Origin of the sequence: Microbacterium sp. 2MCAF23 (assembly GCF_052115565.1) — a bacterium.
Taxonomy (GTDB): domain Bacteria; phylum Actinomycetota; class Actinomycetes; order Actinomycetales; family Microbacteriaceae; genus Microbacterium.
In genome coordinates, this window is the sequence record NZ_JBFRGY010000015.1 from 113,869 (window position 1) to 228,727 (window position 114,859).

Genomic DNA, 114,859 nt, shown 5'->3' on the forward strand with positions numbered 1-114,859 from the left:
GAAGTTCAGCATCGGGCCGGAGAAGTACGACACCACGATCGCGATCGCGGTGGCCATGACCGGCAACGAAGACCAGAAGTCCAGCGGCTTGCCGGCCGAGAGGTCGAAGCTGATGTGGCCCCATCCCGCCTGCGAGACCAGGTAGATCGCAAGGACGATCATCACGACGTACACCGCCGGCCCGGCGTAGTCGATGAAGCGGCGGATGACTTCCATGCCGCGCCAGAACAGCGCCGCCTGAGCAACCCAGAGGATCGCATACGAGATCCAGCCCAGTGCCGACAGGCCGAGGAACGAGTGATTCACCAGGTCGTGGGTGCCCGGCACGAACTTCAGCAGCACGATGTTCAACGACTCGGCGGCGAGGAAGGTCTGCACCCCGTACCAGGCGATCGCGATGAGACCGCGGATGATGGCGGGGATGTTCGCGCCCCGGATCCCGAAGATGGCGCGGTTGATCACGGGGTAGGGCACGCCGGTCTTCTGGCTGGGCTTGGCGACGAGGTTGGCGAACACCTGGACGATGACGATGCCTGCGACGAGCGCCACCAGCACCTGCCAGCTGGCGAGGCCGAGCGCGAACAGCGAGCCGGCCGTGAGGTAGCCGCCTACCGAGTGCACATCGGACATCCAGAACGCGAAGATGTTGTACGCGCTCCAGCCCTGCTTGCGCAGAGGCGCGAGATCCTCGTTGGCGAGACGGAGGTCGTACTTGGGCTTCATATTGCCTGCTCCGACCGGAAGGCCGGCCGCCTCGACGATGTCGTGCGGTTTGGTCTCGGGGGCGGCAGAGCTCGCGGAAGGGGGAGGGGGAGGAGTCATCTCGGGGTGCCTTTCGGGAAGGTCCGCCGAGTCCGTCGGCGCCGCGGGTGATGCAGGGATCGCGCCTTCGAGACCTTGAGATGAAGCTATTGATGCGCTCTCCGTCACGGGTTTCCTCCGTGTAACGGCGACGTTAAGTTCGCCCGCCCGGTCTCTTGCCCGGGAACGTTCGATCCGGTAAAGTTGAGTCTTATCAACTCAACTTTCAAGGGTCGGATCCGATCCGGCTCTTGCGCCTCACATGCAAGGAGAACCCAGGAGGACGAATGGCCACCCCTCAGACGGCACAGCAGGACGAGCAGCAGTCGGCGCTCGAGCAGTTCGGCATCAACCTCACCGATCGCGCCCGCCAGGGCAAGCTCGATCCGGTGATCGGACGCGATGCGGAGATCCGCCGCGTGAGCCAGGTGCTCACCCGCCGCACCAAGAACAACCCGGTGCTGATCGGCGAGCCCGGCGTCGGCAAGACCGCCGTGGTCGAGGGCCTCGCGCAGCGCATCGTCGCCGGCGACGTGGCCGAGTCGCTCAAGGACAAGGAGCTGGTGTCGCTGGACATCTCCGCCCTCGTCGCCGGCGCCATGTACCGCGGCCAGTTCGAGGAGCGCCTGAAGAGCGTGCTCAAGGAGATCACCGAGTCCGACGGCCGGGTCATTACCTTCATCGACGAGCTGCACGTGCTCATGGGCGCGGGTGGGGGAGAGGGATCCGTCGCCGCGTCCAACATGCTCAAGCCCATGCTCGCCCGCGGCGAGCTGCGCCTCATCGGCGCCACCACTCTCAACGAGTACCGCGAGTTCATCGAGAAGGACGCGGCGCTCGAGCGGCGCTTCCAGCAGGTCTACGTCGGCGAACCCTCCGTGGAAGACTCGATCGCGATCCTGCGCGGGCTCAAGGGCCGCTACGAGGCGCACCACGGGGTGACCATCAGCGACTCCGCACTCGTCGCGGCCGCCTCGTTGTCGAACCGCTACCTGCCGAGCCGCCAGCTGCCGGACAAGGCGATCGACCTCATCGACGAGGCCATGAGCCGGCTCAAGATGGAGATCGACTCGAGCCCCGTCGAGATCGACCAGCTCAAGAGGTCGGTCGACCGGATGCGGCTCGAGGAGCTCGCGCTGAAGAAGGAGAAGGACGCGGCCTCGAAGGAGCGCCTCGCGAAGCTCCGCGAGCAGATGGGCGAGGCCGAGGCCGAACTCGCCGGACTCGAGGCCCGCTGGGAGCGCGAACGCGGTGGCCTGAACCGCGTGGGCGAGCTCAAGAAGCGTCTCGACGAGGCGTTCACCGAGCGCGACAGGTCCCTCCGTGACGCGGACTATGTGAAGGCGTCGAAGCTCGAGTACGAGACCATCAAGCAGCTGCAGGCGCAGCTCGCCGAGGCCGAGCGTCAGGCGGACGCCGTCAGCGACGAGCCGCGCATGGTCAACGAGCAGGTCACCGACGAGGACATCGCCGCGGTGATCGCGGCCTGGACCGGGATCCCCGTGGGCCGGCTGCTGCAGGGCGAGAGCGAGAAGCTCTTCCACCTCGAGCGTGAGTTGGGCCGCCGCCTGATCGGTCAGAAGGAAGCGGTGACAGCCGTCTCCGACGCGGTGCGCCGCTCGCGCGCCGGGATCAGCGACCCCGGTCGCCCGACCGGTTCCTTCCTGTTCGTCGGCCCCACCGGCGTCGGCAAGACCGAGCTGGCCAAGGCGCTCGCCGAGTTCCTCTTCGACGACGAGCATGCCATGGTGCGCATCGACATGTCGGAGTACGGCGAGAAGCACTCGGTCTCCCGGCTCGTCGGAGCCCCTCCCGGGTACATCGGGTACGAGCAGGGTGGTCAGCTCACCGAGGCCGTGCGGCGGCGCCCGTACAGCGTGGTGCTGCTGGACGAGGTCGAGAAGGCGCACCCCGAGGTGTTCGACGTGCTGCTGCAGGTCATGGACGACGGACGCCTCACCGACGGCCAGGGCCGCACGGTCGACTTCTCGAACGTCATCCTGATCCTCACCAGCAACATCGGATCCCCGATCCTGATCGACCCGACGCTCTCGCCCGACGAGAAGCGCGAGGCCGTGATGGCGCTCGTGCGGCAGGCGTTCAAGCCCGAGTTCATCAACCGTCTCGACGACATCGTGATGTTCCAGGCTCTCACCGAGGACGACCTCGCCCAGATCGTGGAGCTCACGATCGACCAGCTGCAGCGCCGCCTCGCCGACCGCCGGCTGACGCTCGCCGTCACCCCGGATGCGCGCGCCTGGCTGGCCGAGCGCGGCTACGACCCGGTGTTCGGAGCCCGGCCGCTGCGGCGACTGATCCAGAACGAGGTGCAGAACCGGCTGGCGTCGGCGCTGCTCTCCGGCCGCGTGCACGACGGCGACATCGTGCGGGTGGATGTCGCCGCCGATGGATCCTCGCTGGTCCTCACCAGTGATGGCCCCACTGCGCCGCGGGAGGCGGACACGGGCTCGGACGACGAGACGATCGAGGCCGAGCTGCTCGACGACTGACACGCGGCGCCGTCACGCCAGGGGCCCGGATCTTCCTGATCCGGGCCCCTTTTCCGTGCTTGCACGGCGGCGATCGGGCGGAGCATATATCCGCATTACGGAAAGTACCATCCGAGATTCGGAAAAAAGTCTTGACTCTCGACGAGTGCTCCCGTTAGCCTGAGGGGGTCTCCAGAGCTGGAGATGCACCTGGACCAACAGCATCCGCCCCGCTCGCGAGGCGGACGAGACCATTCGTCGTCGAACCGCCACAGCGTGGCGTTGCGGACGGCCGGCGCTCAGCTCACCCGGTGCCTGCACCCGACGAAGAGGTCGAATTGACTACCAAGCAGAAGAAGGAGTTCGTCCGCCCCGAGGACGAGCGACTGCCGATCGGCGCGACCATCGGCTACGGCATCCAGCACGTGCTCACGATGTACGGCGGCATCATCGCCCCGCCGCTCATCATCGGGCAGATCGCGGGCCTCAAGCCGGCTGACATCGGCGTGCTCATCGCCGCGTGCCTGTTCATGGGCGGACTCGCCACGATCTTGCAGACGGTCGGCGTGCCGTTCTTCGGATCGCAGCTCCCGCTCGTGCAGGGCGTCTCGTTCGCCGGCGTCGCCACGATGGGGGCGATCGTCACGAGCGGCGGCGGGCTGCCGGCGGTGTTCGGATCCGTGATCGCCGCGTCGGTGATCGGTCTGCTCATCGCCCCGGTGTTCGCCACCATCATCCGGTTCTTCCCGCCCGTCGTGACCGGAACGGTGATCACCACCATCGGACTCAGCCTCCTGCCCGTGGCAGCCGGCTGGATCGTCGGCACCGGTGAAGGCTCCAACGCGGCGAAGGGTGCCCTGCCCGGCAACCTCATGCTCGCCGGTATCACGCTCGTGATCGTGCTGATCCTCAGCAAGATCCCGGTGGGCGCCATCTCGCGTCTGGCGATCCTGCTGTCGATCGTGCTCGGCACCATCGTCGCGGTCTTCATGGGCAAGGCCGACTTCAGCAAGGTCGGGCAGGGTGACATCTTCGCCCTGCCGCAGATCTTCGGATTCGGCCCGCCGACGTTCGAGCTCGCCGGCATCATCTCGATGTTCATCGTGATCCTGGTGACACTGACGGAGACCACCGCCGACATCCTTGCCGTGAGCGAGATCGTGGGCACCAAGGTCGACTCCAAGCGCATCGCCGCCGGCCTGCGCGCCGACATGCTCTCCAGCGCCGTCTCGCCGATCTTCGGCACGTTCACGCAGTCCGCGTTCGCGCAGAACGTCGGCCTGGTCGCGATCACCGGCGTGAAGAGCCGCTTCGTGGTCACCGCCGGCGGTGGGGTGCTCGTCATCCTGGGCCTGCTGCCCGTGCTCGGCCGTGTCGTCGGCGCCATCCCGTCGCCGGTCCTCGGCGGTGCCGGCCTGGTGCTGTTCGGATCCGTGGCCGCATCGGGCATCCGCACGCTCGCCAAGGTCGAGTACAAGGACAACATGAACCTCGTGATCGTCGCCACGTCGCTCGCGGTGGGCATGCTCCCGATCGCCGTGCCGTCGATCTACGCGCAGATGCCGGCCTGGTTCGTGACGATCTTCCACTCCGGCATCAGCTCGGCGGCGGTCACCGCGATCCTGCTGAACCTGCTGTTCAACCACCTCGGCAGCGCCAAGCGCAAGAACGCCTTCGTGTCGGCGCCGACGCGCAGCATCCCGGTCGCGTACCTGGACGCCTTCGAAGACGGCGACTCGATCATCGACGGCAAGATCGTCGACCGCGACGGCAACGAGGTCGCGGTCGAGCGTCCGTCGCACTGACCCTGGACCCGCGAGACTGCAACTGAGTCTCGAAACTGCGGCACAATCCTGCAGTTTCGAGACGGGGCTGCAGTCTCGCGGGTTCCGTCGGCCGGGACAGACGGGGCCCCGGGATCCACAATCCGAATAGCGGAAATCAGGATCCAGGATCCGGAAAAGCATTGACCTCGACATCGGAGCAGTGATAGATCTGAACTGTCTCCCTCATCGGGGACGCACCTGGATCAGCAGACAGGTCAACACTGAGCTGGCCCCCGCGGGGCCGGATCCGGCTCCGCCTCATCCACAGGGAGTCTGCGCAATGTCCGAATCCACTCGCACCGTCTGGCTGAAGAACCCGCTCGCGATCCACACCGGCGACACCGCCGACGCCCGCGGCGGCCTGGTGGTCGCCGCTTCCACGATCCTCGAGGCGGTGCCCGCCGGCGGATCCCCGTCGCAGCCGGTCGACGAGGTCTACGACGCCTCGCGGCACGTGATCATCCCCGGCTTGATCAACACGCACCACCACTTCTACCAGACCCTCACCCGCGCCTGGACGCCCGTGGTCAGCGCCGAGCTGTTCCCCTGGCTGAAGGGGCTGTATGGTGTCTGGGCGGGGCTCACCCCGCGCGACCTCGAGCTCGCGACGACCGCGGCGCTCGCGGAGCTGCTGCTCTCGGGCTGCACGACTGCCGCCGACCACCACTACCTCTTCCCGAACGGGCTCGAGGAGGGCATCGACGTGCAGGTCGATGTCGTGAAGCGCCTCGGCATGCGCGCCACGCTGACCCGCGGATCCATGTCGCTGGGCGAGAAGGACGGAGGGCTGCCGCCGCAGAGCACCGTGCAGGACGCCGACGTCATCCTCGCCGACAGCGAGCGCCTCGTCGGCGCGTATCACGAGCGCGGCGACGGCGCCTTCGTGCAGATCGGTCTCGCGCCATGCTCTCCGTTCTCGGTCACCACGGGCGTGATGCGCGACACCGCCGCCCTCGCCGAGCGCCTCGACGTGCGCCTGCACACCCACCTCGCCGAGACGATCGACGAGGAGGACTTCTGCCGCGAGACCTTCGGGCTGCGCACGGTCGACTACCTCGAGAGCGTCGGCTGGCTCTCCGACCGCACCTGGCTCGCCCACGGCATCCACTTCGACGACGCCGAGATCGCGCGCCTGGGCGCGGCCGGCACCGCCGTCTCGCACTGCGCCACCTCGAACATGCGGCTCGCCTCGGGCATCGCACGGGCGGTCGAGCTCGAGGCAGCGGGCGTGCCGGTCGGCCTGGGCGTGGACGGATCCGCGTCGAACGACGGCTCCAACATGATGATGGAGGTGCGCCAGGCCCTGTACCTGCAGCGCCTGCGCTACGGCGCCGCCGCCGTCACGCCCGAACACGCCCTGAACTGGGCGACGCAGGGCTCGGCGCGCGCCCTCGGCCGCAACGACATCGGCATTCTGGCGCCGGGCAAGCAGGCGGATCTGGCGATGTTCACCCTCGACGAGCTGCGCTTCTCGGGCAGCCACGACCCGCTCGCCGCCCTGCTGCTGTGCGGCGCCGAGCGCGCCGACCGGGTCATGGTGGGCGGCGCCTGGCGCGTGCTCGACGGGCAGATCGTCGGCCTGGACGTGCCGCAGCTCATCGCCGAGCACAGCGCCGCGGCCCGCCGGCTGCTCGCCCGGCACGGCTGAGGCCCGGGCCGCCGCGCCCCGGGCCGCCGACCCCCTTGCTCACTGGTCGCATATTGCGGCTTCGCGAGCTCGAATGCCGCAATTCGCGACCAGTGAGCAGGTCCGGGCGCGGATCCGGGCCGAGGGCGGATCCGGGTCCGGGGCGGATCCGGGCCGGGGGCGGGATCCGGGCCGGGCACCTCAGCGTCGCGTGGTCGCCCAGTCCTCGGGACCCGTGCATCCGGCCGGGTACTCCTGCATCGGCACCGCGTCCGAGCGCCAGGCGTCGAGGGCGGGCTGGATGATCCGCCAGCACTGCTCCGCCGCGTCGCCCCGGACGGACAGCGCCACATCGCCGTCGAGGATCTCGCTGAGCACTTCGGTGTAGGCCAGCAGCGTGCCCTTGCCGAGTTCGGTGGACAGCACGTCGCGGCGCAGGGCGAACGGGTCGTCGCCGCCGTTCACGTTCAGCTCGAGCGCGATCCGGTCGGGGCCGAGCGAGAAGCGCAGCACGCCGCCGTCGGCCGGGGTTCCCGTGAGCCCGCCGGGGATGTGCCGCACCGGCCGGAACGTGACGACGATCTCGGCGCAGCGCTCGCCGAGGGCCTTGCCGCTGCGCAGCGTGAAGGGCACGCCCGCCCAGCGCGCCGTGTCGACCTCGCAGGTGATCTCGGCGAGGGTCTCGGTGTTGCGCGCCGGATCCACGCCCTCTTCGTCCGCGTAGGACGGCACGGCGCGGTCGCCGCTCGTGCCGGCGGTGTAGCGGGCGCGGCGGGTCGACGCGACCGGGTCGTCGCCGAGGATCCGAGTCGCGCGCAGGGCGGCGGCCATGGCGTCGCGCAGGTCGATCTCGTCCAGATCCGCCGGCTGCTCCATCGCGAGGATCGCGAGCACCTGCAGCAGGTGGCTCTGGATCATGTCGACCAGCGCCCCGGCCTTGTCGTAGTAGCGGGCCCGATTCTCCAGGGCCAGCGACTCGTCGTAGCGCACCAGAACGGACTGCACGTGATCCGCCGACCAGACCGGCTCGACCAGCCGGTTCGCGAAGCGCACGCCCATGACGTTGAGGATCGTGGAGCGGCCCAGGAAGTGATCGACGCGGAAGACCTGGTTCTCCGGCACGATCCGGGTGACCAGAGCGTTGAGAGCGGCGGCGCTCTGCTCGTCATGACCGAACGGCTTCTCCAGCGCCAGGACCGTGCCCGCGGGCAAGGGGATGTCGACGAGCTTCTCGCACGCGGCCTCGGCCACGGCGGGCGGGAGCGCGAAATAGATCACGAGCGAGCCCTCGGTGCCCGCGATGAGCCCCGCCAGCGAATCGCGGTCGGTGACGTCGGCCTTGACGTAGGTGGTTCCGGCGATCCGCGGCAGCTGATCCGTGCCGTCGACCGTGGCGAACGCGGTGCGCACGGCCTCCTGCCAGCGCTCATCGGACCAGTCGTCGGATCCGGCGCCGCGGAGCACCAGAGCGCGGTCGGGCTGGCGTTTCAGGAGCTGCGCGATCGCGGGCAGCAGCAACCGGGAGGTGAGGTCGCCGGAAGCGCCGAGGATGAGCAGCGTCGTCGGGGTGGTCATAGCCCCCACGATAGGCCGCGCCGCGCCCTTCCGGCGGTGAGCCGGTCGCACGCCCCGGATCCTGTGCCTCGCAACAATCGAGTCGTCCCCCTGAGCACGGCCTATAGCTCGTGCTCAGGGAGACGACTCGAATGGGGGAGGGGGAGAAACGCATGTGCGAGACTGCGGCCATGGGTGAGGGTGACGTGCCGGCCGTGCCGATCGAGGACTACGCGCTGCTCAGCGACGGGCGCACCGCCGCGCTCGTGTCGCGAGCTGGCAGCATCGACTGGCTCTGCGCGCCGCGCCTCGACTCCGCGTCGCTGTTCGGCGCCCTGCTCGGCGGGGTCGAGCAGGGGCACTGGAGTCTGCGCCCGGCGCATCCTGACGCGACCGCGACGCGGCACTACGACGGCGACACGTTCTGCCTCGTGACCCGGTGGTCCACCGCCGACGGCGTCGCCGAGGTGACCGAGTGGATGCCGATCCTGTTTCCCAAGGATGCGGGGTCGCTCGAGGGAGCGCGGGCCGCGCTGGGTGCAGATCGCACCGACATCATCCGGCGGATCACGGGCATCACCGGGCAAGTGAGGTTCGTGCAGCAGCTGCGCCTGCGGTTCGACTACGCCAGGGCGCTGCCGTGGGTGCGCCAGACCGGCAGCCCGGAATCCCCGGAGCTGACCGCGACCGCCGGCCCCGACGCCGTCGTGGTGCGCGGCGCCGCGCTGCAGCCGCACGGGCACAGTCACGTCGGCACGGTCGAGGTTGCCGCGGGTGAGAGCGTGGACCTGGCTCTCACCTGGTTCCCGTCATACCGCCGGGCTCCGGCGCCGCTCGACGCGGAGGCCGCGGAGCGGGCTACCCGGGCGTGGTGGCAGGACTGGGCCGACGGGATCGCCCACGAGGGTCCGCACGAGGACGACGTGCGGCGCTCGCTGCTGATCCTGCGCGCGCTCACGAACCGCGAGACCGGCGGCATCGCGGCCGCGGCGACGACGTCGCTGCCCGAGGACTTCGGCGGTGCGCGCAACTGGGACTACCGCTACGTCTGGCTGCGCGACGCGGCGCTCACGCTCGAGGCGCTGCTCGCGCACGGTCTGGCGGACGAAGCGCGCGCGTGGCGCGACTGGCTGCTGCGGGCGGTCGCGGGGGATCCGGCCGATCTGCAGATCATGTACGGACTGGCGGGGGAGCGAGATCTGCACGAGCGCGAGATGCGCTCTCTGCCCGGCTACGCCGGATCCGCTCCGGTGCGGGTGGGCAACGCCGCGGCGGAGCAGTTCCAGGCGGACGTCGTCGGCGAGGTGATGATGACGCTCGCCGCCGCGCGCCGGGCGGGCCTCGACGACTCCGCGCGCTCCTGGTCGCTGCAGCGGGTGCTGCTGCGGCACGCCGAGCAGCGATTGGACCGGCCGGACAACGGCATGTGGGAGATCCGCGGGGATCCGCAGTTCTTCACCCACTCCCGGGTGATGCTGTGGGCGGCGTTCGACCGCGGGGTGCGCGCGGTCGAGGAGGACGGCGAGCACGGCGAGGTGGATCGCTGGCGGGAGGTGCGCGACCGGCTACGCGCCGAGATCGACGCACACGGCGTGCGTGGCGGATGCTTCGTGCAGCACCGCGAGACGGACGAGGTCGACGCGTCGCTGCTGCTCATCCCGCGCACGGGGTACTGCGCGCCCGACGACCCTCGGATGCTGGCGACCGTGGAGCGGATCGAGGAGACCCTGATCCACGGCGGGCTGGTGAACCGCTACCGCACCGGGTCGGGCGTGGACGGTCTGCCTGGCGGTGAGCACACGTTCCTCGCGTGCTCGTTCTGGCTCGTGGAGCAGTATGCGGTCACCGGGCGCATGGCCGAGGCGCGGGAGCTCATGGACCGGCTGTGCGCGCTGCGCAACGACGTCGGCATGCTGAGCGAGGAGTACGACCCGGTGGGGCATCGGCACGTCGGGAACACACCGCAGGCGTTCTCGCACCTGTCGCTCGTGCGGGCCGCCGACGCGCTCGCCGCGGGGTTGCACAGCGAGCGCTGAATTCGGCCGGCTCGAGTTCGTGTCGGGGTGCAGCGCCGGATCCCGAGATCAGGACGAATGACCGAGATCAGGCGGATATCGGCGGATCCGACCTGATCTCGGTCACATCTCCTGTTCTTGGCGTGCGCCGCACCCGGGAGGCCCTGTTCTCAGGATGCGTCGATCCCGGGAGAGGCCCTGGCGGCGCCGACGCGGTGAGGATCCGATCACGCAGAACGCCCTCCCCGCGTGCAGGCGGAGAGGGCGTTCGGATCCGGTCGGATCAGTCGTTGACGAGCAGCGTCTCGGCGATCGGACGGCGGGTGCGCGGCGCGTTCTCGCGCTGCTGCAGCTCCTCCGACGCGGTGCGGATGTCGCCCAGCTCGCCGACGGCCATGACCGAGATCGGGGTGAAGTCGCTGCTCAGGTCGAACGCGGCCGCGATGGCGTCGCGGTCGAAGCCGCCCATCTGGTGGGTGGACAGGCCGTTGGCGTGCGCCTGCACGGTGAAGTGCGCGGCTGCCTGGCCGGTGTCGTACAGGGCCCAGGTCATGGGCTCCCCGTCGCGGGTGGTCTCGGCGACGAACACCACGAGTGCCGCAGCGTCAGGGGCCCAGCCGCTGTTGAAGCCGGCCAGGGTGGCCACGATCTTCGCGTGCGCCTCGGAACCGCGGCGCGCTACGATCGCGCGCCAGGGCTGGAAGTTCACGGCGGTCGGCGCCCAGCGGGCGGCCTCGAGTGCGCTGGCCAGTGCGGCCTCGTCGATGGCGGAGGTGGCGTCGAAGATACGGGTGCTCCAGCGCTCGGCGAGGACGTCGAGGATCGGGGCGTCGGTGACCGCGGTGCGGTCGATGGCGGGCGTGCTCATGGTGATGAGGCCTTTCGGATCGGGTCGTGTGCTGCCGGACCTCATCGTCCGTACAACAGGGGTTAACGATCCATGCACGTGAATATTCCGAGCGGGTTCGGATCCGTTCGGAGAGCGCCAGCCCCGAACCCGAACCCGGATCCGCGGATCGCGCCCTCCACGACCGCGAGACTGCATCTTTGTCTCGAGACTRCAGTCCATTCATGCAGTCTCGAGACAAAGATGCAGTCTCGCGGGTAGGTAGACCGGAACCCGCCGAGGCAGGACTCGCCGAGGCGCGACCCGGATCCGGTCAGCCCTTCAGCGCCTCCGACAGCTTGACCCTGCCGCCCATGCGCAGCAGCGAGTTCTCGTAGATCTTCGCTGCGACGAGGATCGCGGCCACGCAGGCGACGAGCAGGATCACCAGCGACAGGAGCGGCTCCCACCACTGCGCATCGCCGACGAACAGCCGTACCGGCATCGCGACCGGGGCGGAGAACGGGATGTAGGACAGGATCGTCATCACGACCGGGTTGTCGTTGAAGATGATCGTGAGGATGTACGGCGCCATCACCAGCATCGTGATCGGCATCGTGGTGGATCCGATGTCCTCCTGACGTGACACCAGGGCAGCGGCGGCGGCGAACAACGAGGCCAGCAGCACGAACCCGAACAGGAAGAACACGGCGAACCACACGAGCGGCGCTCCGAGCCCCTCCAAGACGGTGTTCTGCCCGGTGACGATGAGCCCGACCATCGCGATCGCGGCGAGAGCGAGGATCTGCGCCATCGCCAGCACCGTGTTGCCGAGGACCTTGCCGGCCAGCAGCACCCGCGCGGGGATCGCCGCGAGCAGCAGCTCGACCACGCGTGTGGACTTCTCCTCGACCACGCTCTGCGCCATGGTCATTCCGAACGTGGACGCCGCCATGAGGAACACGACGCCGAAGCCGATCGCGACGAGGTACCGCAGCAGCGGATTGGTCGTGTCCGGTTCGAGGATCGTGACCTTGGGCGTCTTCGCGAGCAGGCCCTGCAGGCTGTTCGGCGCGCTCTTGAGCGCCACGATCTCGTAGCCGAACGCGGTGTCGCCGGGCGCCGGGATCAGGGCGGCCTCGACCTTCCCTTCGCGGACCAGCTTCTCCGCAGCGGTGGGGTCGGCGACCTCCGTCGGCGCCAGACCGGCCACGCCCTGCACGGCCTGGGCGGTCTCGGCGGTCACCGCGATCTTGGTCTCCGAGGTGTTCTTGCTCATGAATCCGCCGATGAGCACGCCGGCGAGGGCGATGAGCAGCAGGATCCCCGTGGAGATCAGGAAGGCCTTGCTGCGCAGCTTGGATCCGATCTCGCGCTCGGCGACGAGGAAGATGCCGCTCGAGACGGAGAGCGCGCCGTTCTGCGGGGTCGCGGTGCTCACTGGATGACCTCCTTGAAGATCTGGGCGAGGGTGGGGTGCTGCGGGGAGAAGGAGTGCACGACGCCGTGGCCGAGCGCGGTGCGCAGCACGCGCTGGGCGTCCTCCGGGGTGTCGGCGTCGAAGACGGCGGTGCCGCGTTCGAAGTCGACGACGGTGATGCCGGGCTCGGAGCGGATCCAGCCCGCATCTGCGTCGGAGACCAGTTCGTAGCGCGGGGCGGAGTGCTGCGCGCGCAGCTGCTCGCGGGAGCCGGCGGCCCGGATCGTGCCACCCGCGATGATGACGAGGTCGTCGCAGAGTCGCTCCACGACGTCGAGCTGGTGCGAGGAGAACAGGATCGACGCGCCCTGCGCGGCCCTGGCCTGCAGCACTCCGGCCACGACGTCGACGGCGAGCGGATCCAGTCCCGAGAACGGCTCGTCGAGGATGAGCACCTCGGGGTCGTGCACCAGGGCGGCGGCGATCTGGGCGCGCTGCTGGTTGCCGAGCGAGAGCGACTCGATGGTGTCGTGCAGCCGTTCGCCGAGGCCGAGCTCGGTCAGCAGCGCCTCGCCGCGGGCGGTCGCCTCGGACTTGCCGAATCCGTGCAGCCGCGCGAGGTACGCGACCTGCTCGAGCACCTTCATCTTCGGATACAGGCCGCGTTCCTCGGGCATGTATCCGAAACGGCGGCGGTCGGCGGCCGCGACGTCGTGCCCGCCCAGGCGCACCGTGCCGCCGTCGGCGCCGAGCACACCCAGCACGATCCGCATCGTGGTGGTCTTGCCGGCGCCGTTGCCGCCGACGAAGCCCGTGAGCCGGCCGGGTTCGACGCGGAACGAGACGTCGTCGAGCACGCGCCGGGCGCCGTAGCTCTTGGTGAGGCCATCGAGTTCGAGCAGCCCCGTGGTCGTGGTGCGGGTGAGCACTGTGGTCATGAGAGCAACGCTAATGAGCCATGCCGGGCGCGGACATCCCCCCTGCGGCGGATCCGGCGGCGTCCTTCGCGGGACGGACGTGCGCTCAGCGCCGCCCGAGGTGCAGGACGCCGCGCACGAGCAGGCCGGCGAGCAGGGCCCAGAACGCGGCGCTGACGCCCCAGAACGCCATGCCGCTGGCGGCGACGAGGAACGTCACCACAGCCGGGGTGCGCTCGCCGGGATCGTCGATCGCCTGCTGCACGGCGGATCCGAACGCGCCGAAGAGAGCAAGCCCGGCGACGGCCGGGATCACGGCGACCGGGGCGAGCACCACGAGCGCCGCGAATGCGGCCGAGCATCCGCCCAGCACCAGGTACGACACCCCGGTCGAGACCCCGGCGATCCAGCGGCGCTTCGGATCCGGCTCCGCGTCGGGTGCGGCGGCGAGGGCGGCGCTGATGGCGGCGAGGTTGATCGCGTGGCCGCCCGCGGGGGCGCCGAGCGCGCTCCCGATGCCTGTCACCAGCATCGCGGGGCGCCATGGCACGGCATAGCCGAAGCTGCGCATCACCGCGACGCCGGGTACGTTCTGCGACGCCATCGTCACGATGAACAGCGGCAGCGCGATGCCGACCAGCGCCCCGACGGTGAAGGTCGGCATCGTCAGCTCGACGTGCGGCAGCAGGGAGATCGGATCCAGGACCGCGCCCGCGCCCGTCCCGGTCCCCGCGCCCGTCGAAGGACCGCCTGTCACGATCCCCACGACGATCACGACGGTCGCCGTGAGGAAGGCCAGCGGTACCGCCCACCGGGGGGCGAGCCGGGCGAACACCAGCCACGTCAGCACGACCGGGACCACGCCCCACGGGTTCTTCCCGAGACCGACGATCGGGGCCAGGCACAGCGGCAGCAGCACGCCGGCCAGCATCGCCTGCGCGATCGACGGCGGGATCGCGGCGATGAGGGATCCGAGTTGCGGGACGAGCGCCGTGAGCAGGATCAGACCGGCCACGATGAGGAAGGCGCCGACCGCCGCCGGCCACCCTCGCTCGATCGAGCCGGAGGCGGCGAGCAGCGCCGCGCCCGGGGTCGACCACGCCGCGGTGATCGGCATGCGGTACCGCCAGGCCAGCACGATGCAGGCGATGCCCATGGTGAGACAGAGGGCGAGCAGCCCGCTCGCGGCCTGGGCATGGGTCGCTCCGACGGCGGCGAGGCCGGTGAGCACGACCGCGAAGGAACTCGTGAATCCGACGAGCGCCGTGACGACCCCGGCCATGATCGGCCGGGACGAGGACGGGCGGGGGATCGGCGGGCTCGAGGTTTCGGGCATGGGGAGAGGCTAGCGGGGTGCGCGGGTGCACCGAGCGCACGGGTGTTGGCGGAGCGACGAGCGGACGGAGCGTTGGCGGAGCGACGGGTGGAGCGGGCCGACACCTCGCGGCGGTCTGCGGGTCTCAACTCCGGAGGACGTTTGCAACTCCGCAGGACGAAGCTCGCGGGATCCTCCTGCAGAGTTGCAAACGTCCTGTGAAATGGGGCGAGGATCCCGAGCGGGCCGGTACCCGGCGTGATGCTTTACGCCAGCCCGAGCCGATGCGCCAGCACCACGGCCTGGACCCGGTCGCGGGCGCCCAGCTTCTGCAGGATCCGCGACACGTGCGTCTTCACGGTCGCCTCGCCGATGAACAGCTCCGCGGCGATCTCGGCGTTGCTCCAGGCCTCGGCGACGAGGCGCAGCACCTCGGCCTCGCGCTCGGTGAGCGGCTCGGGCAGTTCGGCGCTGGGCAGGGCGGCGGATCCGGTCATCGTGATCGCGGGCGTCTCGAGGGCGGGCCGGACCGCTGCGGACTGCGCCGCGAACCGCTGCAGCACCCGGCGGGTGACCTCGGGCGCGAGCATGCCGTCCCCAGCGGCGAGAGCGCGCACGGCGGCGACGAGCTCCTCCGGCCCGGCGTTCTTGAGCAGGAACCCGCTGGCTCCGGCGTCCAGCGCGTCGAACAGGTAGTCGTCGCGGTCGAAGGTCGTCACGATCGCGATCGACGAGCGGATCCGCCCGTCCGCCGTGATCCGCCGGGTCGCCTCGAGCCCGTCCATGTCGGGCATCTGCACGTCCATCGTGATCACGTCGGGCAGCAGGGAGCCGGCGAGGTCGACCGCCTCGGATCCGGTGCCGGCCTCTCCGACGACCTCGATGTCGGGCTGCAGGTCGAGGATCGTGCGGAACCCCGCACGCAGCATGGCGTGGTCGTCGACGATCAGCACGCGGATCGGGGCGCTCACGAAGACTCTCCGCCGCGGCCCGGCGCACCGGATCCCGACTCCGCCAGGGCGCCGGCGGGCGCAGGCACGGGGCCGGGGCCGGGCGCGCCCACGGGCAGCGTCGCGCGCACGCGGAATCCGCCGGTCGGCCGCGGCACGAGCTCGATCGATCCGCCGGATGCCGTCGCACGCTCCCGCATGCCGAGTTGGCCCAGGCCGGGCCGCAGTCCGGTGACGAGCCGCCCCGTGTTCACGACCTCGAGCTCGACAGCTCCCGGCTCGTAGCGGATCCGCACATCCGCCTCGGCGTCGGGGCCGGCATGGCGGCGGGCGTTCGTGAGCGACTCCTGGGCGATCCGGTAGAGGTTCACCGCGGTCAGGCGCGGCACCGGCGCGGCCTCGCCGATCACCTGCAGCCGCGTGGGCAGGCCCGCCGCCGTCGACGCTGCCGCGAGCTCGGCGATGTCGTCGACACCGACCGTCGAGGATCCGTCGTCGCTGTCGCCGGGCGCCCGCAGCGTGTCGAGCAGCTGGTGGAAGTCGCGGATGGCGTCGCGCGCGGCGGTCTCGATGCCGGCGACGATCGCCGTCGCCGCCTGCGGATCCTGCGGGATCATCATGCGCGCCGCTCCCGCCTGCACGCCCATGACCGAGACGTGGTGCGCCACCACGTCGTGCAGCTCCCGGGCGATGCGCACACGGTCCAGCGCCACCGCCTGAGCTGCGCTGAGCTCGCGCTCGCGCTCGAGCTCGGCCGTGCGCTGCTCGAGGGCGGCTCGCTGCCGGGCGGCGCTCCAGCTGCGCTCGCCGAAGTAGTAGGCGCCGCCGAAGTACAGCACGTTCAGCAGCACCTGCAGCATGAGGAACGCCACGAGCGGGGAGAACATCCCGGCCACGACGTCCGCCTTGTGCGCCTGATCGATCGCCTGCCGGTACATCTCGATCACGAGCCAGACGGCCATCACGCCGATGATCCCGGTGCGCACCAGGAACGCACTGCGGCGCGTGTTCATCCAGGCGCCGACCGTGTAGAGGCTGATGAACATCGCGATGTTGCCGGCGTAGATCTCGGGGACCTTCAGCGAGGTCGCCACCACGAAGGCGAGCGAGACGACGATCGCGACCGCGGCCGGCCACCGGCGCCGCACCGCGAGCGCCGCGGAGATGACGATGACGTACGGCATGGCCGTCCACAGCTCGGCCTGGTCCGCGCCGTAGACCTTCGCGATCGAGGAGAGCCCGGCGCTGAGGATCCCTCCCACGAGCATGACGCCGGCCAGGAGCACGTCCTGCCGCAGTTCGCGCGGGGTCGGGGTGCGGGTGAACGGCGGCATCCCTCCACCGTAGGGCGGGCCCCGGCCGGAGAGCATCCCCCGTACGGCGGATCCGGCTCGATGCGACCCCGTACGGCGGATCCGCGGATGCGAGACTGGAACGTGACCTCGCCCTCGCCGGTACCGCCGCGCCCGCGCCTCGCCCCGCTGTATCTCGCGGGATTCACCACCGCCTTCGGCGCGCACGGGATCGCGGCTGCTCTGGGGGCGGAGACCGAGGACATCGGCTGGACCCTCCTCGCATTCGCCTTCACGCTCGCGCTGTACGACCTCGCCGAGGTGCTGCTCAAACCCGTGTTCGGCGCGCTCAGCGACAGGATCGGGGTGCGACCCGTCATCGTCGCAGGGCTGCTCGCGTTCGCCGTGTTCTCCGTGGTCGGCGCGCTCGTGCCCGGCACCGTCGGGCTCATCGTGGCGAGGTTCGGGCAGGGTGCGGCGGCCTCGGCGTTCTCTCCGGCGTCGTCGGCCGCGGTCGCGCGGCTCGCAGACGACGCCTCCCGCGGTCGCTACTTCGGACGCTACGGATCCTAGAAGAGTCTCGGCTATGCGCTGGGCCCGCTGCTGGGTGCGGGGCTCGTCGTCTGGGCGGGCCTGCCCGCGCTGTTCTGGGCGCTCGCCGCGGTCGCCCTGGTCGCGGCCGCGTGGGTGCGGTTCGGCGTGCCGGCGGTGTCGGTGCTGCCCCGAAAGCGCGTGACCCTCGCGGATCTCGCGCGCGAGGTCACCGCACGCGGGTTCCTGGTGCCGACCCTCGTGCTCGCGGCGGCGACAGGCGGCCTCGCGGTCGCGGTCGGGTTCCTCCCCCTGCTCGGCCGCGAGACCGGCATCGGCACGGCCGGCAGCATGGCGCTCGTCACCGTGCTGGCCGTCGTCAGCAGTGTCGTGCAGCCGCTGGCGGGATCCCTGCACGACCGCGGACGGCTTCCGGTGCGTTCCGGCGCGGTCGGCGGGCTCGCGCTGCTGGCGGCCGGGATCCTGGTCGCCGGACTGTGGCCGCTGCTGCCGACGCTCGTCGTCGCGGCTGTGCTCATCGGCGCGGGTGTGGGGCTGGCGACGCCGCTCGCGTTCTCGCACCTGGCCGCCACCACGCCGTCGGACCGGATGGGGCGCACGATGGGCTCCGCGGAGCTCGGCCGCGAACTCGGCGACGCGGGCGGACCCCTCGTCGCCGGTGCCGTGGCGACCGCGACGCTCCCCGGCGTCGGCCTCGTCGTCGTGGCTGGGCTGACGGTGGGCGCGGGGATCCTCGCCGCTCTCGGGTTCCGCCGCCCGCCCGCCGGGAGCTGACCACGACCTTACTTGCTCTTGACAAGCGAACTTGCAAAAAGCAAGCTGGTCACATCGGACCCGATCCGGGATCCGCCGACAGAGGAGTCATCGTGACGAACGTCTTCATCAGCCTGCCCACGTCCGACCTCGAGCGCGCGAAGGCCTTCTACGGCGCGCTCGGCTGCGAGTTCCGTCCGGACTTCTCGGACGAGAACGGCACGTGTTTCGCGTGGGACGACAACGTCTTCCTCATGCTCATCACACGCGAGTTCTTCGCGACTTTCACGGACAAGCCGATCGTGGATCCGCACACCGCGGTGCAGCTCTCGATCAACTTCTCCCGTGACTCGCGCGAGGACGTGGATGCGATGGTCGCGAAGGGCGTCGCTGCGGGCGGCACCGAGCCGCAGCCCGCGCAGGACTACGGCTTCATGTACATGCGCGATCTGAACGACCCCGACGGCAATGCCCTCGGCTTCCTGTACTCGGTGCCGGAGGACGCCCGGCAGGATGCCGACGCGCAGCCGGCGACCCAGAACGCCGGGGTCTGATGCGGGGCGGGCGCTGACATGGCCGCACGCAGCTACGGCCAGTACTGCGGGGTCACCACCGCCGTCGAGCTGATCGGCGAGCGGTGGGCGCTGCTCATCGTGCGCGATCTGCTCGTCGGCCCGCGCCGCTACACGGACCTGAAGCAGGGGCTGCCGCGGATTCCGACGAACATCCTGTCCACCCGGCTCAAGGAGCTGCAGGAGGGCGGGGTCGTGCGCCGGGTGCCGCTGCACGGCTGCGGGCTCGTGTACGAGCTCACGCCATACGGTCGGGCGCTCGAACCGGTGGTGCTCGCGCTCGGGCGCTGGGGCTTCCAGACGATGGGCGATCCCGGCGAGGGCGACGTCGTCACGGCTGACTCGCTCACCATGGCGCTGCGAACCGCGTTCCGCGCGGACCGCGCAAAGGACCTCGATGTCGAGCTGCACGTCGGAGACGTCGCGCTGCGTGCGGTGGTCCGCGGAGGGGAGCTCTCGGTCGCGCAGATCGCCCCGTCCGCGCCGCCCGTGGGCGGCGTGCTTCCGCCGGGCGACCCCGAGGCCGTCCTCGTCGCCGGCCCGGGCATCCGGCACCTCATCGGCGGCGAGGTCACGCCGCACGAGGCGATCGCGCAGGATCTGGTCGCCGTCGTGCGCGGCGAGGAGCGGATCCTGGGCGTTTTCGCGCAGACCTTCCACATCGACCGGCTCGCGGCGTAGCGTCGCCGTGGGGTAGGACACCGCCCGCATCTCACCGCGAGACTGCACGGCGATGCAGTCTCGCGAACGGCGGCGGCACCGAAATGACGAACGACCGAACCGGATCCGGGATCCAGGAGGAGCAGACATCATGACCGGACGCATCATCATCGACCTGTTCACGACCGTCGACGGCGTCGCCCAGGCGCCGGGCGGCCCCGAGGAGGACACCAGCGACGGCTTCCGTTTCGGGGGCTGGCAGGCCACGCTGCCCAGCGAGGCCGTCATGCGCAGCGTGACCCAGGGCATGGAGACCCTCGACGCGCTGCTGCTCGGGCGCCGCACGTACGACATCTTCGCCGGCTATTGGCCGGAGCACACCACGGGCCCCGAGGGCTTCATCGGGCAGCTCTTCAATCGCGTGCCCAAGTACGTGGCGTCGCGCGACGCCGACATCGAACTCGACTGGGAGGGCAGCAGCCGGGTCGGCGCCGATCTTGCGGCCGAGATCGCGGCGCTGCGCGAGAAGCACCAGGACGTGCACGTGATCGGCAGTGTCGACTTCGTGCAGACCCTGCTCGCGGAGCAGCTCTACGACGAGCTGCAGTTGTGGGTGTACCCGATCGTGCTCGGCCAGGGCAAGAAGGTGTTCCCCGATGGGGCGACCCCGCACAATCTGCGCCTCGTGCACGCCGAGTCGGGCGACGGCGGCACACTGCTGCTGCGCTACGCGCCGCTGCCCGGGGAGCCCACCACCGGCACGATGTGAGCCCGCGAGACCGCGTGTCGCATTCGTGACCGGAATATCGCGGATCCGTCTTTCCGGGAGTCGGTCGCGAAACTACAGTCATCCGTAACGCGTGGGGACGTTGACCCGAACACCCGCACTCTGGGGAGTGCGGGTGTTCCCATGTGCGGATCCGACCACCGGAATTGCCTCTTTCCTGAGAGAACCCTGTGACGATAGATTGCATCGACGCCTGGTTCTTCAGGCTCCGGCCGCGCCCGACGAAGGGCAACGGTCGCTGATCCGAGGGGGACCAGGATGACTGCACGTATGCCCGGACACCGACGCTGGAAGAGCGTGCTGACGGCACTGCTCGCTGCGGGGCTGATGTTCACCGGCGTCGGGGCGGCGAGCGCCGCACCCGCGGCCGGCACCGGCACGATCAGCGGGACCGTGACGCGAGCGGCGGATGGGCTCCCCGCCGCGGGCGTCCACGTCGACGTGTCGGGTGCCAACGGCTACTTCTTCACTTCGACCGACGACACGGGCGCCTACCAGATTCCGAATGCCAAGCCGGGGCAGTACTCCGTTCGGTTCAGCGACCCCTACCAGGAACTCGCCACCCAGTGGTGGGACGGCGCAGCGAGCGCGCAGGACGCGACGCCGATCACGGTCGCCGACGGTTCCGAGGTCACCGGCATCGACGCACAGCTGGCCGCGACCGTGTCCATCCGCGGTTCCGTGCTCATCGACGGCTCGACGGATCTGCGCGGGCACTCCTCGAGCCTTGCGGTAGTCGCGGAGGCGGACGGTCATTTCGTCGGGATGACGTATGTCCACGCCGACGGCACGTACGGCCTCAAGATCGCTCCCGGCACCTACACGGTGAAGGTCGAAGGCACGGAAGGCTTCGCCTGGGCCGTCGCACCGCAGTACTACTCGCACGCGGACTCCGCGGCAGACGCGACTCCGGTCGTCGTCTCCGGTGCCGGCGACACTACGGGCATCGACTTCGACCTGTCCTCGCTCACCGCCGATGTCGCGCTGTCATCCGGGACGGCCCATCCAGGCGATGCGGTCCATGTGACGGCGTCCGGTTTCGCCCACGGTGAGCCGGTCCAGATCGAACTGCACTCCACGCCTGTCGTGCTTGCGTCGGTCACCGCCGGTGCCGACGGCACCATCGACACCACTGTCACGATTCCGGCGGACGTCGCGGCAGGCGATCACCAGATCGTGCTCGTGGGAGCGATGTCGACGCTCTCCGGCGGCGCACCCCTCACGGTGACGGCAGCTCCCGCCCCAGGCGGATCGGACGGGTCCGGTTCCGGGAGCGGCTCTGCCGGAACCGGGTCTGACTCGTCGGGTTCCACAGAGACCGGCGCGCAGCTCGCTGCGACCGGTAAGGACGTGCCTGTCGGCATCGTGGGCCTGGGAGTGCTGCTGCTGGTGGCCGGTGCTGCGCTGATGCGGATCCGTCGCCGTCAGCAGGCCTGAACGGCCGGTGCGGGATTCGCGGCACGTCGAATCCCGCACCGCCAGAAAAGTGGCGGGTGAGGCATGTCGACACCGCAAGGTGCTGAGCTGAGCCAAGCCGATCACTACCGCACCCCGGAGCAGGGTCCGAATCGCGACAGGACGCCGTGGCTTCGCGTCGCAGCGGTGATGGTCGCCTGGGTCGCGGCGCAGGAACTGACCCCATCGCTCTCCGCGTTCGGTGGTGGGATCGTGCAACCACAGGTGCTGCTGGTGCAGGGGTGCATCGCGGCGGCGATCGCGCTCCTTCTGACGCTCTCCTACCCCGACGATGTCCGGGCGCTGTTCGCGTACTCTCGGGCGACGTGGTTGTATCTGCTCGTCCCGGTTGCCGTCGTGGTGTACGTCGTCCGCGTCGGTTCGGCCGCCGATATCCTCGAGCCGTTGTGGTGGACGGCAGTAGCGGTGGTGTGGCGCTGGTTCCTTTTCGGGATCCTGCAACGCCGGCTGAGCGAGTGGTTCTCCTCGACGACGGTCATCCTGACGAGTGCGGCACTGTTCGGATCCTGGATGATCTTCGGCGTTGTCGGGCCTACGGTGTCGGAGATCTTCCGATTCCCCCTCGCAGTGCTCGTCGCGACACTGCTGGGTGCGGTGACGGCCATCATCCCCTCGTCCATCATGCTCACTCAGAAGAACGTGCACGCGCTCGTCGCGCTGAACCTCGTCGCTTCAACGCTCGTCGTGTGAAGTGCGGACGCCTTGGTCGGCGTGCCATCAGGGAACTCGAGCACAAGATAGGGTCCCGTGAGGCTTGGCAAGTAAGGAGCCGAGACAAGGCCGATTCAAAACGATGACACCCGACCCCTTCGCCGGCACATGGGGAGTTCTCCCCGTCGCGTCGATCCGGAAGGGTCAGTAGCCTCGAGAGCACAGGAGCTTCCGGGGGGAACATGAGTGCGGAGAAAGTCGTCATCGACTACGACCTGTTGGACGGTGTGCGCACGTCGATCACGACGATCATCTCCGAGCTGAAGGACGCGCCGGAGCGCAGCCACGACGCGGCGGGCGCGATCGATCAGCCGTTCGAGCAGGCGCAGCTGCAGGCGCTGGCTGCGGGCTTCCGTGGATCCTGGGAGCCCAAGCGTGAGGAACTGATCGAGGCTCTCGAGCAGGTCTCGAAGCGCATCGGCGACGTCATCGACTCCTACATCGGGTTGGATCGGTGGTTCTGATGGGCGGCAAGGTCGAAGCGGGCACGGCAGGCGTCACCATCGGGGGACAGCAGATCCGCACCCTCGTGGGCGAACCCGACGTGGTGCACAAGACGGGGCAGAAGATGGCCGACTACGGCCACCTGATGACGCAGGCCGCCGCGCAGCTGCAGGCGATCCGAGACGCGGAGATGGCGGAGTGGCGCTTCGCCGGCGAAGCCGCCGACACGCTGCGGACGCACGTCGCCGACGCCGCGCAGATGCTCTCCGTCGCCAGCGCGCTCTACGCACCGGTCGGGCAGGCGCTGGTCGACTATGGCGCGTGGACGGCCGATCTGCAGGACCGGCTCAACGATCTGGCCCGACAGTGCCAGGAGCGGTGGACGAAGCACCAGGTGCTGAGCTCCGTGCTCGACGGCACGCCGGCTCCTCTCGGCGGAGACCCGGACTTCGATCGGAAGCAGCAGGAGCGCACGCAGGCCGAGACCGCGGTCGTGGACGCGGAGAATGACTGGTCCTCCCACGCGATCCGCTGGAACAACGGCTACGTCGCGTGGCTGGCGCAGTACAAGCAGGCCGTGCAGAAGCTGTCCGACCCGCACCTCGAGTCGGTCCGCAAAGGCGACCTGTCGTCGGGCGCTCCGCTCGCCCTGTTCCCGAACGGCAAGCCGAACCCGGACGACGTCCGTCAGGGGAGGATCGGGGACTGCTATCTGCTGTCGGTGCTCGCCGGGATCGCGAAGGGGGATCCGCAGAAGATCAAGGATCTGATCACCGCCAACCCGGACGGCACGTACACGGTGCACTTCCACGACGGGGACATCACCGTTCGCGGTGATCAGCTCCCCGATGACGGTCAGCCCGATTGGGTGCGCGTGTTCGAGGGCGCCTATCAGGTGCACGAGGGCAGCTTCGAGGAGTTCGACAACGGAGGGGATCCCGCGGCCGTGATGAAGGCCATCTATGGCGGGGACGTCGACCATGGCGACCACAGGGGAGGGCTGGTGGATTGGCTGACCGGCAGCAAGGACATCGGCGACTGCGGTGAACAGATCAAGGACGCTCTCTCTCACGGACGTCCCGTCGTGGCCTCCGCTTCTGATGGTGCTCTGGGGTTCAAGGATGGCGGCCACGCCCTGACCGTGACGCGGATGTACGAGAAGGACGGCGTCAGCATCGTCGAGATCCGCAACCCTTGGGGCCAGAACCGCGAACACGAGGACGCGATCCGCGAAGCGCATGGAACGCTGCACAACCCCGACGACGGATACTTCACCATGACCATGGCGGATTTCGCCAAGGCATTCACGGCCGTGGACATCCAGAAATGATGCCGGTACGACCCGTGCGTGCCGCCGCGGTCGCCGCCGCGGTGACGCTTCTGCTGGCCGCTTGCAGCGCACACCCTCAGGAGGACGCCATGCGCACACCCACCACCCCGCCGACCTCGGCGGCCGTCTCCGACCCGAACCCTGAGGAGCCCGTCGCGGAGCTCCTCGCGCAGGCTGACCTCGTCGTCGTCGGCACCGTCGCATCCGTCGACCGTGAAGTCGCGGCGGACGAGTCGCGGCCTCACGCCGCGCAGACCGCGACTGTCGACGTGGAGCAAGTGCTGAAGGGCGATGCGCCCACCACGATCACGGTCACGAAGCCCGCGGACACGCGCTACTACCTCACTGTCGCGCCGCGGGAATCGTACGACGCCAAGTGGGCCGGAGTCTTCACGCTCAAGCGCAACGGCGACGGTGACGGCTACGTCTTGTTCGGCAACACCGGCGTGCAGGACGACGCCGGGGCGCTGCCGGCTTTCCAGCGCGTGCTCGCCGGGCAGCCCGAGCGTGTACCAGCGGCGACCGAGGCGCAGCTGAAGGACTGGGCCGCCCGGGCCGACATCATCGTGTTCGCGACCGCCCGCGGCGCATCCGATCAGGTGACGCTGCGCACGCCACGGACCGACTTCTCGACATCCGCCACCCTCACCCCGATCGAGGTGCTGAAAGGCACGATGACCGCGCCGATGCAGGTCGTGCAGGGCCCGCAGCCGGAGACGGTCGGCGGCACGTGGGCATTCCCGATCACCGAGGCCGGCGAGGACGGGGTCTATTTCATCGACACGTCCAGCGGCACCCCGACGGTCCTCAACACGACCAGGCCCAGCCAGATCAACGAGAACCGGATCCCGCGGGGCTGAGGGTCGCGAGCGGCCGCCGGTTCAGACCGCCAGCACCCGCTCCAGCACGGCCGCCACGCCGTCGGCAGCGTTCGAGGCCGTGACTTCGTCCGCGGCGGCGAGGGCCGCGGGCTCGGCGTTCGCCATCGCCACGCCGTGACCGGCCCAGCGCAGCATCTCGACGTCGTTGAGGGCGTCGCCGAACGCGAGCACCTCGTCCTGCTCGATGCCGAGCTCGGCGCACAGCAGGGCGAGACCGGAGGCCTTGGTGACGCCCTCGGCCATGACCTCGACGAACGGCGCACCGGAGAGCGTCGCCGCGAAGCCGGTCTGATCCAGAGTGCCCAGCACCGCGAAGATCTCCGCCGGAGACATCGAAGCGTGCCGGACCACGAGCTTCAGGCTCGGGGCGAGCAGCACCTCGGTCAGCGGCACGGCGCCCATCGTGCGCGGGTCGCGCTTGTGGTCGCCGAGCGCGGCGACCTCGGCGTAGCCGGCCTGAGCGACGAAGACCTCGCCGGCCTCGCGCACGCTCGCGAACAGCAGATCCGGAACCTGCGCGGCCAGCTCCCGCGCGATCCGCTGCTGCACCGGCACGGCGATCTCCGACCCGAACAGCTGCTCGTGCGTGCCTAGGTGGATGCCGTACGCCCCGTTGCCGCACAGCGCCCAGCCTGCGAAGCCGGCTTCCGCCGCGATCGCGCGCAGGCCGATCGGCTGCCGGGCGGTGACGGGGACCACCACGATCCCCGCGGCCCGCGCCGCGTCGAGCGCCGCGCGAGTGCGTGCGGTGACGTGTCCGGTGGGATCCAGCAGCGTGCCGTCGAGGTCGGTCGCGATCAGCCGGATCCGGGAACCGCTCGCTGCGCCGGTCGAGGCTGAGCGCGTTTCGTCTCGGTCGGCTGCGGTCGGTCCCTGAGCCTGTCGAAGGGCGCTCAACGACCCCGTTGCGGGCGAGCTCACGCGAAGATCATCGGCATGTCATCGTCGTCCTCGGAGGCTCCCGCGAGCTCCAGGTCCACGACCACCGGCACGTGGTCGCTGGGCTGCTCGCCCTTGCGCTCGTTGCGGTGGATCGAGGCACCCTTGACCGCGTCGGCGAAGGCCGAGGATCCGAGTACGAAATCGATCCGGATGCCCTCGTTGCGCGGAAACTTGAGCCGCTGGTAGTCCCAGTAGGTGTACCCCTCGGGCAGCAGCGGCCGCACCACGTCGTGCACGCCCGCCGACTCCAGGGCGAAGAACGCCGCGCGCTCCTCGGGGGAGACATGCGTGGACTTGCCGACGACGATGTCCGGATCCCCGTTGTCGTGGTCGAACGGGATGATGTTGAAGTCGCCGACGAGGGCGAGCGGGAGGCCGGGCGAGGCCGCGAGCTCAGCCGCGGTCGCGGTGCGCAGCGCCTCCAGCCAGTGCAGCTTGTAGGCGAGGTGCGGGTCGTCGAGCGAGCGGCCGTTCGGCACGTACAGGCTCCACACGCGGACGCCGTTGACGATCGCGCCGATCGCCCGCGCCTCCTGCGGCGCGTCCGGGCCCTCGTGACCCTTGGCGAATCCGGGCATGCCGTCGAACGCGGTGCGCACGTCGGTCATCGGCTCGCGGCTGGCGATCGCGACGCCGTTCCACTGGTTCAGGCCGTGCACCTCCACGTGGTAGCCAGCCTCCTCGAAGGGCGCGTACGGGAATTGCTCCGGCTTGCACTTGATCTCCTGCATCGCGAGCACGTCGATGTCCTCGCGCACGGCGAACTCGACGGTGCGGGCGACACGGGTGCGGATGGAGTTGACGTTCCAGGTGGCCAGGCGCATGGATCCAGCCTACGGGCGGGCGGGGACGTCGCCCGGCCCTGCCAGTGGCCCCGCACCGCATTCGGAGAGCGATGTCTGCCGTGTGACTCGACGCGGAACCGGATCCGCGTCGCTCCCGAACCCAGCGGGACGTTCGGGAACCGCAGGGATCCGGCCCGCGCCCGTTTGCGTTCCGTAGGGAACGGCTCCGGCCCGGCGACGGGCGGCGCAGGGTGGAGTCATGGTCATCGAACAGCGGTTCACGCCCTCGCAGCACGGGCATCCAGCCGGCATGGCCCGCCGGGCCCGTCCGGCCTGGGGCTACCTGTCGCGCTCGGTCAGCCGGTACGGCGTCGTGTCGAGCGAGCTCGTCATCTACTCGCCGGACGTCCCGGAGCGCGATCGGCGCTGGGCCGACGCCTCCCGGTCCTACGGTGCTGTCGCCGCCGGCGTCGCGTTGCTCGCGTGGATCGGCTTCGCGGCGGCCGGCATCTCGCCGCTGGTCGCCATCCTGGTGATCGCGGCGGTCGGGATCCTGGTGGGCGTGCTGCTCGCCCGTCGCACCCGCGCGGTGCGCCGGGGCGCGGCGCGGGTCTCCGCCTGCGGTTCCCTCCTGCTCGCCTACGGACCCGACCATGACGCCCAGCGCCGGCTCGACGCACTCGCCGAGACGATGCAGCACGCGAGCGCGTCCTACCGCGCGGGCGAGCTGGACCCGGAGGGATTCGAGCAGATCTGGCGCGCGACGTACGCACACGCGGCGTCGTAACCCGAACGGGTCCGTTCAAAGCGCGAAAATGGCTGCATCCAGGGCATGGATGCAGCCATTTGCGCGCTTCGAAAGCGTTAGAGGGGTCAGACCCGGGCGGCCTGCTCGGCCTTCTTCTCGCGGCGGAGGCCGTGCAGCAGCGGCTCGGTGTACCCGCTCGGCTGCGCGGCGCCCTCAGTGATCAGGCGGCGGGCCGCGGTGAACGCGATGCCGGGCTGCTCACCCTCCGCGAAGGCGAGCGGCTCGTAGTTCTCGTCGCCCGCATTCTGGGCGTCCACGACGACGGCGAGCCGGCGCAGGCTGTCGTCGACCTGCTCCTCGGTGATCACGCCGTGCTGCAGCCAGTTCGCCAGCAGCTGGCTCGAGATGCGCAGCGTGGCGCGGTCCTCCATGAGGCCCACGTCGTGGATGTCCGGCACCTTCGAGACGCCGATGCCCTGGTCGATCCAGCGCACGACGTAGCCGAGGATCGACTGCACGTTGTTGTCGACCTCGGTCGCGACGACCTCGGGCGTGAGCGCAGCGGGATCCGCGAGCGGCGGCACCAGCAGCCGGTCGAGCGCCTCGGCCGAGACCGGGGGCAGCGCCGCGCGCGCGGCGAACGCGTCGACCTGGTGGTAGTGCAGCGCGTGCAGCGTGGCGGCCGTGGGCGACGGCACCCACGCCGTCGACGCGCCGGCCAGCGGGTGCGCGATCTTCTTCTGCAGCATGTCGTGCATGAGGTCGGGCTCGGCCCACATACCCTTGCCGATCTGAGCGTGGCCGGTCAGGCCGCTCGCGACGCCGATCGCGACGTTGCGGTCCTCGTAGGCCTGCATGAACGGCTGCGCCTTGATCCCGGCCTTCGGCAGGAACGGGCCCGCGTGCAGCGAGGTGTGGATCTCGTCACCGGTGCGGTCCAGGAACCCGGTGTTGATGAACACGACGCGGTCGCTCGCGGCGGCGATCGAGGCGGCGAGGTTCGCCGAGGTGCGGCGCTCCTCGTCCATGATGCCGATCTTCATCGTGTTCGTGGGCAGGCCCAGTAGCTCCTCGACGCGGCCGAACAGCTCCGCCGCGAACGCGACCTCCTCGGGGCCGTGCATTTTCGGCTTCACGATGTACATGGATCCGGTGCGCGAGTTGGTGCCCTTGTTCGCGCCCTCGAGCTCGGGAAGGGATCCGAGCGCGGTCATGATCGCGTCGAGGATGCCCTCGAAGATCTCGTCGCCGTCGCGGTCGAGCACGGCGGGGGTTCGCATGAGGTGGCCCACGTTGCGGACGAACAGCACGGCACGGCCGGGCAGGGTTACTTCGCCGCCGTCGGCGGTGCGGTACACGCGGTCCGGGTTCAGCGTGCGCGTGAAGGTGCGGCCGCCCTTGGTCACCGTCTCGGAGAGGGTGCCGTCCATGAAGCCGCGCCAGTTGCGGTAGCCGAGTGCCTTGTCGTCCCCGTCGACGGCGGCGACGGAGTCCTCCAGGTCGAGGATCGCGGTGATCGCCGACTCGAGGATGATGTCCTGCACGCCCGCGGCGTCGGTGCGGCCGATGGGGCCGGAGCGGTCGACGAGGATCTCCGCGTGCAGGCCGTTCTGCACCAGGACCACCGTGTCGGGGGCATCAGCGTCGCCGGTGTAGCCGACGAAGCGGGCCGGATCCGCCAGGCGGCGGTCGCCCGAGTCGGTCGCCACGACGAGTCCGTCGGCGTCGACGCGGTAGCCCGTGGCGTCGCGGTGCGAGCCCTCGTCCAGCGGCGTGATCTCGTCGAGCAGCTCGCGGCCGAAGGAGACCACGGCCGCGGCGCGGGCGGGGTTGAACTCCTTGCCGGGGGCGAGCTCGCCGGTGCGCTCGATCGCGTCGGTGCCGTAGAGCGCGTCGTACAGCGAGCCCCAGCGGGCGTTCGCCGCGTTCAGGGCGAAGCGGGCGTTCAGCAGCGGCACCACGAGCTGCGGGCCGGCCATCGTGGCGATCTCGGGGTCGACGTTCTCCGTGGTGACGGCGACCTGCTCCGGCACCGGGACCAGGTAGCCGATCTCGGTGAGGAAGGCGCGGTAGGCGGCAGGATCCGGCTGACCCGGGTTCTGGCGGTGGAACTCGTCGATCTGCTGCTGCAGCTCATCGCGCCGGGCGAGCAGCGCGGCGTTGCGCGGCACCAGGTCGTGGACGATCTCGTTCACGCCTGCCCAGAACGCCGTGGCGTCGCGGCCGGAATCGGCAAGCGACGCTTCAGCGAACTCGACGATCGGCGCGGCGACCGACAGGTCTGCGCGGGAGAGGTACGAGGTCATAGTTCCATTCCTTCTGTGCGGGCGCCGAGGCGCTTCAGGGTTTCCAGGGCGATCTCCGCGTCGAGCGCGGGCGGACCTCCGGCGATGCCGAGGCCGCCGACGTGGAGCTCGCCGAAAAAGATCGGCATGCCCCCGTCGATCGTGGTCATGGTGCCGCCCGTGCCGAGGGGCAGGGTCGCCGAGAGGGCCTCGGCGATCTGTCCGGTGCGGCGGCGGATCGAGGCGCTGCTCTTCGCCTTGCGCTGCGAGGTGTCGGCGCTGTGCGGCGTCGAGCCGTCGGCCATGCCGTAGGCGATGAGCGTCATGGACGGATCCGCCACCGCGGCGACCGTGGGCAGGCCGCGTTCGGCGCCGATCTCGAGGGCGAGCGCCACGGCGCGCGCGGCCGTCTCGTAGGTGATCGTGACGGTCTGTCGGTGCGTGGACATCGGCGTCTCCCTCGGCGTGATTTATCTCGATGTCGAGATTACCTTCGCAGGGAGATTATCACAATGTGAAGCTTAAGTTCCACATCTTGAAAGAAAGAGGCGGGAAATTGGTATCCCATCTGCGATGTTCACCGTTCCGACGGGTCTGCCGTGCCGACCAGGATGCCGCGCGCCAGCACGTGGAAGTGCCGGTTGAAGCCGAGCACCGCCGGGGTCTCATCCCCGTGCAGGTCGATCTCCTCGATGTCCAGGGCGTCGACGGTGATCACATAGCGGTGCACGCCCGTACCGGGAGGCGGAGCGGCGCCGATGTAGCGCTGCAGCCGGGCCTCGTTCGGCACGGTGATCGCCGGGGCGGGAAGGGATCCGGGTTCGCCGTCTCCGGCGCCCGCGGGCAGCGAGCGCACATCGGCCGGGACGTTCGCGACCGCCCAGTGCCAGAAGCCGGATCCGGTTGGGGCGTCCGGATCGTAGACCGACAGCGCGAAGCTCTTCGTGCCGGCCGGCGGCTCGCCCCACACGAGGCCGGGGGAGCGGTCGTCCCCGCCCCGGGACGCCGACCAGGCCCACACCGGCAGCGGCCCGTCCGCGTCGAAGTCGGGGCTGGACAGTTCCAGCGGCGGCACCGGCTTCAGCCGTGCGAGCGCGGCGTAGGTGTCGACGTCGAGCATGGGATCCTCCTTCGTCGCAGCGGCGTCACGCCGTCGCAGGCCCTGACATCATCGCATCCGATGATGCTCGGGTGTCAGGGCGACGTCTGCTTCCACACATTCCGCATGGAGGACGGGCGCATCCGCGACTACTCGAGTACTCGAGCGCGAAGATGCTCTACGACGTCCTCGGTGTCGAGCTAGCGCACATCGGGTTGCCCGCCGGATGGCCTGGGGACGTCTGAGGCGCGTATGCCGGTCTCGCGAAAGGGGCCGATCTGCTCCAGGGAACGGATCGGGCCCCTTCATGTCACCGAGCGAGCGCCAGCAGATCTCTGGTCTGATCGACAGTGGCGACCTCCCGGTCGAGGTCGCGCACGAGCTGCACCGTGCGGGCGACGAGCGGGTCGTTGCCGGGTGCGGGTCGTCCTTTGCCGAGGTAGAGCGTGTCCTCCATGCCAGCGCGGGCGTTGCCGCCGAGCGCGAGGCCGATAGCGGTGAGTTCGAGGTTGCTGCGGCCGATCGCGATGATCTGCCATACGCAGTCCTCGGGAAGGCGCTTCACCATCGTGATGAGGTTCTCCGCGGTCGCCGCCGCGCCGCCGCGCACGCCGAGCACGATGCTGAACTGCAGCAATTCGGGCAGCAGGCCCTCGTCGCGCAGGCGCAGGCATTCATCGATGTGACCTGTGTCGTAAATCTCGAGTTCGGGCTTGACTCCGAGGTCCAGCATGCGGCGCGCGAGGTCGCGGACGCCCGCGGGCGGGTTGAGGAACTCGCCCGTCCCGAACGTCATCGAGCACGGGTTCAGCGTGGCCATCGCAGGAGCAAGGTCGACGAGCGCCGCGCGCTCTTCGAACGGAACAGTCAGGCCGACGCCCGTGGAGAGCTGGATCAGAATCGGGCAGCGGTCTTCGATCCGCTGTACGACCTCGCGAGCTATACCCAGGTCCGCGGTCGGGCGCTCGTGCTCGTCGCGCAGGTGGACGTGTGCCACGGATGCGCCGAGGTCGTAGGCGTGACCGACGGCCTCGGCGATCTCGGCGGGGGTGGTGGGCAGGTTCGGGTTGTCGGCTTTCGTGGCGATGGGGCCGGTGGTGGCGACGGTTACGACGACGCTCATGGTGGACTTCTCTCGGTTTCAGTCGGCGGACGGAAGGACGGCGACGACGCGCGCCCAGCCCGCCGACGCGCGGGCGATCTTGACGGGGAAACAGGAGACTTCGAAGCCGGTCGCGGGGATCGACTCGAGATTGTGCAGCTTCTCGATATGGCAGTAGCCGATCTCGCGGCCGGCGCGGTGGCCCTCCCAGATGATGGACGGGTCGTGGTCGATCGCGAATCGTTCGGCGGTGTACGAGAACGGCGCGTCCCAACTCCAGGCATCGGTGCCGGTGACTCGCACGCCCTGCTTGAGAAGGTGCAGCGTCGCATCGCGGCCGACGCCGCAGCCCCGGGACACGTAGTCGTCCTCGCCGTACCTCGCGCCAGCGCTGGTATTGACGAGCACGATATCGAGCGGTTCGAGGGCATGTCCGATACGGTCCAACTCGCGGTCGATGTCGTCCGGGGTCACCACGTACCCGTCTGCAAGGCCGCGGAAGTCGAGCTTTACTCCGCGCTGGAAGCACCATTCGAGGGGTATTTCATCGATCGTCAACGCGCGCTGACCGTTGTCCATCGTCGAGGCGTAGTGATAAGGCGCGTCCAGGTGCGTGCCGCTGTGCGTGGTCAGCTGGATCCGCTCGATAGCCCACCCCTCCTGATCGGGGAGATCGTCGACCGTCGCACTCGGGAAGAACGCGAGGATATCGTCGCGGGTCTGGGTGTGGTCGAGGTACTCGATGCTCGGCAGCAGGCCGGGCGGGTCGGACGCGATGCCGTTCATCAGCGGGACCGACAGGTCGATCAGCTTCCGCATATGACCTCCAATTCTCATCCTGTACGATCGTACAGGGGATCGATCCCACGGTACGCGCGGAGGTGCTCGCTGTCAACGGGCGGACCGCGGATAGGATGCCGGAAAGGCCTTGAGGAAGGGGCGCCGTGAGCGAGGAGCCGTCCACAGAGCGCAGAGTCCGGATCCTCGACGTCGCGCAGGATCTGTTCGCCGAACATGGCTTCGAGGCCGTGTCGATGCGCGACATCGCATCCGCCGCCGGAGTCTCGCTCGCGCTTCTCACTTATCACTTCGGTACGAAGGACCGGCTCTACCGCGAGATCTTCACCCGCCAGAAGGCAGTCCTCGAAGCGCGCGTCGCCCATCTGCGCGCGGTCGATCCGGCCGCCGAGGATCGTCTCGACCTGATCGTCGCCGCGTTCGTCGAGCCGCAGATGCAGCTGCGCGAGACACCCGCTGGGCTCGCCTTCGCCCAACTGCTGGCGCGTGAAGCGACGGATCCATCGTCGGAGCGACGCGGCATCATCGAGGAACTCTACGACCCGATGGCCCGGCAGTTCATCGCGGCCCTCCAGGAGGCGCTGCCGGGCGTGCCCGCCGATCGGATCCGGTGGGGCTACCTGTTCGCCGTCGGAGCCATGAGCATGAGCGCACTGGACGAGCGGGTGCGACGATTCGGCGATGAGGCAGGGTCGACCCTGGCGGAGAAGACCGAGTTGCTGAAGGCGTTCATCCGCGGCGGCTGGAGCGCCTGAGCTCCGGCCCGTGGCCGATCAGAACCGCCGACGCGGGGCGCGGTCGGTCACAATCCGAATGCTTGTCTGTACGGTCGTACAGCAATTCTTGTTTTTCTTTGCGTCCGAGTGGTTTGGGGGGTATCGTACGTGCATGGGAACGATCCCAAACCCTCCAGTGAAGGAGTTGTCACAGACGATGAACAGCGCGAATCCGGTGCCCTACGGCTTCTTCGGCGTGCATCACGACCGATACAGCGCCATGTCCGTTCCCACCATGGAGCGCGAATTCGCCCTGATGCGGGAAAGCGGTGTGGAGACGCTGCGCGTGACGTTCCTCTGGAACCAGATCCAGCTCTGGTATGCGCCGCGTTTCACAGGGCATATCGAAACGGTCTCGGACTTCATCCGCACCGACGCGATCGTCGGGACGGCCGCGCGCAACGGCCTGCGCATGGTCGGCACGATCTGGGGCGCCCCGCCGTGGGCGACCGGTGGTCTTCGCCCCGGGGAGGTTTCCCGATTCGGCTTCACGGCGTTCGGCGGAGTACCGGAGCACACCGAGGACATCGCCAACTTCCAGCGCGACCTCATCGAGCGGTATGGGCCGGACGGCACGTTCTGGGTGCAGAATCCCGACATCCCTCCTCAGCCGATCCGCCTGTGGCAGCCCTGGCAGGAGCCCGATCGCCCCGCCTTCATGCCGCAGCCGTTCGACGTGGACTACTTCGTCGAGATCGCGCACGCCTGTCACGACGCGGCTAAGGATGCGGATCCCGGCTCGATCGTGCTCGGCACCGGGATCGGCCCCGAAGCGGTGAGGCCCGAGCTGCTGGACAGCATCTACCGCGCCGGATATCGAGGTGCGGCCGACGCGATCGGCCTCCATGTCTTCCCCGCCGACGCCGACGGTCTGCTCGACGCGATCCGGGTGAACCGCGAGGTGATGGCCCACCACGGTGACGGCGACCTGCCCGTCGTGATGAGCCAGCTGAGCTTCTCGTCCGCGCTCGGGGTCAGTCGTCTCGACCCGCCGAACCCCAACATGTACGACGAAGCCGGACAGGCCGCCCGAGTGGGTGAGGCCCTGATCGCGCTCGCGGAGAACCGCGAGTCGCTGAACATCTTCGGCGCCTTCTACCACGGCTGGTCCGGCCTCGAAGAGGAGCCGCCGGCTCCGCGCAGCCCGGACCCGTGGAACTTCACCGGCCTGCGCAAGGTGGTCGCCGACGGTACCTTCCGCAGCAAGCCTGCGCTCGACGCCTACCGTGGCGTCGCGCTCGGCGCACAGGCGGCACGTGCGCGGGCCGCCGCCGACCGTCCGCAGAGCTGACCCCGAACCCTGCAACCCGAATCCCTGCCCTCAAAAGAAAGACGCGAAATGCAAAGATGCACTCGTTCACTGATCGCCGGCGCGATCGTCGCCGGAGCGCTGCTCCTCGCCGGCTGCGGCGGCACGTCGAACGGCGGCGGCAGCGCTCCCACCGGAGCGGCCGCCCCGGGCAAGCCGCTTGTTCTGCTCACCCCGCTCAACACGCTGGATCCGCTCCTCGCGACGACGGTCCAGAATGACATGCCGGATGACCTGCTCTACGACTCGATCATCGACTACAACAGCAAGGGCGAGATCGTCCCGCGGGTCGCCACCGAATGGAAGGCCGCGGCCGACATGAAGAGCGTGGACCTCACGCTCCGCAAAGACATCACGTTCACGGACGGCACGAAGCTGACGGCGAAGGACGTCGTGTACTCCATCGAGCGCAGCCAGGCAGCCGGTGCCGGCGTCGCGGGTCTGCTGAGCGGCGTCGACAAGGCGACCGCCACGGACGACCAGCACGTGACGGTCACTCTGAAGGACGCCGACGCGACGTTCGTCGGCGCCCTGAGCAAGGTGTACGTGCTGAACTCGACGGAAGTGCAGAAGCACGCAGGCGCAGACAACGCCCAGGCATGGTTGGCCGCCCACGCGGCAGGCAGCGGTGCCTACACGCTCTCGGACTACACGCAGGGGAACATCGTCAAGATGACGCTGAACCCGAAGTACTGGGCGCCGCTGAACGGGCGTCCGTCGACATTCATCATGCAGAACATCACGGAGCCCGCGGCTGTGGCAGCGGCGCTGAAGTCGGGCTCTGCGAACATGTCCCTGTTGCCGCACAAGGACGTCCAGGAGATCGCGAAAGACTCCCGCTTCGCCGCAGGGACGATCCCGAGCGGTGGTCTGAACTACTTCTTCTTCAACACCCAGAAGGGCGTCACCGCGGATCCACGGGTGCGTGAGGCGATTTCGCTGGCATTCGACTACGAGGCGTTCCTGAAGAACACTTACGGTGGCGAGGGTCAGGTCGCGGCCCAGATCGGCAGCCCGCTGCTCGGCTATGACGCAGGCCTTGCCGCGCCTGCGATCGACCTGGACCGGGCGAAGAAGCTCGTCGACGAGGCCGGTGCGTCGGGGGCGAAGCTCACGATGGTCTACCAGCCGACCCGCCCGGACCAGCAGCCGGCGGCGATCCTGCTCCAGTCCGGTCTGAAGAAGATCGGCATCGACCTCGAACTGCAGTCGACGACGTTCCAGAACTACCTGGCTTCGCTGTCCTCTGTCGATACGACGCCCGACCTGGCGATCGCCTCCGAGTACCCGCGGTACCCCGCCGCGCAGGCTTTGCTGAATGGCATGCTCAACTCGAAGTTCGTGGGCACCGGCTCCAACAAGAGCCAGTACGCGAACCCGCAGGTGGACGCGCTGCTCGCCCAGGCTCAGGTGGCCGGCGACGACAAGGCGCGTGACGTCCTCTACGTCCAGATTGAGAAGCTCGCGGCGAAGGACTTCGCACTCCGGCCCGTGAACACCCTGATGTGGGAGTACTCGATGTCCGCGAACGTGAAGGGCCTGGAGGCCAACCCCGCGCGGATCCTGCTCAACCCCATGTCCCTGACGACCAAGTAGGAAGGGGCGGCTCGAGGTGATTCACTTTCTTCTGCGCAGGCTGGCGTTCGCGCTGATAAGCCTATGGGCCCTGATCACGATCGTCTTCCTGATGATCGCGGTGATCCCGGGCGATCAGGCCAAGATCGCCGCAGGCGAGGGTGCGTCACCCGAGATGATCGAGCAGGCGAGGCAGAGGCTCGGCCTGGATCAGCCGCTGATCGTGCAGTACGTGCGATATCTGATGCGGCTGGTCCAGGGCGACCTCGGGACATCCACGTCGACGTTCCAGCCGATCGCCGACAACCTGCGAGACGCCTTCCCCTCGACCCTGGAGCTGGTGCTCCTGTCGATGGTCACGGTCGTGATCTTCGGGGTGTCGATCGCGTTGCTGGTCGTCGCCAACAAGGGCGGTTTCATCGACGGGACCGTCCGTGTCGTGGCCATCGCGGCCGCCGGCATGCCATTGTTCTGGACCGCCTTCATGCTGCAGTTGGGGCTGGCCGCAGGCCAGGCGATCCCGATCTCCGGAGTCCTCTCGACGCAGTACGTGGTCCCCAAGGTCACTGGTCTGCTGCTGGTCGACTCTCTGCTGTCGGGGCAGCCCGACGCGTTCGGCGACGCGTTCCTGCACCTGCTGCTGCCGGTGTTCGTCCTTGCGCTGCCACAGACCGTGGTCATCATCCGCACGCTGCGGACCTCGATGCTGAACGAGATGCACGAGGAGTACATCTTGATGGCTCGTTCGAAGGGTGCGAGCACGGGGCGGATCCTGATCCGGCACGCGCTGCCCAACGCGATCGTGCCGATGGTCACGGTGCTCGGCCTGCAGGTGGGCTACATGCTCAGCGGCGCCGTCATCATCGAGTCGATCGTCGCGCGCCCCGGTGTGGGGGCCTACCTCACCAGTTCGGTGCTGCAGAAGGACACCTTCGCGGTACTGGGCACGGTGCTGTTCATCGGAGCTATCGTCCTGCTGGTGAGCCTGCTTGTCGATCTGTTCCAGCTTGCCATCGACCCGCGTGTCCGTCGTGGCATGGTGACGAGGAGCTCGTAATGTCGACAACCGTTCTGAAGGTCTTCCGCGGCGGCAGCCCGACTGGTGGTCTGCGCGGTCGCCTGGGCCCGGCGAAGCAGCTCTGGTTCGATGGCGTCGTCGTCGGGCTCGTCGTCCTCCTGGTGCTGCTGGCGGCGTTCGGCGGCCTGCTGGCGCCGAACGATCCGTTCCTGGTCGACCTCGGCAAGGCGTTCATCCCGCCGGGCCCCCAGCACCTGCTCGGCACGGATGAGAGTGGCCGCGACGTCCTGTCGAGGCTGATGACCGGTGCGGGCACGACCCTGCTGTCCGCCCTCGTGATCGCCTTGTCTGCCGGCGTCATCGGCGTGATCATCGCCGCGCTGGCTTCGCTGGCCGGCGGGTGGCTCGACGAGGCCGTGATGCGTCTGTGCGACATCGTCCTCGCGATCCCCGCGCTGATCCTCGCGCTCGGCATCGCGATGGCGCTCGGCCCCAGCCTCCAGTCCGCGATCATCGCCTTGATCGTCGCGATGTGGCCGGGCACCACCCGCATCGTGCGCAGCTCGATGCGCAAGAACATGGAGGAGCCATATGTGGAAGCGGCCAGATCGCAGGGGGCGTCAAAGTGGAACGTCGTGTTCCGGCACGTGATCCCGAACTCGCTGGACGTGGCCATCGTCGACACGGCCTTCAGCATCGGAGGGATCACTCTGATCCTCGCCAGCTTGTCCTTCATCGGCGTCGGCGCACAGCCGCCGAGCCCGGAATGGGGCGCGATGGCCGCCGACGGCCGCAGCTACGTGCTGACCTCGTGGTGGATCACGGTCGCACCCGGCCTCGCAATCATGGTCGCCGCTGTCGCGTTCGGCCTGCTCGGTGAGGTGCTGCAGGCCCGGTTCAATCCGTCGCAGGGAAGGCGATGATCATGAGCGCAAGCCCTCGGCTCGAAGGCGGCGGGTCAGCCGCGCCAGACTCCATCCTGGACATCACCGATCTGAGCGTCACGATGAACAGCGCCGGGCGGGATATCCGCATCGTCGATGAGCTGTCGTTGCGCATCGCGCCCGGCGAGCGGGTCGCCCTGGTCGGCGAGTCCGGCTCGGGGAAGAGCGTGACTGCGCGCGCGATCATGCGGTTGGATGACAGTGCGACGTTGACCGGCTCCGTCAAGCTCGACGGTCAGGAGCTGGTCGGGCTGCCGGAGAAGCGGATGCGGGCACTGCGCGGAGCCCAGGTCTCGATGGTGTTCCAGGATCCGCTGCGCACGCTGAACCCGCTGCGCACCATCGGCGACCAGATCGCCGAGCCGCTGCGGATCCGCGGCGTGAGCAAGCGCGACGCGCTGAAGGCTGCGGAGGAGACGCTGGACAGCCTCGGCGTGGTCGACGCGAAGGCGAGGATGCGGGCGTACCCGTTCGAGTTCTCCGGAGGCATGCGCCAGCGCGTCGCGCTCGCGATCGCGCTCATCGCCCGGCCGAAAGTACTCATCGCGGACGAGCCGACGACGGCACTGGACACGCGGGTGCAAGAGCGGGTGCTGCGGCTCATCGACGACGCCGCCCGCGAGCGCGGGGTGGCAGTGCTGCTGATCACCCACGACCTCGGCGTCGTCGCCGGATTCGCGGATCGCGTCGCCGTGATGTACTCGGGCCGCAAGGTCGAGGACGCTCCGGTCGACGTGCTCTACTCATCGCCCTCGCATCCCTACACCGAGGGGCTTCTGGCGGCGGTTCCACGGCTGGACGAGGATCAGGCGGAGCTGGTCGCGATGCCCGGGGCCTCGGCCGCGCCCGGCAGCCGTCCCTCCGGTTGCGCGTTCCATCCGCGCTGCCCGTTCGCGATGGAGATCTGCCGGGCGACGCTTCCGCTGCTCTCTGAACGGCCGGATCGTGCAGGTCAGGTGGCCTGCCACCTGCGGACCATGGAGGAGACGGCATGAGCGAGCGTGCACTGCTGGAGGTCGAGGGCCTCCACAAGACCTATTCGATGTCGGGGCGGCCTAAGACCCACGCGCTGAACGACGTCGCGCTGTCCGTGCCCGAAGGGTCGGTGACGGGTCTCGTCGGCGAATCCGGATCGGGCAAATCCACATTGATCCGGTGTGTGATGGGATTCGAGAGGCCGGATTCCGGGACCATCCGTTTCGACGGCACGGACATGGTGGGTGCCTCGCGCGCCGACTGGGCGACGTTCCGACGTGAGGTCCAGATGGTGTTCCAGGATCCATACTCCAGCCTCGACCCCCGGATGACCGTGGAGAGCCTCGTCGGCGAGGGCCTGCGGCTCCAGCAGCCCGGCCTGTCCCGTGCCAAGCGCCGAGCGCTGGTCGTCGAGGCGCTGGAGAGCGTCGGGCTCGCGGAAGAGCATCTGCCCCGGCGGTCCGCCTCGTTCTCGGGTGGGCAACGGCAGCGGATCGCGATCGCCCGTGCCATCGTGATGCGGCCCCGGCTGTTGATCTGCGACGAGCCGGTGTCGGCGTTGGACGTGTCGGTGCAGGCGCAGGTGGTGAACCTGCTGAAGCAGATGCAGCGGCAGTTCGGCCTCTCGATGCTCTTCGTCGCACATGATCTCGCAGTCGTGCGGCATCTGTGCGACACGGTCGCCGTGCTGGAACACGGCAACCTTGTGGAGTCGGGCCCGACCAGGGACGTTTTCGCGTCTCCGCAGGCCGAGTACACGCGCGAGCTGATCGCGGCGAGCCCGGTGCCCGATCCGGTCGTGCAGCGGGCTCGGATGGCGGCACGACCGGCGGTCTGAACCCGGGAACAGCACAAAGGGGGAGACGCGTGACGCCTCCCCCTTTGTGCTGTTCCCGGGCGAACCTCAGACCAGTTCGTCGAGTCGAACGACGCGCGGCGGCACGGCCGCCCAGCCGTGCACTGGGGTCGCAGTGACGGCATCGATGATGGCCGGCAGAGTCCGCCGGGCCGCTTCCTCATCGCGCCACATCGTGATGGCGAAGATCCGGCTGCCGTCGAGGCTGCGGCCCATATAGAGGTCGATGAGCCCGTCAGCGGGGGCGATGACCCCGGCCGAGATCTCGCGCAGGATGCGCTCGGTATCGTCGAGGCGGTCGGTGCGGGGTTCGTGGATGGCTACGTGCGCGTACATGGGGCTCCTTCTGCGGGTCAGTGGTCGTCGTCGGGGCTTTTCGCTCCCGTGCGGCTGGCGCCGGGCAGGCGCGTACCGACGAAGCGCATGCCGTTCGCATCGGCGGCGCGGTGGACCGTGTCCATCGGCAGGGGCACGAAGTCGGCGGGTGGCAGGCTCAATGCGGGGGCGGGTTGTCCGATGGCGCGGAAGTAGTCGACCCAGGGGGATCCGGGCGTGCCGATCATCAGCACGCGTGCCACGGTGTCACCGTCGACCCGGTAGGTGTGTGCGACTCCGCGTGCCGCGAAGACGGAGTCGCCCGGGCGCAGCGTCGTGAGCACACCGTCGACCTGGAAGGTCATCGCGCCTTCCAACAGGTGGTACAGCGTGTCCGTGCGCTCGTGCAGGAAGGCGTTCGGGCCCTGACCCGGGCTCATCCACGCCTCCAGGAGCGAGGCCGAGTCTGATCCGGGTTGCGGCGCGTGGCGCACGATGGTGAGGCGCCCCCCGGTCCAGAGCCCTTCGGGCAGGTCTGCGGATGCGGGCATCTCTTCTCCTTCGGTGCGGGGATCGGTCAGGCGGACGGATCAGACGAGAGGGCGGGCCGCCTGCAGCAGGCGGCTGAGCGAGGCATCCGCCTGCAACGGGGTGCGCTCCACCTCGCTCAGCCACCAGTGGGCGATGTCGATTCTCCGGGCGAACCAGACCCCCTCGTGGCGGAGCATGTGCTCGAGCAGGTCGCGGAGCGCTTCGGCGCGTGCAGGCTGACCGATGATGCGGCTGTGCAGTCCGATCGTGAGCATCTTCGGCGAGTGCTCGCCCTCGCGGTAGAGGCAGTCGAACGCGCGCCGGCAGTCGTCCAGGAAGGAGACCGCGGAGGAGAAGCTCTGGCCGGGGGCAAACTTCGAATCGTTGGTCACGAAAGTGTAGGGGATGACGAGCGAGGAACGACCGCGCACGTCGACGGTGTACGGCAGGTCGTCGGCGAACGATTCCGAGTCGTACACGAAGCCGCCTTCCTCTTGGAGGAGCTCGCGGGTGTGCTTGGACCGGGGCGCACGCGAATACCAGCCGTAGGGGCGGGTGCCGCACGTCCGGGCGATCGAGTCGACGGCGAGCGCGATGTGCTCCCGCTCGACCTCGGGTGCGAGCGTCGAGATCTTCTCCCAGCGCCAGCCGTGGGCGCAGACGTCGTGGCCGGCCTCCTGGATGTAGGCGCCGACCTCGGGGTTCAGCTCGAAGGCGCGTGCGCACCCGAAGAACGTCGCGGGCAGCCCGTAGTCGTCGAGCATGCGCTGAAGGCGCCAGATCCCGGCCCGTGAGCCGTAGTCGTAGATCGACTCGGTCGCGAGATCGTGGGTGGAGGACGGGTAGCCGAGCTCGGGGGGCGGCTCGACCTCCAGATCACCGGGTTCGGCGCCGTACTCGGAGCCCTCTTCGTAGTTGACGACCAGGTTGACCGCGATCCTGGCGCGGCCGGGCCAGGTGACGGTGCGGCCGTGCCGGCCGTAGCCGATCAGGTCGCGTGGTTCGGGGCGGTACGCCTCCGTTGCGGTCGAGAGTTCGGACACGTGTTCCCCTTCATGCTCGTATGGGAACGATCCCATGTTCGAGTCGCGATTGTCAAGTGTGTGAAAGACTTCCCGCATGATCGATGCAGCCGGAGGGCACGGGCACCTGCTGGTGCTCAACCCGAACACGACGGACGCCGTCACCGCACTCATCGACGAGCGCGTCCGGCGTGCGCTTCCCGCCGGGTGGAGCGCCGAAGCGCGCAGCGCCCATTGGGGCACGCCATCGGTGGAGACCGCGGTCGACATGGCGATAGCCGGGCTGGCGGTCGCGGACGAGGTGATCGATCATCGGTCCGACGGCGTACTCGTCGCGGCGTTCGGCGACCCGGGTCTGTCTGCGAGCCGTGAACTGGCAGGAGTGCCCGTGGTCGGGATCGGCGAGGCGTCCACACTGCTCGCGGCACGGTTCGGCGAGTTCGCGGTGCTCACCATTCAGCCGGCTTCCGTGCCAACCGTGCGCGCGATGCTGCGCGCGAACGGGGTCGAGTCCGGCTGTCGACGGATCGAGGCGCTGCCCGTACCCGTGCTCGCCGCGGCGGACCCCGCCGCCGTCCGCGTGCTGCTGAGAGACGCGGCCACGCGGATCGTCGAAGATCCGCACGTGCGCAGCATCGTTCTCGGCGGAGGGCCGCTCGGGGTGCATGCCGAGTGGCTCGAGGAAGAGTGCGGTATCCCGGTGATCGATCCGATCTCCGCGGGCATCGATCGTCTGATCGCCCTCGTCCGTGCGAGTACCTCGGAGTGCGCATCGCCGTCGATCGATCCGAAGCCGTTCGTCGGAGGCTACGACTTCCTTGAGCGGATCGCCACGCGGCTCTGGGCCGCAGAACAGGGATAGGGGTTCGGATGCCGACGATCATCGATGTCGCCAAGGCGGCGGGCGTGTCGCGATCGACCGCGTCCAGGGCGCTGTCGGGTCATCCGAGCGTCGATGACGGTACCAGGGCACGCGTGGTGCAGAGCGCGAAGGACGTCGGATACCGGGTCAACCGGCTCGCGAGCGGGCTTCGCAGTGGACGCTCGTACCTTCTGGGGCTCGCCGTGACCAACCTGGTGAACGCATCGATCCAGGAGATCACTCAGGTCGTGCAGCGGCACGCGCGGGAAGCGGGGTACAAGGTGCTTCTCGGTGTGACCAACGGCGACCCGCTGGTCGAGGCGGGCGTCATCGAAGCGTTCGCGGAGAGCCGCGTGGACGGGCTGATCCTGATGGGGTCCGTCGAGAACGCCGAGCTGATCAACCAGACGATCGACTCAGGGACGCCGATCGTCGGCATGATCCGAAACCCGTCCGGGCTGCATCTGCCAGTGGTGCTGCCCGACAACGTCGGCGCCACCCGGGCGGCGACGAGACATCTGCTGGGGCTCGGACATCGAAGGATCGCGTACATCGGAGGCGCTCTCGAGCTGGCATCCGGCATGGAGCGCTTCCAGGGCTTCTCGGATGAGATGGCGGCCGCAGGCGCGCCGATCGACACCGGACTCGTGCTTTCGGGACCGTTCACGCCGGAGTTCGGCGTGTCAGCGGCCGCGACGCTGCTGGAGCATCGGGAGCAGTTCACAGCACTCCTCGTGGCCAACCATGAGGCGATCTTCGGAGTCCTCCCCGAACTCGTCCATGCGGGAGTGTCTGTGCCGGACGAGCTGAGCCTTATCTGCGTCGAGGACGTCTCTTGGTTCTCCGCCTGGCGCCCGCCGATCACGGTCATCGACATCGATCCGGACGGGATCGGCGAGACCGCGTTCGACGTGCTGATGCGCGAGATCTCCGAACCTGGCGTCGCGGTGCAACCGCCGGTACGTCGCGAGGCACGACTGATCGAGCGCGGCTCCTGCGGTCCGGTACGCGGTGCGCCCTCGTGAACCGATGCCGTCCCGGCCGCATCGGGTCCGGTCGGCCATCCAAGCCCTGAACCCTCCGCCCTAGACTGATCCTGTGACGCTCAGCACCCCCGAACTCGAAGCCGACCGCCAGGCCCTCATCGCCCTGATCAAGGACGAGGCGGTGTTCCACGGAGACTTCACGCTGGCCAGCGGCAAGCAGGCGACCTACTACGTCGACATGCGCCGGCTCACGCTCGACCATCGTGCCGCGCCCGCGATCGGGCGCATCGTGCTCGACCTGATGCAGGGACTCGGCGACATCGCCGCCGTCGGCGGTCTCACGCTCGGCGCCGACCCGATCGCCAACGCCGTCCTGCACGAGTCGGTGCGCGCCGGAGCTCCGGTCGACGCCTTCGTGGTGCGCAAGGAGCCCAAGGACCACGGCCGCGGGCGTCAGATCGAGGGCGCCGACGTCACGGGCAAGCGTGTCGTCGTGGTCGAGGACACCTCGACCACGGGCGGATCCCCGTTGAAAGCCGTCGAGGTGCTGCGCGCCGCGGGCGCCGAGCCGGTCGCCGTCATCTCGATCGTGGACCGCAAGACCGGCGCGCAGGCCGCGATCGAGGCAGCGGGCCTGCAGTGGCTCGCCGCGATCGACCTCGACGACCTCGGGCTCGACCCGCAGTGACCTTCGCCGCGACCTCGGCCGCGGCTCTCCGCGACGTCTGCACGACGTTGCGACGTCTGCACGATCGGATCCCGGATCCCGTCCTGCATCCGTCCCCGGATCGTGCATCCGTCCCCGACATCAGGAGCATCGCATGACCGGATCCGGATCCGCAGACCGCCGGGTCGCGCTCGCCGTCGACGTGGGCGGGACCAAGCTCGAGGCCGCCCTGGTGCGCGCCGACGGCACCGTGGTGGACGGCACGCGCAGCCGCCGCCCGACCGGCCCCGACGCGACCTTCGACTCGCTGCGCGCCGCGGTCGGGGAGGTCGTCGCCCACGCCCTCACCGGGCTGAGCGCGGATGACGAGCTGGTCGGCGCCGGCATCGGCAGCGCGGGCCCCGTGGACCGCGTGCAGGGCACGATCGTCCCGGTGAACATGCCCGGCGCGCACGGCTTCGGGTTGCGCGACGCCGTGCGCTCCGCCGCAGAGGAGGTGCACGGGGCCGCGGTCGAGACCGTGCTCGCGCACGACGGCGGCTGCCTCGCGCTGGCCGAGTCACGGTACGGCGCCACGCGCGGCGCCGCGGCATCGCTGTCGATCGTGGTGTCGACCGGCGTCGGCGGTGGGTTCGTCGTGGACGGTCGCTACCTGCCCGGATCCTCGGGCAACGCCGGCCACCTCGGCCAGGTGCATGCGACACCCGAGCTCACCGTGGAGCAGGTCGCCTCCGGTCCTGCGAGCGTGGCCTGGGCCCGCACGCAGGGATGGTCGGGACAGCAGGGCGAGGATCTGGCCCGCGACGCGCAGGCGGGGGATGCGATCGCGCGCGCCGCGATCGAGCGCTCCGCTCGCACGGTGGGTGCGGCGCTCGCCGACGCCTCGACGCTCGTGGATCTGGAGGTCGTCGCGATCGGCGGCGGATTCTCCCGCGTCGCCGAGGACTACATCGACCTCGTCCAGGCCGCGCTCACCGAGAGCGCGCAGCACGACTACTCCCGCCGCACGCGCGTCGTCCGTTCGGGTCTCGGCGACGAGGGGCCGCTCATCGGCGCCGCGGCGCTCGTGCTGCGCGCATAGATCAAGCTCGTGCTGCGCGCGTAGATCCAGGAAGGCTCCACTTCTGTAGGACGGAATCCACGGATCCGTCCTACAGAAGTGCGAAAGTCCTGTGGAATGGCGCGCTCACCGGTCCGGTAGTCGAGGGGCGCTCAACGACCGGGTGAGCCCTTGTCGTCCTCATCCCAGGGGCCTTCCCACCAGGCGCCGCGGTCGCGGGCGGAGCCACCACGGCGGTTGCGCACGAACTGCACGATCCACGCGGCGAGCGAGCCGAGCGCGATGACGGCCGCGACCCAGATGATCGGATTCGACGTCATGGCCGCTTCCCCTCCGCCGCGTCGGCGACGATCTTCGCGATCCGCGCGGCCCGGGTCTCGGCCCGCTTCGCCATCGCGATCTGCGTCAGGCCGACCTTCTTCGCCGACGGCGGGAAGGCGTCCCATCCCGCGCGCCCAGCAGGGGATGCGTCGAGCGCGGCGATGAGGTCGTCCGGCTCGATGCCGGCCTCGGGACCGTCCAGCACGCTCCAGGCGCCGTTGGCCTTGGCGACCTCGATCGCGCGGATCCCCGCGGCCTCGAGCAGGCCGGCCTCCTCGAGCAGGGCGATGCGGGCCTTGTTCGTCGCCGCCCAGCCGCTGGACGCGCGGCGCGGCGCGAACCAGAGCCCGCCGATCCGCTCATCGAAGCTGCGCACCGGACCGTCGATCCATCCGAAGCAGAGCGCCTGCAGGATGGCCTCCTCGTAGCCGACGTGCACATCGTCGTTCCCCGGCCGCGGCCGCACCAGCCAGGCGCCGGTCGCGGTCGCATGGTTCTCCGCGAGCCAGGCCCGCCAGGCGGCGGCGTCGGCGGCGACGACCCGCTCGCCCTCGTCGAGTGCGCCCATGGATCAGCCCTTGGTCTTGGGGGCCTTCTGCGGGATCGTGCGGATCGTCTCGGTGATGCGGGGGAGCAGATCGGCGACCGACTGCACGACCTCGTCCGGGCGGAACGGGTACTTCTCGATCTCGGCGGTGTCGCTGATCCCGGTGAGCACGAGAATCGTGTGCAGGCCCGCTTCGATGCCCGCGACGACGTCGGTATCCATGCGGTCGCCGATCATGCCGGTGCGCTTGGAGTGCGCGCCGATCTTGTTGAGCGCCGAGCGGAACATCATCGGATTGGGCTTGCCGACGACGTACGGATCCTTGCCCGTCGCCTTCGTGATGAGTGCGGCGATCGCGCCGGTGGCGGGCAGCGGCCCATCCGCGCTGGGGCCCGTGGCGTCCGGGTTGGTGACGATGAACCGGGCGCCGTCGTTGATCAGGCGGATGGCCTTCGTGATCGCCTCGAACGAGTAGTTGCGGGTCTCGCCGACCACCACGAAGTCGGGGTTCGTCTCGGTCATGATGAAGCCCGCGTCGTGCAGGGCGGTGAGGATCCCGGCTTCACCGATCACGAACGCGGATCCGCCGGGGAGCTGCTGCTGCAGGAAGTCGGCCGTCGCGAGCGCGGAGGTCCAGATCCGCTCCTCCGGCACGTTCAGCCCGCTGGTGCGCAGACGCGCGGAGAGGTCGCGCGCGGTGAAGATCGAGTTGTTCGTCAGCACGAGATAGGGGATGCCACTGCTCTCCCAACCGGCGAGCAGCTCGGACGCCCCGGGGATGGCGTCGTTCTCGTGCACGAGCACACCATCCATGTCGGTGAGCCAGCATTCGATGTCGTCGCGTTGTGCCATGCGCCCAGCCTAGGACTCCCGGATTACGGGTGGATGACAGCGCCCCCACCGATCCGGCTGCCCGCAGTCAGGCCGACAGCCAGACCGCGTCGGCGCCGTCGGAGGGGAGCGGAACATCGGAGCCCTCGATCCGCAGTCCGTCGCTGGTGACGACGACCTCGCCGCCGATCACCAGGCCCGCGGATTCCAGAGCGCGCAGCAGCTCGGGATCACGGTCGTCCACGCGCAGCACCCGGCCCTCGTGGCCTGTGGCGGCATCGGCGAGCAGCACGAACGGCTCGCGGTCGATGCGGCCCTCGGCGTCGGGGATCGCATCACCGTGCGGATCGAATCGCGGCCGTCCCAGGCGTGCGTCGATGCCCTCCAGCAGGCGGTCGCTGATGGTGTGCTCGAGCACCTCCGCCTCGTCGTGCACCTCGTCCCACGCGTAGTCGAATTCGCGCACGAGCCAGGTCTCGATGAGGCGGTGTCGGCGGATGATCGCGAGGGCGCGCTGCTCGCCCTCCTCGGTGAGGCGCACCGCACCGTAGGGCACGTGCGAGACGAGGCCGGCGGCAGCGAGCTTCTTCACCATCTCGGTGACACTGGACGGGGCGATGCCGAGCTTCGCGGCGAGCTGCGACGGCGTGATCGGCGCCGGCTGCCATTCGGTGTGCGCGAACACCGTCTTCAGGTAGTCGTCGGCCGCGGGGGATGCCACGGGTCCAGCCTAACCGCCGCCGTTGTCCTCCCACCTTCGAGTCGTCCCCCTGAGCACGACCTATAGGCCGTGCTCAGGGAAACGCGGCCTGGCCGGCGAAGAACATGATCCCGAAGCCGGCGAACGCGCCCAGCAGCGAGAGCCGACCGTCGAAGTCCTCGACGCCGCGCATGCCGATCGCACGAGCGCGGAACGACAGGATCAGGGTCAGGGCGCCCAGTGCGAGCTGCACCCAGGGGCCGCCCGCCGGCAGCAGCTTCGGCAGAGCGACGAGCAGGATCCCGAGTGCGCCTGTGACGAGCGATGCCCAGGTGCAGATGCGTACGGCCCGGCGTGCGGATGCCTGCGCCTCGGCCTTCTCGGCGGCGCGCTGCGCGGCGGACGGGCGGCGGGATCTGGCCATCCCTCGAGCCTACCGGCGGAGGCTGTGGGTCCTGCCTGGGCCGTATCGTCCGTCCGATGGATCCGGACGTGTGAGCTGCGGCCCGGCCTCGGGGACGGGGCCGGATCCGCCAGGACCGCCGCGTCGCCCCGCTCAGCGCGCCGCCGTGGCATGCCGGGACGACGCAGGAGACTGGATCCGACCCCGCGACGGCGCGGGCGGGCGAGGGAGCAGACCATGTCGAGCCAGCAGGCCATCTCGAGCGAGGACCTCGATGCGTTCCTCGGGCGACTGCCGGAGAGCAGCGCACGGCCGCTGCCGGAGAGCACCTGGCACGAACAGGCGCAGGAGCACCTCACACTGGGGGAGCGGTCTGCCGATCGCCTGCGCAACGCGATGGGCAGCTGGGGTTTCGTCGGCGGGTTCGTGCTGTTCATGGCGGTGTGGTGGACCCTCAACACGATCAAGAGCACGGCGTGGGATCCCTATCCGTTCATCCTGCTGAACCTGTTCCTCAGCATGCTGGCCGGTCTGCAGGGCGCGATCCTGCTCATCGCCGCGAAGCGGCAGGACGCGATCTCCGCCGCGCTCGCTCACCACGACTTCGACACCAACGTCGCCGCCAGGGTCGACATCGAGGCGCTGCTGGAGATCAATCGCCGCCAGCTCGAGATGATCGCCGAGCTGCAGGGCATCGCCCGCGCCCTGGTACCGGCGCAGACCGGTGGGGCGGCCGCGACGGACGTCGACGCGCAGGACGTCGCGACCGAGGTGGACGCCGCGAAGGCGACGGCGAGAGCAGCGGAGACCCGGGCCGAAGTCCGGGCGGAGGCTCAGGTCCAGGAGGACGGGAGCGGCTCGCCGGCCGTGCCCGAGAACGGATCCGGATCCGGATCCGGGTCCCTTCGACCGCGAGACTCCAATTGAGTAACGAGACTGCACGCCTGAGTCGCTGTCTCGTTACTCCGTTGCAGTCTCGCGGTCAGGAAACGCGGACGCCGGATCCGGTCCGGTGTCAGGACCCGCTCAGCAGCAGCCAGAGCAGCACGGCGTTGAGCGCGATGAGCAGGGCGGCGGCGATGATGCCCGCGATCGTGGTCCACGGTCGGTTGGCGTAGCGCCCGAGCGTGCGCTGCCGGGCGGTGAGCGCGACGAGGGGGATGAGCGCGAACGGGATCCCGAACGACAGCGCCACCTGGCTGAGCACGAGGGCGAAGGTGGGGTCGACGCCGAGCCCGAGGATCAGCAGCGCCGGGATGAGCGTGATGAGTCGCCGCACCGGCATCGCGATGCGGATCCGCAGCAGGCCGTGCATGATCTCGGCGCCCGCGTACGCCCCCACCGCGGTCGAGGCCAGGCCGGACGCGAGCAGGCCGACCGCGAACAGGGTGCCGATGAGCGGCCCGAGCTGCGCGCTGATCGCGGCGTGCGCGCCCTCGAGGGAGTCGGTGCCGTCCACACCGGGCAGCGTGGTGGCGGCCAGCAGCAGCATGCCGAGGTTCACGGCTCCCGCGACGACCATCGCCAGGGTGACATCCCATCGGGTGGCGGTGAGCAGCCGCGCGATCGGGGTGCGCGTGGTCGGCTCGGGGTCTCCGCCCGGGTGCACGGGGGCGGATCCGAATCGGTCCCTGGCGAGGGCGGAGTGCGCGTAGATCGCATGCGGCATGATCGTCGCGCCGAGGATCGAGGCGGCGAGCAGCACGGATCCGGAATCGGTGAAGCGCGGCATGAGCCCGCCGAGGGCGGCGGACGGATCCGGCGGGGCGACCAGCAGCCCGGCGAGGAACCCGATGGTGACCACGGCGAGCAGGCCGATCACGACGAACTCGAACGGCCGGGCGCCGCGTCGGCCCTGCACGGCGAGCAGCGCCATCGAGACCGCGCCCGTGATGAGGCCGCCGAGCAGCAGGGGGATCCCGAACAGCAGCTGCAACGCGACCGCGCCGCCGATGACCTCGGCGATGTCGGTCGCCATCGCGACGAGCTCGGCCTGCAGCCAGTATGCGCGCCGCGCGAACCGGTGCTGCAGCCGGTCGCCGATCAGCTCGGGGAGGCTGCGCCCGGTGACGACGCCGAGCTTCGCGGAGAGGTACTGCACGAGCCACGCGATCACGTTCGCCACGATGACCACCCAGACCAGCAGGTAGCCGTAGCCTGCTCCCGCCGTCATGTTGCTGGCGACGTTGCCCGGGTCCACATAGGCGACTCCTGCCACCAGCGCAGGGCCGAGCAGCGCCGCACCGCGGGCGGACGCCGCGGCATCGGCGCGCGAGGGTGCGAAGGTCACCGTGGATTTAGGCACACCGAAAACCTACCCCACTTTTAGGTGCGCCGAAATAGTCGGATCCCGTTCGCGGGCGTGCGCGCTCGACGACCCGAGGTGGGCGCGCCCGCTCGACAGCGCCGGGTGGGGGATCGCGCGCAGATACGCTGGCGGGATGCAGGATCCAGAGGTCGTCGGCGAGTCCGAGCCCACGCCCGAGTCCACTGCTGCACCCGAGCCAGCGCGTGCTCCCGAGCCCGCGCCCGAACCGGAGCCCACGCACGGCGTCGGCCCGTGGGAGGGGGAGTGGCCTGCCGAAGATCACCTCGATCCCGAGCTGCTCGCGAACGGCGACCGGCGCAACGTCGTGGACCGCTACCGGTACTGGCGGATGGAGGCGATCGTCGCGGACCTCGACACCCGGCGGCACGGTTTCCACGTCGCGATCGAGAACTGGCAGCACGACATGAACATCGGCTCGATCGTGCGTAGCGCCAACGCGTTCCTCGCCGACACCGTGCACATCATCGGACGACGGCGCTGGAACCGGCGCGGAGCCATGGTCACCGATCGATACCAGCACGTGATGCACCACGACACCGTGCAGGCGTTCACCGCGTGGGCGGAGGCCGAGCGCATCCCAATCATCGCCGTGGACAACCTCGACGGCGCCGTGCCCGTGGACCGGGCGGATCTGCCGGAGCGCTGCGTGCTGCTGTTCGGCGCGGAGGGGCCCGGGCTGTCGGACGAGGCGCTCGAGGCGGCGTCAGGGCACGTCGAGATCACGCAGTACGGATCCACCCGCTCGATCAACGCCGGAGCGGCCGCGGCCGTGATCATGTACGAGTGGTGCCGGAGGCACGCCGGCTGACGCCATGATCCGGATCCGTCTCACTCGCACGGGTGAGGACGCGCGCAGAGCCGCGTGCGAGCATGGGGACGTGCGGACAGGGAAGGCGCGGAGCGGCGGGCGCGGCGGCACCGTGCTGATCGTGGCGCTGGCCGCCCTCGTCTTGCTGCTGCCGATCAGTCTCGCCTCGCTCGCGTGGTCGACGCCGCACGCGGCGCCCCTGGTGACCGCAGGGCTCGCCCTCTCCTTCGCCGCACTGCACGGCGCGTCCCTGCTCGCGGTGCGGCATCCGAGGCCGGCATTCCTCCTGGCCAGCGCCGTGATGCTGCTGCTCGTGCTGATCCCCGCGGCGCGCGACGCCTCTGCGGCCATGCACCCCTCGGTCGTCGTCTACCTGCTCTGCCTGGCCCAGGTCGCCGTGCGCGAGCGGGTGCGGCTGTCGGTCATCGCGTTGGCCGTCGCGCTCGTGGGTGCAGGGATGATCGCGTGGGCCGAGCCGTCCTTCGGGTCCGGGACCGGGTCGGGCGCCGATGTGGGGCTGCTGCGGCTCGGCGCCTTCCTCGGGCTCGCTGCCAGCGCGACCGCCGCGTGGGCGTGCGGTCTGCTGGTGCGGTTCGCGACGAGCCGGGCCGAGGAGCGCACCGTCGTGCGCGTGCAGCAGGCGATCGCGGACGAGCGGATGCGCATCAGCGGCGAGCTGCACGACGTGGTGGCGCACGCGATGACGGTCATGATCGCGCAGTCCGAGGTGGCGCGGGCGCTGGTGCGCGAGTGTCCGGACGTCAGCGAGCAGGCGCTCGGCGTCGTCGTGGACACGGGCCGCGACGCATTGCGCGGCATGCGCGCGATCGTCGCGGCCGACGGTGACGCGCCCAAGGAGCCGCTGCCGACGGCGGACTCCCTGGCCGAGCTGATCGCCTCGGTGCGCAGCCCCGCGTGCGCGGTCGAGCTCGCCGAGAGCGGAGAGCGCCGCGACCTGGCCCCGGCGCCGGCGCTGGCGCTGCACCGTGCGGTGCGCGAGGGTCTCACGAACGCCATGCGGCACGCGTTGCCGCCGGTGCGGGTCGAGGTGCGCCTCTCCTGGACCGAGGGGCACGTGGTCGCGGAGGTCGAGGACGACGGCGGATCCGGACGCAGCGGATCCGATCTCGGCACAGGCACCGGTCTCGTGAGCCTGGCCGAGCGGCTCCGGCTGGCGGGCGGGTCGCTCGTGGCGGGGCCGGTTGCGGACGTCGGCAGCGGCTCGTCCGGGCTCGCCGGATCCCGCGGCTGGCTGCTGCGGGTCGAGCTCCCGGTGCTGAGCGAGAGCGACTCGGACAGGGTAGCGACGGTGACGCGCCCGGCGGATGAGGGGGACRGCGAATGACGATCCGGGTGCTGCTCGTCGACGACCAGGAGCTGTTCCGCGAGGCCGTGGCGATCATGCTGGCCCGGGACCCGCGCATCGCCGAGGTCGCGACCGCCGCTGATGCGCAGGGCGGCATCGAGCACGTCCGCGGCCACGCGGTTGACGTCGTGCTGATGGACATCCGCATGCCCGGCATGGACGGCATCGCCGCGACCAGGGAGATCCTGCGGTTGAAGTCCGGGATCCGCATACTCATGCTCACCACGTTCGACCTCGACCAGTACGTCGTCGAGGCGATCCGCGAGGGGGCGAGCGGGTTCCTGACGAAGGACGCGGCGCCGCAGGAGCTCGCCGACGCCGTCGTCGCGGCGGCCGCCGGCGACGCGGCCATGTCGCCGCGCGCGACGGCGGCGCTGCTGGGCTTCGTGCGCGAGGGCGGGCCCACGGTCGATCCCGAAACCGCRCTCGCGCCGCTCAGCGGCCGGGAGCGGGAGGTCGCGCGGGCGCTCGCGACCGGTGCCTCGAACGATGACATCGCGCGGACACTGTTCCTCAGCGCGAACACGGTGAAGACGCACGTGAAGGCGGTGCTCGCGAAGCTCGGCCTCGCCGACCGCGTGCACGTCGTGATCTGGGCCTACGAGAACGGCATCCGCCGCCCCGGACGCTGACAGCGCTCCTCGGGATCATCCCCGCGGGTGATCCGCAACCGTCCTCAGGGGCGACGCGGAGGACGGATCCGGATCCGTAGCGTGCCGAACATGAGAAACAGAACGCGTGTCGCACTGCTGATCCTCGGTGTCGTGCTGGGCACCGCTGTCGCGCTGCTCGGCGCCATCGGACTGCTCTTCGCCGGAGTGGTGCCCACGGGGGCGAGCCCGAGCCTGGTCTCGGCGGTCGTCGGCGCGCCCGCGGCGGCGGTGGTGTCGATCGCGGCGGGGCTCGCCGCGGTGGCCGTCGGAGTGCTCGGACTGCGCGGGCGCCGGGCGGACGCGTCGGTGAGCGCGGTCGGTGTCGCCGTCGCGGCGCCCGCCGGGCTGCGCATCATCGCCGTGACCGTGGCGCTGCTGGTGGTGGCGCTCATCCCGGGCGGGATCATCCCGGTCGCCGGGTACTCGTTCGTGCTCGTCGTGGCGGGGCTCGTCGTCGCGGGTCTCGTGCTGCTGACGGTGCGCCGTCCGTTGATCGGGGCGGCCGGGATCCTGCTCGTGATCGGCGTCGTCGGGTTCGCCGCGCTGCGGCTGCCGCTTGGCACGTTCGCGCCACGCGTGCTGGAGGCGCTCGCTCCGCGATTCGGCGAGCTGACCGTCTCGTTCGTGCACCTGGTCGCCGCGGGCGCGCTCGCCGCCTGGGCGATCGGCGAACCCGCGGTGCGCGGGCGGTTCGCCGCGGGCGTGCTGCGGCACCGGCGTGCGATCACCGTGGCCGCAGCGCTGTGCGCGCTGCCGTACGCGTTCTGTCGCCTCACGTGGCTGACGCCGTGGCCGCTGTTCGCGCCGCCGGCCGCCCTGACGCCCGATGTCCTGATGGTGGGCCTGCTGCTCGGCGGGGCGATGCTCGCGGCCGGGCTGCTCACGCTCGCCCTGTGCCTGCCGTGGGCGGACCGCTTCCCGCAGTGGCTGAGCGGCGTCGGCGGACGTCCGGTGCCCGCCGGACTCGCGGTGATCGCCGCATCGGTCGTGGCCGTGATGTTCACGGTCGGGGGCGTGGACCTGCTGCGCGTCGCCACGACGCGCGGATCCCTCGCCGTGGGCGTCGTCGAGCTGATGCTGGTGCTGCCGTTCTGGCTGTGGGGGCCGCTCCTCGGCGTCGCGACATGGGGTTACGCGATGCACCGCGGCCGGCCGGAGGAACGCCCCGTGGTGCCGCGGGCGATCGGCGACCGCGGGCTGTCGGACACGCTGCGGGCGCGCGCCACGGCCGAACTCGACGCGATCGAGGAGCGTGAAATGCATCGCAGCCGGCGCTGACGGCGACCCCGAGGCACCGGGGATCCGCGCTGTTGCTGTGCGGATCCCGGCGCGTCGTCGGATCCTGGCTCCTTTGGACGGGCGTTCCGTTCGTCAGACCTCGCTTCGTCAGACCTCGATCGAGAGCCAGCGTCCGGTGCGCACGCGCAGGCCGAGGGTCGCCAGCCTTGCGCACAGGTACACGCCGAAGAACGCGACGGCGAGCCAGATCAGGCCCGCGACGCCGTTCACCCCGGTCGCCGCGATGATCGCGAGCGCTGGCAGGAACGGCACGAGGTTCAGGCCGCCGGCGAGGGCGAGATAGCGTGCGTCGCCGGCCCCCATGAGCACCCCGTCGAGCACGAACACGATGCCCGCGATCGGCTGGGCGACGGCGAGCACGATGAGTGCGGGCTGGATCAGCGCGGCGAGGGCCGGGTCGCCGGTGAAGGCGAGCCCGATGACGGTGGACAGCGCCGCGATGAGCACTCCGACGATCACGCCGAACCAGGCGCCCCATGCGACGGTGCGGGCGAGTACGTGCCTGGCGCCGTTCGGATCCGCCGCGCCCAGACTTTTGCCGATGAGCGCCTGCGCGGCGATCGCGAGGGCGTCGAGCGCGAAGGCCGCGGCGGAGAAGATGGTGAAGACGACCTGCCAGCCGGCGAGCTCGCGCGTGCCGATTGCGGTCGCGACTCCCACCGTCGCGAGCAGCGCCACCCGCAGGCTCACGGTGCGCAGGAACAGCCAGCCGCCGGAGCGCGCGGATCCGCGGATTCCGGCGAGCTCCGGTGCGACCGAGGCCTCGTGCCGGTGCGCCAGGCGCCCGATCACGAGCACGTACGCCCCGACCATGCCCCACTGGGCGACGACCGTGCCGAACGCGGATCCGGCGATGCCCCAGCCGAAGCCGTAGATGAAGAGCCAGTTCAGCAGCGCGTTCGCGGCGAAGCCGATGCCCGCGATCCACAGCGGGGTGACGGTGTCCTGCATGCCGCGCAGCAGGCCCGTCGCCGCGTAGACGACGAGCATCGCGGGCAGCCCCCACATGGACGGCGCGAGGTAGGCGGCCGCCTGCGCTGCGACTGCGGGAGTGGCGCCGAACAGCGGGATCACCGCGGGGGTGAGCAGGGACCCGATCACCGCGAGCACCGCACCGAGGCCGAGCGCCAGCCACATGCCGTCGATGCCGACCGACACGGCATCGCCATGCTCGCCGGCGCCGAACCGTCGTGCGACGGCCGGCGTGGTCGAGTAGGCCAGGAAGATCATCAGTCCGACGATGGTCTGCAGGACCGCCGACGCGATGCCGAGCCCCGCGAGAGGCGTCGTGCCGAGGTGCCCGACGAGCGCCGCGTCGACCATCAGGAACGCCGGCTCTGCCACGAGCGCGCCGAGGGCGGGTACGGCGAGGCGGATGATCTCGCGGTTCAGGGTCGGCGCCGAGTCCGGGTGCGGCACCCCACGCTGGGTGTCGCCGGGCTGCGGGTTCGGCGTCGGGGAGGGCACCGTACGAGCCTAGGGGCGGGCGGGGACACGGGTCTGCGGCGTGCCGGCCGACATCGCCACGAAACGGCAATCGTCAGGATGGCGTGCTGTCTAGGCTCAGCGACTATGGGAAGCAATTGGATCGTAATCGCGGCTGCGGCAGTGACGGGCACCTTTGTTGTGATCTCTGGACTTCTTTCATTCATTTCCTCGCGAGGTGAACCACGCCAAGCCAAAGAACTACGTGCGCTATCGGAGATCCTCAAAGACATGCCACCCAGTCCGGGCCGCCAGGCGCTCGCCAAACGTCGAGAACTCATCGCCAAGAAATACGGCGAGTCGAGTACCGAGATCTTTTCGGATCTCGATCGGGCGATGCTGCTCGGGATGGGGCTCCTGGCACTAGGTGTGCTACTCGCTTCGATAGTGAGCGGAAATCTCACGCCGACTCTCGTTTCACTTGCCGGCTTTGCCGCGATCATGCTGTCAGTCATAGGCGTGGCTGTTCTCCTTGCCGCCTTGATCGCGGTTGTGTGGCGGACCCTTCGATCGGGGAGGGCGCACCGGGCGGCCCGTCATTCGGCGGAGGCTGATCGACCGCTGGAGGAATAGCCCGCCGTCATGGGCGGCGTCGTATCGTCATCCGGGTGGGCCGAGGGCGTCGGTGAGGACGCGGCGGACGTGCTGCGGGTCGCCGCCGCGGATGCGCGGTCGGTGCCAGGTGCCGTGCGGGTCCCACCAGGCTGGTCCGCGGATTTCGGGGACGCCCGCGTTCATGCGGATCTGCCATCCGGAGGTGTCGAGGGTGCGGTGGTGGTGCCAGCACAGGGCGACGCCGTTGCTGGTGTGGGTCGGGCCGCCGTGGGCGTGTTCTTGGACGTGGTGGATCTCGCACCAGGTGGCGGGGACGTGACAGCCAGGGATGAGGCATTCCCGGTCCCGGAGCTGGATGGCGCGGCGCTGGATCGCGGTGAAGATACGGGCGGTTGTCCCGATGGACACGATCTGTCCGTGTTCGTCGAACAGGACCCGTTGGATCCCGCCGGTGCAGGCGGTGTGCCGGGCGATGGACAACGGCACGTCGGTGCCGGTGCCTTCGATGAACGCCCGCCCGCGCCCGGCGGCGTAATCCTGCGCGGTGACGGACACGACCAGGGTCGGTGCCGCCCCGCCCAGGTCGGGGGTGGCCCCGGAGGCGGCTGCGGCGTGCAGGATCGCGGCAAAGTTGTCGTGGTTGCGCTGTGCCGGGGTGCGCGGGTCCTCGGGAGCGGGGAGACCGTCGAAGAGACCAGGATCCGAATCAACCGCAGGATCAGGACCCGCCGGGTCCGTGTCGTCGGTCTCGAAGGTGACTGTCCCGGAGTCGAGGTTCGGGGAGCTGGGTGCGGCGGGGTTGTTGAAGGCGTCCATCAGCCGTTGCAGCAGCCCGGCGACCTCGGGCAGGGCGCGCCCGCCGAACGGGTGCGTGCCGTCACGGAGCTTCCCGATCCAGAAACTGCGGGACCGGTCCGCTTTGGCGTCGTCGGGTTCGGCACCGTCCGGGTCCAGGGCGAGCATCAACGCCCGTGCGTAATCGGCGAGCTCGTCCGTCGACGGTGCCGGCCCTGGCCGGCCGTGCTCATCGGCCAGGTCCAACCCGCGTGCGGTGTTCGCGAGCAGGGCGTCCACCGCTTCCCGCTCGTCCGTGCTGATCCGGGTACCGGCACGTTCCACCGGGCTGATGGCGGCGAGCAGTCCCGTGACCGAGAGCTCACCGTCCCTGAGCGCCTGCCCGAGATGTTCGTAGCGGGCTGCGGTGTGCTCGCCCGAGGAGAGCAGGAAGTCTTTGCCCACGGCGTCGGCGGCTCGCACATACCCGCGCGCGGTGCCGGCGTCGACCCGCAGCGCCCGCCGGATCAGCTCCGTGACATCCCGGCACCCAGCCAAGGTGGTGATCTTCTCCGAGGGCAACCCCGTGTCGCGGTGGCGCCCGCGCGCCACCGCGCTGGTGATCGCCGGGTCCAGCAGGCGCTGCACCTGCCCGCACTCGCGCAGGACCCGAATCGTCTCCGCATCCTCTGTCCCCTCGAACTGGGCGTCGAGCTCACTCCGCACGCTCGCCTGCTGGAGCAGGTGCTGAACCTGCTCCAGAGCCTCACGCAACGGGGATGTCATACCCTCATTCAACTCCGGGCCACCGACATTCGAACCCCAGATCAGGCCGCAGAACCAAACTTGTGGAGATCTCGTCAGAATCCGCACCTGTGGAGGACGAACCGGACGTGTTCGGTGGTCGCAGATTGCGGTTCTCCGACCCGAATAACCGCAATTCGCGACCACTGAGCGGAGGGACAAACGCGCGGAGCAGGCGGGCAAACGAACAGAAGGGGGAACGAAGTATGAAGGAACGAGGGATGGAAGGAACGGGCGCAGAAGGAGGGGGCGAAACGAACCCGACGCCGCGCCACCCGCATCCCCGTAGTCTGGAAGGACCCGAGGTCCGACCAGAACCGGAGGAGCGTCATGACGGATGAAGCGCACCGGCGCCGCTCGCATGCCGAGCGCTTGCTAGGCCGCACGCCCCCAGAGTCCAGCGCGGCCACCACGCCGCCCACCGCCCCGCCCGCGGTCCTGAACGCCGAGACGATGCCGGCGATCGTCGAGACCGCGATCCAGGTGGCCATCCGTCAGGGTCAGTTCGACGACCTCCCTGGAGCGGGCAAGCCCATCCCCGGGCTCGGCGACCATCACGATCCGGACTGGTGGATCCGGCGCAAGATCGAGCGGGAGAACCTCACCGGCCTCGGTCCGCCGGCGCTGATGCTGCGCGTCGAGGACCGCGAACTCGACTCGCAGCTCGACGACCTGCGGAGCGAGAACGACGTGCGCGCCGTGGTGGAGGACTTCAATCGCCGCGTGATCGAGGCCAGGCGTCAGCTGCTCGGCGGGCCACCCGTCGTGACGAAGCCCCGCGACGTGGAGGCTGAGCTCGAGGCCTGGCACGAGCGGCGCGACCGCCGGGAGGCAGCCAGGGTCGAGCCCGCCCCCGCCGCCGAGCGGAAGAAGCGCTGGTTCCGGAAAGCCTGACGGACCGGATCCGGATCCGTGTCACCGCACTCGGGACGCTGATTCCGGACCCCACTGGAACGAGGCGCTCACCTGACGCCAGAAGCCCTTTCGTCCCTCGCGAAAGGGCATCTGGCGACCAGCGAACGCCTCACCGCTCCGACTCGGCCGAATGCGGTTCCAGCCTCACCTCCCGGACCCAGCCGAACGCGGTTCCCAGCCCCACCTGCCCCCGGCCGGATACGGCTTCCCTCACCGCCTGGACGAAGCCGGCGTAGCCGAGCCCCGCCCGCGCCGCCGCTCCCACCACCACGCGACGCCGATGCGCCCCGACCATGGCAGCGCCAGCACGACGGCAGACAGCAGCACCATCGCCGGATACTGCGCGATGAGCTGGTCCGACGACCAGTAGAGCATCAGCGTGGCGACGGATCCGAGCGCCACGAGTGTCGTGAGCACCCGCCCGAGGCCGAGGATGAGCAGCACGCCCAGCCCCACCTCGAGTACGGGGATCGCGATCCCGAACAGCCCCGGCGCCGACTGCATGAGCGCCCCCAGCGGGTGGAAGAAGAACGGCACCCGCGTGTTGCCCGCGGCGCTCTGCGAGACGAGCAGGATGTCGGCGGATCCGAACCCGGCGCGGTACTTCAGGATCCCCTCGTTCAGCCACAGCACGCCCGCGGCGATCCGAGCCACCGCACCGAGGAACGCCGAGGCGGTCAGCCAAGGCGCGGTGCGGGCCGGCGTCCCCGTGCCGGTCCGCACCGCCGTCGCGGTCATGACAGCGCAGCGGCCCCGAAGACCGCCTTGGCCTTGTCGCAGTGGATCACGACGTCGGTGTACATCGACGCGTCGACACCGTCCAGCATGAACGTCTGCGAGTCCTTGTCGAAGGCGACCGGGTCGATCTGCTTGCCGGCGGAGACCGCGGCCTCATCGGTGCCGTTGGTCAGGTAGACGTGCAGGTCGGGGCCCTCGTCGGAGGAGAAGCCGGAGAGGGTCAGCTCGGATCCGGAGATCGTCACGGTGCCCTTCACGTTCTTGCCGTTCAGGCCCATGAACGTGCCGGTCTTCGACATGTCATGCATGTCCGACGCCATCGGCGAGGAGGACGGCATCGGGGTGGACGACGACATGGTGTCGCCGGAGGTCGGTGAGGCCGCGGGGGTCGAGCTGCAGCCCGCGAGAGTCAGGCCCAGGGCGAGGACGGCGACGCCGAGCGAGGCGGGGACGAAAGCGGTCTTGCGCATGATTGCTCCATTCCGTGGCGGGATCCGCCACATGGTTTCGAGGACAGTGGCGACGCTAGAACGGCCGGAATCGCCGCGGGGGAGTTCTTTCGGGGCCGTAAGGAACTCGGATCCGCCTCGGTCGCCGGGGCTAGCCTCTGAGCATGGAGATGCCCGGATCCGTTCTGCCCCGCGTGGTGGTCGTCGAGGACGACCCGACCGTGCGGGCCGCGGTCGAGCGCTATCTCGCGGCGAACGGCTACCGCGTCGACGGGTTCGGCGACGGCGTCAGCGCGCAGCGCGCGGTGCAGGCGGATCCGCCTGACGTGCTCATCGTCGACCGCATGCTTCCGGGCATCAGCGGAGACGAGCTGGCGCGCGATGCGAGGGCGCGCTCTGCGGTGCCGATCATCATGCTCACCGCGCTGGGCGAGGTGGAGCAGCGCATCGAGGGGCTGGAGACCGGCGCCGACGACTACCTCGTGAAGCCCTTCGCGCTGCGCGAGCTGCTGCTGCGGGTGGGCGCGCTGCTGCGCCGGTCCCTGGCGGCGTCCGCGCCGACGCGGGAGATCGTGCGCGGCGACTTCCGACTGGATCCGGCCCGGCGCCGGGTGCACGTGCGCGGCGAGGAGGTGCCGCTCGCCGCCCGCGAGTACGAGCTGCTCGCGCACCTCGTGCAGCACGATGGCGAAGTGCTCTCCCGCGACGACATCCTGCGCGAGGTCTGGGGCTGGTCGTTCGGCGAGGCCAGCACGGTGACCGTGCACGTGCGCCGGCTGCGGGAGAAGATCGAGCACGATCCGCGCCACCCCCTGCACCTGCTCACGGAATGGGGCGCCGGCTACCGGTTCTCGGCGGACGGAGCCGGCTCATGATGGCGCGCTTGCGCTCGGTTGCGGGGCGGACCCGGCGCGTGCCCGGGCGGGCTGTGCGTGTTCAGCAGCGGAGCGGATCCGGCTCATGATGCCCCTCGGCGTCGCGGATGTGCTGCTGATCCTGCTCACCGCACTCGTCTGCGCGGCGGTCGTGACGTGCGCGGCGGTGCTGGTGCTGCGCCGCGCGCGCCGGGCAGGGCTGACCCTGCGCCTCGTGGTCGTCGGCGTGGCATCGGTGCTCGCCCTCGCGACGGGTGTGCTCGCGATCTCGGCCGAGATGTACCTGTCGGCGCACGACTTCACGGTGCTGGTGTGGGTGCTCGGCGCGGCGCTGCTGTGCGCGCTCGCGACGGCCTGGATCACCGCCCGTGCGGCGCGGAGCTCGGTGCGGGGGCTTTCGGCCGCGGTGCGCCGTGTCGGCGAGGGCGACGTCGTCGACCGCGGATCCAGCGGATGGCGCGAGTTCGACGACCTGTCCGCCGAGCTCGCCGAGGTGTCGGCGAAGCTCAGCGACGCGCGGGCCGAGCTGGAGCGGCTGGACTCCGACCGCCGGCGCTTCCTCGCGTGGATCTCGCACGACCTGCGCACCCCGCTGACCGCGATTCGCGCGCTCGCCGAGTCCGCGGAGGAGGGCCTCGCGGATCCGGACGCGTTCCCCGGTCAAGTCCGCGCACAGGTCGAGACGATGGGCCGGATGGTGGACGACCTGTTCGAGCTGTCGCGGATCACCTCGGGCTCGCTGCGGCTGCGCACCGAGCAGGTCGAACTGCTCGACGTGGTCTCGGACGCGGTCGCCGACGTGCGCGCCGCCGCGGGGGAGCACCACGTACGGATCGTGCAGCAGGGCATCGACGGCCACGTGCTGTGGGCGGATCCGCATCAGCTCACGCGCGTGATCGTGAACCTGCTCACCAACGCGGTGCGGCATGCGCCCGAGGGATCCGAGATCCTCGTCTTCGCCGAATCGCCGTCGCCGCACCGGCTGGTGCTGGCAGTCCTCGACCACGGCAGCGGTGTGGCCGTGGAGGACCTGGACCGCATGTTCGAGGTGGGATGGCGCTCGGATCCGTCCCGCACCAGCGGCACCGCGCCGGATGCAGTGGCGTCGGGGGCCGGTCTCGGCCTCGCGATCGCGCGGGGTCTTGCCCGGGCGCACGGCGGCGACGTGTTCGCCGAGCACACCGACGACGGCTTCTGCCTGAAGGTGCTGCTGCCGGTGGGCGAGCCCGGATCCTGAGGCCCGCTCAGGCCCCGGGCAGGGCCCGCCACGGCGTCGACCCGGCCCAGCGGCACTGAAGCCGCCAGGGCGGACCGTACCCGATCCCGACGGCCATGTACAGGACCGTGCGAATGGCTTCGGAGAGCGCCACAGTCGGGCGCAGGAGGCCCGATTGCGCCGAACGACGTGATGATTCCGTGCTTCCGGCGTCTCATTGACAGGTACATCTTCAATGTCGCAGATACCGCAGGAGGAAGATAATGCAACTCTCCACTGGCTCGATCGACTGGCTGTCGATCGGGATGAAGGTACTCATCGCCATCGTGATCCTGCTGGTCACCTGGCTGATCGCCTGGATCGTGCGCTGGATCTTCGCGCGCCTCGTGGGCAGAATCGGCTTCCTGCGCAGACAGGGAGCAGACGGAGCCCAGGTCGGCCAATCGATCGGGCAGATCGCGAGCCTGCTGGTATGGCTCCTCGGCCTCATCGCCGTGCTCCAGGTGTTCTCGCTCAATCAGGTGCTCGCCCCGCTGCAGGGCCTTGTGGACGGCGTGCTCGGCTACCTGCCGAACATCATCGGTGCCGGCATCGTGTTCTTCATCGGGTTCGTGCTCGCCAAGATCGCCCGGCAGCTGGTGGTCACGGCTCTGGGGACGGTCGACTTCTCGCGGTTCGGCCGTCGTCTCGGCGCGAAGGCCGACTCGGCCACCGGAACCGCCCATGCAGAGACCGTCGCGGCTCCCGTGGCGGAGAACAAGGGCAAGATCGTCCCGCTCATCGGGAACCTCGTGTTTGGCGTGATCGTGATCGTCGTCGCCATCGCGGCGCTGCAGGTACTCGGCATCGCCGCCATCTCGCGGCCGGCCGAGCAGATGCTGACGATGTTCCTGGCGGCGCTGCCCGCGATCATCGCGGCTGTGATCCTGCTCGCGATCGGCTACGTGATCGCGCGCTTCCTCGGTGAACTGCTCGAAGGGCTCCTGCAGGCCGGGGGCACCGACCGGGCACTGTCCAGCGCGGGTGTGGTGCCTGAGGGCACCAGTGCATCGACGATCATCACGCGCATCGTGCAGACCGCGATCATGATCTTCTTCGCAATCATGGCGACCCGGCTGCTCGGCTTCCCCGAGGTGACCCGGATCCTCGACCAGATCCTCGCTGTCGGCGGCCGAGTGCTGCTCGGTGGAGTCGTGATCGCGGCGGGCTTCCTCATCGCCTCGGTGCTCGCCCGGGTGCTGGGCGACAGCACCATGGTGAAGGTGCTGCGCTACGCCACGATCGCGCTGTTCGCCGCCATGGGGCTCAAGGCCATGGGGCTCGCGGACTCGATCATCAACCTCGCGTTCGGCGCCGTCGTGATCGCCGCCGGGCTGGCCGCCGCTCTCGCGTTCGGTCTCGGCGGTCGTGAGGCGGCCGGCCGTACCCTGAACCGTCTCGCTGCGAAGGCGGAGGCCGCGATGCCGTCGCACGCGGAGCCGGCAGCCCCGGCGCCGGCGGGTTCGGCGCCGGCGGCATCGCCCTCGGCGGCATCGTCGGGCCGGACGGCCACGGGCGCGGGTGACGTGCGCCCGAAGGCCGGGTCCACCGACTCCGGAACGACGCCTCCCGTCGCGGAAGACGGAGACGGGGTCGGCGCGCCGAACTGACCGGCCCGTGAACTCTCCAGCCGGTGCCAGATGGCGGGAGAACTACCGTTTGGCGGGACAAACGGGCCGGATCCGGCCGCCAAGCGATGAATCCCCCGCTGAACGGCAGGACTCGCCGCAGAGCCCCGGACAGCCCGTCGCCGCGCGGACGGAGTCGGCGTACATTCGCCGCTCCGTTCGATCTGGCGCAGTCCGCGACCAGCGAACAGCCGCGGCGCGGATCCGCTCTCCTCTTGTCGGGGCGTCCGCATAGGCTGGGCCTCATGACCGACGTTCTTCCCTCCGGGCTCGCCATCGGCGACTTCGACCCCGCGATCCGCCCTCAGGACGACCTCTACCGGCACGTGAACCACACGTTCCTCTCCACCACGGAGATCCCCGCAGACAAGGCGCGCTGGGGATCCTTCCACCTCCTCGCCGACCAGTCCGAGAAGGACGTGCGCGCGATCATCGAGGAGTCCCAGGGCGCTGAGCCCGGCACCGAGGCGCGCAAGATCGGCGACCTGTACGCGAGCTTCATGGACACCGAGCGCATCGCCGCCCTCGGCACCGCTCCGCTGGCCGCGCCGCTCGCCGCGGTCGACGCGATCACCACGATCGACGAGTTCCTCGCGACGGTCGGATCCTTCGACCGCCAGGGCATCGCCGCTCTGATCGGCGTGTTCGTGGAGCCGGATCCGGGCAACCCCGAGCGCTACGTGCCGTTCGTCGTGCAGGCCGGCATCTCACTGCCCGACGAAAGCTACTACCGCCTCGACAGCTTCGAGGGCACCCGCGCCGCCTACCGCGCCCACCTGGAGCGGATCCTGGATCTCGCGGGTGTCGCCGACGCCGCAGGGCAGGCCGACCGCGCCTTCGCGCTCGAGCACGACATCGCCGGCCACCACTGGGACAACGTGGAGAGCCGCGACGCGGTCAAGACGTACAACCTGAAGAGCTGGGACGAGTTCCAGACGCTCGTCGGCGTGGACCTCGCCTCGTGGCGCGACGCCGTCGCGGGCCCGGCCGGAGCCGACGCGTTCGCCGAGGCCGTCGTCTACCAGCCGAGCTTCTTCGAGGGCCTCGGATCCCTGCTCACCGCAGAGCGCCTGGACGACTGGAAGGCCTGGCTGCGGGCCAAGGTCGTGCACGGTCTCGCCGCCTACCTCACCGACGACATCGTGCAGGAGAACTTCTCGTTCTACGGCACCGAGCTGACCGGCGTCCCCACGATCCGCGAGCGCTGGAAGCGCGGCGTCTCGCTCGTGGAGGGCGCGCTCGGCGATGCGGTCGGCAAGGTCTACGTCGAGCGGCACTATCCGCCGGCGGCCGAGGCGGCCATGAACGAGCTCATCGGCAACCTGCTCGAGGCGTACCGCCAGTCGATCACGACGCTCGAGTGGATGAGCCCGGAGACCCGCGAGAAGGCGCTCGCCAAGCTCGACACGTTCACGCCCAAGATCGGGCACCCCAAGGTGTGGCGCGACTACTCGACCGTGACGGTCGATGCCGGGGACCTGATCGGCAACGCCGGCCGCGCTGCGCAGTTCGAGCACGATCGCACGATCGGCAAGGTGGGCAAGCCCATCGACCGCGACGAGTGGTTCATGCCGCCGCAGATGGTGAACGCGTACTACAACCCGCTGATGAACGAGATCGTGTTCCCGGCCGCGATCCTGCAGTACCCGTTCTTCGACGCCTCCCGCGATGCGGCGGCCAACTACGGCGGGATCGGATCCGTCATCGGCCACGAGATCGGGCACGGCTTCGACGACCAGGGCAGCCGCTACGACGGCGACGGCAAACTGCAGGACTGGTGGACGGACGAGGACCGCGCCGCGTTCGAGGAGCGCACGAAGTCGCTCATCGCGCAGTACGACGCGCTCGTGCCGGAGGGGCTGAGCGCCGAGCACCACGTGAACGGCGCCCTCACGATCGGTGAGAACATCGGCGACCTCGGCGGCCTCGGCATCGCGCTCAAGGCGTACGAGATCGCGCTCGGCGGCGAGGAGGCGCCCGTCATCGACGGCCTGACCGGCGTGCAGCGCCTGCTGCTGTCGTGGGCGCAGGTGTGGCAGCAGAAGAGCCGCGAGGCCGAGACGATCCGCCTGCTGACCATCGACCCGCACTCGCCCAACGAGTTCCGCTGCAATCAGATCCTGCGGAACATCGACGCCTTCTACGAGGCGTTCGACGTGACCGAGTCGGACAAGCTCTGGCTCGCCCCCGAGGAGCGCGTCACGATCTGGTGATCGTCTGACCGCGCGAACGCCCGCCCCGATCTCCGGGGTGGGCGTTCTGTCGTTCGGCGGTTGCACTGCCCGCCCCGCCTCGGCGAGAGCACATCCTCTCGCCGAGTGCACATCCCCGTCGCGCCGTGGGCATGTGCACTCGCGGGGAGCATGTGCTCTCGAGGCCCTGGGCACCGCGTTTCGTCTCGCTCCTCGCTGCGCTCGCTCCTCGCTGCGCTCGGGGCTCGCTCAACGACCGGGAGCGCCGACTAGGCTCGCCCCATGATCCCCGCAGACTGGACCCCGCATCGCCGCGAGGACGGCGAACTCCTGGGCTGGATCCGCCCCGAGGGCGCCGACTGGCTCGCCGTCGACGTGCTCGGGCGCGAGGTCACCGGCGAGATCGACTGGCTCGACGCCGAGGCGGCGCTCGAGGAGCACGGGATCCGCTGGCTCGCGGATCCGTGGATCCTGGAGGGCGAGGGACCGGAGCCGCTGCGGGTGCAGATCGTGGAGGTCGTGCCGGAGGGCGATGGCCGGATCACGGTCAAGGTCGACGACTTCGGCGACATGCAGCGTCCGCCCACGCAGCGTTACACGCTGGCGTGGCCCCTTCCCGCGCGACTGCGCCCGCTCGGCCCCGACGATCCGGACGGGCGCACGATCACCCGCTGACCGGCACGCCATTCCGTACCGGAACGGATCCGACGCGCCGCGGACGGGAATACCACCCTGCGTGCGGCACGTTCGCGAAACGTATGAAGGTTCTTCTCACCGGCGCGACCGGATACATCGGCACTTCCGTCCTCGACCGGCTGCTCGCGGAGGGTCACGCGGTCACCGCCCTGGTCCGCGATACGGCGAAGGCACGCGTGGTCGAAGAAGCGGGGGCGACAGGGCTGGTCGGCGATGTCACCGACGCGACGCTCATCGCAGAAGCTGTGCGCGCGGTCGACGGCGTCATCCACACGGCCTCCACGCCCGAGGGCGACGCGGCGTTCATCGACGCCGTGCTCGGCGCGCTCGAAGGCACCGGCAAGCCGGTCGTGCACACCGGCGGCATCTGGAGCTACGGCTCCTCGGGCGACATCACCGAGGACACGGCCCTCGACCGGCCCGCCCTCACGGCCTGGCGTGGAGCGGGAGAGGCCCGCGTCCTGGGCGCGGCCGGCGTCCGCGGGACCGTCGTCGCGCCCGCGACGGTGTACGGCCGCGGTGGCGGACTGGTGCGGCTGCTCACCGACGAGACCGACGGCGGAGTGCTCCTGATCGGCGACGGCAGCCAGCACTGGACCACGGTCGACGTCGACGACCTGGCCGCGCTGTACGTGCTCGCGCTCGAGAAGGGCGGCCGGGGCGAGACGTACATCGGGGCGTCCGGGCAGAACCCGACCGTGCGCGAGCTCGGCGAGGCGATCGCCGCCGGTTACGGCGTGACGGAGGGCGTCCGCGCCGAGAGCGTCACGGAGACCCGTGAGCGTCTGGGCGAGGCCTTCGCCGATGCGCTCCTGCTCGACGAGCAGGCCACCGGCGCGAAGGCCCGGGCCGAGCTCGGATGGGCGCCGACCGCGCGCCCGCTCGTCGCGCAGCTCGCCGCGGGCGAGTATCTCGGCGAGAGCGTCTCCGCCCGCTGAGCACGAAGGCCGAGGCCGGGCGCTGATCGCCCGGCCCCGCCTTTCGTCTCCCTGCGCCCGCTCAGAGCCCATGCTTCCCGGTCAGCGCACGCCCTTCATGAGCGCGAGAACGGGCTTGACCGACACCAGCAGCCCGATCCCGACGATGATCGCGATCGCGCCGAGGATCGAGAAGTACGGCACCTCATTGTGCGGGTCGTAGAACTGCACGAGCCAGCCGGAGATCGCGGTGCCCAGCGACACGGACAGGAAGAACAGCGCGACCATCTGCGTGTGGAACGCGGCCGGCGCCAGCTTCGTGGCCGCGGACAAGCCGATCGGCGACAGCAGCAGCTCGGCGACCGTGAAGACGAACAGGATCCCGATGATCGCCAGCAGCGGGGTCGAGTTCGCAGCGCCCCCGGCGAACGGCAGGAACAGCAGGAACGCGGCACCCATGACGATCGCGCCGAGTGCGAACTTCACCGGCGTGGACGGCTGACGGGCGCCGAGCTTCGTCCAGATCGCGGCGAACACCCCGGACAGCACGATGATGAACACCGGGTTGATCGACTGCACCCACGACACCGGCATCTCCCAGCCGAACAGGTCGCGGTTCAGGCGCTCGTCCGAGTACACCGTCAGCACGGTGAACTGCTGCTGGTACAGCGACCAGAACGCCACGCTCGTGATGAACAGCGGCAGGAACCCCCACACCCGGGAGCGCTCGGTCGCGTCGATGCGGCGGCTCGTGAGGATCACCGCGAAGTAGGCGATCGCGGCGACGGTGGCCGCGATGATCACCATGGTCGACAGGTTGTCCGCGCGGATCACGCCGACGAGCACGAGCACGACGATGAGCAGGATCGCGGCGATCGCGACGATCACGGCCGTCAGATAGCGGTTGCGCGGCAGCGGGTTCGCGATGCGGCTGGCCTCGGCCGGCAGCCCACGGCGTCCGAACGAGTACTGCACGAGGCCGGCGGCCATGCCGATCGCGGCGAGGCCGAAGCCGAAGTGGAAGCCCAGCGTCGACTGCAGCAGACCGGTGAGGATCGGTCCGAAGAATCCGCCGAGGTTGATGCCCAGGTAGAAGAGCGAGAAGCCGGCGTCGCGCCGCGGGTCCTCGGCCGCGTAGAGGGTGCCGACCACGGAGGTGGCGTTGGCCTTGAGGCCTCCGGATCCGATCGCCACGAGCACCAGACCCACGCCCACGCCCACGACGCCCGGCAGCAGTGCCAGGGCGATGTGGCCCGCCATGATCACGATCGCGCTGAAGAACAGCGTGCGCTCGGATCCGAGGATACGGTCCGCGACCCAGGCGCCGAGGATCGTGGCCAGATAAACGGATCCGCCGTAGGCGCCGACGATGCCGCCGGCGATGCCCTTGTCGAGGCCGAGCCCTCCGTCGGTGACGGAGTAGTACAGGTAGATGAGCAGGATCCCCTGCATGCCGTAGAAGCTGAACCGCTCCCACATCTCCACCCCGAACAGGTGGGCGAGGGCCCACGGCTGCCCGAAGAATCGGGTGTCGTGGTCGCCGTGCTTCTCGGTCTCCTGTGCGGTGCTCATCATTCCAGCGTAAGCCGCGCCGGCGCGCGCCGCGGAAAGGCCCGACTCAGCCCACCGCCCCGAGCACGAACCCCGCGTCGAGGAGAAGAGGTCCCGGATAGGATTGAGTCGCGCCTCTTCGTGCGCATTCCCCGCATCATCGCGACCATTGGAGCCACCGTGGCCGAACAGTCCCGTCTTGACAAGGTCATCGCCCTCGCCCGCCACCGCGGGTTCGTGTTCCAGGCGGGTGAGATCTACGGGGGCTCACGCTCGGCCTGGGACTACGGCCCCCTCGGCACCGAGCTCAAGGAGAACATCCGCCGGCAGTGGTGGCAGACGTTCGTGCGCGGCCGCGGCGACATGGTGGGTCTGGACTCCTCGATCATCCTGCCCAAGCGGGTGTGGGAGGCCTCGGGCCACGTCGCGACGTTCACGGATCCGCTCGTCGAGTGCCTCCAGTGTCACAAGCGCTTCCGCGCCGACACCCTCATCGAGGACTTCGAGGCCCGCAAGGGCCGTCCCGCCGAGAACGGCCTGGCCGACGTGCCCTGCCCCAACTGCGGCACCAAGGGCCAGTACACCGAGCCCAAGGCGTTCTCGGGTCTCGTGAAGACCTACCTCGGCGTGGTCGACGACGAGTCCGGCGTGTACTTCCTGCGCCCGGAGACCGCGCAGGGCATCTTCGTGAACTTCTCGAACGTGCTCACCGCCTCGCGCAAGAAGCCGCCGTTCGGCATCGGCCAGGTGGGCAAGGCGTTCCGCAACGAGATCACGCCCGGTAACTTCATCTTCCGCACGCGCGAGTTCGAGCAGATGGAGATCGAGTACTTCGTGCCGCCCACCGAGGCGCAGGAGTGGTTCGAGCACTGGGTGCAGGAGTGCTGGGACTGGTTCATCGACCTCGGGATCAACCCCGAGAACATGCGTCAGTTCGATGTGCCGGAGGACGACCGCGCGCACTACTCCGCCGGCACCATCGACGTCGAGTACCGCTTCGGCTTCGCGGGCAAGGAGTGGGGCGAGCTCATGGGCGTCGCCAACCGCACCGACTTCGACCTGACCAACCACAGCGAGGCCTCCGGATCCTCGCTCACCTACTTCGACCAGGCCTCGGGCGAGAAGTACACCCCCTACGTGATCGAGCCGTCGTTCGGCCTCACCCGCTCGATGATGGCGTTCCTCGTGGACGCCTATGTCGAGGAGGAGGTGCCGAACGCCAAGGGCGGATCCGACGTGCGCACCGTGCTGAAGCTCGACCCGCGCCTCGCGCCGGTCAAGGTCGCGGTGCTGCCGCTCAGCCGCAACGAGCGCCTCTCGCCGCTGGCCCGCGAGGTGGCCGACAAGCTGCGCGGGCACTGGGCGATCGACTTCGACGACGCCGGTGCGATCGGCCGCCGCTACCGCCGTCAGGACGAGATCGGCACCCCGTTCTGCGTCACGATCGACTTCGACTCCCTCGAGGACGACGCGGTGACCGTCCGCGACCGCGACACGATGGCGCAGGAGCGCGTGCCGCTCGCCGAGCTCGACACTTATCTGTCGGAGCGCCTCAAGGGCGCCTGACCGGGCATGACGAAGGGCCGCGATTCACCGGGTGAATCGCGGCCCTTTCGCCGTCTCAGCGTCGGGCGCTCAGAAGTCTTCGCCCTCGGCCTGTGAGGGGTGCTTCTCGAACCAGACGGGGCGGCCGATGTGCAGCAGCGCGTCGGAGTCGAACAGTTCGGGGTCGCGTTCCATGGAGGTGCTCCTTGTGGACAGGGGTGGCTTGGATCCAGTTTCCGGTGCATTCGCCCGCCCTTCTGGGCGATCTGCCGTGAAAGAACCTCGGATCCTTCGCAATGTGCAAGGAATGAGACGTGGTGGATGGTCGCAGGGCTCCGGCCTCGCGCTGTGGCAGATCAGGGGGCTGCACCGGGATCAGCGGGCGAGCGGCGCCTCGGCGTCCAGCCCGGAGAGCTTGCCCGGGTTGGCGACCGAGAAGACCTGCGTGATGCGGCCCTCCTCGACCGTGAAGCTCACCGCCGCGAGTAGCTCGCCGCCGACCTGGATCCCCGCGGCGAGCATGCCGTTCACCCGCAGCGGGATCACCGTGAAGGCCGTGTCGAGCTTGGCGATGCTGCCCTGCAGGAACGCCACGACGCGGTCGGCGCCGTGCAGCGGTCGCCGTGCCGCGTGCCGCACGAGCCCGCCGCTGTCCGTGACCGACACCACGTCGGGCGCGAGCACATCCATGAGCCCCTGCACGTCGCCGGAGTTCATCACCGCGATGAAGCGCTGCACCGCGAGATCGTGCTCGGAGGCGTCGACCGCGATGCGCGGGCGGCGGGCGGCCACGTGGTCGCGGGCGCGGTGCGCGATCTGCCGCACCGCCGCCGGGGTCTTGCCCACTGCGTCGGCGATCTCGTCGAACGGCACGTCGAACACCTCGCGCAGCACGAACACCGCGCGCTCGGTCGGGCCCAGCGTCTCGAGCACCGTGAGCATCGCGACCGACACGCTCTCGGCGAGCACCACGTCCTCGGCCACGTCGGCGGTCGTCAGCAACGGCTCCGGCAGCCACGGGCCCACGTACTCCTCGCGCCGGCGGGACGCCGTCCGCAGCAGGTTCAGGGACTGCCGGGTCACGGTGCGCACCAGATAGGCGCGGGGATCGCGCACGTCGTCGCGATCGGCCGACGCCCAGCGCAGCCACGATTCCTGCAGCACGTCCTCGGCGTCTGCCGCGGATCCGAGCATCTCGTACGCGACCGTGAACAACAGGCCGCGGTGCGTGACGAACGGATCCTCGGTCGCCGGCCGGCTCACGTCGCTCATGCCGGCGACGTTACGCGGGTCTCGCCCCGCGTCGCCAGGGGTGCCAGCCCGCAGGCGTCCGCGAAGCCATCGGAGTGGATCCCCAGCGCGATGTTGGATCGGGCCGTCGCGTTGAGGTAGCCGACCTTCGCGGCGAGCTCGAGTAGAGCCGGGGCGCCCAGCTCGGCGAGCAGTGCGTCGGAGAGCTCGTCGGTGACCGCGGGCGGCGTCAGGCTCATCGCCTCGGCGTACTCCATCACGAGCCGCTCCCGGTGCGTGAACCGGGTGGACTCGCGCCAGATCGGCACCTCGCGGGCCTTCTCCTCATCGAGCCCGTGGTCGTGGGCCATGAAGTAGTGCAGGTCGAGGCAGAAGCTGCAGCCGACGGTCGCGGCCGCGGTCATCGTCGCCAGCGTCGACAGGCTCTTGTCGAGCTCGTGCCACTTCTCGGTCTTGCGGCCGAAGTTCATCATGTCCGTGAACACCGGGCGGTGGTGCCAGAGCACCCCGATCGAGTCGGGCACCCTGCCGAACATCTTCTTCGTGGCGAACTTCACCACGGCGCCGTACAGTCCGGTCACCTCGGTCGCGGGGATGCGGGCCTGAATCGTCATGATCTGCTCCTTCTGCGGCGCGCTTCTCGCGCCTTCGAACATGGAGACACCGGCCGCGGCGGATGTGTGACATCCGGATCCGAAGTCCGGTCGATGTTCCGACGCGGCCCGCGAACGTCGTCGTCGCCGCCGGCCCATTTGGTCATGCATGAGAAATCAACTTCTTGCTTCTGAACTGTCTTGCTATCATCGAGAACGTGACGACAGGAGGCGCAATGGCAGCGCAGCGCGACCCCGATGCGGTTCGTATCGCCATCATCGGCGCCGGTCGCATGGGGCAGCGTGCCGTCGAGCTGTTGAGCCGACGCCCCGGCGTGGAGGTCGTCGCGGTCCTCGATCCCGATGTCGAGCGTGCTGCGAGCTCTGGTGCGCGTGCCGTACGGCGAATGCAGGAGCTCGACGGGCTTGCGGACGCGGTCTACATCGCCTCGCCCAGTGCGTTGCATGGCGAGCACTGCATCGCCGCGGCGAAGCTCGGCGTGGACATCCTCGTGGACAAGCCTCTCGCCCTCAGCTCGACCGAGTCCGATGAGGTGATCCGGGCCGTGCGCTTCTCCGGCGTGAGGCTCATGGTCGGGTTCAGTTATCGCTACCGGGCGGAATGGCGTCAGGCTCATGACTGGGTGCATGCGGGACGGATCGGCGCCGTCACGCTCATCACCGACACCGTGGTCGAGGCGGCGACAGAGACACCGGACTGGTATTGGCGCACCGCTGACGGTGGCGGTGTGATCCAGCTCCAGTCCCATCATCTGTTCGATCGGATCGCCTGGATCGCGGGGGTGCCGGTTCTCCCCAGGGCTGCGGTGGTCGGCCCCGCGGATGGGCGAGCGGAGCGGCATCTTTCGGTTCTCGCCACTGCCGGATCCGCGCCGGTGGGTCTCACGCTCGGATTCGCAGACGGGTACGACGACGCCGGTGCCGCCCAGCTGCTCGTTCAGGGCGAGCGCGGGCACATCGTCGTGGACTCCGTCCGGCGCACCGCGACGCTCGTCTGTGCCGGAGAGCCCCCGGTCGTGATGTCGGCGGGGAATGATGACTGGTTCGCCGCCGAGCTGGACGCCTTCGTCGCCGGCGCGGCAGACGGCGAGCCCGGTGTCGAGGAGGGGGCGGCGGCCGTCGCCGCCGCGGAAGAAGTGCTGCGGCTGGTCGCCGGTGAGAGACTGTCCGAACTGTCGCACATGTCCCGGAATGGATCCCAGTGAAATGACCGAGTCCCAGCAGAACGTCAAATCGGCCCAGCGGACCTTGGAGCTTCTCGAGGTGGTGGCGCGTCACGAGCACGGCGTCACCTTCGTAGACCTCGCGCAGGAGCTGCCGTATCCGAAGAGCAGCCTGCATGGCCTGCTGCAGACCATCGTGACGATGGGATGGCTCACGTTCGACCCGGACGATCGCACCTACGCCGTCGGCGTCAAGCCGTGGGAAGTCGGCCAGGCGTTCCGGCGCAGCCGTGACATCGTGATCCACGCGCGACCCGCGATCCTCGCCGCCAACGCCGAGCTCGACGAGACCATCCAGCTGGGCATCCTCGACGATCTCGACGTGGTCTACATCGACAAGGCGGAGGGCACGAAGCCCCTGCGCCTGGTGTCGAATGTCGGCAGCCGCCTGCCGGCCTACGTCACCGGCATCGGCAAGGCCCTGCTCAGCGGTCTCGACATCGGCCTGTTGCAGAGTCGATTCGCGGGGCGGGACCTGCCCGGCTACACGGCCCACACGATCACCTCGGGCGACGTCCTGCTCGATGTGCTCGGGCAGGTGCGAAGCCAGGGATACGCCGTGGACGACGGGGAATACACCGACGGGGTGTACTGCGTCGCGGTGCCGATCGTCGGACGTGCCGGCCAGGTCGTCGCTGCGATGAGCTGCTCGGTGCCGAAAGTGCGGATCGAGAGCGGTGACATGCGCTCCGCCCGCATGATCGAGGTGCTCTCCAGCAACGGAAGGCGCATTTCCGAGGCGCTGACCGCCTGACCCATGGCGGCGCGACGCGCCACGCCATCGCTGACAGAAACCGGAGCGTCGATGCGGGACATCATTGTTGACCTCGGCAGCCTCGGCATCGCGCCGATCGATGTGCGGGAGGTGTGCGGCGAGCGTGTCCATCTTCCTGCAGGCGCGCCGGACCGTTGGCTGCACGGGTGGCATCTGCGAGGCGTGGTCAGTGACTTCCGCGGGAGTGACGACACCCCGGTCCCGGGGGCCCTCGTCCGGGGGACCGTGCGCCTCGAGGTGGGTGGGCGCCGGCTCGACGAGGGGACCGACTACCTCATCGACGACACGTGGGGCGCGCTGACGCGTGTCGGGGACTGGTCCGGGGACGCTGCTGCGACGTACCGCGTGGCCCTTCGTCGTGTCGATGCGGTGATCGATCGTGGCGACGGCGCGTTCGAGGTCATTCCGGGCGTGCCACACCTCTCCAACCCGCTTCCGCCTCACGCGGCAGGTCTGCGACATGTGGCGAACGTGTACGTGTCGGCCGCGGGCGTCGAGCTGCTCCCGTTGCGCGAAGAGCCGGGCGTGGTGCGATCCTCCCCCCGGCCCGATCTCTTCCCGGCCGTCGCTCGCGTGCGCGCCGACGGCGAGCGTCCGTTGCGGATCACCTGCTGGGGCGACAGCGTCACCGTCGGCGCGTCATCGTCGAGCCCGTGGAGCTCCTATCCGCAGCTCGTCTCGTACGGGCTCGCCTCGGCGGGGCGACCTGCTGAGGTGACGGTGGTGGCCGTCGGCGGCACGACTTCGGCCCAGTGGCTGGATCCTGGGCGCCTCGATCTGCCGTTCTCCGCCGTCGTCGATTCCAACCCAGACCTTCTCATCGTGGAGTTCGTCAACGACGCCGAGGGCGACCTCACGACGTGGGAGCGCTCCTATGCGGAGATCAGGGAACGCGCGGTGCGGATGGGGGCCGATCTGCTGCTGATGACTCCGCATTTCGTGATGCCCCCGTGGATGGGCCACGAGCGACTGGACGAACCTGACCGGCGCCCCTATGTGGCGTTCCTCCGTGCGTTCTGCGCGACGCACGAACTGCCTCTCGCCGATGCAGCGCGCGCGTGGGAGGCGTTGTTCGCAGAGGGTACGGCCTACCCGACGTTGCTTCGGAACGGGATCAACCATCCGGATGATCGGGGACATGCCATCTACGCGCGCGAAGCGCTCGCGGCGATGGGAGCGATCATGCCGCTCGAGCCACGGCCCGTGGTCGTGACCCCGGGGTGGATGGCGGACTGAAGCTCCCGCCCGCCCTCACTCGGGCGGGAGCAGTCCTTGGGGTGCCCGTGAACCGTGCGCCGAGGGTCGGCAGCATGTTCGCTGTGGCTCGTCCGAGTGTATCTGGAGTTGCACGTCAATGTGAATCAAACTTCATAAGCATGATCAAGCCTTAAGAAATATGCGCTAGATTGACGCCAAGTCGTTCGTACAGACGATCTTTAGTTCAAGCTAGTGAAACGAGGCTTCCATGCGAGCGCTGGTGCTGCGAGGGAACAATGACCTTGTGGTCGAGGACCGCCCGACGGCCGATCTCGGCGCCGACGAGGTGCGGATAGAGATCATCGCCACCGGGATCTGCGGTTCCGACATCCATGGGTATACCGGTGAGAACGGCCGTCGTTTCCCGGGGCAGGTGATGGGTCACGAGACCGTCGGTCGTGTGACCGAGATCGGCGGCGGGGCGGAAGGGTCCGCATTGCTCCTCGGCGATCTGGTGACCGTCAACCCGGTCATCGGATGTGGGCGGTGCGCGGCCTGCATGTCGTCGCGGTCGCTGGAATGCGGCGAGAGCCGTGTCATCGGCGTCGTGCCGGACATCAGTGCTGCGTTCGCCGAGACCATGGTGGTGCCGGCGCGGAACGTAGTCCGGTTCTCCGCGGAGCGGCACCCCCTCGTGGGAGCGCTCGTCGAGCCGTTGGCCGTCGGGTACCGCGCCGCTCGACGCGGAGGCGTCACGGCGGGGAACGCCGTGCTGGTGATCGGCGGCGGCCCCATCGGACAAGCTGCGGCATTGGGCGCGCGCCGCCTGGGAGCAGACGTTGTCGTCACGGAGATGTCTGCGCCGCGGGCCGATCTGCTTCGTGCGCTGGGGTTCACCGTGTTCGATCCGCGTTCCGAGGGCCTCGCCGACTCCGTGGCCGCAGTTTTGGGGCGCGAGCCCGAGATCGTCATCGACGCCGTGGGGGTCAGCGCCACCGTGGGAGAGGCGCTGCGTCTCTCCCGCCGGGGCGGCACGATCGTGCTCGTGGGCATGGGATCGCCGAGGGCCGAGATCGACGCCTACCGGGTGAGCACTCAGGAGCGAACGCTGGTCGGCACGTTCTGCTACGCCGATGACGAGTTCGCAGACACGGCCCGCTGGGCTGCCGAGAACGCCGAGATGCTGGAAGCCCTGGTCAGCGAGGTCGTCGATCTCGACCAGGCTCCGCAGGCCTTCCGTGAGCTCGCGGAAGGCACATCACTCGCATCCAAGATCCTCGTGCGCTTCGCCGGCGCCCGTGCGGTCGCCTCGTAGGCTCGCACGATGAGCGCCTCTGAGCCGCGTACCGCGACCGTCGCCGACCTGATCGACGCGGCGAGCTGGATCACCTCCGCCTCCTGGATGGAGGACCGGAGCGGCAGTCTTCCCGTTCTGGCAGCCCGCTTCAGGCACGACGGTCGTTCCGAAACGATCGTGCTGCACCTCGCGGTCGCCGGCATCGCACGGGTGGAGGTCAACGGTCGTCCGATCACCCGGCACGTGCTGGAGCCGGGGTACGTCGATCACTCCGTGGTGTTAGAGGTCACCGAGTACGACATCACCGAGATCGTGCGCGACGGATCCAATACGGTGCGGATCGAGCTCGGACCGGGCACGTACGTCAGCGCCTCCTCCGACGGCCGCTGGACGCAGGTGGCCGCCGACTTCGGCGACCTCTGCGCCCGCGCGGTGATCGTCGCCGGCCATGGCACGAGCGCGCAGGTGCTCACCGCGACTGGCCCGGAATGGCGCGGCACCGTCGGCGGAACGGTGCGCTCCAACTGGACAGGGGGCGAGGACTTCGACGCCGAGCGGGACCGCGCCGCCCACGTCGACCGGCAGGACGAGTGGGCGGCCGCGGCAGCGCCGTTGCGGCCCCCGGTCACGCGGCTCGTGCCCCGCTCATCGCCCGCGGTCGCTCTCGCAGAGACCTTCGAAGCCGTGCTCGTCGAGAAGACCTACACGAAGTCGTTCGCTGTCGACTTCGGGCAGAACATCGCCGGCTGGCCGGAGATCACGGTGCCGGCACGGAGCCGCGTCACGATCGTGCCGGCGGAGATCCGCCACCCCGACGGTGTCGTCGACGCACGCACCGAGGGATGGGGGCCCGTGTTCCACACGGTGACCACGGGCGAGCACGAGGTCACGTGGAGTCCTCGATTCATGTACAACGGCTTCCGGTACCTGGACGTGCGCGGACTCGCCGAGGCGGACACGTCGATGTTCCGTGCGCGCGTGATCACCGCCGATGTCCCGCAGTCCGGCGCCTTCACCTGCTCCGACCCGTTGCTGGACCGCATCGACGACCTCATCGTGCGCGCCGTGCGCTCCAACGCCTTCTCGGTGTTCACCGACTGTCCGCAGCGCGAGAAGCTCGGGTATCTGGAGCAGCTGCACCTCGTCTTCGACAGCATCGTCCGCAACATCGATGCCCGTCCGGTCCTCGACCACATGGTCGATCTCATGATCGGAGCGCAGCGCGAGGACGGCAGCATCGGTCTGTGGGTCCCCGAGTGGGAGGAATGGGAGCACCCCTGGCGGGAGGATGCGAACTTCGCCGGGGCCATCGGCTTCCTTCCCTGGCTGATGTACCGCGAGTACGGCGATCCGGGCCCGCTGCTGAAGGCGCTGCCCACGCTGCTGCGGTACCTGGAACACGTCGAGGAGATCGCGGAGGGCGGGCTGCTGCGCTCCGGCCTCGGCGACTGGGACGGCCGGGCGTTCCGTCACGTGACGACGGTCGAGAGCACGACCTGGCACCGCCTGCTGGTCATCGCCGCCGAGGCGTGTGCACTCGGAGGCGACGTCGCGACGGGGCGACGGGTGGGAGAGCGTGCTGCGCGCCTGCGTGAACGGCTTCGTGCCGATTTGCTCGGCGAGGACGGACGGCTGCGGGAGGTCGGCGCGGCGGAGTTGTCGGTGACCTTGACCGCCGGAATCCTCACCGCGGACGAGGAGGCGGCGGGCGTCGACGAGCTGGAACGCCTGATCGTCGAGGGAGGCTACTCCGTGGATGTCGGAGAGATGGCGATGGCCTCGCTCGTCTCGGTTCTGACGCGTCACCGGCGGGACGGCACACTGTTGCAGATGTGCCGGGTCACGGACAGGCCGGGCTACGGCTACATGGTCGCGCACGGCGCGACGGCTCTCACCGAAACGTGGGACGGGCCGACCTTCGGATTCAGCCAGAATCACTTCATGAATGCCGCGATCTCCACCTGGTTCTCGCAGGGCGTGCTGGGAATCACTCAGCCCGCGTCATCGGTCGGATACTCCGAGCTCAAGATCGAGCCCCGGGTTGCGGCGGGTCTCACAGCGGCATCGGGATGGTATGACACTCCTCGCGGGCGTGTCGTCGTGGATTGGACCCTGCGCGACGGTGTGTTCTCGCTCACGGGGTCGGCGCCGGATGCCGGCGCCACCGTGATCCTGCCGTCAGGCGCACAACACCGAGCCGCCGGCGAGTTCGTGCTGGAGGAGCCGTTCTGACCCGCGAGGCGTGGTGATCTCGATCGTGCCGCAGGCGTCTACATGCGGCTACCGGCGGCGGACCGCCGGTAGCCGCGCCGGTCTCAATTGAGGATGAACTGCACGAGCTTGCCGTTGCCCACGGTGTCGTAGGCGACGAGAGAGTTCCGCCCCTTCTTCGCGCCGAAGACGCCTGGCTTGATGAAGTTGACGTCCGACCACTCGTTGTTCGTCAAGTCCTTGACCACTCCGTTCAGGATCACCCGATCGATCTTCTGGCGGGCGTGGAGCTTGAAGCTCACCATGTCATAGCTGTCGCCCGTCTGCACCGTGAACTCCGAGCCTTCCTTCACCGTCACCGCCGGTGCGTCTGGATTCGGCGCCGGATCTGTTGCGATCGCGAAGACGCGATCGACGTACACATCGCCGAGAAGGTTGTTGTCGAAGCCGCCGAAGTAGAACAGCAGGTTGCTGTTGGTGTAGGTGCCCTGCAGCTCGATCTCGTGGTAGGCACCGTCGGCCACAACAGGGACGGGATCGGCGTAGTCATTCCAGATGGGGGGCGCGTATACGCCGTAGCGCATCATCAGCGAGGAAGCGGTGGCCGTGCCCGGATCCACGCGCAGGCGGACGAAGAGCTTCCAGTCCCGTCCCACCGGAAGGCTGTTGAGCCGCATCTGCAGGAACCAGCTGAACAGGTTGCCGGGGAGTTTGATGGCGTACCCGTCGGACGCCAATGGGTCGGCGAGGAGGGTGCAGTTGGGCTTGTCGAGCACCAGATCCGGATCCTGGAAGTCCACCCAGTCCTGTGGAAGGAGGCCGATCGCCGCGTCGGGAACGACGGCCGCGGTGCGCTCGATCGAGAGCAGGGCGACCAATTCGGCGATGGTGGAGCTGTCGCCGGTCCAGAACTCCATCCCGATCGCGGCCAGGTCGGCCTGAAGGCGCGCAAGTCGATTCGTCGTGTCGGGATCCCAGGTCTGGCCGAGCTCGGTCGCACGTGCGGAGAAGTTCGCTCGACGCAGCAGGATGATGTAGTCGATGGTCGCGCGGATGGGCTGGAGGTGAAGCGTGTACTGGGCGTTACCGCTTACCGCGGCGAACGCGGAGGTCAGGAGCGCGTCGGCATCCCGCATGGTCTCATAGCGAAGGTACGCGCCTACCGGCGCTGACAAGCAGCTGAGACTGGACGAGGTGCTCTCCAATGCGCTGACCATGAGGTCGATGTAGTCCGACACGAACGGCGCCGCCGGGCCGAAGAACCCGTTCACGAACTCCTGGATGAGGTCGCTCGCGTTGAGTGACGGATCCCACAGCAGGCGACTGTGCACCCACAGTCGCATTGCGGCGAGCTCCAGGCCGGGGGTGTCGAAGGGCGACTGCGAGAAGTACCCCTGGATCTCGGAATGCGCGGCTATGTCCTTGATGCTCTCCGGGTGAGCGTGATAGTCCGGGTAGGGCTGGAGGTAGTTTCGGAAGTTGCCGGTGTAGTTCCAGACGATCATGTTCGCGGAGACGTCGCACCAGTCGGTGAGGAACTCCCCGACTTCGGTGTTGCTCCCCTCGAAAAGGGATGTCGCGAAGTTTGCGTCGATCGGTGCGAATACGACGGCCATGTTCGGGTGGACGGTCAGGCCCGTGGGAGGCTTCAAGCTCCACTGGTACGCCTGCATCGACAGCTGCACATCCGGATACCAGACCACGGTGCCGGCGGCGACCTCGTTCATCATGTCGACCAGCGGCGCCGAGAGTGCGTCGCCGTGGAGGGCCGCGAACGCCGCGCTGTCCGAGTCGGGAGTCCAGACCGTGTCGTTCTGATTGACCTGGTACGAGCGGGGACCGCCCATGTAGAACACGCGCCACTCGAGGTTGTTGAGGAGATAGGTGGTGAGCTGTGATCGTGCGGCGGAGTCCATCATGAGGATCTGACCGCCGTATCGCTTTGACGCGTCCACTCCGGAGGCGAGGAACATCTGGATGTCAGGGAAGTACTGAGACCAGGTGTCGACGCCGGCGGGCGTTGTCACCGGAATGTGCTGGAACGCCCGACCGTTGAGGAGGTTTCGGTGGATGTAGGTCGGGTCCGTCACATCGCCCGACATGATGTTCCGGAACCGGAAGCGCGGCACCTCGTCGCGCGTGAATTCGGCTGAGCTCATCACCAGGGTGGGGTGGGATGGCACCGTCTCGAAAGAATCCGAGAACCAGCGCACGCCCAGGATGCGGTCGAGCGCGAAGTACACGCCGTTGAGCGTGCCGCGGCTGTGATTGCCCGCGATGAGGATGTTTCCGTTCGCATCGGTGCGGAACACGAAACCGTCCTCGCCAAGAGCGATGGATGCCAGATTCGGTTCCACCGCACCCGCCAGGGCAGTGGTCGCGCCCACGATGAAGCACGGGCCCGTCGGCGTCGGATCCGTCGAGAGCACGATGGGGAAGGCCGCTCCCGTTATCCGGCCGAGGTATGCCGCGAGCTCGTTTGCGGCATGCATCACGATCGCGTCCTCCGTCGCGCCGACATAGATGGAGTACGTGGTGGCTCCTGCGGAGGAGACCGTCAGTGTTGTTGAGGCGTGCGCATCCTGCGCCGGCGCCGCCAGGGTCACCGCAGCTGCAGCTGTGGCGATGCCGGAGGCTTGGAGCAGGGTGCGTCTGGTGATTCCGCTACCGGCATCGTTGTCGTTAGGCATGGATCTCTCCGTTCAACCAGTGGAACTAGCGAGTCAAGGAATGAAACTGCCGCAGACTCTACCTCGCAATCCCTGGAAGCGCTAGGGCGGGAAAGAAGTGCCAAATCGCGGCATTCCCTGGCCTATCGACAAAAGTTAGGGTCTGGGCTAGGTTTCAGTCACTGAAATGTATATACCGACTAATGGTGGAACTGAGCCTGATCGTGAGTCTCGGTGCGTGATACCCCTGGTCGTCTTGGCCGTACCGCTGTTCCAAATCCTGTGCGCGGACCCTCCCTGCTCCTCGAAGCATGGGAGGCCGCGAGCGAGCATGTCGATGACGAGTGCGTGAGAGGTGAGCCGTGTTCGGCCTGACCATCGAGAAGTTGCTGCTGATCGGGTTGGTTGCCGCCCTCATCGTGGGGCCGCGGCGGCTTCCGGAGTACGCCGAGAAGCTGGCTGACCTCGTTCACGCGATGAAGCGGATCCTCCGCGGTGTGGAGGATCGCGTGCGCGACGAGGTCGGTGATGAGTTCGACGATATCGATTGGCAGAAGCTCGATCCGCGTCAGTACGACCCGAAGCGGATCATCCGGCGCGCGCTGCTGGATGAGGAGGAGGAGATGCTGTTTCGTCCACCGCCTGTGGTGCGTGATCCGCCCCGGCCGCGCCGGCCGAATCGCGCCGAACGCGCCCGCGCGTCCGGGCTCCCGGTCGAATCGGCGGAGGCGGCGCCCGGTACTGAGCCGGCGGGTTTCGTTGAATGAAACCGCCACGTATTCCGATCGAGAGGACAGCCTCGGCGAGTCCGTGCGAACATCGCTCGATTCCTAAGGAAATCGCTCGGATCGCCCGCGTGAGGTCAAAGCCTTGCGTTTCAGCAGATAAACACTAAGGTTCAGTGTATGAACTTCTTGGGGCGACGATCGCGATGCCCCGCATCGCAACGACACGTCCCGACGCCCCCGGCCTGAAGGAAGACCAGCATGGAGAAGACTGTCTTGACGCCCGCGACGAACGAAGGGTTGCTGGTCGGCTGGTCAGCAGCGGATCATCGCCGGCGACTCTTCAATCTGCAAGCCGCCGAGCGAGGCATTCGATCTTTCGCCGCGCGTCATCGGATCACGAATTATCAGCCCGGTCAGGCGTCCTACAACCTGGGGGAGTATCCGTCGCGCAAGCCGTACGATCCCGATGAGTATGACGATCAGGAGCTGGCGCGGCTGAGCGCGGCAGGAGTCGAGGTCATCCAGGTGATGGAGGACTGGAACGACCTTCTTCGCCTGCACGGCGCCGATCGCTTCTCGTCCCCGAACCCGGAGGGCATGCGGCGCTTCATCGAGATGGCGCACAGCCACGGAATCCGCGTGCTCCTCTATGTCTCATCCGGATACATGCAGATCGGCGACCCCGACCTGAAGGAGGAATGGACCCGGGAGTCCTACTTCCCGGAGATGCACGCGGCGCACTGGAAGTTGATCCGCTGCTCGCCGGCGAGCCCCGGTTGGCGTTCCTTCATCCTCGACAAGACCGCTCGCGTGCTCGACGACTACGACCTCGACGGGCTCTACAACGACTGGGGCTATTACTCCCTGGCGAAGGCTCAGCTGCCGGCCACACCTGACGAGGTCTTCGCGTGGACGGAGACCGAGACGCACGACGCTGCGAAGGAAGACCTCCTCGCGCTGATCTATGCGGAGGTGAAGAAGCGCGGGCTTCTCTACAAGCTGCACGCCGACTTCAATGACGCTCCCCGAAGCGCGGAGCGCCTGTATGACTACCTCTGGGTCGGTGAGGGGGTCGGTGATCTCAAGCGGACGCGGGAAGAGACCAAGCTGCACCTGCCGTATGTCGTTCCGCAGTTCGACTTCCGATACGGGCGCTTGCGATCTGAGGAGATCCAGTACCTGAACACGATCCCGTACATGCAGTTCCCCCAGTTGCTCGCCGGACGTCCCTTCACCGGTGAGCGCGGTCTCATTCCCGGAGTCGACTACCGTCCGCTGGAGGACGATGTGCTTCGCACTCAATGGGCTCAGCAGTGGGAGTACTACAACGAGCACCCCCAGGGGCCGCACATCTACGGACCCTGGGATGTCAGTCCGCCGCGGCCGTTCATCCGCGAGACGCACGAGAAGTGGTTGGGGATCTACCGTCAGATCGCCACCGAGGGCGCATACGTCTACGTCGAGATCACTGACTCCGATCTCTTCTCCAGCCCGATACCGGCAAACGTGGTCGCCTCGGCCTTCGTCAACCGCGAAAGCTACCTCGTGCTCGCGAACTATGGCGAGCAAACGGTGACGGTGACCACGTCCGGGCCCTACGAGGCTGTGGAGTATGCGGGCACGGTGGCCGGCTCCCGCAACTGGGAGCTGATGCCGCAGACGCTGACGGTGCTTCAGAAGATCGAGCAGCGCCCGTAGCCGTCCTCCCGCATGCGGGGTCGTCCCCTCCGGGCCGGCCCCGCGCGCGATTTCATGCCACGCGATGGAGGCGCACTAGATGATCGCGCGGATCAGGCCGGTCAGCTCTTGAGCGGCCTGGCGCAGCGATGCGATCATCTCCGGTCCCGAGGTCTCCGTGAGGCGCCACGAAGGCGCGCTCATGCTGACGGCCATCGCCACGGGTGCACCGACCACGGGGACGGCGAAGCAGGTGCCGTCGAGGGTGCATTCGCCATCATCTGTCGCGAATCCGTTGGCGGCTGCGGCCTCGACCTGTGCCCGGAATTGATCGACGTCCACGATCGTCGCATCGGTGAAGCGTGCGAGCGGCTTGCCCGAGACGACTTCGTCAAGACGCCGGGCCGACATCTGGGCAGCGATGACCTTTCCCGACGCGGTCGCGTGGAGGGGGAAGCGCATCCCCTCGTTGAAGATGTAGCGAACCGGCTGCAGCGACGGTGCGATCGCGAGATAGAGCACTTCGTCACTGGCGCCGATGCACAAGTTCGCGGTCTCGCCGAACTGTGCTCGGAGATGCTCGAGCACAGGGCGGGCGACATCGCGCACACGCTCGAAGTAGTCGCGGCGGTCCATCTGCAGCCCCATGCCGACGACGTAGGAGCCGTCGAGTTCGTTCTTGGCGACGTAGCCACGGGACTCGAGAGTGAGGAGGTATCGCATCGCGGTGCTCTTCGGCAGACGTGCGCGCGCGGCGATGTCGGAGGCGCTTCCGCGACCTTCGGCCTCCTGGATGGCGTCCAGGATGTCGCACACACGGTCGACGGCGCGGATGCCGTACTGGGATATGCGCTCAGCATCAGGGCTCATCGCTTTTCCTCTCCACTGGCGGTTGGGGCCGGTGCTCCTGTCGGGGATCCTGCCAGGCGAACCCTATACCGGCCGCCTCGCCGCCGACGGCTGACCGGCGGCGGACGGGCTGGTGTGTGAAGTTTACTCAGTGAAACTCCACCTGGGGCGAGAAGTCTCTCGAACTTGCATGTTGCGAGCGAGTCTGGTTGCGGGGCTGCCCGTGCCGAGGGCCTGTCGCTCCCGCAGAACGGCCTTGATTCGGAGAAGTTCGGGCCTCAGGTGTTCGAGGTCGGCTCGGCGAGAGAGCGCGGCGCGCGGTCGAGGAGAAACAGCGCTTTCGTTCATCTGGTGGTTCGTGTAGAGTCAACGTCAATCGCCACAGCATGAAACTTCTGGTTCATTAGTCGAAACAGGAGAGGCATTGCAAAGTAGCAAGCACAGCTGTTCCCCCATTCGTGACCCGGTGTCCCGGGCAGACAAAGCTGGAGGCAAGATGTCGAAGTTCTCGCAGACGACGAAGTCGACTCGACCACGCCGGCGAGGCACACTCGCCCTGACCGCGCTGGGGATGGCGGTGGTGGCCCTCGGGTTATCCGCCTGCTCACCCAGCGGAGGATCCGCCGAAGGAACGTTGACCCTGTGGAAGCCGCCTCACGCCGACGTCGACTGGGAGAAGTCCTTCTTCGGCGGGCTGACCGAGTCCGCCGCGACCCCGCTCGGCCTCAAGGGCTCGGCGCTCATCATCCCCTGGGAGACCGCGGAGACGAAGTACACCGCCTCGTTCGCGAGCGGGGCGACCCCCGCGGACGTCACTTACCAGGTCGTGCCGTGGTTGAAGAAGTACGCATCAGCCGGAAAGCTCGCTGATCTGCGCGAACTCGCCCCCGATCTGATCAAGTCCGTGAACGAGCAGACGCCCGAGTCGATCCAGAACGTGGCAAAGGGGCCGAATGGTGAGATCTACGGCGTGCCCGCGGCAGTGTCCCATTTCATGCTCGTGCTCAACGTCGACCTGTGGAAGGCTGCCGGGTCCCCGGCCCTTCCCACCACCTACGAGGAGATGATCCCGTTCGCGCAAGCGCTGACGGTCGACACGAAGGGCGTCCACTACGGGCAGCCCGGTTTCGACGCCAACAACGTGGCGTCCTACGGGTACGCGTTCAACACCGATCCGAACTACTTCGCGAACTACCTGTGGGCGTACGGCGCGAGCGAGCTCAACGCGGCGAAGGACGACATCGGCTACGACAACCCCGAGGGGCGTGCGGCGCTCACGGTGATGAAGAAGATGCTGGACTCCGGCGGGGCGGTGCCCCTCGGCAAGTACACCGACCCGGCGAAGTTCGCCGAGTTGATCCCGTCGGGCCTTGCCGCCTTCGGGTGGATTCCCGGCGTCAGCGATGAGACGGTGCAGCGGTACCCGAATCTGAAACTGAAGGTGATGGACATCCCTGCAGGTCCGGCCGGGCAGTTCGTCGTCGGCGGCGCCGGCTACTGGGCGGTGTCGGAGGGGAGCAAGAACAAGAAGGCAGCGGCGAAACTGCTCGCCTCACTGACCGCCCCTGACAAGGCGAAGGAATTCATGGTCAAGATCCCCGCCTTCCCTGCCAATGGCGCCGCAGACGGCTACTTCGACGCCATGAAGAACCCGGTGCAGAAGGAGACGCTCAACGCAGCGAGCGCCCAGGGCAAGTACGTGCGGCTGAACGACTCGGCCGCATTCAACCCGACCGAGGCGATCATCACCACCACGACGGACTACCTGCTCGGCCGCTCGACCCTCGACGAGGCCATCGCGAGCGCCTCCAGCCAGGTGAAGACGCTCGCTGCGAACGCCAAGTGATACGAAAACTCCGATGACACAACCCGCCTACTCTGGCGCGCCGCTCTCTTCGGCTCCTGCGGGGGCCGAAGAGAGCGGCGTCGCCGGGCCTATACCGTCTCGCTCGGGCCGATCAGGGCGCCGGCGGGCTCGCGCCGTCACGACGGGCGTGGGCCTCGCGTTCATCACGCCGAAGTTCCTCGTGTTCGGGGTCTTCGTGGTCCTGCCGTTCGTCTATACGTTCATCCTCATGTTCCAATCCGGCGACGTGCTGATGGGCTTTCACTTCGTCGGATTCCGCAACATCGCCAGTGCGCTCGTGGACCCGGCATTCCTGAAATCGCTGTTGAACACGCTGTGGTTCTGGGTGCTGTATGTGCCGGCGAGTCTGGTGGCGGCGTTGCTCATCGGATCGCTCTTCGGGAGCGACCTCAGGGGCCGATCCATCTACCGCGCACTCATCTACATTCCGTCGTTGCTCTCCGTCGTCGGTGTCGGACTGATCTGGCGAGTGATGCTGGATCCTGACAGCGGCCCGCTGAACTCGATGTTCCGCTCGATCGGGCTCAGCGCGATCAATCCCTTCGCGAGCGGCGACTCCGCGATGGTCGCGGTCGCGCTGGTCTCGGTGTGGGCCGGAGCCGGCTTCGGGGGAATCGTCATCATGGCCGCGCTCAATGACATCCCGAGTGACCTGCTCGAGGCTGCGCAACTGGATGGCGCGGGCCCGCTCCGTGTCTTCATGTCGATCAAGCTGCCTCTGCTGAAGCCCGTCATTCAGTTCCTCGCCATCGTGAACACGATCACGGCCATCCAGGTGTTCGACATCATCTTCGTGTTGACGAAAGGCGGCCCGGGAACCGCGACGTCGACGGCCATGTGGTACATCTACAGCAACGCCTTCAAGGGAGGCTCGGTCGGGTACGCAGCGACGATGAGCGTCGCGCTCCTCGTGGTCACAGCGGCCATCTCGGTCGTCTTCCTCAGACTCTCTCGGAGGGCTACAGCATGACATCCATGACCGGATCTCGCCTCGGCCGTCGTGCTCGGAGAGCGCTGTCGCAGTCGATCCTGCAGGTTCTTGCGATCGTCGTGACGATCGTGTGCGTCGGACCCATCGCCGCGATCGTCATCGCGTCTCTGCATGACGTTCGCACTTTCAGCGACCTGTCGCTGAGTCTCGGCAACCTGTCGTTCGCCAGCTACGCGCGAATGCTGGAAGCCGGAGAGCTGCCCATCTGGGTGATGAACACGGTGATCGTGTCGATCGGCACCACTGTGCTCGTCGTCCTGCTCGACGTGATCGCCGCGTTCGCGTTCGCGAAGATCGACTTCCGCGGTCGGCGCTGGTTGTTCGCGCTGCTGCTCAGCACGATGATGCTGCCGTTCTCCGTCACGCTGATCCCGACGTATCTGATCGCCGTCAATCTGGGTCTCAACGACAGCTACGCCGGCATCATCCTTCCGGCGGTCGCGGGCCCTCTCGGCGTCTTCCTCTTGCGCCAGTTCATCCAGGAGATCCCGGACGAGCTGCTGGAGTCCGCCCGGATCGACGGGGCTTCGACGATCCGCATCTTCCGGTCGATCATCCTGCCGCTGAGCTTCCAGCCGATGATCATCGTGGCGATCCTCACGTTCGTCGCAGCCTGGAACTCGTTCATCTGGCCGTTGCTGATCATCCAGAGCGATTCGTTGAAGACGCTCACCGTCGGGCTTGCGACGACCAACACGCAGTTCACCCAGGACCTGGGAAACATGACCGCGTCGACCGTCGTCAGTCTCATCCCCACGACGATCCTCTTCCTGGCGCTGCAGAAGTACTTCCTCCGTGGTGTGACCGCGGGTGCCGTGAAGGGGTAGCGAGATCTAGGGACTCGGCACGAACTGAGGCTCGCATGGTGAACAACAGGAAGGGCTGCACGATGACGTCTTTGGCACCACCGGCCGCGCTGTTGGTCGCTGGACGCGGTGAGGAGCCGGGCCTCTACCGCCTCGCTCGTGCGGGTGCCGGGATCCCCGCAGAGCAGGTGGCGGCCGTTGACCAGCCCGTCGCGCTCTGCCGCCACCCCCGTGCGCCGCTGGTGTACGGGCTGATCGAGGATCCTGCAGGGCGGGCGACGGTCATGGTCTGGTCCGTCGTGCGCGGGAAGCCGGAGCTCCTGGCGGCGACCGCGCTCCCGCTCGCGTCGATCGCATGCGATGTCGCCGTATCCCCCGACGGGGCCGTGCTCGCTGCCGTCGCCTTCGGCAGCGAGGACTCCCCGGGAGACGCGGTGCTCCTGCGGCTCGACGCTGACGGCCTGCCCGAGGGGACGTCCCCAGAGCGGCTGGGCGGGATGACGCATCCGCACCAGGCGGTGTTCACCGGGACCGAACTGTACGTGCCGGATCTCGGCGCGGATCTGGTCCACCGGTACCGCCTTGGCGATGCCGTCCCGGAGCGGCTTCCCCCGCTGGCTGTGCCGGCCGGGACGGGTCCGCGCCATCTCGTCGTCCTCCGGGAGGATCCGGGTGCGGCCGGTGCCCCGAGGACGATCGCCGTCAGCGGCGAGCTGGGCGAGACGGTCTGCCGCGGAGAGGTGTCGGGCGACCGCGTGATCTGGCATTCGACGCCGAGCACTCGAGTGACGGGCGCCGCCCGCTCGCGGTCGCCGCGGAACTATCCCGGCGACATCAAGCACGTGTCCCCTGGGGCGGTGCTGGTGACGAACCGCGGCCATGACACGCTCGCTCTCGTGGCCATCGATGAGACGGTGCCGCGGTTGATCGACGAGATGCCGCTCGCGGAAAGCTGGCCACAGCACATCGCGGTGGTGGACGGCCGGATCTTCGTGGCCTGCTGGGACTCCGATCTCGTGGTCGAGGTGGCGGTAGGCCCGGACGGCCGTCTGGAGCGTCGAGGAGAGTCTCGCTGTGCGGGGGCGTCCTGGGTGGTGGATGCCGTGGGGGCGCTGTCGTCCGTGAGCTCCCGCACGGACGACGCGTTGAGGGGCCGCACGTGACGGCGACACTGATCGTCGGCGCCGAGGTCTTCGACGCGGAGACGGGTGCGCTGCGCCGTGGATCCGTGGCCGTCGTCGACGGCCGTTTCGTTCCGGTCCCCGACGCCGTGGTCGACGGCTGGCATGTGATCGACGTGCACGGCGCGATCGTCGTGCCCGGACTCATCGACCTGCACACCCACGTGTTCGAAGGTCAGGATCTCGGCGTCCCGATCGACCGCATCGCCCCGCGCTCCGGCGTGACCACCGTTGTCGACGCAGGATCGTCGGGTGCGCACCTGCTCGGAGCCTTCCGTCGCTCGATCGCCGATCTGCGCGACGTGACTGTGATCCCCTTCCTCAACGTGTCGTCGATCGGCGCGACGAGCATCATGCTGGCGGGAGAACTGCGCGGCCCCTACGTCGACGCCGACGTCGCCGTGCACGCGGTGGAGTCGGCCCCCGACCTCATCGCCGGCATCAAGGTCAGAGCGTCGGCCAACGTGGGCGGCGCCTTCACCGACCGAGCCTTGGCCATCGCGCGCGACGTCGCCGACCGGGTCCGCAAGCCGCTGATGGTGCATCTGGGACCCGCGCCGTCGTCGGTCACCGACATCCTCCGGATCCTGCACCACGGCGACATCCTCACCCATGCCTTCACGGGCTGGCCCGGGAACACGATCGTCTCAGACGGCGATGTGATCCCCGAGGCGCTCGCCGCGCGGGAGCGGGGCGTCGTCTTCGACCTCGGCCATGGAATGAGCGGCGTCGGCTACGACGTGGTGCGGGCCGCCGTCGCCGCGGGCTTCGCACCGGACACGGTCAGCACCGATCTTCACAGCTACTCGGCGGCGGAGGTCGTCGACCTCCCCTCCGTGATGGGGGTCTGCGTCGCGCTCGGCATGAGCGTGCCTGACGTGCTCCGTGCGGTGACCGCCACGCCGGCACGCGTGCTCGGCATCCCCCGAGGCACCCTGCGCTTCGGCGAGGTCGCCGATCTCACGGTGCTGAGGCTCGGGAGGGGCGATGGAGCGATCAGAGCGGATGCCTTCGGCGGCGAGGTCGCCGAGCCGGTGAGATTCACGCCGGAACTCACCATGCGCGCCGGCCGCATCGTCTTCGACGTCGCCACGTCGGGCGAGAACGAGAGGAAAGCATGACCATGACCGCAGCAGATCAGGGCCCGACCGGGCGCTTCGTGGATCGGCTGGAGGAGTTGCGCGTCGTCAACGCGGTCGGCCCCGCCACGCGGATGGGGGGCCTCGGGCTCCACGACGAGGTGCTGGCGGCCATGGGCCGCGCCGTGCAGGTACCGGTGCGGATGGCGGAACTCGAGCGAGCGGGCGGTGAGCACGTCGCCCGCCTGCTGGGCGCCCCGGCCGCGTACATCACCGCCGGTGCTGCGGCAGGCCTCGCCCTCGCCGCGGCCGCCGCGATGGCTCGAGACGATGTCGACGTGATCGACAGCCTGCCGCGCCACAGGGACGGCCGCGACGAGTTCGTCATCCAGGCCGCTCAGCGCGATCCGTACGATCGCGCCGTCGAGGCGGCCGGCGGCAGGATCGTCGCTGTCGGGTACCCCGGTTCCACCCACGCTGCCGAGCTCGCCTCGGCGATCGGGGAGCGGACCGCCGCCGTGCTTTACCGCCCTGGTGCGCCGGGCAACCATGTCGATCTGGACCGCACCTGTGCGATCGCGCATGCTGCGGGGGTCCCGGTCATCGTCGACGGCGCGCTGCGGATCCCGCCGTTGACCGTCCTGCACGAGTACATCGCGGCCGGGGCGGACCTCCTTGCCGTCAGCGGCGGCAAGCTGCTGCGCGGTCCGCAGGCCAGCGGCCTGCTGATCGGGCAGCCGGAATGGATCGCCCGTGTCGGCGTGCACCATCAGGACATGGACGAGCGCGAGGAGACGTGGCCGGCCGCCGACGGGCGCTTCGTGCGACCGCCGCGGCATGGGATCGCGCGGTTCGCGAAAGTCGGACGGGAGCAGCTCGTCGGACTCGTCACCGCGGTCGAGCGCTTCGTCGCGGGCGCCGACGACACCGCCGTCGAAGTGGAAGAGTTGCGCCGGGCGCACCAGCTCCTGGCGCACGGCCCGCTGGGTGCGGTCTGGGAAGAGCACTCTGTGCTGGGGTCGCCCGAGGTGATCGTGACGGTGCGTCCCGCGCTCGCCACGCGTTTCGTGCGCGCGCTGCGTGCGCAGCACCCACCCGTTTACGTCGAGGAGTCCGGTGCGTGGCGAGGGGTGCTCTCGCTGAACTCCCTCGGGCTCACCACCGGCGACGGAGAGCGTATCGCGGCGTCGTTCGCCGCCGCAGTGCGGGAGCTCGGCATCGACGGAGAGGGCGGACGATGAGCGCGGCAGGAGGCCGCGACCTGGCGAGACTGACCGGCAAGATCATGACGGTTCGGGGGCCGCTCGAGCCGTCGGAGCTCGGCATCACGCTCTCGCACGACCACATCCTGGTGGACCTCTGGGACTTCGACAACCGGTACGACGTGATCCTCGACGACGAGGACATCGCGCGCGAGGAGCTGGAGCGCTACGCGGCGGTCGGCGGCGGTGCGATCTGCGACCCGACGAACATCGGCCTGCACCGAGATCCCGAGCGGCTGCGCCGGCTCAGCGAGGCGACCGGGGTGCACGTCGTGATGGGCGCAGGCTGGTATCGCGAGAAGCTGTATCCGCCGGAGATCGCCACCACGTCGACGAACGACCTGGCCGATGCGCTCGTCGCGGAGATCGTCGACGGCGTTGACGGCAGCGGCGTCCGCCCCGGCTTCGTCGGCGAGATCGGCACCGAGCGGGGCGCCATCACGCCGGCCCAGGAGCGCGTATTCCGCGCGGCCGCCAGGGCGCATCGGCGGACGGGCGTGCCGCTGCTCACGCACACCACGCACTGGGGCGAGCTGGCGGTGGAGCAGCTCGACCTGTTCGCGGACGAGGGTGTCGACGCGTCAGCAGTGATCGTGTCGCATCTCGGCGACCGCCGCGGCATCGGTCACGTGCTGCCGATCGTCGAACGCGGCGCGTGGGCGAGCATCGACAATCTGGCCTTCGTCTCCGGTTACGCGCCCTTGGAATTCCGGGCCGACAACGTCGCCGAGTTGTGCGCGGCCGGGTATGCCGGGCAGCTCATGCTCTCCAACGACATCTGCGAGCTCGGACAGTTGGCCGCGTACGGCGGCGCCGGCTACGGCAACATCATCACGAACTTCCTGCCGATGCTGCGCGAGCGCGGCGTCTCGGAGGAATCGATCCACACCATGCTCGTGGAGAACCCGGCCCGCGCCTTCGCCTTCCGCGACCTGCACCGCTGACCGGACAGGACGGAGGGGGTCGCGCACAGCGCGGCCCCCTCCGTCCTGTCGTCCTCGGTTCAGCCGGCGCCGCCGCGTCCGGTGAGCGGATCGGCGAACAGCGCCCCGATCGCCTGCTCCATCTCCTCGGGCGTCCGCGGAGCACCCGGAGCATCGGGCCGGGTCTGCCACGGACGCGGTCCGTCCGACCGTCGGTACTCGACGCCGAGTGCTTCCAGACGCTCCTCGTGCGACGGCAGCCGCTCGAGGAAGCCGGGGTAGTCGCCGCCCCCGCTCCACAGTGCCTCGGAGACGGCCAGCAGCCGCGGGAAGAGGTAGTAGTCCACCATCCGTGCGCTGTCGACCGTCTCGGTCCACAGGTTCGCCTGCCCGCCGAGGACGTGCCGAGCGTGCTCGGGCGCCATCCCCGCCGGTCGCGGTGTCAGCGCGTACGCGGTCTCCAAATCGACGAGAGCGCCGCCGGGGCTGGGCTCGTCGGGATCGTCGGATTGACGGTAATCGAGATACGCGGACGTGTTGGGGCAGGCGACGACATCGAAGCCGGCCTCCGCAGCCCGGGCGATGCCCTGGTCGCCCCGCCAGGCGGCAACCAGGGTGCGCGGATCGCTCGGAGGTCCCTCCAGCACCTCGTCCCAGCCGAACAGCCTCCTTCCACGCCGCGCGACGTGGGCCTCCATCTGCGCGACGAACCAGTGCGGGTAGCGCGAGACGTCGCTCAGCCCGATCTCCGCCAGACCCGCATCCGTGTCGGGGTCGTCGAGCCACGGCTGCAGGAACACCTCGTCGGCGCCGATCCCGATGTACGGGCCGGGGAAGATGTCCATCACCTCATCGAGCACGTCGCGGAAGAAGTCCGCGGAGGCGGCATTCGCCTTCATGAGGACGGAGGCGATGCCCCAGTGCCGCCACACCGGCACGGCTTCGGATGGGGTTCCGAGTTCGGGGTACGCAGCCACCGCGGCCTGCACATGGCCGGGCCCGTCGATCTCGGGCACGATCTCGACGTGTCGATCCGCGGCGTACGCGACGATCTCACGCAGGTCGTCCTGCGTGTAGAAGCCGCCGTGCGGTCGCTCATGAACGCGATCCGGATCCCTCCAGCCCTGCTGGCTGCCGGTGCGCCAGGATCCCACCTCGGTGAGCCGGGGGTAGCGCTTGATCTCGACCCGCCAGCCCTGGTCGTCGGTCAGGTGCAGGTGCAGGACGTTGAACTTGTACGCGGCGATCAGGTCGATCAGTCGCAGGACCTCGCGCTTCGGCAGGAAGTGGCGCGCGACATCGAGCATCACCCCGCGGCGCGGATACTCCGGCGCGTCCGCGATCCGCACGCGGGGGAGCACCCGCGTGACGCGACCGAGGGGCGCGGCGCGCAGCACGTCGGCGGGGAACAGCTGCACAAGCGTCTGAGCGCCGTTCCAGACACCGGCGGAGTCGGCGCCCGCAACGGTGACGGAATCGCCCGTCGTATCGAGGATGTAATCCTCCGCCGCCAGTGCGGATTCGCGCCGGAGCACGATCGCCTCCGCCACGGGGGCGCCGACGAGGTCGGACACGGCGTCGAGGCGAAGACGCTGCCGCAACCACCGCGCCACGCCGTCGAGTGAGGCGTCGGCCGTCTCGATGCGGGTGCGCGAGGTGATCGCCACCTCTCCTGCCTGCTCCGTGCGTGCGCGCGGACGGGGGATGAGGGGTCTGTCGAGAGTCATGGATCCTCCTGTGATGGATGGCGCGATCGTGGACGGTCGGTCATGCGGGGCGATCCGCACACGCATATTTCTATATGTGAACCGATGTTCTGAATCTGTCACAGAAATCTACAGCAACCGTCGCGCGAGGTGTTAGCGGTTCCGCTCCTACGAAGAACAGCGCAACGATGCCTCGATCACCCGCGCGAGTACCCCTTCGATCATGTACTGTTTCTCAGTGTGATCTATCTTTCACAAGCATGAAACGAAGGGATCCGGGATGAAGACGATCGCCGAGCGTGCGGTGGTGGTGGGCGCGGACTTCGCGGGATTCCGCCTCAAGGAGTCCGTGTCCGCACATCTCACCGACCGGGGTTGGCAGGTGACGGACCTCACGCCTGATCCGCAACGGCTCCCGATGTACCACCACGTCGGATTCCGCGTCGGAGCCGAGATCGCGGAGCGGCGCTTCGAACGCGGACTGATCTTCTGCGGTTCTGGCATGGGGATTCACATCGCGGCGAGCAAGTGCCCGCATGTGCACGCGGCCGTGTGCGAGTCCGTCGACACTGCTCGCCGCGCGTCCACGGCCAACGGTGCCAACATCCTGGCCATCGGTGCGTTCTTCACCGCGCCGCGTCTCGCCTCCGCGATGGTCGACGCGTTCCTGGAGTCGTCGCTCGGGGACGGCTACGAGGACTGGGCCGGGTTCCGCGAGTACCATCAGCTGGGCTTCGACGAGTGCGAGGCGTTCGACTACGAGGCGTACCGGGCGAACGGCTATGTCGTCCCCGGCTCTCACGAGCCCGAACTCGGCCCCGAGCCTCGCGGGCTGTCGTTCTGAAGGCGCGACCATGATGCTCTCCAGAACGCAGACGGCCGGCGCACCCGTGCGCCTGGCTCAGGAGCTGGGCAGACCGGACCGGGAATGGGCGATCCTCGCCGAAGGCAACTGCTCCGAGGCGATCGATGACGCCAGGGCGTGGGTGAAGGTCTCTGGGACGTTCATGGCGACCGCGACCGAGGGCGACTTCGTCGGGGTCGATGTCGATGAGCTTCTCGAGATCATCGATGATCCGCGCTCCGGCGACGACGCCGTGGCGAGCGTCTTCGATCGGATCGCGGCAGCGAACGACGGCCGGCGGCCATCGGTGGAAGCGCTGCTGCATGCCGTGTGCCTTCGGCAGGACGGCGTTCGCAGCGTCGCGCACACGCATCCGACTCCGGTCAACGCGGTGCTGTGCTCGGCCGGTGCGAGCCTGATCGCCGAGGGGTCGCTCTTCCCCGATCAGATCGTCGTGCTCGGACCGCGGCCGCTCTTCGTCCCCTACACCGATCCCGGTCTCGCCCTCGCGAGGAGGGTGCGGGCGATGCTGGCGCAGCGAGTGGACGATGTCCCGCGGGCCGTCTATCTGCAGAACCACGGGATGTTCGCCCTGGGTGCGACGGCCGACGAGGTCATCAGGGTCACCGAGATGGCGGACAAGGTCGCGAGGATCCTCCTGGGGGCCGCATCCTTCGGAGGGCACCGCTTCCTGAGCGACGCCGATGTCGTGCGCATCGACTCGAGGCCCGACGAACGGCATCGCCGCGCCGCGCTCTCGGCGATGAAGGGTCCGGAGGTCCTCCCGCTCGGGCCGTCCGAGGGGCGACGATGACGGACCAGGGGCGCGTCGCCGCCGTCGATCTCGGCGCCAGCAGCGGGCGCGTCGTGGTCGCGGACGTCGGACCCGGCATGCTGCGTGCATCGACCGTCGCCCGTTTCCCCAACGAGCCCAGACGCTCCGCCGACGGAATCCAGTGGGACGTCCGCGCTCTCTTCGATCGTGTTCTCGACGCACTCCGGCCTCTCTCGCGGAACGAGAGCCTGTCGGCGATCGCCATCGATTCCTGGGGAGTGGACTACGGCCTCTTCCACGGTCCGGCGCTGACCGCGGATCCGTATCACTATCGCGACGAGCGGAACGTCGAAGCGCTCGCGCGGCTCAGAAGGTGCATCGCCGACGCCGACCTGTTCGCACGCACGGGCGTGAGTCCTTCACGGATCAACACCGCCGTCCAACTGGCCGATGACCGATTCCGCGGGAGGCTCGCGCATGCGGATCGGTTGCAGATGATCCCGGACCTCATGGGGCATTGGCTCACGGGGGAGACCTTCACGGAGCAGACGATCGTCTCCACGACCAGCCTGAACGACCCTGTGACGGGCGGCTGGGACCGGGACCTGCTGGAGGAGCTCGAATACCCCGTCGCGATGTTCCCCGAGGCGGTGCCGCCCGGCACCGAGATCGGGGGCTTCGATCAGAGGCACGGTCTCCAGGGCGCACCGCGGCTCATCGCCGTCGGATCGCACGACACCGCTTCGGCCGTCGCTGCTCTGCCCGTACGAGGCGACGAGTTCGCCTTCATCTCGTGCGGCACGTGGGCCGTTGTCGGCGTGGAGGCGGACGGGGCACTCCGGACCAATTCGGCCCGCGCTGCCGGGCTCACGAACGAGCGCGGTGTCGATGGTCGCACACGGATCCAGCGCAACGCTCCTGGCATGTGGCTGCTCAACGAGTGCATGCGGCACTGGGCACGTGACGCGACGCCGGTGGGCCTGTCCGCCCTCCTCGAGGCCGCCTCGCATATCGCCACCGAGTCGCCGGTCTTCGATGTGACGGACCCGTGCTTCACCGCTCCCGGTGAGATGCCCGAGCGGATCTCGCGCTGGCTCACCAAACGGGGCCTCCCGGCGCCTTCATCGCGAGCCGCCCTCGTGCGGTGCATCATCGAATCGCTGGCAGAGTGTTTCGTCTCCGCGATCGAGGACATCAGTCGGCTCAGCGGGCGCCGGGTCTCCGACATCCACATCGTGGGCGGTGGCTCGCGTATCGGGCTCCTGTGCCAGCGCCTCGCCGATCTCGCCGGCGTCGTCGTGCTGGCCGGGCCCGGCGAAGCCACCGCGCTGGGCAACGTCCTCGTCCAGGCGCGCCGCGTGGGGCTGCTCGGCGGATCGCTGGAGGCGCTCCGCGATCTGGTGGCGACGACGCACCCTCCGATCGTCTATCGGCCAAGGGCGGGCTCGTCCACGCCGGGGAACCGTTCTGTGATGTGATCCCCCGTGTCGGCCCGCGCACACCGAGCACCTCGCTCTAGGAGAAACCATGCCCATGCCCTATTCCGATCCGTCGCTGGAGCAGTTGAGAGCGACCACCCCGCAAGCCGTCCTGCCCGCCGACTTCGAGGAGTTCTGGGCGTCGAACCTCGATCAGGCGCGAGGGCTCGGCGGACAGGCCGCGTTCGTACCGGTCGCCAGTCCGTTCACACATCTCGGGGTCTGGGACGTGACGTTCCCCGGATATGCGGGTCATGCGATACGCGCGTGGCTGGTCGCTCCCCGGGAGCCGTCGCAGCGACGCGTCGGGATGGTCTGGTACCCGAGCTATGGCTCCGGGCGCGGCGCGCCCCACCAGTACGCCGCGTGGGCGGCAGCGGGGATCAGCGTGCTCGCGGTCGATGTGCGAGGGCAGGGCGCGGACTGGTGGGGCGGGGCGGGTGCGACGACTGACCCCGAAGGTGCAGGACCGGCGAGCGGATTCCTGACCCGCGGCATCGAGAACCCCGACGACTACTACTACCGTCGCGTGATCGTGGACTGCGTACGGGCGGTCGACGCCCTGAAGGCGTTCCCGGGCATCGCGCCGGATCGCGCCTTCGCGACGGGAGCCAGCCACGGCGGAGGCCTCGCCCTCGCGGTCGCGGGTCTGGTGCCCGACCTGCGCGGCGCGATCGCGGACGTACCGTTCCTGTGCGACTTCCCTCGTGCAGCGCGGATCTTCGAGTCCGGGCCCTATTCCGAGATCACCCGCTACCTCGCGGTGCAGCGGAACCCGGATCAGGTCTTCGGGACGCTCGCGTACTTCGACGCTGCGAACTTCGCACGGTTCGCCCGCGTGCCGCTGCTGGCCTCGGTCGGAGTACGCGACGGCATCTCCCCGGCGGCCACCGTCTTCGCCGCATACAACGCCTATGCCGGACCGAAAGAGATCGACGTCTACGAATTCAACGGCCATGAGGGAGGAGCCGAGCTGCGATGGGCACGGGAGCAGGCATTCATCGCCGAACTGACCAGCAACGAGAGGAACGTATGAGTATCACGGACATCGTCGGGCATACGGCCGACGCACCCCCGCCCGCCGGCCCCTACTCGCAGAGCAGGCGGCTCGGAGATCTGATCGCCTGCAGCGGTCAGGCCGGCTACAGGCCGGATGGCGGCATCGATGCGGACTTCGAGTCGCAGCTGCATCAGACGTTCCGGAATCTGCGGCACACCGCCCGGGCTGCAGGAGCGGATCTCGGCACTGCGCTCCAGGTGCGCATCTTCCTGACCGACCCCGGCCAGTTCGACCGGATGAACGAGATCTATCGTCAGTACTTTACCGAGCCCTTTCCGGCGCGCACGACGGTGACCGTGACTCTGCCACCTCCGTTGCTCGTGGAAGCCGATCTGCTGGCGGTCGCGCTTTGTGCGGATCCGGAGGTGGGGCGATGAGGTTCGCCCGCCTCGGCGAACCGGGGGAGGAGATCCCTGTCGTACTGCACGACGGGGATCTCCTCGACCTGCGGGCCATCACCGCGGACATCGACGGACTCTTCCTCGAGGACGACCCTGTGGGAAGGACGCTCGCGGCGATCGCCGAGGATCGCCTGCCTGTGCTTGAGGACGCGGGGGGCGCCCGGATCGCGGCGCCGATCGTGCGGCCGGGCGCCGTCATCTGCATCGGGATGAACTACGCCGCCCACGCGGCCGAGTCCGGGGCGGAGCCGCCCGAAGAGCCGATCATCTTCCTGAAGGCGCCGAACACGGTCGTCGGCCCGAACGATCCCGTCACCATTCCGCGCGGGGCGACGAAGACCGACTGGGAGGTGGAGCTGGGCGTCGTCATCGGACGTCGGACGGCCTACCTCGACTCTCCCGCCGACGCGGCTGCGCACATCGCCGGATTCGTCGTGGCCAACGACGTGTCCGAGCGTGGCTTCCAGCTCGACGTCTCAGGCGGGCAGTGGTCGAAGGGCAAGTGTGCCTTCGGGTTCACTCCCACGGGCCCGTGGCTGGTCACGCCGGAGGACGTCGATCCCGGCGCCCTTTCGCTGCGGAGCTGGGTGAACGGCCAGCCGCGACAGGACTCGAGCACCGCGGACATGATCTTCCCCGTCGGGCGTCTGATCCACCATCTCTCGCAGTTCATGACTCTGGAGCCGGGTGACCTCGTGCTCACGGGAACCCCGGAGGGCGTCGCACTCTCCGGGCGCTACCCGTACCTCGCGCCGGGGGATGCGGTCGAGACCGAAATCGAGGGACTCGGCGCGCAGCGGCAGCCCTTCGTCGCATGGCAGGCGACGCATTGACGCCCCCACTCCAAGGAAGAGACATGACCTCCCCCACCGCCGCCGCGCTGATCGTGCGCAGCAACCGCCTTGGCGCCGACCCGAAGAACACGAACTTCGCGGGAGGGAACACCTCCGCGAAGGGCACCGACACGGATCCCGTCACGGGACACCCGGTCGAACTGCTCTGGGTGAAGGGGTCCGGTGGGGATCTCGGCACACTCACGGAGCAGGGTCTGGCCGTGCTGCGGCTGGATCGTCTGCGCGCGTTGCAGGACGTGTATCCGGGCGTGGACCGGGAGGACGAGATGGTCGCCGCGTTCGACTACTGCCTGCACGGCAAGGGCGGGGCCGCCCCGTCGATCGACACCGCGATGCATGCGCTCGTCGATGCCGCTCATGTGGATCACCTGCACCCGGACAGCGGGATCGCGATCGCGACCGCCGCGGACGGGGAGGCGCTGACCGCCGCGGTCTTCGGCGGCAGGGTCGCGTGGGTGCCGTGGCGGCGTCCCGGGTTCCAGCTCGGCCTGGACATCGCCGCGATCAAGGCCGAGAACCCCGAGGCGATCGGCTGCATCCTGGGCGGGCACGGGATCACCGCGTGGGGCGAGAGTTCCGAGGAGGCCGAGGCGAACTCGCGGTGGATCATCGAGACCGCCGCCGCCCACATCGCTGAACACGGCGCCCCGGCCCCGTTCGGCGGCGTCCGCGCCGGCTTCGAGGCGCTGCCCGAGGCGGAGCGACGCCGACGGGCCGCGGCGCTGGCCCCCACGATTCGGGGGATTGCCTCGACCGACCGGGCGATGGTCGGCCACTTCACCGACGACGACGTGGTGCTCGACTTCCTCGCCTCGGAGAAGGCCCCGCGGCTGGCCGCGCTCGGCACCTCCTGCCCGGATCATTTCCTGCGCACGAAGGTCAAGCCGCTGATCCTGGACCTGCCCGCGACCGCCCCGGTGGACGAGCAGCTCGCCCGGCTGCACGAACTGCACGCCGCCTACCGGGCCGACTACCAGGCGTACTACGACGCGCACGCGTCGGCAGGCTCGGCGACCGAACCGGCGTCGCCGGCGATGCGCGGCGCGGACCCGCTCATCGTGCTCGTGCCCGGTGTGGGCATGTTCTCCTACGGCGCGAACAAGCAGACCGCGCGGGTCGCGGGCGAGTTCTACGTGAACGCGATCAACGTGATGCGCGGCGCCGAGGCCCTCTCCACCTACACCCCGATCAGTGATGCGGAGAAGTTCCGCATCGAGTACTGGGCGCTGGAGGAGGCGAAACTGCAGCGGCTGCCGAAACCCCGAAGCCACCAGGGCCGCATCGCGTTCGTCACCGGCGCCGCCAGCGGCATCGGCAAGGCCATCGCGACCCGCCTCGCCGCCGACGGCGCCTGCGTCGTGATCGCCGACCTCGACCTGGACAAGGCCCGTGCCGCCGCGGCCGAACTCGGAAACGCCGACGTCGCGATCGGGGTGGCGGCGAACGTCGCCGACGCCGACGCGGTGCAGGCCGCGCTGGAGCAGGCCGTGCTCGCGTTCGGGGGCGTCGACCTCGTCGTCAACAACGCGGGCCTCTCCCTCTCCAAGCCCCTGCTGGAGACCACTGAGGCGGACTGGGACCTGCAGCACGACGTGATGGCGAAGGGATCCTTCCTCGTCTCCAAAGCCGCCGCGAAGATCCTCATCGACCAGCACCTCGGCGGCGACATCATCTACATCTCCTCCAAAAACTCGGTGTTCGCGGGGCCGAACAACATCGCCTACTCCGCCACCAAGGCCGACCAGGCCCACCAGGTCCGGTTGTTGGCCGTCGAGCTCGGCGAGCACGGCATCCGCGTGAACGGCATCAACCCGGACGGCGTGGTCCGCGGATCTGGGATCTTCGCGTCCGGGTGGGGTGCGAACCGGGCTGCGACCTACGGCGTCGCCGAGGAGGACCTGGGACAGTTCTATGCGAACCGCACCATCCTCAAGCGCGAAGTCGTGCCGGAGAACGTCGCCGACGCCGTCTCCGTCCTGACCGGCCCCGACCTCACCCGCACCACCGGCCTGCACATCCCCGTCGACTCCGGCGTCGCCGCCGCCTTCCTGCGATGAGCGCGATGCCGCATGCAAAGCTCCGGGCCGCTCACGCGCCCGACTGTGAAGGTAGCTGGGTGCGTGAACCGGCTAGGAACTACTGCAATCACCGCCGACGAGGCACGCCGCAAACTCAGGAGCCAGTCATGATCGATGCCGATGCAGCCCCCGTTGTTCGGGGGCAGCCTGATCACCTGCGGAGTGTCTGGCTTCCCGGAAGGCCATTCGAGGGCCATATCTCGCGTGGCTACGCGATCGTCGGGGTACCAGAGTCGCCAGTCACTGTGCCTGGGATTGTGCTCCTGCACGGAGGTGACGGGACCGCCTACTGGGTTTGGGCACAGCAATGGGTTGACCGTGGATATGCGGTGGCTGCCGTCGACACCGGCTGGCGCACACCAACCGCAGGCGACGAACACGGCGACGCCCCGTTGCCCCACGAGTGGTCAGGTCCACGGCCTTGGGAGGGCACCTTCGATCAACCCATTCTTGGAGACAGCCAGTGGCTCGTCCACGCAATGCAGTTGATCGATGAGGCGCGGCGTCTCCTCGCCGCCGACGACCGTGTTGATCCGGAGCGGATTGCCCTCATGGGAGTCTCCTGGGGAGGACTGTTGACTTGCATCGCCTCCACCGTGATTCCCGGGTTCGCTTGCGCCGTGAGCGTATATGGTTGCGGGTACCTCAGCGAAGCATCGATGTGGAAACGCCGTGGCGTGTTCGATTCTCTAGAATCGGAGCGGGTCGCAGCTTGGAATGTGACATGGGATCCGTCGTCACACCTTGCGATGGGGAACATCCCCTTGCTCTTTCTTACCGGGGTCAACGATGTGGCGTATCCGCTTGTCTCCGTAGACCGCACTGCTGCCCTCTCGCCGTTGGCAAGTCGGAGCATTCTTCGGCATCTCCCGCACAGCCACGGTGATGCTTGGCGCCCCACGGAGCCCGAGCGTTTCGTCAATTCGGTACTTCGCGGGACGCGCCCCTTGCCTCGCATCGAAGCTGTGATCGACCATCCCGGACGCGCGCAGGCGCGAGTCGACTCAGACGGAGCTGTTCAAGCTCGACTGCTGTACACGACTGATGTCGGCGCGTGGGAGCACCGTCGATGGGACGAGACTCCGGCCAGTGTCGCCCGTGACGTTGTTGCGGTGGCAGTGCCCTCTGCTGCAACTGCTGGTTCCTCAACGTCACCGACAACGAAGGGGCAACCGCGAGTACACAGCTCTTGCAGCGCTGTCCCGGGTGAGTAATCCTCGCTGGCTCCTTTGCATGGCGGCAGAGGAGGTGGGATCAGAGCGATCTCGATGACGACGCTCATCTACGTCCACGGGGACACGGAGATGAAGCGCACCGGGTTGGCGAAGATCACCAATCAACATCGGTGCCGACCCAGCGCCGATCCCGATCTGGCGCGACCGAGAGGACATCATCCAGCGACTTTGCAGACTCGCCGGCTGACGTGTTATCCCGATCTTCAGTCGTTGCGATATTCCACCGTCCCTGCCACAGCCTGTCGTCTGGCCGCAGGCCGACCGGAGATCGGCATAACCCAAGAATCGGAACAATCGAGGCAGAAGCTGCAGCCGACGGTCGCGGCCGCCGTCATGGTGGCCAGTGTCGACAGGCTCTTGTCGAGCTCGTGCCACTTCTCGGTCTTGCGTCCGAAGTTCATCATGTCGGTGAACACCGGGCGGTGATGCCAGAGCACCCCGATCGAGTCGGGCACCCGGCCGAACATCTTCTTCGTGGCGAACTTCACCACGGCGCCGTACAGTCCGGTCACCTCGGTCGCGGGGACGCGGGTCTGGGTCGTCATGATCTGCTCCTTCTGCGGCGCGCTTCTCGCGCCTTCGACATGGAGACACCGCCCGGCTGCGATGTGTGACATCCGGATCCGAATTGGTCCCATGGGACGATGGATCCGTGGACACGACGACCTTCGCAGCGACCGACGGCTTCCCGCACACGGCTCTGGTCGGCGTCACAGGCCCCGAGCGGACGCTCGCCGTTCAGGGGGATCCGCAGGCCGTCCTGCCGCTCGCCTCGGTGACCAAGCCGCTGACCGCTTGGGGCGTGTTCGTCGCGATCGAGCGCGGGCTGGTCGATCTGGACGAGCCGGCGGGGCCCGCAGGAGCGACGGTGCTGAACCTGCTCGACCACACCAGCGGGCTGCCCATGGAGGGGGAGGGGCCGTTGAAGGCCCCCGGTGAGCGGCGCATCTACTCGAATGCCGGCTTCGACGCGCTCGCCGCGCACGTCGCCGACGCCGTCGGCATGGACTTCGCGGACTGGATGCTGCGGGAGGTCGCGCTGCCGCTCGGCATGGAGCGCACGGATGTCACCGGACGTCCGTCGGCAGGCGCATCCGCCTCGATCGAGGACCTGCTGATCTTCGGGCGCGAGGTACTGCGGCCGACACTGATCCCGGCTGCGCTGCGCGACCTCGCCCTCACCGTCTCGCACCCCGGGCTGCGCGGGATCGTCCCTGGCTACGGCTCGTACGCCGACAACCAGTGGGGCCTGGGTTTCGAGCTGAAGGGGGTCAAGTCGCCGCATTGGCTGGCGGACTCGTTCCCACCCGAGACCGCCGGCCATTTCGGAGCCCTCGGCAGCTTCCTGCTCGTCGACCGCTCGCGGGACCTCGCCGCCGCGTTCCTCTCCGGCGTCCCGTTCGGCGAGGAGCACAAGCGGATCTGGCCCGCGCTGACCGAGGAGATCGTCACGCGCTACGGAGGCTGATCCGGATCCGGTCCTCAGGATCCGGCGACGGCGCGCGCATACCTCTCCGACAGCACCTGCAGGCGCGGGATCAGCTCGGGCGGGGACTCCACGGTGAAGTCCATCATCAGCATCCCGATGTACGCCGCCACGGTGTCGAGACTGTCGGCGCCGGTGACCAGCACGCAGTGGTCGGCGTCGATCGGCTCGACGACGCCGACCGTCGGATTGATCCGGTCGAGCACGGCCTGCGCCGGCGCATCGATCCGCAGCCGGGCGTGCACCGCCCATCCGCTCGCGGCGATCGTGCGCATCGCGAACGCCGTGTAGTCGCCGCCCGGCAACGGCTGCGGGTTGAACCTGCGGCGCGTCGGCATACGGAGCGACATCCAGTCCACCCGGTAGGTGTGCCACTCATCGGTGACGGGATCACGCGCGACCAGGTGCCATCGCCGCTGCCAGCTGAGCAGGCGGTACGGCTCGACGAGCACGGGAGAGTCCTGGTAATCGAAGCGCAGCCACTCGACGTCGCGGATCGCGGCCGCGGCGGCGGCCAGCACGGCGGGATCCACTTCCGGATCGGGGGCGTCGGTGCCGACGTTCTCCTGGCCGCGGTCGATCGTCGAGCCGAGGGCGTCGACGAGCGGGCGCAGGCGGGAGGGCAGCACCTGCTCGATCTTGGCAAGGGCCCTGGCGCCGGACTCCTCGATGCCGGTCAGGCCCGCAGCCATCTGCAGGCCCACGGTCACCGCGACCGCCTCCTCGTCGTCCAGCAGCAGCGGCGGCAGCTGCCCGCCGGATCCGAGACGGTATCCGCCCACGGATCCGCGCACGGCGTCCACCGGGTAGCCGAGGTCTCGGAGGCGCTCGATGTCGGCGCGCACGGTCCGCGGACTCACGTCGAGCCGGGCGGCGAGCTCGGCCCCGGTGCGGCCGGAGCCCGTCTGCAGCAGCGAGAGCAGGGCGAGCAGGCGGGCGGACGGGCTTGTCATCGGATCCTCGAAGAAGTTCTTTCATTAGGAACGAATACAGCCTAATGGGCTTCTACCGTGGAACACATGAACACCACCGCAGCTCTCGTCATCCGCCCCTTCACCGTCTCCGTCACCGACGCCGAGGTCGCCGATCTGCAGGATCGTCTGGCGCGCACCCGCCTGCCGCAGCCGGCCCCCGCCGACGATTGGACCACCGGCACACCGAACGACTACCTCCGCGAGGCGCTCGCCGCCTGGCGCGCCTTCGACTGGCGCGCCGCCGAGGCCCGCATCAACGCCTTTCCGCACTTCGTCGCCGAGATCGACGGCCAGGACATCCACTTCATCCACGTCCGCTCGGCGCATGAAGGGGCGACGCCGCTGCTGCTGGCGCACACGTATCCCGGATCCTCCGTCGACTACCTCGACGTCATCGACCGCCTCGTCGACCCGGTGTCGTACGGCGGCCGCGCGGAGGACGCCTTCGACGTCGTCGTCCCGGACGCGCCGGGATACGGCTTCTCCCAGCCCGTGACGGACGCCGGGTGGACGATGCCCCGCGTCGCCAAGGCATACGACCAGCTCATGCGGGGACTCCGCTATGAGAGCTACGGCGTGCACGGGTCCGACAACGGCGCGATGGTCGCTCGCGAGCTCGGTCTGTTGAACCCGGAGGGCTTCCTCGGCCTGCACGTGCTGCAGTTGTTCTCGTTCCCCTCGGGCGACCCATCCGAGTTCGAGCGCCTCGAGCCGGCCGACTACGCCGGGCTCGAGCACATGCAGTGGTTCCAGTCGGTCGGCGGCTACAACACGATGAACGCCTCACGCCCGCAAACGGTCGCGGTCGGCCTCAGCGACTCCCCGATCGGACTGCTGGCGTACAGCGAGCTGTTCAACAGCTTCGGCAACGGCACCTCGCTCGTACCGCTGGAGAAGATCCTGCTCGAGGTCAGCGTGAACTGGTTCGCGAACGCCGCGGCGGGCATGAGCCGCAGCTACTTCGAGAACGCGCAGGCCCAGGCCGAGCCGCAGGTCAACCACGCTCCGACCGGCGTCGCCGTCTTCAAGGACGACTTCCAGACGATCCGCGTCTTCGCCGAGCGCGACAACGACAACATCGTGCACTGGAGCCGCTTCGACGAGGGCGGCCACTTCGCCGCTCTGGAGCGCCCCGACCTGCTCGCCGGCGACGTCCGCGCCTTCTTCGCGGGGATCCGCGAGGCCTGAGCGGCTGGCTGAGCTCCGCCATCGCCCGGGTCAAAGAAGGAAACGCTGCTCGTCGCGCCCCGGCGGCGGCGTTTTCCTTCTTTGGGGGACGGCGCAGAGCGGCGCCACCCTGTCCGTCATCGTGTTGCGGGCGGCGGCCCTCGTCCGAGGTGAGCGGAGTAGCCTCGGACCCGGGCCGGCTCCGACATCGGTATCCGTCCCTCATTCCACCCGCACCGCGAAGGAGATCCGCCATGGCCGAGGTCGAGAGCTTCACCCTGGACCACACCGCCGTCAAGGCGCCCTACATCCGCCTGATCGGGGTCGAGCAGGGCCCGCGCGGCGACGAGATCTCCAACTTCGACGTGCGCTTCGTCCAGCCGAACGAGGGCGAGATCCCGACGGCGGCGCTGCACACGATCGAGCACACCCTCGCCTCGCTGCTGCGCGACCGCGTGGACGGGGTCATCGACATCTCGCCGTTCGGCTGCCGCACCGGTTTCCACCTGATCACCTGGGGTCGCCCCGAGGTTCCGGCGCTCGTCGAGGCCATCACCGACAGCCTGCGCTTCATCGCGGAGAAGGCCGAGTGGAGCGACGTCCCCGGCGTCAGCGCGATCGAGTGCGGCAACTACCGCGACCACAGCCTGCACGGCGCACGCGAATGGTCGGCGCGGATCCTCGAGCAGGGGATCAGCCGCGACGCGTTCACCCGCATCCTGGCCTGAAAGGGGCCCCACCGGGGTCGTTGAGCGAGGACGCCGAAGGCGACCGAGACGAAACGCGGTGCTCTTCCAGGTGCCGCGTTTCGTCTCGCTCCTCGCTGCGCTCGGTGCTCGCTCAACGACCCCGCGCGGGCTGCGCTCGCTCAGGAACCGGGGTTGCCGGTCGCTGAGCGAGCGCAGCGACGAGAAGAAGGGCGATGGCGCGTCAGGCCCGGGCGATGCGGAGCGTGCGCACCTCGAAGGGACGCAGTGACAGCGCCTCCCCGGTGCGCGGCGCATCCAGCTCGTCCTCGATGAGCGACACCTCGCGGATCCAGCCGTGGTCGAAGCCGACCGACAGCGTGCCGGTCGTGCGCTGGCCGAGCGACTCGTAGACGCGCACGATCACGTCGCCGGAGCGGTCGTCGGCGAGCTTCACGCTCGAGACGACGATGCCCTCGCCGGTCACGGCGACCAGCGGCTCGACCTCGTTCGCGCCGCGAACGATCGTCGACGGGGCGTTCAGCGCGATGCCCTCGGCCGTCGCAATCGCGGCGTCGGCGCCGATCACCAGGCCCACCTGGATCTCGTGCCAGCCGTGGTCGGTGTCGGGGTCGGGGAAGCGCGGGGCGCGCAGCAGCGACAGGCGCACGGACGTGGTGACGTCGTCGCCGTCCACGTCGCGTGCGGTGTCGAAACCGTAGATCGAGTCGTTCACGAGCGCGGCGCCGAAGCCGCCGTCCTCCTGCACGAGCACGAAACGGTGCATCGAGGTCTCGAACTTCGCCGCCTCCCAGCTCGTGTTCACGTGCGTGACCCGGCGCTGGAACCCGAACTGCGTCTCCGCGGCCGTCTCGCGCGCGAACACGTCCAGCGGGAAGGCCAGCTTGAGCAGCTTCTCGGTCTCGTGCCAGTCGATCTCGTTGCGCAGGTGCACGGTGCGGGATCCGGGACGCAAGGTGATGGTCTGCCGCAGGGAGGACTCCGAGAACGGGCGCTCGACGACGATCGTCGCCACGCCGTCCTCGACGGACGCGGAGATGGACGACACCGCGGTGAGGTCCTCCACGCGGTTGCGGTAGTACTTGTCGATGTCCCACGCGTCCCACATGTTGGGGAAGTCCTGGTGCAACTGGAACAGGTTCGCAGGCTTGCCGGCCGGGATGGTCTCGCGGCCGGACGCCTTGTCCAGCGCGGAGACGATGAGGCCCTCGGCCGAGATCACGACAGTGACGAGGTCGTTCTCGAGGCGGAAGCCCTCGGCGGTCTCGGTGAGGGAGACGGATCCGGTCGCTGAGCTTGTCGAGGCGCCCGGATCCGTACGGGTCCCTTCGACGGGCTCAGGGACCGGGTGCAGCGCCGCTGCCCCGAGCGCGCGCCCGTCGAACCCGACGCCGACCGACGTCGGCGTGAAGACGAGCTCCATGTCGCCGGAGCCCGCGAGCACCGCGCGGGCGGCCTCGGACAGCGCGCGGGCCTCGTCGAGCACGCCGGAGAGCACGGACACCGCCTCGCGGTGCACCCACGCGATCGAGGTGCCGGGGAGGATGTCGTGGAACTCGTGCAGCAGCACGGTCTCCCACAGCCGGTCCAGCTCATCGTGCGGGTAGGCCGCACCGAGGCGGACGGCGGCGGTCGATGCCCACAGCTCGGCCTCGATCAGTGCCTGCTCCGCCCAGCGGTGCAGCGCCTTGGTGGCGTGCTGGCTGGTGAGCGTGCCGCGGTGCAGCTCGAGGTACAGCTCGCCGACCCACACGGTCGGATCCGGCAGCTCCGCCTTGGCGGCGTCGAAGAACTCGTCGGGGTGGATCCACTCCACTCGCGCGCTGCCCTCGAGGTCGGCCAGGCGGGACGCCTTGCCGGTCATCTCGCGGGTGGTGCCGCCGCCGCCGTCGCCCCAGCCCACCGGGGCGATCGAGCGCGTCGCGACGCGGTTCTCCTTGAACTGGCGCGAGGCCTTGGCGACCTCCATGCCCGAGAGCTGCGAGTTGTAGGTGTCCATCGGCGGGAAATGCGTGAAGATCCGCGACCCGTCGATGCCCTCCCAGTCGAAGCTGTGGTGCGGGAACACGTTGCGCTGGTTCCACGAGATCTTCTGCGTGAAGAACCATTCGAAACCGGCGCGGCGCATCAGCTGCGGCAGGGCGGGGGAGTAGCCGAAGCTGTCCGGCAGCCACACGCCCTTCGACCGGATCCCGAACTCGCGCTCGAAGAAGCGCTGCCCGTGCGAGAACTGCCGCACGAGCGACTCGCCCGTCGGCATCACCGTGTCGGACTCGACCCACATGCCGCCGAGCGGCAGGAAGCGGCCCTCGGCGACCGCGGCCTTGATCCGCGAATAGACCTCGGGGCGGTGCTCCTTCATCCAGGCGTACTGCTGCGCGCTGGACATGCCGTAGCGGAACTGCGGCTGCTCCTCGAGCAGCGTCGTCATCGACGAGGTGGTGCGCGCGACCTTGCGCACGGTCTCGCGCAGCGGCCACAGCCAGGCGGAGTCGATGTGCGCGTGCCCGATCGCGGCGATGCGGTGCGCGCTCGCGTCGGCAGGGGCGGCCAGCACGTCAGCCAGCTGCGCCCTGGCGTCGCCCGCGGTCTCCACGATGCGCTGCAGGTCGAGCACGTCGAGCGCGTCGTCGAGCGCCTGCAGGATCCGCATCCGGCGCGGGCTGGTCTCGGGCAGCTCGGCCTGCAGTTCGAGCAGCACTTCGAGGTCGAGGGACAGCTCGAACACCTCGGGCTCGAACACGGCGAGATCCATGTGGCGGACGCGGTAGAGCGGATCCGGGGACGAGGTGAGGATGTCGCCCTCCTGCGTCGGCAGGAAGGGGTGGTAGTCCAGCAGCACGGGGTTGGAGGCGCCCTCGAGGAACAGCTCGATCGCCTCCTCGCCCTCGGCCCGCTCCGTGATGGGCAGCCACTGATTGCGGGGGTTCAGGCTCTTCACCGGGACCGGTTCGCCGTCGGCGCCGACGCGGTAGGCGAGCGCCTCGCACTGGAAGCCGGTCATGTTGATGTCGAAGCCGAGGTCGACGAGCGCCTCGACGCGCTTGCCGGCCCACTCGGCGGGCACGGTGCCGCGCACGCGGAACCACGTGGTTCCCCACGCGGGACCCCACTGCTGGCCGGCGGCGAACGGCGCGTACTCGAGCGCCAGACCGTCGGCGGCGGGGATCGGCTCGCCGGACAGCGCGTGCGCGGCGATCTCCAGCGGGATGCGGGTGGAGTGGACGGCGGGGCGCACGCGCTCGCCGAGCACGCGGGTGACGCGGCCGACGGTGAGCGAGGTCTCTTCGTGCACGGGGTGCTCCTTCGCGGTGCGAGAATGTGAGGACGCCTGGGGAATCCCGTTCCGCAGGGTCTACTAAAACGATCTAGTACGGTGAGTCTATGTCACAGGCGAAGCGCATCACCATCGCCGATATCGCCCGTCTCGCGGGAGTGTCCCCCGGCGCGGTCTCCTTCGCGCTGAACGGGCGCCCGGGCGTCAGCGAGCAGACCCGCCAGCGCATCCTCGCCGTGGCCGAGGAGCATCAGTGGCAGCCGAGTTCGGCCGCCCGAGCCCTGGTCGGATCCCGGGCGGGGGTGGTCGGCTTCGCCGTGAACCGTCCGGCGCGCACCCTGGGCACGGAGGCGTTCTTCACCGACCTCATCGCCGGGGTGCAGTCGGCGCTGGCCCAGCACGGCGTCGCGCTGCAGCTGGTCGTGGTCTCCTCGATCGAGGAGGAGATGGCGACCTATCGGCGCTGGCGCAGCGCGAATCAGGTCGACGGCGTGATCGTGATCGATCCCCGCGACGACGACCCGCGTCTCACGCTGCTGCCCACCCTGCCGCTGCCGGCCGTGGTGATCGGCAGCAGTGACAGCGCCGGGGATCCGCCCGCCATCTGGCTGGACGACGAGGCCGCGGCGCACGCGCTGTTCGACTACCTCGCGGCACTCGGCCACCGCGAGATCGCCTACGTGTCGGGACCGGCCGAGTTCCAGCACACGCGTATTCGCGCCGACGTGCTCTCAGCGCTCGCTGCCCGGGGCGCGGCGGGCGAGACGCTCGTGACCGACTTCTCCCCGGCGGCGGCGACCGCGGCCACGCGCACGCTGCTCAGCCGCGCGGCTCGGCCCACAGCCATCGTCTACGACAACGATGTGATGGCGATCGCGGGACTCCGCGTCGCGCAGGAGATGGGCGTGGCCGTGCCGCAGGCGCTGTCGGTGGCGTCCTTCGACGACTCCGTGGTGACCGGGCTCGTGCACCCGTCGATCACCTGCCTCACCCGCGACACCTTCGCGCTCGGCGAGCAGGCCGCGGCCTTCCTCCTGGAGCGGGTCGGATCCGCGGAGCCGCTGCCGTCCCGCCGTGGAACGGCCCCCGCGCTCACGATCCGGGAGAGCACGGCCGCGCCGTCGCGCTGAACGCGGTCGCAGAGGCCGTGTCTGGGTGCGTTCGATAGAGTGCTCTGGGCCGACGAGAGGATTCGCAGATGACGCCGGAGACCGTGAAGAAGCACCAGGACTACAACCCGGGGCCGCGCGTGGGGATCACCTTCTCCACCTTCGACCTGCTGCACGCGGGGCACATCATGATGCTCGCCGAGGCCAAGCGCCAGTGCGACTACCTCATCTGCGGCCTGCAGATGGATCCCACCCTGGACCGCCCGGAGAAGAACGCTCCCACTCAGACCGTGGTCGAGCGCTACATCCAGCTGCGCGGGTGCGAGTACGTCGACGAGATCGTGCCGTACTCGACCGAGCAGGACCTCGAGGACATCCTCCGCTCGTTCAAGCTCGACGTGCGCATCGTCGGCGACGAGTACGAGAACCGCGACTTCACCGGCCGCGCCTACTGCGAGGAGGCCGGGATCGAGCTGTACTTCAACAGCCGCGACCACCGCTTCTCGAGCTCCGGCCTGCGCAAGATCGTGGCGGCCAAGGAAGCCGAGCGCGAGGCGCGCGCCTGACACGACCCCGGGCGGTGGCGCGCGGTCGTGCTCACTCGACGACCCCGGGGGATCAGGCGGGAATCCCGGTGGCGGCCTCCGCGCCGTCGACGACGGTGTTGTTCGAGGAGTAGATGCCGGATCCGGTGTTCAGGTCGGGGCGGATCAGGTCGGTGATCCCGCGGGCGGCGAGGGCGGCCGGATCCGCCGCGGTGAGCGAGGTGGCGAACGTGGCGTCGAGGCCGGCCGCGCACGCGTCGACCCAGGCCTGGAAGATGGCGCCCGCCGGGCTCATCGCCGCGCGGCTGACCGGGATCTCATGCGCGTCGACCTCGATCACGATCGCCGTCGTGCGGGCCGGAGCCGGGCGGCGCTCCCGCAGCTCGGGGATGATCTCGGCGAACCGGCGCCCGATGGGCTTGGCCTCACCTGCCTGGTCGACCAGGCCCAGGGAGTACTCCAGCTCGGGGTAGTCGGCGAGCTCGCGGCCCACGTCGTGCGAGCACCACCAGGTCACGCCCCAGAGGTTCTCCGTGCGCGCCGCCGCGCGCACCGTCGCCTCGAGGAAGTCGGGGGTCTGCTCCGGCGCCAGGCAGTTCGACGGGGCGCCGACCTCCTGCAGCCAGATCGGGCGCTGCGGATCCGTCGCGAACGCACGGGACAGCTCGATCATGTACTCGGCGTGCCGGTCGCTCGCAGCGCTGCGTCCGCCGTAGCGCTGGGCGGTGCCGTTGAAGATCCAGGAATGCACGGTGGTCATCGCGCCGATCCTGCTAGCGTGCGTCGGTACGAAGCCGTGCCCGTCCATGTACCAGGCCGCGTCGTACTCGCTGTGCACGTGCGGCAGCCCGGGGGCGGAGCGCTCCGCCGCCTCCAGCAGCGCGCGCAGCCACCCCGCGGCCTCGTCGGGCGAGACCGGCCAGGGGTGCGGGTGCACGGCCGCGGAGAACTGGTTCACCTCATTGCCGAGCGTGAAGCCGAGGAAGTTCGGGGCGTCGCGCAGTGCGGCGCCGAGGCGCTCCACGAGTGCGACCTGACCGCTCAGAGCCTGCGGGTGGGTGAACATGTTCTTGT

General features: G+C 69.2%; 103 protein-coding genes and 1 pseudogene (2 of these 104 running past the window's edge). 66 read left to right on the forward strand and 38 right to left on the reverse strand.

Translation table 11 applies throughout. The annotated features are described in order from the left end of the window. Positions 1–822, reverse strand: partial view of an NCS1 family nucleobase:cation symporter-1 gene (locus AB4078_RS15915; protein ID WP_441977938.1) — the start only. Its footprint begins 837 nt before the window's first position; only the first 822 of its 1,659 coding nucleotides appear in the window; it begins with the start codon at positions 820–822; its stop codon lies beyond the left edge, outside the window. 266 nt (positions 823–1,088) lie between these two features. Between AB4078_RS15915 and AB4078_RS15920 the strand changes: the two genes are divergently transcribed. From AB4078_RS15920 to AB4078_RS15930, 3 genes are all read left to right on the forward strand, one after another. After that, entirely contained in the window at positions 1,089–3,311 is a 2,223-nt protein-coding gene (locus AB4078_RS15920) for an ATP-dependent Clp protease ATP-binding subunit (RefSeq protein ID WP_441977939.1), read from the forward strand. A gap of 317 nt (positions 3,312–3,628) precedes the next feature. After that, entirely contained in the window at positions 3,629–5,095 is a 1,467-nt protein-coding gene (locus AB4078_RS15925) for a nucleobase:cation symporter-2 family protein (RefSeq protein WP_441977940.1), read from the forward strand. A 301-nt stretch (positions 5,096–5,396) separates the two neighbouring features. After that, the gene (locus tag AB4078_RS15930; protein ID WP_441977941.1) at positions 5,397–6,764 is read left to right on the forward strand and encodes an 8-oxoguanine deaminase; all 1,368 of its coding nucleotides are present in this window, start codon (positions 5,397–5,399) and stop codon (positions 6,762–6,764) included. Between the two features lie 180 nt (positions 6,765–6,944). Here the strand turns inward: AB4078_RS15930 and AB4078_RS15935 are convergent, their stop codons facing one another. Further along, entirely contained in the window at positions 6,945–8,318 is a 1,374-nt protein-coding gene (locus tag AB4078_RS15935; protein ID WP_441977942.1) for a glucose-6-phosphate dehydrogenase, read from the reverse strand. Positions 8,319–8,470: 152 nt separating this feature from the next. On the opposite strand from AB4078_RS15935, the gene AB4078_RS15940 reads away from it, so the two are divergent. Beyond that, a complete protein-coding gene (locus tag AB4078_RS15940; protein WP_441977943.1) occupies positions 8,471–10,333 on the forward strand; it encodes a glycoside hydrolase family 15 protein in 1,863 nt (620 codons plus the stop codon). Positions 10,334–10,595: 262 nt separating this feature from the next. On the opposite strand, the gene AB4078_RS15945 is transcribed toward AB4078_RS15940, so the two are convergent. From AB4078_RS15945 to AB4078_RS15970, 6 genes are all read right to left on the reverse strand, one after another. Continuing rightward, entirely contained in the window at positions 10,596–11,180 is a 585-nt protein-coding gene (locus tag AB4078_RS15945) for a nitroreductase family protein (RefSeq protein WP_440734391.1), read from the reverse strand. A 292-nt stretch (positions 11,181–11,472) separates the two neighbouring features. After that, entirely contained in the window at positions 11,473–12,579 is a 1,107-nt protein-coding gene (locus AB4078_RS15950) for an ABC transporter permease (RefSeq protein WP_441977944.1), read from the reverse strand. Then, entirely contained in the window at positions 12,576–13,460 is an 885-nt protein-coding gene (locus AB4078_RS15955) for an ABC transporter ATP-binding protein (RefSeq protein ID WP_441978083.1), read from the reverse strand. The genes AB4078_RS15950 and AB4078_RS15955 overlap by 4 nt, the downstream gene beginning before the upstream one ends. A gap of 121 nt (positions 13,461–13,581) precedes the next feature. Further along, complete coding sequence (locus AB4078_RS15960) at positions 13,582–14,811, reverse strand: benzoate/H(+) symporter BenE family transporter (protein WP_441977945.1); 1,230 nt, start codon at positions 14,809–14,811, stop codon at positions 13,582–13,584. 245 nt (positions 14,812–15,056) lie between these two features. Next, the gene (locus AB4078_RS15965) at positions 15,057–15,761 is read right to left on the reverse strand and encodes a response regulator (RefSeq protein WP_441977946.1); all 705 of its coding nucleotides are present in this window, start codon (positions 15,759–15,761) and stop codon (positions 15,057–15,059) included. After that, positions 15,758–17,074 carry a sensor histidine kinase gene (locus AB4078_RS15970; RefSeq protein WP_441977947.1) on the reverse strand — a complete coding sequence of 439 codons (1,317 nt, stop codon included), beginning with the start codon at positions 17,072–17,074 and terminating at the stop codon, positions 15,758–15,760. Before AB4078_RS15970 ends, AB4078_RS15965 begins: the two co-directional genes overlap by 4 nt. 87 nt (positions 17,075–17,161) lie before the next feature. Between AB4078_RS15970 and AB4078_RS15975 the strand changes: the two are divergent. The 9 genes and pseudogenes from AB4078_RS15975 (at position 17,162) to AB4078_RS16015 (ending at position 25,177) form a co-directional block, all read left to right on the forward strand. Beyond that, a pseudogene (locus tag AB4078_RS15975) lies at positions 17,162–18,358 on the forward strand (MFS transporter). Between the two features lie 92 nt (positions 18,359–18,450). Then, on the forward strand, positions 18,451–18,891 hold the full coding sequence (locus AB4078_RS15980; protein WP_441977948.1) for a VOC family protein: 441 nt from the start codon (positions 18,451–18,453) through the stop codon (positions 18,889–18,891). 18 nt (positions 18,892–18,909) lie between these two features. After that, the gene (locus AB4078_RS15985; protein WP_441977949.1) at positions 18,910–19,590 is read left to right on the forward strand and encodes a winged helix-turn-helix transcriptional regulator; all 681 of its coding nucleotides are present in this window, start codon (positions 18,910–18,912) and stop codon (positions 19,588–19,590) included. 130 nt (positions 19,591–19,720) lie between these two features. Next, on the forward strand, positions 19,721–20,338 hold the full coding sequence (locus AB4078_RS15990; RefSeq protein ID WP_441977950.1) for a dihydrofolate reductase family protein: 618 nt from the start codon (positions 19,721–19,723) through the stop codon (positions 20,336–20,338). Between the two features lie 276 nt (positions 20,339–20,614). Further along, positions 20,615–21,793, forward strand: coding sequence for a carboxypeptidase regulatory-like domain-containing protein (locus tag AB4078_RS15995; protein ID WP_441977951.1), 1,179 nt, complete (start codon positions 20,615–20,617; stop codon positions 21,791–21,793). Positions 21,794–21,856: 63 nt separating this feature from the next. Beyond that, positions 21,857–22,522 carry a hypothetical protein gene (locus AB4078_RS16000; protein WP_441977952.1) on the forward strand — a complete coding sequence of 222 codons (666 nt, stop codon included), beginning with the start codon at positions 21,857–21,859 and terminating at the stop codon, positions 22,520–22,522. Positions 22,523–22,725: 203 nt separating this feature from the next. After that, complete coding sequence (locus AB4078_RS16005) at positions 22,726–23,007, forward strand: hypothetical protein (protein WP_441977953.1); 282 nt, start codon at positions 22,726–22,728, stop codon at positions 23,005–23,007. Then, the gene (locus AB4078_RS16010; protein ID WP_441978084.1) at positions 23,007–24,317 is read left to right on the forward strand and encodes a C2 family cysteine protease; all 1,311 of its coding nucleotides are present in this window, start codon (positions 23,007–23,009) and stop codon (positions 24,315–24,317) included. Before AB4078_RS16005 ends, AB4078_RS16010 begins: the two co-directional genes overlap by 1 nt. Before the next feature lie 89 nt (positions 24,318–24,406). Next, on the forward strand, positions 24,407–25,177 hold the full coding sequence (locus AB4078_RS16015) for a hypothetical protein (RefSeq protein WP_441977954.1): 771 nt from the start codon (positions 24,407–24,409) through the stop codon (positions 25,175–25,177). A 21-nt stretch (positions 25,178–25,198) separates the two neighbouring features. Here the strand turns inward: AB4078_RS16015 and AB4078_RS16020 are convergent, their stop codons facing one another. Together AB4078_RS16020 and AB4078_RS16025 are read right to left on the reverse strand one after the other, a co-directional pair. Further along, a complete protein-coding gene (locus tag AB4078_RS16020) occupies positions 25,199–26,119 on the reverse strand; it encodes an HAD family hydrolase (RefSeq protein WP_441977955.1) in 921 nt (306 codons plus the stop codon). Further along, on the reverse strand, positions 26,116–26,964 hold the full coding sequence (locus AB4078_RS16025) for an exodeoxyribonuclease III (protein ID WP_441977956.1): 849 nt from the start codon (positions 26,962–26,964) through the stop codon (positions 26,116–26,118). The genes AB4078_RS16020 and AB4078_RS16025 overlap by 4 nt, the downstream gene beginning before the upstream one ends. Positions 26,965–27,184: 220 nt before the next feature. Between AB4078_RS16025 and AB4078_RS16030 the strand changes: the two genes are divergently transcribed. Next, a complete protein-coding gene (locus tag AB4078_RS16030; protein WP_441977957.1) occupies positions 27,185–27,712 on the forward strand; it encodes a DUF6611 family protein in 528 nt (175 codons plus the stop codon). 86 nt (positions 27,713–27,798) lie between these two features. On the opposite strand, the gene AB4078_RS16035 is transcribed toward AB4078_RS16030, so the two are convergent. From AB4078_RS16035 to AB4078_RS16055, 5 genes are all read right to left on the reverse strand, one after another. After that, positions 27,799–29,979 (reverse strand): malate synthase G, encoded by a 2,181-nt coding sequence (locus AB4078_RS16035; RefSeq protein ID WP_441977958.1) that lies wholly within the window; start codon positions 29,977–29,979, stop codon positions 27,799–27,801. Beyond that, positions 29,976–30,407 (reverse strand): GlcG/HbpS family heme-binding protein, encoded by a 432-nt coding sequence (locus tag AB4078_RS16040; protein ID WP_441977959.1) that lies wholly within the window; start codon positions 30,405–30,407, stop codon positions 29,976–29,978. The genes AB4078_RS16035 and AB4078_RS16040 overlap by 4 nt, the downstream gene beginning before the upstream one ends. A 128-nt stretch (positions 30,408–30,535) precedes the next feature. Next, complete coding sequence (locus AB4078_RS16045) at positions 30,536–31,078, reverse strand: YbhB/YbcL family Raf kinase inhibitor-like protein (RefSeq protein ID WP_441977960.1); 543 nt, start codon at positions 31,076–31,078, stop codon at positions 30,536–30,538. Between the two features lie 289 nt (positions 31,079–31,367). Further along, positions 31,368–32,180, reverse strand: a complete 813-nt coding sequence (locus AB4078_RS16050; RefSeq protein ID WP_441977961.1) for a 3-keto-5-aminohexanoate cleavage protein — start codon at positions 32,178–32,180, stop codon at positions 31,368–31,370. 18 nt (positions 32,181–32,198) lie between these two features. Then, positions 32,199–32,978, reverse strand: coding sequence for a cyclase family protein (locus tag AB4078_RS16055; protein ID WP_441977962.1), 780 nt, complete (start codon positions 32,976–32,978; stop codon positions 32,199–32,201). Between the two features lie 125 nt (positions 32,979–33,103). On the opposite strand from AB4078_RS16055, the gene AB4078_RS16060 reads away from it, so the two are divergent. From AB4078_RS16060 to AB4078_RS16090, 7 genes are read left to right on the forward strand one after another with little or no spacing between them, the layout of a single operon-like run. Then, on the forward strand, positions 33,104–33,712 hold the full coding sequence (locus tag AB4078_RS16060) for a TetR/AcrR family transcriptional regulator (protein ID WP_441977963.1): 609 nt from the start codon (positions 33,104–33,106) through the stop codon (positions 33,710–33,712). Between the two features lie 10 nt (positions 33,713–33,722). Next, positions 33,723–35,024, forward strand: coding sequence for a hypothetical protein (locus AB4078_RS16065; RefSeq protein WP_441977964.1), 1,302 nt, complete (start codon positions 33,723–33,725; stop codon positions 35,022–35,024). Between the two features lie 48 nt (positions 35,025–35,072). Next, positions 35,073–36,638, forward strand: a complete 1,566-nt coding sequence (locus tag AB4078_RS16070; protein WP_441977965.1) for an ABC transporter substrate-binding protein — start codon at positions 35,073–35,075, stop codon at positions 36,636–36,638. Between the two features lie 16 nt (positions 36,639–36,654). Next, a complete protein-coding gene (locus AB4078_RS16075) occupies positions 36,655–37,674 on the forward strand; it encodes an ABC transporter permease (RefSeq protein WP_441977966.1) in 1,020 nt (339 codons plus the stop codon). After that, positions 37,674–38,558: an ABC transporter permease gene (locus AB4078_RS16080; protein ID WP_441977967.1), complete on the forward strand. Its 885-nt coding sequence runs from the start codon at positions 37,674–37,676 to the stop codon at positions 38,556–38,558. The genes AB4078_RS16075 and AB4078_RS16080 overlap by 1 nt, the downstream gene beginning before the upstream one ends. 2 nt (positions 38,559–38,560) lie before the next feature. Further along, on the forward strand, positions 38,561–39,574 hold the full coding sequence (locus AB4078_RS16085; RefSeq protein ID WP_441977968.1) for an ABC transporter ATP-binding protein: 1,014 nt from the start codon (positions 38,561–38,563) through the stop codon (positions 39,572–39,574). After that, complete coding sequence (locus AB4078_RS16090; protein WP_441977969.1) at positions 39,571–40,392, forward strand: ABC transporter ATP-binding protein; 822 nt, start codon at positions 39,571–39,573, stop codon at positions 40,390–40,392. Before AB4078_RS16085 ends, AB4078_RS16090 begins: the two co-directional genes overlap by 4 nt. A gap of 66 nt (positions 40,393–40,458) precedes the next feature. Here the strand turns inward: AB4078_RS16090 and AB4078_RS16095 are convergent, their stop codons facing one another. Genes AB4078_RS16095 through AB4078_RS16105 form a run of 3 tightly spaced genes read right to left on the reverse strand, consistent with a single transcriptional unit; the run spans position 40,459 to position 42,299 of the window. Beyond that, positions 40,459–40,746 (reverse strand): antibiotic biosynthesis monooxygenase, encoded by a 288-nt coding sequence (locus AB4078_RS16095; protein WP_441977970.1) that lies wholly within the window; start codon positions 40,744–40,746, stop codon positions 40,459–40,461. A gap of 17 nt (positions 40,747–40,763) precedes the next feature. Next, entirely contained in the window at positions 40,764–41,276 is a 513-nt protein-coding gene (locus AB4078_RS16100; protein ID WP_441977971.1) for a cupin domain-containing protein, read from the reverse strand. 39 nt (positions 41,277–41,315) lie between these two features. After that, complete coding sequence (locus AB4078_RS16105; protein WP_441977972.1) at positions 41,316–42,299, reverse strand: polysaccharide deacetylase family protein; 984 nt, start codon at positions 42,297–42,299, stop codon at positions 41,316–41,318. Between the two features lie 76 nt (positions 42,300–42,375). Between AB4078_RS16105 and AB4078_RS16110 the strand changes: the two genes are divergently transcribed. The 4 genes from AB4078_RS16110 (at position 42,376) to AB4078_RS16125 (ending at position 45,874) form a co-directional block, all read left to right on the forward strand. Beyond that, a complete protein-coding gene (locus tag AB4078_RS16110) occupies positions 42,376–43,140 on the forward strand; it encodes an aspartate/glutamate racemase family protein (RefSeq protein ID WP_441977973.1) in 765 nt (254 codons plus the stop codon). Positions 43,141–43,148: 8 nt separating this feature from the next. After that, a complete protein-coding gene (locus tag AB4078_RS16115; RefSeq protein ID WP_441977974.1) occupies positions 43,149–44,165 on the forward strand; it encodes a LacI family DNA-binding transcriptional regulator in 1,017 nt (338 codons plus the stop codon). A 73-nt stretch (positions 44,166–44,238) separates the two neighbouring features. Beyond that, positions 44,239–44,814 carry an orotate phosphoribosyltransferase gene (gene pyrE / locus AB4078_RS16120; protein ID WP_441977975.1) on the forward strand — a complete coding sequence of 192 codons (576 nt, stop codon included), beginning with the start codon at positions 44,239–44,241 and terminating at the stop codon, positions 44,812–44,814. A gap of 133 nt (positions 44,815–44,947) precedes the next feature. After that, a complete protein-coding gene (locus AB4078_RS16125; protein ID WP_441977976.1) occupies positions 44,948–45,874 on the forward strand; it encodes an ROK family protein in 927 nt (308 codons plus the stop codon). Between the two features lie 131 nt (positions 45,875–46,005). Here AB4078_RS16125 and AB4078_RS16130 read toward each other — a convergent pair whose 3' ends face one another. The 5 genes from AB4078_RS16130 to AB4078_RS16150 form a co-directional block, all read right to left on the reverse strand. Further along, positions 46,006–46,173, reverse strand: a complete 168-nt coding sequence (locus tag AB4078_RS16130) for a hypothetical protein (protein ID WP_441977977.1) — start codon at positions 46,171–46,173, stop codon at positions 46,006–46,008. After that, on the reverse strand, positions 46,170–46,742 hold the full coding sequence (locus AB4078_RS16135; protein WP_441977978.1) for a YdeI/OmpD-associated family protein: 573 nt from the start codon (positions 46,740–46,742) through the stop codon (positions 46,170–46,172). The genes AB4078_RS16130 and AB4078_RS16135 overlap by 4 nt, the downstream gene beginning before the upstream one ends. A 3-nt stretch (positions 46,743–46,745) precedes the next feature. Continuing rightward, positions 46,746–47,573 carry an HAD-IIA family hydrolase gene (locus AB4078_RS16140; protein ID WP_440734369.1) on the reverse strand — a complete coding sequence of 276 codons (828 nt, stop codon included), beginning with the start codon at positions 47,571–47,573 and terminating at the stop codon, positions 46,746–46,748. Between the two features lie 67 nt (positions 47,574–47,640). Next, positions 47,641–48,273: a metal-dependent transcriptional regulator gene (locus tag AB4078_RS16145; RefSeq protein WP_441977979.1), complete on the reverse strand. Its 633-nt coding sequence runs from the start codon at positions 48,271–48,273 to the stop codon at positions 47,641–47,643. A gap of 73 nt (positions 48,274–48,346) precedes the next feature. Next, complete coding sequence (locus tag AB4078_RS16150) at positions 48,347–48,676, reverse strand: hypothetical protein (protein ID WP_441977980.1); 330 nt, start codon at positions 48,674–48,676, stop codon at positions 48,347–48,349. 216 nt (positions 48,677–48,892) lie between these two features. Between AB4078_RS16150 and AB4078_RS16155 the strand changes: the two genes are divergently transcribed. Continuing rightward, positions 48,893–49,582, forward strand: a complete 690-nt coding sequence (locus AB4078_RS16155; protein WP_441977981.1) for a DUF1003 domain-containing protein — start codon at positions 48,893–48,895, stop codon at positions 49,580–49,582. An 88-nt stretch (positions 49,583–49,670) separates the two neighbouring features. Here AB4078_RS16155 and AB4078_RS16160 read toward each other — a convergent pair whose 3' ends face one another. Further along, positions 49,671–50,960: an Nramp family divalent metal transporter gene (locus tag AB4078_RS16160; RefSeq protein ID WP_441977982.1), complete on the reverse strand. Its 1,290-nt coding sequence runs from the start codon at positions 50,958–50,960 to the stop codon at positions 49,671–49,673. Positions 50,961–51,096: 136 nt separating this feature from the next. Here AB4078_RS16160 and AB4078_RS16165 point away from each other — a divergent pair, with 136 nt between their 5' ends. From AB4078_RS16165 to AB4078_RS16180, 4 genes are all read left to right on the forward strand, one after another. Beyond that, the gene (locus AB4078_RS16165; RefSeq protein WP_441977983.1) at positions 51,097–51,792 is read left to right on the forward strand and encodes a TrmH family RNA methyltransferase; all 696 of its coding nucleotides are present in this window, start codon (positions 51,097–51,099) and stop codon (positions 51,790–51,792) included. A gap of 70 nt (positions 51,793–51,862) precedes the next feature. Continuing rightward, a complete protein-coding gene (locus AB4078_RS16170; RefSeq protein WP_441977984.1) occupies positions 51,863–53,137 on the forward strand; it encodes a sensor histidine kinase in 1,275 nt (424 codons plus the stop codon). Then, positions 53,134–53,790, forward strand: a complete 657-nt coding sequence (locus AB4078_RS16175) for a response regulator (RefSeq protein WP_440734362.1) — start codon at positions 53,134–53,136, stop codon at positions 53,788–53,790. The genes AB4078_RS16170 and AB4078_RS16175 overlap by 4 nt, the downstream gene beginning before the upstream one ends. 90 nt (positions 53,791–53,880) lie before the next feature. Continuing rightward, positions 53,881–55,089 carry a hypothetical protein gene (locus tag AB4078_RS16180; RefSeq protein WP_441977985.1) on the forward strand — a complete coding sequence of 403 codons (1,209 nt, stop codon included), beginning with the start codon at positions 53,881–53,883 and terminating at the stop codon, positions 55,087–55,089. A 108-nt stretch (positions 55,090–55,197) separates the two neighbouring features. Here the strand turns inward: AB4078_RS16180 and AB4078_RS16185 are convergent, their stop codons facing one another. After that, complete coding sequence (locus AB4078_RS16185) at positions 55,198–56,529, reverse strand: MATE family efflux transporter (protein ID WP_441978085.1); 1,332 nt, start codon at positions 56,527–56,529, stop codon at positions 55,198–55,200. Positions 56,530–56,682: 153 nt separating this feature from the next. Between AB4078_RS16185 and AB4078_RS16190 the strand changes: the two genes are divergently transcribed. Beyond that, positions 56,683–57,168, forward strand: coding sequence for a hypothetical protein (locus tag AB4078_RS16190; protein ID WP_441977986.1), 486 nt, complete (start codon positions 56,683–56,685; stop codon positions 57,166–57,168). A gap of 27 nt (positions 57,169–57,195) precedes the next feature. On the opposite strand, the gene AB4078_RS16195 is transcribed toward AB4078_RS16190, so the two are convergent. Beyond that, on the reverse strand, positions 57,196–58,710 hold the full coding sequence (locus AB4078_RS16195) for a DUF222 domain-containing protein (RefSeq protein WP_441977987.1): 1,515 nt from the start codon (positions 58,708–58,710) through the stop codon (positions 57,196–57,198). 348 nt (positions 58,711–59,058) lie between these two features. Here AB4078_RS16195 and AB4078_RS16200 point away from each other — a divergent pair, with 348 nt between their 5' ends. Further along, entirely contained in the window at positions 59,059–59,622 is a 564-nt protein-coding gene (locus AB4078_RS16200) for a J-domain-containing protein (protein ID WP_441977988.1), read from the forward strand. A gap of 231 nt (positions 59,623–59,853) precedes the next feature. Here AB4078_RS16200 and AB4078_RS16205 read toward each other — a convergent pair whose 3' ends face one another. Further along, on the reverse strand, positions 59,854–60,381 hold the full coding sequence (locus tag AB4078_RS16205; RefSeq protein WP_441977989.1) for a hypothetical protein: 528 nt from the start codon (positions 60,379–60,381) through the stop codon (positions 59,854–59,856). Continuing rightward, the gene (locus AB4078_RS16210; protein ID WP_441977990.1) at positions 60,378–60,851 is read right to left on the reverse strand and encodes a DM13 domain-containing protein; all 474 of its coding nucleotides are present in this window, start codon (positions 60,849–60,851) and stop codon (positions 60,378–60,380) included. Before AB4078_RS16210 ends, AB4078_RS16205 begins: the two co-directional genes overlap by 4 nt. 143 nt (positions 60,852–60,994) lie before the next feature. Here AB4078_RS16210 and AB4078_RS16215 point away from each other — a divergent pair, with 143 nt between their 5' ends. The 6 genes from AB4078_RS16215 to AB4078_RS16240 all read left to right on the forward strand — a co-directional run bounded on the left by AB4078_RS16215 (position 60,995) and on the right by AB4078_RS16240 (position 68,414). Then, the gene (locus AB4078_RS16215) at positions 60,995–61,705 is read left to right on the forward strand and encodes a response regulator transcription factor (RefSeq protein ID WP_441977991.1); all 711 of its coding nucleotides are present in this window, start codon (positions 60,995–60,997) and stop codon (positions 61,703–61,705) included. An 85-nt stretch (positions 61,706–61,790) separates the two neighbouring features. Then, positions 61,791–62,942 (forward strand): sensor histidine kinase, encoded by a 1,152-nt coding sequence (locus AB4078_RS16220; RefSeq protein WP_441977992.1) that lies wholly within the window; start codon positions 61,791–61,793, stop codon positions 62,940–62,942. 242 nt (positions 62,943–63,184) lie between these two features. Beyond that, positions 63,185–64,570, forward strand: coding sequence for a mechanosensitive ion channel (locus tag AB4078_RS16225; protein WP_441977993.1), 1,386 nt, complete (start codon positions 63,185–63,187; stop codon positions 64,568–64,570). Between the two features lie 263 nt (positions 64,571–64,833). Continuing rightward, entirely contained in the window at positions 64,834–66,801 is a 1,968-nt protein-coding gene (locus tag AB4078_RS16230; protein WP_441977994.1) for a M13 family metallopeptidase, read from the forward strand. Between the two features lie 261 nt (positions 66,802–67,062). Continuing rightward, complete coding sequence (locus AB4078_RS16235) at positions 67,063–67,455, forward strand: hypothetical protein (protein ID WP_440734337.1); 393 nt, start codon at positions 67,063–67,065, stop codon at positions 67,453–67,455. Between the two features lie 83 nt (positions 67,456–67,538). Then, positions 67,539–68,414, forward strand: a complete 876-nt coding sequence (locus AB4078_RS16240) for an NAD-dependent epimerase/dehydratase family protein (protein ID WP_441977995.1) — start codon at positions 67,539–67,541, stop codon at positions 68,412–68,414. 81 nt (positions 68,415–68,495) lie between these two features. On the opposite strand, the gene AB4078_RS16245 is transcribed toward AB4078_RS16240, so the two are convergent. Further along, positions 68,496–69,965, reverse strand: a complete 1,470-nt coding sequence (locus AB4078_RS16245) for a peptide MFS transporter (RefSeq protein WP_441977996.1) — start codon at positions 69,963–69,965, stop codon at positions 68,496–68,498. Positions 69,966–70,124: 159 nt separating this feature from the next. Between AB4078_RS16245 and AB4078_RS16250 the strand changes: the two genes are divergently transcribed. Continuing rightward, the gene (locus AB4078_RS16250; protein ID WP_441977997.1) at positions 70,125–71,510 is read left to right on the forward strand and encodes a glycine--tRNA ligase; all 1,386 of its coding nucleotides are present in this window, start codon (positions 70,125–70,127) and stop codon (positions 71,508–71,510) included. Between the two features lie 354 nt (positions 71,511–71,864). Here AB4078_RS16250 and AB4078_RS16255 read toward each other — a convergent pair whose 3' ends face one another. Continuing rightward, positions 71,865–72,761: an RNA polymerase sigma-70 factor gene (locus tag AB4078_RS16255; protein WP_441977998.1), complete on the reverse strand. Its 897-nt coding sequence runs from the start codon at positions 72,759–72,761 to the stop codon at positions 71,865–71,867. Beyond that, entirely contained in the window at positions 72,758–73,354 is a 597-nt protein-coding gene (locus AB4078_RS16260; RefSeq protein WP_441977999.1) for a carboxymuconolactone decarboxylase family protein, read from the reverse strand. The genes AB4078_RS16255 and AB4078_RS16260 overlap by 4 nt, the downstream gene beginning before the upstream one ends. Before the next feature lie 215 nt (positions 73,355–73,569). On the opposite strand from AB4078_RS16260, the gene AB4078_RS16265 reads away from it, so the two are divergent. The 5 genes from AB4078_RS16265 to AB4078_RS16285 all read left to right on the forward strand — a co-directional run bounded on the left by AB4078_RS16265 (position 73,570) and on the right by AB4078_RS16285 (position 80,078). Beyond that, positions 73,570–74,559, forward strand: coding sequence for a Gfo/Idh/MocA family protein (locus tag AB4078_RS16265; protein WP_441978000.1), 990 nt, complete (start codon positions 73,570–73,572; stop codon positions 74,557–74,559). Position 74,560: 1 nt separating this feature from the next. After that, complete coding sequence (locus AB4078_RS16270) at positions 74,561–75,331, forward strand: IclR family transcriptional regulator (RefSeq protein WP_441978001.1); 771 nt, start codon at positions 74,561–74,563, stop codon at positions 75,329–75,331. A 51-nt stretch (positions 75,332–75,382) separates the two neighbouring features. Continuing rightward, positions 75,383–76,588, forward strand: coding sequence for a GDSL-type esterase/lipase family protein (locus AB4078_RS16275; RefSeq protein ID WP_441978002.1), 1,206 nt, complete (start codon positions 75,383–75,385; stop codon positions 76,586–76,588). 229 nt (positions 76,589–76,817) lie between these two features. Beyond that, positions 76,818–77,864, forward strand: a complete 1,047-nt coding sequence (locus AB4078_RS16280) for a zinc-dependent alcohol dehydrogenase (RefSeq protein ID WP_441978003.1) — start codon at positions 76,818–76,820, stop codon at positions 77,862–77,864. Positions 77,865–77,873: 9 nt separating this feature from the next. Beyond that, the gene (locus AB4078_RS16285) at positions 77,874–80,078 is read left to right on the forward strand and encodes a family 78 glycoside hydrolase catalytic domain (RefSeq protein ID WP_441978004.1); all 2,205 of its coding nucleotides are present in this window, start codon (positions 77,874–77,876) and stop codon (positions 80,076–80,078) included. A gap of 83 nt (positions 80,079–80,161) precedes the next feature. Here the strand turns inward: AB4078_RS16285 and AB4078_RS16290 are convergent, their stop codons facing one another. Further along, positions 80,162–82,747, reverse strand: a complete 2,586-nt coding sequence (locus AB4078_RS16290; protein ID WP_441978005.1) for a DUF4838 domain-containing protein — start codon at positions 82,745–82,747, stop codon at positions 80,162–80,164. 341 nt (positions 82,748–83,088) lie between these two features. On the opposite strand from AB4078_RS16290, the gene AB4078_RS16295 reads away from it, so the two are divergent. Then, positions 83,089–83,493 (forward strand): twin-arginine translocase TatA/TatE family subunit, encoded by a 405-nt coding sequence (locus tag AB4078_RS16295; protein ID WP_441978006.1) that lies wholly within the window; start codon positions 83,089–83,091, stop codon positions 83,491–83,493. A 234-nt stretch (positions 83,494–83,727) separates the two neighbouring features. Continuing rightward, positions 83,728–85,152: a hypothetical protein gene (locus AB4078_RS16300; RefSeq protein ID WP_441978007.1), complete on the forward strand. Its 1,425-nt coding sequence runs from the start codon at positions 83,728–83,730 to the stop codon at positions 85,150–85,152. A gap of 75 nt (positions 85,153–85,227) precedes the next feature. Here AB4078_RS16300 and AB4078_RS16305 read toward each other — a convergent pair whose 3' ends face one another. Then, entirely contained in the window at positions 85,228–86,001 is a 774-nt protein-coding gene (locus AB4078_RS16305; protein WP_441978008.1) for an IclR family transcriptional regulator, read from the reverse strand. 613 nt (positions 86,002–86,614) lie between these two features. Between AB4078_RS16305 and AB4078_RS16310 the strand changes: the two genes are divergently transcribed. From AB4078_RS16310 to AB4078_RS16340, 7 genes are read left to right on the forward strand one after another with little or no spacing between them, the layout of a single operon-like run. Next, complete coding sequence (locus AB4078_RS16310) at positions 86,615–87,826, forward strand: extracellular solute-binding protein (RefSeq protein WP_441978009.1); 1,212 nt, start codon at positions 86,615–86,617, stop codon at positions 87,824–87,826. A 13-nt stretch (positions 87,827–87,839) separates the two neighbouring features. Further along, complete coding sequence (locus AB4078_RS16315) at positions 87,840–88,817, forward strand: carbohydrate ABC transporter permease (RefSeq protein ID WP_441978010.1); 978 nt, start codon at positions 87,840–87,842, stop codon at positions 88,815–88,817. A gap of 5 nt (positions 88,818–88,822) precedes the next feature. Continuing rightward, positions 88,823–89,665, forward strand: coding sequence for a carbohydrate ABC transporter permease (locus tag AB4078_RS16320; protein WP_441978011.1), 843 nt, complete (start codon positions 88,823–88,825; stop codon positions 89,663–89,665). 35 nt (positions 89,666–89,700) lie between these two features. After that, on the forward strand, positions 89,701–90,807 hold the full coding sequence (locus AB4078_RS16325; protein ID WP_441978012.1) for a lactonase family protein: 1,107 nt from the start codon (positions 89,701–89,703) through the stop codon (positions 90,805–90,807). Further along, positions 90,804–91,946: an amidohydrolase family protein gene (locus AB4078_RS16330; RefSeq protein ID WP_441978013.1), complete on the forward strand. Its 1,143-nt coding sequence runs from the start codon at positions 90,804–90,806 to the stop codon at positions 91,944–91,946. Before AB4078_RS16325 ends, AB4078_RS16330 begins: the two co-directional genes overlap by 4 nt. 2 nt (positions 91,947–91,948) lie before the next feature. Beyond that, the gene (locus AB4078_RS16335) at positions 91,949–93,145 is read left to right on the forward strand and encodes an aminotransferase class V-fold PLP-dependent enzyme (protein WP_441978014.1); all 1,197 of its coding nucleotides are present in this window, start codon (positions 91,949–91,951) and stop codon (positions 93,143–93,145) included. Beyond that, positions 93,142–94,110 carry a phosphotriesterase family protein gene (locus tag AB4078_RS16340; RefSeq protein ID WP_441978015.1) on the forward strand — a complete coding sequence of 323 codons (969 nt, stop codon included), beginning with the start codon at positions 93,142–93,144 and terminating at the stop codon, positions 94,108–94,110. The genes AB4078_RS16335 and AB4078_RS16340 overlap by 4 nt, the downstream gene beginning before the upstream one ends. A gap of 59 nt (positions 94,111–94,169) precedes the next feature. Here the strand turns inward: AB4078_RS16340 and AB4078_RS16345 are convergent, their stop codons facing one another. Beyond that, positions 94,170–95,816, reverse strand: a complete 1,647-nt coding sequence (locus AB4078_RS16345; RefSeq protein ID WP_441978016.1) for a beta-N-acetylhexosaminidase — start codon at positions 95,814–95,816, stop codon at positions 94,170–94,172. A gap of 259 nt (positions 95,817–96,075) precedes the next feature. Between AB4078_RS16345 and AB4078_RS16350 the strand changes: the two genes are divergently transcribed. From AB4078_RS16350 to AB4078_RS16385, 8 genes are all read left to right on the forward strand, one after another. After that, entirely contained in the window at positions 96,076–96,639 is a 564-nt protein-coding gene (locus AB4078_RS16350; RefSeq protein WP_441978017.1) for an RpiB/LacA/LacB family sugar-phosphate isomerase, read from the forward strand. Between the two features lie 10 nt (positions 96,640–96,649). Continuing rightward, positions 96,650–97,453: a class II aldolase/adducin family protein gene (locus AB4078_RS16355; protein ID WP_441978018.1), complete on the forward strand. Its 804-nt coding sequence runs from the start codon at positions 96,650–96,652 to the stop codon at positions 97,451–97,453. Then, positions 97,450–98,892: a rhamnulokinase gene (locus tag AB4078_RS16360; protein ID WP_441978019.1), complete on the forward strand. Its 1,443-nt coding sequence runs from the start codon at positions 97,450–97,452 to the stop codon at positions 98,890–98,892. The genes AB4078_RS16355 and AB4078_RS16360 overlap by 4 nt, the downstream gene beginning before the upstream one ends. Positions 98,893–98,941: 49 nt before the next feature. Beyond that, positions 98,942–99,928: an acetylxylan esterase gene (locus tag AB4078_RS16365; protein ID WP_441978020.1), complete on the forward strand. Its 987-nt coding sequence runs from the start codon at positions 98,942–98,944 to the stop codon at positions 99,926–99,928. Beyond that, complete coding sequence (locus AB4078_RS16370) at positions 99,925–100,329, forward strand: Rid family hydrolase (RefSeq protein WP_441978021.1); 405 nt, start codon at positions 99,925–99,927, stop codon at positions 100,327–100,329. Before AB4078_RS16365 ends, AB4078_RS16370 begins: the two co-directional genes overlap by 4 nt. After that, entirely contained in the window at positions 100,326–101,186 is an 861-nt protein-coding gene (locus tag AB4078_RS16375) for a fumarylacetoacetate hydrolase family protein (RefSeq protein ID WP_441978022.1), read from the forward strand. Before AB4078_RS16370 ends, AB4078_RS16375 begins: the two co-directional genes overlap by 4 nt. Positions 101,187–101,209: 23 nt before the next feature. Then, positions 101,210–103,264 (forward strand): bifunctional aldolase/short-chain dehydrogenase, encoded by a 2,055-nt coding sequence (locus tag AB4078_RS16380; protein ID WP_441978023.1) that lies wholly within the window; start codon positions 101,210–101,212, stop codon positions 103,262–103,264. 500 nt (positions 103,265–103,764) lie between these two features. Beyond that, positions 103,765–104,499, forward strand: coding sequence for an alpha/beta hydrolase family protein (locus AB4078_RS16385; protein ID WP_441978086.1), 735 nt, complete (start codon positions 103,765–103,767; stop codon positions 104,497–104,499). Positions 104,500–104,723: 224 nt separating this feature from the next. Here the strand turns inward: AB4078_RS16385 and AB4078_RS16390 are convergent, their stop codons facing one another. Then, on the reverse strand, positions 104,724–105,065 hold the full coding sequence (locus AB4078_RS16390; protein ID WP_441978024.1) for a hypothetical protein: 342 nt from the start codon (positions 105,063–105,065) through the stop codon (positions 104,724–104,726). Between the two features lie 107 nt (positions 105,066–105,172). Here AB4078_RS16390 and AB4078_RS16395 point away from each other — a divergent pair, with 107 nt between their 5' ends. Further along, positions 105,173–105,988 (forward strand): serine hydrolase domain-containing protein, encoded by an 816-nt coding sequence (locus AB4078_RS16395; protein ID WP_441978025.1) that lies wholly within the window; start codon positions 105,173–105,175, stop codon positions 105,986–105,988. A 14-nt stretch (positions 105,989–106,002) separates the two neighbouring features. On the opposite strand, the gene AB4078_RS16400 is transcribed toward AB4078_RS16395, so the two are convergent. Next, a complete protein-coding gene (locus tag AB4078_RS16400; RefSeq protein WP_441978026.1) occupies positions 106,003–106,959 on the reverse strand; it encodes a helix-turn-helix transcriptional regulator in 957 nt (318 codons plus the stop codon). 66 nt (positions 106,960–107,025) lie between these two features. Between AB4078_RS16400 and AB4078_RS16405 the strand changes: the two genes are divergently transcribed. After that, positions 107,026–108,168, forward strand: a complete 1,143-nt coding sequence (locus tag AB4078_RS16405) for an epoxide hydrolase family protein (RefSeq protein ID WP_441978027.1) — start codon at positions 107,026–107,028, stop codon at positions 108,166–108,168. A gap of 233 nt (positions 108,169–108,401) precedes the next feature. After that, on the forward strand, positions 108,402–108,875 hold the full coding sequence (locus tag AB4078_RS16410; protein ID WP_440734328.1) for an S-ribosylhomocysteine lyase: 474 nt from the start codon (positions 108,402–108,404) through the stop codon (positions 108,873–108,875). Positions 108,876–109,077: 202 nt separating this feature from the next. Here the strand turns inward: AB4078_RS16410 and AB4078_RS16415 are convergent, their stop codons facing one another. Next, a complete protein-coding gene (locus AB4078_RS16415) occupies positions 109,078–112,149 on the reverse strand; it encodes an alpha-mannosidase (RefSeq protein WP_441978028.1) in 3,072 nt (1,023 codons plus the stop codon). 89 nt (positions 112,150–112,238) lie between these two features. Between AB4078_RS16415 and AB4078_RS16420 the strand changes: the two genes are divergently transcribed. Further along, positions 112,239–113,261: a LacI family DNA-binding transcriptional regulator gene (locus tag AB4078_RS16420; RefSeq protein ID WP_441978029.1), complete on the forward strand. Its 1,023-nt coding sequence runs from the start codon at positions 112,239–112,241 to the stop codon at positions 113,259–113,261. Between the two features lie 68 nt (positions 113,262–113,329). Beyond that, a complete protein-coding gene (locus tag AB4078_RS16425; RefSeq protein ID WP_440734325.1) occupies positions 113,330–113,806 on the forward strand; it encodes an adenylyltransferase/cytidyltransferase family protein in 477 nt (158 codons plus the stop codon). A 52-nt stretch (positions 113,807–113,858) separates the two neighbouring features. Here AB4078_RS16425 and AB4078_RS16430 read toward each other — a convergent pair whose 3' ends face one another. After that, positions 113,859–114,859: the 3' portion of a glycoside hydrolase 5 family protein gene (locus AB4078_RS16430; protein WP_441978030.1), read on the reverse strand. It continues 358 nt past the right edge of the window; the window shows 1,001 of its 1,359 coding nt (coding positions 359–1,359); the start codon falls outside the window, past its right edge; the stop codon is at positions 113,859–113,861.

Coding starts and splice junctions, on each gene's coding strand:
- AB4078_RS15920 (WP_441977939.1), top strand. CDS start 1,089: ATGGCCACCCCTCAGACGGCACAGCAGGACGAGCAGCAGTCGGCGCTC.
- AB4078_RS15930 (WP_441977941.1), top strand. CDS start 5,397: ATGTCCGAATCCACTCGCACCGTCTGGCTGAAGAACCCGCTCGCGATC.
- AB4078_RS15935 (WP_441977942.1), bottom strand. CDS start 8,318: ATGACCACCCCGACGACGCTGCTCATCCTCGGCGCTTCCGGCGACCTC.
- AB4078_RS15940 (WP_441977943.1), top strand. CDS start 8,471: ATGTGCGAGACTGCGGCCATGGGTGAGGGTGACGTGCCGGCCGTGCCG.
- AB4078_RS15945 (WP_440734391.1), bottom strand. CDS start 11,180: ATGAGCACGCCCGCCATCGACCGCACCGCGGTCACCGACGCCCCGATC.
- AB4078_RS15960 (WP_441977945.1), bottom strand. CDS start 14,811: ATGCCCGAAACCTCGAGCCCGCCGATCCCCCGCCCGTCCTCGTCCCGG.
- AB4078_RS15970 (WP_441977947.1), bottom strand. CDS start 17,074: ATGCCGCCGTTCACCCGCACCCCGACCCCGCGCGAACTGCGGCAGGAC.
- AB4078_RS15985 (WP_441977949.1), top strand. CDS start 18,910: ATGGCCGCACGCAGCTACGGCCAGTACTGCGGGGTCACCACCGCCGTC.
- AB4078_RS15990 (WP_441977950.1), top strand. CDS start 19,721: ATGACCGGACGCATCATCATCGACCTGTTCACGACCGTCGACGGCGTC.
- AB4078_RS15995 (WP_441977951.1), top strand. CDS start 20,615: ATGACTGCACGTATGCCCGGACACCGACGCTGGAAGAGCGTGCTGACG.
- AB4078_RS16000 (WP_441977952.1), top strand. CDS start 21,857: ATGTCGACACCGCAAGGTGCTGAGCTGAGCCAAGCCGATCACTACCGC.
- AB4078_RS16005 (WP_441977953.1), top strand. CDS start 22,726: ATGAGTGCGGAGAAAGTCGTCATCGACTACGACCTGTTGGACGGTGTG.
- AB4078_RS16010 (WP_441978084.1), top strand. CDS start 23,007: ATGGGCGGCAAGGTCGAAGCGGGCACGGCAGGCGTCACCATCGGGGGA.
- AB4078_RS16015 (WP_441977954.1), top strand. CDS start 24,407: ATGCGCACACCCACCACCCCGCCGACCTCGGCGGCCGTCTCCGACCCG.
- AB4078_RS16025 (WP_441977956.1), bottom strand. CDS start 26,964: ATGCGCCTGGCCACCTGGAACGTCAACTCCATCCGCACCCGTGTCGCC.
- AB4078_RS16030 (WP_441977957.1), top strand. CDS start 27,185: ATGGTCATCGAACAGCGGTTCACGCCCTCGCAGCACGGGCATCCAGCC.
- AB4078_RS16035 (WP_441977958.1), bottom strand. CDS start 29,979: ATGACCTCGTACCTCTCCCGCGCAGACCTGTCGGTCGCCGCGCCGATC.
- AB4078_RS16040 (WP_441977959.1), bottom strand. CDS start 30,407: ATGTCCACGCACCGACAGACCGTCACGATCACCTACGAGACGGCCGCG.
- AB4078_RS16045 (WP_441977960.1), bottom strand. CDS start 31,078: ATGCTCGACGTCGACACCTACGCCGCGCTCGCACGGCTGAAGCCGGTG.
- AB4078_RS16050 (WP_441977961.1), bottom strand. CDS start 32,180: ATGAGCGTCGTCGTAACCGTCGCCACCACCGGCCCCATCGCCACGAAA.
- AB4078_RS16055 (WP_441977962.1), bottom strand. CDS start 32,978: ATGCGGAAGCTGATCGACCTGTCGGTCCCGCTGATGAACGGCATCGCG.
- AB4078_RS16070 (WP_441977965.1), top strand. CDS start 35,073: ATGCAAAGATGCACTCGTTCACTGATCGCCGGCGCGATCGTCGCCGGA.
- AB4078_RS16080 (WP_441977967.1), top strand. CDS start 37,674: ATGTCGACAACCGTTCTGAAGGTCTTCCGCGGCGGCAGCCCGACTGGT.
- AB4078_RS16085 (WP_441977968.1), top strand. CDS start 38,561: ATGAGCGCAAGCCCTCGGCTCGAAGGCGGCGGGTCAGCCGCGCCAGAC.
- AB4078_RS16090 (WP_441977969.1), top strand. CDS start 39,571: ATGAGCGAGCGTGCACTGCTGGAGGTCGAGGGCCTCCACAAGACCTAT.
- AB4078_RS16095 (WP_441977970.1), bottom strand. CDS start 40,746: ATGTACGCGCACGTAGCCATCCACGAACCCCGCACCGACCGCCTCGAC.
- AB4078_RS16100 (WP_441977971.1), bottom strand. CDS start 41,276: ATGCCCGCATCCGCAGACCTGCCCGAAGGGCTCTGGACCGGGGGGCGC.
- AB4078_RS16110 (WP_441977973.1), top strand. CDS start 42,376: ATGATCGATGCAGCCGGAGGGCACGGGCACCTGCTGGTGCTCAACCCG.
- AB4078_RS16115 (WP_441977974.1), top strand. CDS start 43,149: ATGCCGACGATCATCGATGTCGCCAAGGCGGCGGGCGTGTCGCGATCG.
- AB4078_RS16125 (WP_441977976.1), top strand. CDS start 44,948: ATGACCGGATCCGGATCCGCAGACCGCCGGGTCGCGCTCGCCGTCGAC.
- AB4078_RS16130 (WP_441977977.1), bottom strand. CDS start 46,173: ATGACGTCGAATCCGATCATCTGGGTCGCGGCCGTCATCGCGCTCGGC.
- AB4078_RS16135 (WP_441977978.1), bottom strand. CDS start 46,742: ATGGGCGCACTCGACGAGGGCGAGCGGGTCGTCGCCGCCGACGCCGCC.
- AB4078_RS16140 (WP_440734369.1), bottom strand. CDS start 47,573: ATGGCACAACGCGACGACATCGAATGCTGGCTCACCGACATGGATGGT.
- AB4078_RS16150 (WP_441977980.1), bottom strand. CDS start 48,676: ATGGCCAGATCCCGCCGCCCGTCCGCCGCGCAGCGCGCCGCCGAGAAG.
- AB4078_RS16155 (WP_441977981.1), top strand. CDS start 48,893: ATGTCGAGCCAGCAGGCCATCTCGAGCGAGGACCTCGATGCGTTCCTC.
- AB4078_RS16165 (WP_441977983.1), top strand. CDS start 51,097: ATGCAGGATCCAGAGGTCGTCGGCGAGTCCGAGCCCACGCCCGAGTCC.
- AB4078_RS16180 (WP_441977985.1), top strand. CDS start 53,881: ATGAGAAACAGAACGCGTGTCGCACTGCTGATCCTCGGTGTCGTGCTG.
- AB4078_RS16190 (WP_441977986.1), top strand. CDS start 56,683: ATGGGAAGCAATTGGATCGTAATCGCGGCTGCGGCAGTGACGGGCACC.
- AB4078_RS16195 (WP_441977987.1), bottom strand. CDS start 58,710: ATGACATCCCCGTTGCGTGAGGCTCTGGAGCAGGTTCAGCACCTGCTC.
- AB4078_RS16200 (WP_441977988.1), top strand. CDS start 59,059: ATGACGGATGAAGCGCACCGGCGCCGCTCGCATGCCGAGCGCTTGCTA.
- AB4078_RS16205 (WP_441977989.1), bottom strand. CDS start 60,381: ATGACCGCGACGGCGGTGCGGACCGGCACGGGGACGCCGGCCCGCACC.
- AB4078_RS16210 (WP_441977990.1), bottom strand. CDS start 60,851: ATGCGCAAGACCGCTTTCGTCCCCGCCTCGCTCGGCGTCGCCGTCCTC.
- AB4078_RS16215 (WP_441977991.1), top strand. CDS start 60,995: ATGGAGATGCCCGGATCCGTTCTGCCCCGCGTGGTGGTCGTCGAGGAC.
- AB4078_RS16220 (WP_441977992.1), top strand. CDS start 61,791: ATGATGCCCCTCGGCGTCGCGGATGTGCTGCTGATCCTGCTCACCGCA.
- AB4078_RS16225 (WP_441977993.1), top strand. CDS start 63,185: ATGCAACTCTCCACTGGCTCGATCGACTGGCTGTCGATCGGGATGAAG.
- AB4078_RS16230 (WP_441977994.1), top strand. CDS start 64,834: ATGACCGACGTTCTTCCCTCCGGGCTCGCCATCGGCGACTTCGACCCC.
- AB4078_RS16235 (WP_440734337.1), top strand. CDS start 67,063: ATGATCCCCGCAGACTGGACCCCGCATCGCCGCGAGGACGGCGAACTC.
- AB4078_RS16240 (WP_441977995.1), top strand. CDS start 67,539: ATGAAGGTTCTTCTCACCGGCGCGACCGGATACATCGGCACTTCCGTC.
- AB4078_RS16245 (WP_441977996.1), bottom strand. CDS start 69,965: ATGAGCACCGCACAGGAGACCGAGAAGCACGGCGACCACGACACCCGA.
- AB4078_RS16255 (WP_441977998.1), bottom strand. CDS start 72,761: ATGAGCGACGTGAGCCGGCCGGCGACCGAGGATCCGTTCGTCACGCAC.
- AB4078_RS16260 (WP_441977999.1), bottom strand. CDS start 73,354: ATGACGATTCAGGCCCGCATCCCCGCGACCGAGGTGACCGGACTGTAC.
- AB4078_RS16265 (WP_441978000.1), top strand. CDS start 73,570: ATGGCAGCGCAGCGCGACCCCGATGCGGTTCGTATCGCCATCATCGGC.
- AB4078_RS16270 (WP_441978001.1), top strand. CDS start 74,561: ATGACCGAGTCCCAGCAGAACGTCAAATCGGCCCAGCGGACCTTGGAG.
- AB4078_RS16275 (WP_441978002.1), top strand. CDS start 75,383: ATGCGGGACATCATTGTTGACCTCGGCAGCCTCGGCATCGCGCCGATC.
- AB4078_RS16280 (WP_441978003.1), top strand. CDS start 76,818: ATGCGAGCGCTGGTGCTGCGAGGGAACAATGACCTTGTGGTCGAGGAC.
- AB4078_RS16285 (WP_441978004.1), top strand. CDS start 77,874: ATGAGCGCCTCTGAGCCGCGTACCGCGACCGTCGCCGACCTGATCGAC.
- AB4078_RS16290 (WP_441978005.1), bottom strand. CDS start 82,747: ATGCCTAACGACAACGATGCCGGTAGCGGAATCACCAGACGCACCCTG.
- AB4078_RS16305 (WP_441978008.1), bottom strand. CDS start 86,001: ATGAGCCCTGATGCTGAGCGCATATCCCAGTACGGCATCCGCGCCGTC.
- AB4078_RS16315 (WP_441978010.1), top strand. CDS start 87,840: ATGACACAACCCGCCTACTCTGGCGCGCCGCTCTCTTCGGCTCCTGCG.
- AB4078_RS16320 (WP_441978011.1), top strand. CDS start 88,823: ATGACCGGATCTCGCCTCGGCCGTCGTGCTCGGAGAGCGCTGTCGCAG.
- AB4078_RS16325 (WP_441978012.1), top strand. CDS start 89,701: ATGGTGAACAACAGGAAGGGCTGCACGATGACGTCTTTGGCACCACCG.
- AB4078_RS16335 (WP_441978014.1), top strand. CDS start 91,949: ATGACCGCAGCAGATCAGGGCCCGACCGGGCGCTTCGTGGATCGGCTG.
- AB4078_RS16340 (WP_441978015.1), top strand. CDS start 93,142: ATGAGCGCGGCAGGAGGCCGCGACCTGGCGAGACTGACCGGCAAGATC.
- AB4078_RS16345 (WP_441978016.1), bottom strand. CDS start 95,816: ATGACTCTCGACAGACCCCTCATCCCCCGTCCGCGCGCACGCACGGAG.
- AB4078_RS16350 (WP_441978017.1), top strand. CDS start 96,076: ATGAAGACGATCGCCGAGCGTGCGGTGGTGGTGGGCGCGGACTTCGCG.
- AB4078_RS16355 (WP_441978018.1), top strand. CDS start 96,650: ATGATGCTCTCCAGAACGCAGACGGCCGGCGCACCCGTGCGCCTGGCT.
- AB4078_RS16360 (WP_441978019.1), top strand. CDS start 97,450: ATGACGGACCAGGGGCGCGTCGCCGCCGTCGATCTCGGCGCCAGCAGC.
- AB4078_RS16365 (WP_441978020.1), top strand. CDS start 98,942: ATGCCCATGCCCTATTCCGATCCGTCGCTGGAGCAGTTGAGAGCGACC.
- AB4078_RS16370 (WP_441978021.1), top strand. CDS start 99,925: ATGAGTATCACGGACATCGTCGGGCATACGGCCGACGCACCCCCGCCC.
- AB4078_RS16375 (WP_441978022.1), top strand. CDS start 100,326: ATGAGGTTCGCCCGCCTCGGCGAACCGGGGGAGGAGATCCCTGTCGTA.
- AB4078_RS16380 (WP_441978023.1), top strand. CDS start 101,210: ATGACCTCCCCCACCGCCGCCGCGCTGATCGTGCGCAGCAACCGCCTT.
- AB4078_RS16385 (WP_441978086.1), top strand. CDS start 103,765: ATGCAGTTGATCGATGAGGCGCGGCGTCTCCTCGCCGCCGACGACCGT.
- AB4078_RS16390 (WP_441978024.1), bottom strand. CDS start 105,065: ATGACGACCCAGACCCGCGTCCCCGCGACCGAGGTGACCGGACTGTAC.
- AB4078_RS16400 (WP_441978026.1), bottom strand. CDS start 106,959: ATGACAAGCCCGTCCGCCCGCCTGCTCGCCCTGCTCTCGCTGCTGCAG.
- AB4078_RS16405 (WP_441978027.1), top strand. CDS start 107,026: ATGAACACCACCGCAGCTCTCGTCATCCGCCCCTTCACCGTCTCCGTC.
- AB4078_RS16410 (WP_440734328.1), top strand. CDS start 108,402: ATGGCCGAGGTCGAGAGCTTCACCCTGGACCACACCGCCGTCAAGGCG.
- AB4078_RS16420 (WP_441978029.1), top strand. CDS start 112,239: ATGTCACAGGCGAAGCGCATCACCATCGCCGATATCGCCCGTCTCGCG.
- AB4078_RS16425 (WP_440734325.1), top strand. CDS start 113,330: ATGACGCCGGAGACCGTGAAGAAGCACCAGGACTACAACCCGGGGCCG.